Below are 115,343 nucleotides of genomic sequence, written 5' to 3' on the forward strand. Positions count from 1 at the left end.
GTATCGGATGTGCGGATTGTCGCTGGCCAGCAGCATCCGCACGAGCTCCTGCGGCTCGGCGAGACCGCTGGCCTCGATGACGATCACGTCGAGCCGGGCGGCGGGCCTGGTGAGTGTCTCCAGGTAGCTGTCGAGTTCGCTCGCGTCGACGGCGCAGCACAGGCAGCCGTTGCCCAGCGAGACGGTGGAGCCGACCTGGCCGGCCACGGTCATGGCGTCGATCTCGATGGCCCCGAAATCATTGACGATCACACCGATCCGGTTGCCGGCCCTGTTGCGGAGCAGGTGGTTGAGCAAGGTCGTCTTACCTGAGCCCAGAAACCCCGCCAGGACGACGACCGGGATCTGCGGGGCGCGTGGCGGGGTCAACGAAGGCCTTCCTCGAGGTCGGTCAGGGTGCGGGTACGGGCTGCGGGGGCGGCGGCCCCACGTAGCGGGCAGCCGGGCGGATGATCTTCGAGTCCTCCGCCTGCTCCAGGATATTGGCGCTCCAGCCGACCGCGCGCGCCGCGCAGAAGGTGGGGGTGAACATCTCGCGGGGCAGTCCGCAGAGCTCCATGACGACTCCGGCGTAGAACTCCACGTTGGTGTGGAGCTCACGCCCCGGCTTGAGCTCGGCGAGTATGGCCTCCACCTGCCGCTCCACCTCGACGGCGAAGTCGACGAGCGGACCGCCGAAGCCCTGGGCGATGGAGCGGAGCATGCGGGAACGCGGATCCTCGGTGCGGTAGACCGGGTGCCCGAACCCCATGATCCGGCCGCCGGCGAGCACCTGTTCACGGATCCAGCCGTCGATACGGTCCGGGGTGCCGATGGCGTCCAGGGTGTCCAGTGCACGGCTGGGCGCCCCGCCGTGCAAGGGCCCGGAGAGCGCGCCGACCGCGGCGACCAGGCAGGCCGCCGTGTCCGCGCCGGTGGAGGCGACCACCCGGGCGGTGAACGTCGAGGCGTTGAAGCCGTGGTCGACGGTGGCGATGAGGTAGCGCTCGACGGCCGCGGCCCGCGCGATGTCCGGTTCCTGCCCCGTGAGCATGTACAGGTAGTTCGCGGCGAACGGGAGGTCCTCGCGCGGCTCGACCGGCTGGAGTCCCTGGCCGAGCCGGTACAGGGCGGTCAGCACGGTGGGTACCGCCGCGCAGACGGTGAGCGCGTCGCTGCGGCGGCGGTCGGCACCGATGTCGTACACCGGGCGGAATCCGGCCGAGGCGCCGAGCAGCGAGAGCGCGGTGCGCAGGCCGGCCAGGGGCCCGGAGACGGCTCCGGCGCGAGCGATGGCCGGCAGGGCGTCGCGCACCTCGAAGGGCAGACGGCGCAGGGCCGCGGTGCGGGCGGCGAACTCGGCGCTTCCGGCCCGGTCGGGCAGCTCGCCGTGGAACATCAGATACCAGACGTCCTCGAAGCTGCGGCTCTCCGCCAGCTCGATCGCCGAATAGTGCCGGTAGTGGTAGAAGCCCTCACGCCCGCGGACGTCGCCGAGCGCGGTGTCGGTGACGATCACACCGGCGAGGCCCCGGGGTGCGTCGAGCGGGGCGGCTTCGGTACTCAAGGCAGGCATGTCCGGTCTCTCATTCGCCGACGGGTTTCGCATTGATTCGACTGTCCGCGATTGACTTGTATGGTGTCAATATTGATTGAATCAATATGAAACCTCGATCGGATGCGGAAGGGGGGATACCGTGTGCGCCATGACGCATGAGGCAGCCCAGGGCGCAGGCGCGGAGGACGCGGGAGAGGAGCGCAGGCTCACCACTCGCGAGGCGGCCGAGCTCCTAGGAGTGAAGCCCGAGACGGTGTACGCGTACGTGAGCCGGGGACAGCTCAGCAGCAGGCGCTCCCCCGGCGGGCGCGGGTCGACCTTCGGCCGCGCCGAGGTGGAGCGGCTGGCCGGGCGTACGGGCCGCAGGGAGGCCCGTGCCGCCGCCGGCGACCTGGTCTTCCGCACCGGCATCACACTCATCGAGCCGGACCGGTACTACTACCGCGGCGTCGACGCGACCGACCTCGCCCGCCGGTACGGCTACGAGGAGGTCGCCGAGTGGATCTGGACCGGGGAGCTCCGTCCGGGCGCCCGCTTCACCGCCCCGCCCGAATCACTCGCGGCAGCCGGACGGGTGGCCGCCGCGCTGCCCTCGCACAGCAGTGCGACGGACCGGCTGCGGGCGGCCGTCGCCGCCGCCGCCACCGTCGATCCGCTGCGGTTCGACCTCTCCCCCCAGGGTGTGCTCAGCAGCGCACGCGGCCTCATCCCCACTCTGGTCGGCGCCCTCCCGGTGACCGCGGGGCAGGCCTCCGACGTGGAGGACGCTGCCGGCGGTTCCCTGGCCGGTCAGCTGTGGCCCCGCCTCGCGGACACGCCGGCGGACCCCGCGTCACTGGCCGTGCTGGACACGGCGCTCGCGCTGCTGGCCGACCACGATCTCGCGGCCTCGACCCTGGCGGCACGCGTGGCCGCGTCGGCCCACGCGAACCCGTACGCGGTGGTGTCCGCCGGACTGGGGGTCCTGGAGGGGCCGCTGCACGGGGCCGCGAGCGGACTGGCGCACCGCATGCTGTCCGAGGTCGTGGACCGGGGCAGCGCCGCCCCCGTGGTCGCCGGTCATCTGCGCACCGGTCGCCGGGTGCCGGGGCTCGGCCATCGCCTCTACTCGGGCGAGGACCCACGGGCCCGGGTGCTGTTCACGCTGCTGGCCGAGGTACCACGGGCGGCCCCGGCGCTGGCCGCGGCCCGGGACGTGGTCGCCACGACCGCCCGCCACGCACCGCTGCACGCCAACGTCGACCTGGCCCTGGCCGTCCTCTCGGTCGCGTACGGCATGCCGGCGGAGGCGGGTGAGACGGTGTTCGCGGTGTCCCGCACGGCCGGCTGGATCGCCCACGCCTTGGAGGAGTACGCGGAACGGCCGCTGCGCATGCGGCCCCGCGGTCAGTACGTGGGGCCGCGGGCGCCCCAGCCGCTGCCCACACCCCTGCCGTGGCCGCCGTCGTCACCGTCGCCCTCGGTCGCGCCGCCTTCCGCCCCGCCGTCCGCTCCGGTGCCGCCATCCGCCCAGGTGCCGTCCCCGGCTCCGGTGCCGTCGGCGCCTTCGCCCCCGCCCCCGTCGGCTCCTCCTGCAAATTACTGACAATCAGCGGGAATTATTGCGAGGCGGCTGGGCCGTGGATCCGCGCACCACCAGTTCCGGTTCGAAGAGGAGCTCGTCGGACGGCACCGCCCGCCCTCCGATCTGCACCGTGAGCAGCTCGACCGCCGCCCGGCCCATGGCCTCGATGGGCTGGCGCACCGTGGTCAGCGGCGGCTCGGTGCAGTTCATGAACGCCGAGTCGTCGTAGCCCACCACAGAGACGTCCGCGGGCACGGACTGCCCGCGGCGCCGCGCCGCGCGCACCGCCCCCAGGGCGAGTGGATCGCTGGCGCAGATGATGCCGGTGACGCCCTGCTCGAGCAGCCTCATGGCAGCGGCCTGACCGCCCTCGAGCGAGAACATGGCCCGGGCGACCCACTCGTCCGGCACGGTGACCCCGGACCGGGCGGCCAGGGCGCGGGCGGCGGCGAGCTTGCGCTGCGAGGGCACGTGGTCGGCCGGGCCGAGGACGAACCCGATCCGTTCGTGGCCCAGCGAGACGAGGTGGCGCCAGGCCTGCTCGACAGCCACCGAGTCGTCGCACGAGACGGCGGGAAATCCGAGGTGGGCGATGGCCGCGTTGATCAGGACGACCGGGATCTTGCGGTCGGCGAGCACCTTGTAGTGATCGTGGGGGGCGTCGGCCTGGGCGTACAGGCCACCGGCGAACACGACTCCGGACACCTGCTGCTGCAGGAGAAGCTCGACGTAGTCGGCCTCGGAGACACCGCCCTTGGTCTGCGTGCACAGCACCGGGGTCAGTCCCTGCTGGGCGAGCGCGCCCCCGACCACTTCGGCGAAGGCCGGGAAGATCGGGTTCTGCAGTTCGGGCAGAACCAGTCCGACCAGCCGGGCACGCTCGCCGCGCAGCTGCGTGGGCCGCTCGTAGCCGAGGACGTCGAGGGCGGAGAGGACAGCTTGCCGCGTGGCGTCCGAGACGCCCGGCTTGCCGTTCAGCACCCGGCTGACCGTGGCCTCGCTGACTCCTACTTTCTGGGCAACCTGAGCAAGTCGTCGCGTCATGAACGCAAGATTAGCGCAAGAAGCGCAAGGGGATTACGTTGTGGCGGAAGTCCCTGGAACGCTCACATAAGCGGCGCCGGCAGGCAAGGTGTGCGGCGAGGCGTTTCCGGTGAGGAGGACGGGTCGTGTGACGCCCGGCAGGGTGATCCCGGATCCTGACCCGCCCCCTCCCCCGCCACGGCCCGGGCTCTTCTCGTGGGCACCACGCCGGCCTCGTCGCCAGCGAGGGCCTGTCGGCCGGAATTTCAGGAAGGGCGGGGTGGCCCTTTACCGTTCGTACGATGAGCCCCCCACCGACCACCTCCCGGGGACCGCGCCGGTTCGGCTGGCCGAGGCGGGTCTTCTCCCAGGTCCTGCTGATGCAGTTGTCCGTCGTCACCGGCGTCACCGTGCTGGTCACCGGCCTGTTCCTGGCACCGCTCAGCGCGCAGCTCGACGACCAGGCCATGCGCCGCGCCCTGGCGATCGCGCAGAGCACGGCGGCGCAGCCGCAGATCGCCCGGTCACTGCTCACCACCGCCCCCGCCCCCGACGGCGTCGTCCAGGACGCGGCCGAGCGGATCAGACGGTCCACCGGTGCCGAGTACGTGGTGGTCATGGACAAGCGTGGGGTGCGCTGGTCGCACACGGACACATCCCGGATCGGTGAGACGGTCTCCACCGATCCCAGTACGGCGCTCGCGGGCCGGGACGTCATGGAGATCGACAGCGGCACGCTGGGACGTTCGGCCCGGGGCAAGGTACCGCTGCGCGACGACGAGGGCCGGATCGTCGGCGCCGTCTCGGTCGGCATCGCGTACGACAGCGTCCGCGCACGGCTGCTCGCGGCGATCCCCGGCCTGCTCGCCTATGCGGGCGGCGCACTGGCAGTAGGGGCACTGGCGGCGTACCTGATCTCCCGCCGCCTCCAGCGTCGCACCCACGACCTGGCGTTCTCCGACATCTCGGCACTGCTGACCGAGCGCGAGGCGATGCTCCACAGCATCCGCGAGGGGGTCGTCGCGCTCGACCGCGAGGGGCGCATCCGGCTGCTGAACGACGAGGCCCAGCGCCTGCTCGGTCTGGGCCCCGAGGCGTCCGGATCGCCGCTCGACGACGCCCTGGGGCCCGGCCGGACCGCCGATGTCCTGGCCGGCCGTGTCGTCGGGGACGACCTCGTCACGGTGTGCGGCAGCCGTGTCCTGCTGGCCAACCGGATGCCGACCGACGACGGCGGAGCCGTGGCGACCCTGCGCGACCGCACGGAGCTCGAGTACCTCGGCCGCGAGCTGGACTCCACCCGCGGCCTCATCGACGCGCTCCGCGCACAGGACCACGAACACGCCAACCGGCTGCACACCCTGCTGGGGCTGTTGGAGCTGGAGATGCACGCGGACGCGATGGAGTTCGTCACGGAGGTGGTGGGGGTGCACCGGGCGACGGCGGAGCAGGTCACCGAGAAGGTCCACGATCCGCTGCTGGCGGCGCTGCTCGTCGGCAAGGCGACGGTGGCTGCCGAGCGTGGCGTGGCGCTGCGCATGGCTCCGGGAACCCTGCTGCCGGACAGGCTGGTGGACCCGCGGGGTCTCGTCACGGTCGTCGGCAACCTGGTCGACAACGCCCTGGACGCCGCTGCGGGGACGGCGGACGCCCGGATCGAAGTCGGCTTGCGGGCCGAAGGCCGTACCGTGATGCTGCGGGTGCAGGACAGCGGCCCGGGCGTACCGGCCGGCCGCCACGAATCGATCTTCCTCGAGGGCTGGTCGACCAAGGACCTGCCTGCCCACGGAAAGCGCGGCCTGGGGCTGCCCTTGGTACGGCGGCTCGCGGAGCGGCAGGGCGGCAGCGTCTGCGTATCGGGCGCACCGCAGAGCGGAGCGGTGTTCACCGTCGTCCTTCCGGAAGCACTCGCCGAACCGTCCCCGGACGGCGGATCCGCAGGATCACCGGACGGCGGGCCGCCCTCGGGAGCACCGGCCGGCCGGCCCGTCGGGACGCCGAACACCCGGCCCGCGAAAACGCCGCGCACCCGGTCAGCAGGAGCGCCGAACAGCCCGTCCGCACCACCGCGGCCGCCGACGTCAGGAGACACCCCGTGATCGAGGTGCTGGTCGTGGACGACGACGTCCGGGTCGCGCAGATCAACGCCGCCTACGTGACCAAGGTCCCCGGCTTCAGGGTGGCCGCCGTGGCCCACTCCGCGGCCGACGCCCTCGCCAGGATCGACGAGGTACCCGTCGACCTGCTTCTGCTCGACCACTACCTGCCGGACCGCAACGGCCTGGCAGTGGTGCGGGAGCTGCGGGGATCGGGCCATCCCAGCGACGTGATCATGGTGACGGCGGCTCGCGACGTCGCGACCGTGCAGGCGGCGATGCGCCATGGAGCGCTGCAGTACCTCGTGAAGCCGTTCGCCTACGCGGGCCTCCGTACCAAGCTCGAGGCGTACGCGGCGCTGCGCCACACCTTCGAGACCGGTGGCGAGGCCGAGCAGCCGGAGGTGGACCGGCTGTTCGGTGCCCTCTGGTCGTCGACGGCCGGCTCCAGTCTGCCCAAGGGGCACTCGACGACGACCGCCGAGCTCGTACGCCAGGCCCTCCGCACCGCCGGCGGACCGCTCTCCGCCCAGGAGATCGCGGAGAGCGCCGGGATGAGCCGGCAAACGGCCCAGCGCTACCTGAAGCTGCTCGAACGCACCGGACGGGTGCGGCTGACCCTGCGGTACGGCGAGACCGGTCGCCCGGAGCACCGCTACACCTGGGCCACGGGCTCCTGAGGTTGCCCGCGGCGGCCCGGACCCGCCCTGGGGTCCGGGTCCACGGAGCGGCGCCCCGCCATGATTCCCGCGACTGCCGTCCCGGCGGTGCGCTCACGCCGCCCCTGCCCCCGTGAGGGACCGGACCTCCGTCTCGGCGTGCTTGGCGGCGTCGGGCGCTCCGTGAGACATGACGGTGCCGATCCAGCCGGCGAGGAAGCCCGTCGGGATGGACACCAGCCCGGGGTTCTCCAGAGGGAACAGCTGGAAGTCCACGCCCGGGAAGAGGGCGGACGGGCTGCCCGAGACGACCGGTGAGAGCAGAACGAGCAGGACGGCGGGGATCAGACCGCCGTAGACGGCCCACACCGCTCCCCGGGTGGTGAAGTTGCGCCAGAACAACGAGTAGAGCAGGACGGGAAGGTTGGCGGACGCCGCCACGGCGAAGGCGAGCCCCACGAGGAACGCGACGTTCAGGTTCTGGGCGAGGAGCCCGAGGGCGATCGCGACGGCTCCGACGCCCGCGGCGGCCACCTTCGCCACACCCACCTCGCTGCGCTGCCTCGCCCCCGGGCGCCGCAACGAGGCGTAGAGGTCGTGGGCCACGGAGGCGGATGAGGCGAGAGTGATTCCCGCGACGACGGCGAGGATCGTCGCGAAGGCGATGGCCGCGACGACGGCGAACAGGACCGTTCCGCCCGTGGATCCCTCACCGCCTCCGAGTTCGAGTGCCAGGAGCGGAACGGCCGTGTTCCCGGAGGCGTTGGACGCCCGTACCTCCGCGGAGCCGACCAGTGCGGCCGCTCCGAACCCGAGCACGATCGTCATCAGGTAGAAGCTGCCGATCAGCGCGATGGACCAGACGACGGAGCGACGGGCCGCCCTGGCCGTGGGCACGGTGTAGAAGCGCGACAGGATGTGCGGCAGACCCGCCGTGCCGAGCACGAGCGCGAGCCCCAGACTGATGAAGTCCAGACGCGCCGTCCATCCCCCGCCGTACCGGAGCCCCGGGGAGAGGAACTTCTCGCCGTGTCCGCTGCGTCCGGCCGCGGAGTTGAGGAGGGCGTTGACGTCACCCTGGAACCGTACGAGGACGAGCACGGTGAGTGCGACGGCGCCGCTCATCAGCAGGACGGCCTTGACGATCTGGATCCACGTGGTGGCCCGCATACCGCCGAGGGACACGTAGACCACCATGAGCGCCCCGACGCCGACCACGGTCCACGACCTGGCCGTGTCACCGGTACCTCCGAGCAGCAGCGCGACCAGGCTGCCCGCACCCACCATCTGGGCCACCAGGTACAGCACGGAGACGGTGACGGACGAGGTGCCCACCGCGGTGCGTACCGGGCGCTCCGTCATGCGTGCCGCGACGACATCGGCGAGCGTGAACCGTCCGCAGTTGCGGACCAGCTCGGCCACGAGGAGCAGGACCACGAGCCAGGCGACGAGGAAGCCGACCGAGTACAGCATGCCGTCATAGCCGAAGAGCGCGATGAGCCCCGAGATGCCGAGGAACGAGGCGGCGGACATGTAGTCGCCCGCGATGGCGAATCCGTTCTCCATGGGTGAGAACAGCCGCCCGCCGGCGTAGAACTCCTCGGCGGAGCCCTGCCTGTTCCGGCTCACCCAGGTCGTGATGCCGAGGGTCACGGCGATGAACGCGCTGAACAGGAGGAGCGCCAGCGTCTGATGATCCCCTCTCACCGGTCGATCCCTCTCGTCATCTCCTGGGTGTCCCAGCGCAGTTCCAGAGCGGCCCGGTCCCGGTGCAGGCGGGCGTGGCGCGCATAGGCCCAGGTGAGCAGGAAGGTCGTGAGGAACTGTCCCAGTCCCGCGACCATCGCCACGTTGAGGGCGCCTGCGACGGGACGCGCCATCAGACCGGGTGCCGTGGTGGCCGCGACGACGTAGGCGAGGTACCAGAGGAGGAACGCGAGTGCCGCCGGTACGACGAACCGCCGATAGCGACGGCGCACCTCACGGAACGCCGGGCTGCACTGCACCTCCAGATAGATGTCGGCCGCGCTGTGGCCGCGCTGCGCCGCCGGCCAGGGCCGGCCGTCGGGCGAGACGTTCCCCGGGCCGTCCGGTTCACCCCACCCCGGGGCCGGCACGTCGTACCAGGGGTCGTCGAGCCGCATCACTGCGGTATCCGGCCCTGCTTCCTTGTCCACCGAACAACTCCCTTGTCCACGAGCCTTTCCGGCCGCGTAGCCAAGAATGGGCAGACCGGGCGGATCCCGGGCACTTCATTCGGAGGGCTTCACCATTTCAGGTGAAGGATGCCTCGGGTGGCTGTGCGAGCCCCCGGTCGTGCGCATGGCGCACGGTTCGTGCGGTGTCCCGTGCTCCCTCCCCGGCGAAGAGGGCGTCGATGTGCCTTCCACCGTGGCCCGGGAGATGTACGAGTGCGCGCTCTCCGAAATGCCCGTCTGCGAAAGCCCGGCGAGGCCACGGGAACACGGAGGTCAGGGGGCCGGCTCACGGGCCGGCCGTGGGTGGAGGAAGCGTCTCCACCCACGGGTGGACACCGTCAGACGTCGATGCGTGAACGGTCCAGCGTGGCCGCCGAGCTCGTGATGAACTCCTTGCGGGGCGCGACCTCGTTGCCCATCAGCAGGTCGAAGACCTGCTCGGAGGATTCGAGGTCACCGATGTTGATCCGCCGCAGGGTGCGGTGGCGCGGGTCCATCGTCGTCTCCGCCAGCTGGTCCGCGTCCATCTCGCCCAGACCCTTGTAGCGCTGGATCGAGTCCTTGAACCGGATGTTCTTCCGCTGGAACTCCAGCAGGGTCTGCCGCAGCTCGTTGTCGGAGTACGTGTAGACGTACTTGTCCTGACCCTTCTTGGGCTGGACGAGCTCGATGCGGTGCAGGGGGGGCACGGCGGCGAAGACCCGCCCCGCCTCGACCATCGGCCGCATGTACCGCTGGAAGAGCGTCAGCAGCAGGATGCGGATGTGCGCGCCGTCCACATCGGCGTCCACCAGCAGCACGATCTTGCCGTACCGCGCGGCGTCGATGTCGAAGGTCCGGCCGGACCCTGCCCCTATGACCTGGATGATCGCGCCGCACTCGGCGTTCTTGAGCATGTCCGAGACCGAGGCCTTCTGGACGTTGAGGATCTTGCCCCGGATCGGCAGCAGCGCCTGGAACTCGCTGTTCCGGGCCAGCTTCGCCGTACCGAGCGCCGAGTCGCCCTCCACGATGAAGAGCTCGCTGCGCTCCACGTCGTCACTGCGGCAGTCCGCGAGCTTGGCGGGCAGCGAGGAGGTCTCGAGCGCGGTCTTGCGGCGCTGGGCGTCCTTGTGCTGGCGGGCCGCGATCCGGGTGCGGGCAGCGGCGACCGCCTTGTCCAGTACGGCCCTGGCCTGGGCCTTGGCATCACGCTTGGTGGAGGTCAGGAACGCCTTCAGCTCCTTGGCGACCACGTTGGCCACGATGCGGTTGGCCGCCGACGTCCCCAGGACCTCCTTGGTCTGGCCCTCGAACTGCGGCTCCGCCAGCCGTACGGTCACGACCGCGGTGAGGCCTTCTAGGGCGTCGTCCTTGACGATGTCGTCCTCCGCGACGCGGAGCAGCTTGGCGGAGCGCAGGGCCTCGTTGACGGTCTTGGTGAGGGAGCGCTCGAAGCCGGACACATGGGTGCCCCCCTTGGGGGTGGCGATGATGTTGACGAAGGACCTGACCGTCGTGTCGTATCCGGTGCCCCAGCGCAACGCGATGTCGACGCCCAGTTCGCGGGTGACCTCGGTCGCCGTCATGTGGCCACGGTCGTCCAGGACCGGCACGGTCTCCTTGAAGGTCCCCGTCCCGGTCAGCCGCTGGACGTCGCAGACGGCCTTGTCCTGTGCGAGGTACTCGCAGAACTCGCTGATGCCTCCGTCGAAGCGGAAGGTCTCCTCGGTCTTGCCCTCGCCGTCGATGCCGCGCTCGTCGCGCACGACGATGGTGAGGCCGGGCACGAGGAAGGCGGTCTGGCGGGCGCGCTGGTACAGCGTCTCCAGGTTGAGCTTGGCGTCCTTGAGGAAGATCTGCCGATCCGCCCAGTACCGCACGCGGGTACCCGTGCGCGTCTTGGGGACCCTCTTGCCCTTGCGCAGGCCGTTGGCCGGATCGAAGGGGCTGTCCGGCCCCTGCTCCGTGAACATGCCCGGGACACCGCGGCGGAAACTGATCGAGTGGGTGGAGCTGTTGCGGTCCACCTCGACGTCCAGCCGCGCGGAGAGCGCGTTCACGACCGAGGCGCCGACGCCGTGGAGGCCGCCCGACGCCGCGTAGGAGCCGCCACCGAACTTGCCGCCCGCGTGGAGCTTGGTCATGACGACCTCGATACCCGAGAGGCCCGTCTTGGGCTCGACGTCGACCGGGATGCCCCGGCCGTTGTCGCGGACCTCGACGGAGGAGTCGTCGTGGAGGATCACCTCGATGGCGTCGCAGTAGCCGCCGAGAGCTTCGTCGACGGAGTTGTCGATGATCTCCCAGAGGCAGTGCATGAGGCCCCGGCTGTCCGTGGACCCGATGTACATCCCGGGGCGCTTACGGACCGCTTCGAGCCCCTCGAGAACGAGGAGGTGCCGCGCGGTGTAGTTGGAGCTGTCCCTGTCTGAGCCGCCTGCTCCGGTCAGCAGCGCAGTGGACGGCACGGAATCGGCGGTCACGCGGTTCGCTCCTCGCTGAATTTCAAGTGGGGCCCGGTGGGTGGCGGGCTCGGCCTCGGTGGCCGCTGAGAGCCTATCGAGGCCTGGTAGAGCGGTTGCAACGCCACCCAGGGGGAATCCTTATGCTAGTCCAGCTTCGTATGGGCGTTCGATCATCCCTTGGAGTGACGTGCACATCACGTTCCCTTCGACGCATGAACCATTTAGGCTCCGGGCACGTCCTCATGAACAACCGGCAAGCCAGCCGGCGGACGGCCCCCTCCCTGGAAGCAAGTCCCACACAAGCAACGCGAAACCGTAGCGCTACGCAATACGGCACATTCGCCGCCAACCGGCAACAGACAGCCATCCTGAGAAGAAGTTTCGAATAAAAGCCACGAGCGGGAACGTTTTCGGCCTGGTTGGATGTTGACCCTGGTACGACAGCTCGTCGAGCTAGAGAAGAGGCGACGTGACTACTGTTCTGACCCCCGCGAGCCCGCTGACCGCAGCAGACCGCTGTGACCGTTGCGGCGCCCAGGCCTATCTGCGCGTCGTCCTGATCAGTGGCGGTGAACTGCTCTTCTGCGCCCATCACGGACGCAAGTTCGAGCCGGAACTCAAGAAGATCGCCGCGGAAATACAGGATGAGACGGATCGGCTCACTGCCGTGCAGGCCGGTGCCGCCGACGAGGAACACTGACACCTCGCATCCACGACGAGCCAGGGCTCGGTCCAGGACCGGCCGACGGGCGGTCTCCCCACGGGGAGGGCCGCCCGTTCTCGTGTGCGCCGAGCGCTCCGGCCCTGGCTCAGCCCTGGCCGGCCATCCACCGGATCGCCGCCGAGACGCGCGTATAGACGCCTGGGGCGGCAGGGCTTCCACAGCCGTTCCCCCACGAGACGAGGCCGACGAGCCGCCCACGGGCCACCAGCGGGCCTCCGCTGTCCCCCTGGCACGCGTCCCGCCCTCCTGCGGCTTTCCCGGCGCAGAGCATCGACGAGGCGTCGTAGGCGCCCTTCACGCCGCCGGGATAGGCGCGGGAGCAGTCACTGTCCGGCAGCACGTCCACGTCGGCGGCGTGGAGCGCCGACGCGTAGGCGCCGAATCCGGTGGTGTCCCCCCAGCCGTACACCGTCGCGGCGGTCCCCGGCTCGTAGGCGGTGTCCCCTGCCGCTGCCATCGGGATGGCGCTGCCGGCCGGCAGCGCGTGCGACAGGGTGAGGACGGCGAGGTCGGCGACGTTCGTCGCGGAGTCGTAGGCGGGATTGATCCAGGCGGACCGCACCGGGATCTCCTGGCCGCCGGGACCGCTGAGCTCGTCCCGGCCCGCGATGACCCGCAGATCGGTCACCTCCGAGACGTCGGAGCCCAGGACGTCCTGCCGCAGGCAGTGCGCGGCCGTCAGCACCTTGGCCGGTCCGACCGCCACGCCCCCGCAGAACTGGCCAGCGCGGGTTCCCCCGAACCGGTCACGGCTGGCCAGAGCCACGGCCCAGGGGCTGGCCGCCACCGGAACGGGACGACCACCGACAACGATGCTGTCCGCGGCGGCCGGGAGCGGGGGGCCGAGCGGTATCGCGGCCGTGGCGGCCACGAGCGCGAGGGTCACGGTGAGAACACGGACGGCAAACGCGGGGCATGGGATCTCCTGACGCCGAGGTGAACGGTGCCCACTCAGCGTCAGCCGTCCGGGAAGGGCCCGCACCCGCACCCGCGACGGATCGGGGCCCCGGACCTGTGAAAGGTCCGGGGCCCCGGTCGTATCCCTGTCCGCCGCCTAGTCGAGGTAGTCGCGCAGCACCTGCGAGCGCGACGGGTGACGCAGCTTGGACATCGTCTTGGACTCGATCTGCCGGATGCGCTCACGCGTCACGCCGTAGACCTTGCCGATCTCGTCCAGCGTCTTCGGCTGACCGTCGGTGAGACCGAAGCGCATCGACACCACGCCCGCCTCCCGCTCGGAGAGCGTGTCCAGGACGGAGTGGAGCTGTTCCTGGAGCAGGGTGAAGCTGACCGCGTCGGCCGGGACGACAGCTTCGGAGTCCTCGATCAGGTCTCCGAACTCACTGTCTCCGTCCTCGCCCAGCGGGGTGTGGAGGGAGATCGGCTCGCGGCCGTACTTCTGGACCTCGATGACCTTCTCAGGGGTCATGTCGAGCTCCTTGGCCAGCTCCTCCGGGGTGGGCTCGCGGCCCAGGTCCTGGAGCATCTGACGCTGCACTCGCGCGAGCTTGTTGATGACCTCGACCATGTGCACCGGGATACGGATGGTGCGGGCCTGGTCGGCCATGGCGCGGGTGATCGCCTGCCGGATCCACCAGGTGGCGTACGTCGAGAACTTGTAGCCCTTGGTGTAGTCGAACTTCTCCACCGCGCGGATGAGACCGAGGTTGCCCTCCTGGATCAGGTCCAGGAAGAGCATGCCGCGGCCGGTGTAACGCTTGGCCAGCGAGACCACGAGACGGAGGTTGGCCTCCAGCAGGTGGTTCTTGGCCCGGCGGCCGTCCTCGGCGATGATCTCCAGTTCACGCTTGAGCTTCGGCGCGAGCTTGTCCGCATTGGCGAGCTTGTCCTCGGCGAACAGCCCGGCCTCGATGCGCTTGGCGAGCTCGACCTCCTGCTCGGCGTTGAGGAGGGGGACCTTGCCGATCTGCTTGAGGTAGTCCTTGACCGGGTCGGCCGTGGCGCCGGCGACGGCGACCTGCTGCGCAGGCGCGTCGTCCTCGTCGTCGTCGGAGAGGACGAAGCCCTTGTTCTCGCCCTCGCCCTCCTCTTCCTCGCCCTTGCCGGCCTTGACCTCTTCGGGCGCCTCGTCACCGTCGAGGAGCTCGTCGTCCTGCTTGCCGGCCTTCTTGGCCGTGGCCTTCTTCGCCACGGTCTTCTTCGCGGCGGCCTTCTTGGCGACTGTCTTCTTGGCTGCGGTCTTCTTCGCGGGAGCGGCCACGACAGCGTCGTCCGCCGCCGCGTCCGCGCTCTCGGCCGCCGGGGCGGCAGTGGCCGCGACGGTCCGTGTCACGGTCGTCTTGGCCGCGACGGTCTTGCTGGCGGTGCGCTTGACCGGGCTCTTCGCTGCGACGCTCTTGCGGGCGCGCTTCGGCGACTCCGCGGCACTGACCATCAGCGTCACACCCTCTTCCTCGAGGATCTGGTTGAGGCTGCGCAGAACGTTCTTCCACTGGGTTGGCGGAATCTGGTCAGCCTCGAAGGCCCGACGCACGTCATCGCCGGCGATCTGCCCATCAGCCTTTCCCCGCTCGATGAGCGCCATCACAGATTCGGACTCGGCGATCTCCGGCGGGAGCGTACGGGATGTGCTGGCCGACACGAACAACCTCTCGGAACGATGGAAACGGCTTCCGGTCCCGCCCTGGAGGGCTGGAACCGACGACCGGCGGCTGGGGATGTCGCCGACGGCGCGGGCTTGGCCTCGGAACTGCACAGCGCACTGTGTGGCTGCTGTATTCCTTCCGCGGCGGTCACCTCTTAGGTCATCGCAACTGTTTCGAGGAGTGTTACGCCCAATTCGCGTGGCCCCAGTCACACCCCACATGCGGCATACGGAACCAGAAGCCATATATACGTACAAGTATGCCGCCGGGCCGGACGGGCCCGGCGGCACATGGTCCGCACACCCCGGTGGCGTTGCGCTCAGTGCTCGCGGGGCGCCGGAACCACTCGCTCCACCTCGAGGTGGCCCACGAGCAGCTGGCGCATCGCCGCCTCGGCTCCGGCGGAATCCCCCGCAACGACGGCTGCCACGATCCGGGCATGGTGGCCGAGGGACGCCTCGGCGGGGCGGTCACAGCCCGTGACGGGTGCGCCGGACACGTGCAGAGCCGCCGATACGATGCCGGAAAGGTGTTCGAGCATGCGGTTCCCTGCCGCCTGGATGAGCAGGGAGTGGAACTCCGCGTCGGCGCGGGAGAACGTGATCGTGTCCCCCTGCCCCATCGCGTGCCCCATGATCTCGATCATCTCGCCGAGGCGCTGCTGAATGTCCTCCCGCCCATGACCGGCGGCCAGCCGGGCGGCGAGCGGCTCGATCGTCCACCGGAGTTCGACCAGCTCACGGCGCTGGTCGTCACGCTGCGGACCGAAGGCCCTCCATTCGATGATGTCGGGATCCAGCAGGTTCCAGTCACTGACCGGCCGCACCCGGGTGCCCACGTTGGGTCGGGCGCTGACCAGGCCCTTGGCTTCAAGAACGCGCAAGGACTCCCTCACAACGGTGCGGGAGACCTCGAAGCGCTGACCGATCTCCTCCGGAACGAGCGGCCGGTCGGCGCCGAGGTCACCGGAAACGATCATCTGACCGAGCTGCTGGACCAGTTGGCCGTGGAGTCCACGGCCGCGACTGGCCGTGCCGCGCCGGCCGGGCCGCCCGAGATCGGATTCGCCACCACCCCAAGGACGCAGGGCGGCACGCTCGCCCGCCGGCGCCTCCGTGTAGGGATAGCGATCGAGTTCGCCCGGGTCGGCCATGCCGGAGTCGGCGGAGTGGGCGGCGGTCATCATGGTGTGCGCAAGGGTACTCACGCATCCTTTGTCGGCCTGGCTCGGCCGGCCCTTGAGGTCTTTGGTGAAAAGCACACGAAAGGGTGATCGGCACCCGCCTCTCAATTGACGCGCTTTGGGAGGAAATAGCATGTTTTCAGTGGAGTTACTCCCAGACGTCGTCCCCTACCGGCGCCGCGATCACCAACGCGCTCTCCCCCGGAGGCTGGTGAACGCATAAGCGCAGATCAGGGCCGACAACGACAAGGAGAGCGCCAGGCCCACCGGTTGTGTCACGACCCGCACAGCGGCCATGACCCAGCGGTCCACCTGATACGGCCACTGGAGCCAGGAGAGTTCACGGAGCCGGCCGGGGAGCCCGGCGATCGAACGGACGGACGGCTCCGCGAGAAGCTTCTGCACCAGAGGAACGACGAGGACGGGTACGGCCAGTACCGCGGCGACGCCCGCGGCCGTCAGCCGGAAGACGCCGGCCGCCAGCAGCCCCGCCCAGGCGCAGCCGATCGACAGCCCCACCCAACTCGCGGCAAGCCATGCGGCGTTGTCGGGAACCTTCACCAAGTCGCCGCCGTACACGAGGCGCAGCGCCTCGACGTTCGCCAGCACCGACAGCACGGCAAGCAACAGCCCCACGCCGGCGGAGACGACCAGCTTGGCGAACAGGAGCCCCAGGCGTCGGGGGACCGTGCCCCGCCCCGCGGCGAGCGCCGGGTGGCGGAACTCGTCCCCGAAGGCGAGGGCGCCCAGCAGACCGGCTCCGAACGCGGCGGGGGGCAGGGGCAGCAGATCGGGCCAGGCCACCAGCAACTCAGGGAGGGACGCGCGGCCCGAGCGGGCCAGTGGGACGGAGAGCCCCACCGAGGCGACGAGAACAGCCGTCATGATCAGGGCGGTTGTCCTCACCCCGAAGAGGCGGCGCAGTTCGTAGCGCAGGGGGCGCAGCGGACCGCGGGCGGGCCGCACGGTGATGGGCGGGGGCAGCTCGGACACGGCGACGGCCGAAGCCGGCTTCGGTACCGGTGGGCGGCTGCCCGGGCCGTCCGCGGCGGCGAGCGGACCGGCGTCGCCCGTCTCGTCGGCGAGTTGGTGCACGGGCACGCCGTGCCGGTACGCCGTGTCACCGATCTCCGCGCAGCTGCTGCCGTACACGGACAGCCGGCTGCTGTCCTCGGCCACCACCTCCACGGAGCGCCGGGCGGCGCGCGCCTCGCGGCTCACCACGGCGGCCAGCCGCGCGGCCTGCGGAGTCCGTACGGCGACCCTGGGGCGCAGGCGTGTGCGGGAGAAGGCGGCGACGTCCTGGTCGGCGACGAGACGGCCTTCGTCGATGGTGACCACCCGGTCGGCCGTGCGCGCGGCCTCCTTCGGATCGTCGGTGGCGTGCAGGACGGTGCCGCCCTCGGCGGCGTGCGCGCGCAGCAAGCCGTACAGCCAGCTCCTCTCCCGTGGCGAGAGACCCCGGGCGGGTTCGTCGAGGACGAGCGTGTGCGGATCGCCGAGCAGGGCGGAGGCGAGGCCGAGCCGACGGTCCATACCGGCCGAGAGCGTGGCGATGCGCTGGTCCCCGAGCCCGGCGAGACCGACGACCTCCAGCAGTTCGTCGGCGCGCGACGCGGGCACTCCCGCGGCGGCGCAGAGCATGCGCAACTGACCGCGGGCGGTGCGCGCGGGGTGGCCCGGTACGTCGCCGAGCAGCACCCCCACCTCGCGGGCGGGATGGCGGATGCGGTGCAGCGGCCGGCCGCGGAAGTAGGCGACGCCGCGCCCGGATTCGAGCTCGAGCATGAGACGGAGGGCAGTGGTCTTGCCGGAACCCGGGGCGCCGAGGAGCGCGGTGACGCGGCCGGGCTGGGCTTCGAAGGTCAGGTCGTCCACGACGGGAGGGAGGTCGCGGCGGGGGGCGCTGGTGAGTCCGATGGCCTGGAGCATCGCTTCTCTCGCGGAGGGTGACCGCTCGGCGGCAGGGTAAGTTCCTCAGCAAGATAACGCGACATTTAAGACTTTTGCGGCAACGGGATCGCGTTGCGCGTTCCGCCGGCACGAACAGCGCGCACGTCGGGGATCGGACTCCCTCAGACTTCGGGCCTCAGCATCGGCGGATTGAGTACGGTGGCCGCCCCCGCCCGGAAGAGCTGCGCGGGGCGCCCTCCCTGCCGTGTGGTCGTCCCTCCGGACGGCACCAGGAAGCCGGGTGTGCCGGTGACCTTGCGATGGAAGTTGCGGGGATCCAGGACGACGCCCCACACCGCCTCGTAGACCCGGCGCAGCTCGCCGACCGTGAACTCGGGCGGGCAGAACGCCGTGGCCAGAGAGGAGTACTCGATCTTGGATCGTGCCCGCTCCACCCCGTCGGCCAGGATCCGCGCATGGTCGAAGGCCAGCGGCGCGGGCTGCTCCCCGTCCCGGGCGAAGCCTCCGTCGAAACCGAGCAGGTCGTCGACGGGTGCCCAACGCGCGCTGTTCGCGTCACCGCCCGCGCGCGGCGCGGGGAGATCCGGCGCCAGGGCGAGGTGCGCGACACTGACGACCCGCATCCGGGGGTCGCGCCCCGGATCCCCGTAGGTGGCCAGCTGCTCGAGGTGAGCGCCGTTCCCGACGGAGGGGGTGGACGGGTCGTGGGCACAGAGTCCCGTCTCCTCCACGAGCTCACGCGCTGCCGCGGCACCGAGGTCCTCGTCGGCCCTGACGAATCCGCCCGGCAGCGCCCACCTCCCCTGGAACGGTGGCTCACCACGGCGCACCACCAGGGCGCAGAGTGCGTGACGGCGCACCGTGAGCACAACCAGGTCGACGGTGACGGCGAAGGGCGGGAAGGTCGACGGGTCGTAGGGCGGCATGCCGAGATCTTAGTCGTCTGCCTGACGATAAACACTCCCTTCGCGGTGTTGTCACCCCGTCCCCGGCGCCTCGGCGCCGCCGCCTCGAGCCCGGCCCTCCGCGCCCGGGACAGGGAGCGGTCCGTCAACGGCCGCTCCTGGCTCCCCGCCGCCCCTGCCGCCGGCCGTCACGGGCCCGGCGGCGCACCGCGGCCGAGGCCGGCCGGGCGGCGGTGCCGGGTCGCGAACCGGTCCCAAGCCCGCGGTGCGCGCCCGACGTGCTCCCGGGCCCGGGCCGGGGGCGTCCCGCCGCCGTGTGCCGCGCGTCCTGTCCGTCGCACGCGCCGGGGCGGCCGCGCCCGGCGCGCAGGTTGCTCTCCTCACGCAGACAGCGGCGCAGCGTCTCCGGATCGAGGCCTTCGTTGCAGGCCTGGTGCAGCAGCTGTGCGAACGTGTAGTCGGGGTCGGCCCGCAGGGCGAGCCCGAGCGCCACGCGTGCGCCCGCCTCGTCGCCCGTGGACCAGGAGACCCAGCCCGCCAGCGTGAGCGGCGCGGCGGAGTGCTCCACGTACGGCCCGACACAGCGGCGGGCCAGCGCCCGCCACAGGCGCAGTGCCGTTTCGGCCTCGCGGCCCTCCATCCACTCCGCGGCCCTGTCCCTGGTCTCCCGGTCCTGCAGACCGAGGATCACAGCGGCGGCCTCCTCCACCTCGACCAGACGGTCGTCGCGCCGATCCGCCTCGGCCGGCGCCACGGCCGGCGCCCGTCCGAGCCGCTGCATGAGCTCACGTGCGAGAGCCAGCGTCCGGGCCGCGACGGCGCCCCGGCCCCTGGGGTCGAGGATCTGCGAGACGAGGACGGCCCCCGCCGAGTCCAGCGCGCGCTCCTGCTCCGCTGCCGACACGGAGCCGGAGGGCATGAGCCGCCGCTCCATGTCCCGCAGGGACCCCCGCACCTGGATGCCCGCGTAGGCGGCCGCCGCCGCCATCACCGTCGTGCCGGGAAGGGCCAGCGGATTGCCCTCGGGCGGGCAACAGCGGTCATCAGGGCAGCAGTACGACCAGTAGCGGCCGTCGGAGATGCAGAGGGCTTCCAGGACGGGGACGTCCAGGGCCCCGCAGGCCGTGCGCAGACGCTGCGCGAGAGGCCGTAGCCGCTCCATGGCCTGGTGGGCGCTCTCCCCCTCCGCCGGGTCCTGACAGAGGAAGACAACGATCGCATCGGGGCGCGCCTCCCGCCGCTCACTGCCGGCGACCAGGCACGTCGCGAGCTGGTCCGCGACCGGCGCCCACTCCTGAGCGGATGGCGGGATACCCAGCCTGAGCCGACCGCCGAACCGGCCTCGGCCCCCGTGGAGGGCCACCATGACGATGCTGTCGTCGGGGTGAAAGCCCATCAGGTAGGGCAGGGCGTCGGCCAGTTCGGCGGGACTGCGCAGGGTGATCTGCTGCTCGCCGGACGGCCCGGTGGTTTCGTGGTGCTTGTTCATGGCACGACGGTCCCGCGGGCCGCCGAATCGCGCGACCCCTGTGGATGAAGTTATCCACAGGGGTCGCGCCGTCGTTCGCGGTCTCTGCGGACATCGGCTTGCATGGGGAGCATGACGACCAAGGAACGCTTGTCGCTGCAGGCAGGTGGGGTGCGCCTTCGCGGCTCACCGCCACGAACCGGGCGTTGGACGCCTCACCGGGCAGGCCCTCGCTCGTGCGGCGGCTCGGTGAGATGCACCTGGGACAGGTCGGGCCGGCCTGCGCCGGCGCCGGCATGGCGCGGCAGCATTCCTGTGTCACGCCGAGCAGTGACAGCACCTTGCACCTGTTCCAGCTTCTCGACGCGGACCGCAGTGCTGCGTGCGCCGCTGCCGGGGGAACCGTCGTCGTCCGTCCAGACGGATACGCACCCGGCGGTACAGGCGTCGAGCAGGGCCCCGTCGATACCGGCCTGCCCCGCGCCGCGCAGTCCGGCGGGAAAGGAGGCCTGCCGACGGTCCTGCCACGAGCGGGCCGGGGCCTCGTTCGCAGGGGGCGTTCACGGGCGTCGTCATCCTTCGGGGTACCCCGGCACAGACCCCTTCCGCCCTCAGAGCATGATGAGCAGACGGGTCTTCGGCTTGAGCTTCCGATTCACCGATCGGCTCTGCACGTACACCTCCAGCTGGGGATTGTTCCCCGCCTTCACGGAGACGGTCCCCTGGATGCCCGTACCGAACAGAAGGCTGCGCGCGGCGTCACCCGTGTACGCGCGATCGGTGTCCTTCTCGACGACGATGACTTCCTTGTTCGGCTGCACCTGGGCACGGGTACCCAACTGGTAGTAGCACGCACCGCGTTCATACGTCACACCCGGATGCGAATCGACGAAGGGACGGATCTCGACCTCCTTGTCGACCTTCAGCAGACGGTACTTGTCGGCCGGAATCGGCTCGAGGTTCGCCCGCACGTCGTCAACCGATATGTCCTGACCGACGGCGAACAGGTTCTTCGTGCCGCGCACGCCCTGCTCGCGACCCCGGAGGAAGCTGGTCGCGGCAGCGCGCACGGTGCCGATCGCCTCCTCGACGCCCTCCCGGGAATCGGCGTCCCAGATGGCGATGTTTCCGGCCGGGAAGCCGTAGTTCTGGGCGGTTCGCTTCGCCAGGGAGTTGGGAACGAGGATCGCGGAAGTCCAGTGGCCGGGAAGCCCGCCCATCTTCGCCGCGATCTTGTCGAGCCAGGGGCCGAGGATGGTCATGTCGCCGTCGTGACGCCTGTCGCCACCCGAGGCGTTCTCCTCACCGTCCGTCACCACGATCTGGAGGAAGCTGTGCTCGCCGTACTCCTCCCAGATGTGGCCCAGGTCGTCCAGGGACTTCAGGGACGCCTCGATGAGGGCCGTGGCGCCGTTCTTGACCCTGTACAGGCCACGCATGGACGGCAGATGCTTCACGTCCATGTCCCAGACCAGGTTCTCCACCTTGTGGTCGAAGGAGTAGAGGCTGATCCGTGTCTCATGGCCGAGGCTGTCCGACTCCGCCTTCAGGCCCGCCACGAACTCGTCAACGACGCGGATGAGCTGACTCTGGTGCTGATGCATGGAACCCGAACAGTCCACTACCAGCGCGACGTGGTTCACCTTGTGCTGGATCTTGTTGGCGGACACGTTTCTGCTCCTTCTCCGACGCTCCCCGAGTAGTGCTTCCACCCTATGAGGGGGCACTGACAACGGAGTTCGAAGCTTCACCACCTGCCCGCACGGCCCCGCCCCTCCTGTGCGGCCTGCACGAGCGTGCCCCGTACAGGCCCCCTCGGCCGCACAGGAAGGGCAAGCGGATCGGCACCGCACGGGGCGCGCCACCCGCCGGGCCCCGCCGCCCGCGGAAGGCGCCCGCGGAAGGCTTCCGTCACGTGTGCGCGCGTCTCACCGGGAGGCGCCCGGGCCCTGGCCTCCATAGCTCTGGAGGTGTGCCGTCAGGAGGTGGGAGTCGAGCTGGGAGACGTCGGCCGTGCGGTCGGCTCGCGCGTAGCCGGCGAGCATGCGCTTCGTCAGGACGAGAGCCTCGGGTGAACGCCGGACGAGCGGTCTCGTCCAGGCCTCGACGACCTTGTCCAACTGCTCGAGCGGCGCGGTCCGGTGGAGGAGACCGAGCCGGTGGGCGGTGGCGGAGTCGAACACGTCGCAGGTCAGCATCAGTTCCCGGATCCTCGCGGCGCCGACCTCGGAGACCAGGCGACCCATCGCTCCTCCCCAGGCGGGAGGCAGGCCGATTCCGACCTCCGGCATGCGGAAGCGGCTGGTGTCCGCGCCCGCGCGCAGGTCGCAGAACGAGGCGAGGGCGAGCCCGGCACCGATCACCCGGCCGTGGAGCCGGGCGATGGTGACCGCGTGGGTGTTCTCCAGTGCCTGGCACAGGCGGTGGGCCTTGTCCGCGATCCGCCGCAGGGCGGCCCCGGCCGGATCCGCGACGAGCGCCGCCTGGTATTCGTTGCGGTCGGCCCCCAGGCAGAAGTCCGCGCCCATGGAGGACAGGACCAGGATCCGGATGTCCGGCCGGTCATGGAGGTCGTCGAGCAGGCCGACGAGCGCGTCGATGACGGCGACGCCCAGTGTGTCGTCCTGCTCCGAGGGATTGAGCCGGACATGGAGCACGGGGCCGTCCAGCTCGACGTGTATCGCCGTGCGGGAGGGTCGGACGGGGGCGTGGGCTGTATCGGTCATGCGAGGGCTACATCCAGGTTCAGCAGGCGCCGGAACGCCACCCTGGGTGCCATCGACGGGCGACGCACGAGGGTGAGGCGGGGAAGACGCCGAACGAGTTGACGGAGAAGGATCTGGGCCTCCAGCCGGGCCAGTGGGGCGCCGAGGCAGTAGTGGATACCTCCGCTGAAGGCTAGGTGGCCGGGTTTGCGCAGGGGGTCGAAGCGTTCGGGGTCGCTGTGTCTGGCGGGGTCCCGGTGCGCCGCACCCACCATGAGGTGGACCATCTCGTCCTGACGGATCCGCACGCCGCCGAGGGCACAGTCCTGGGCGGCGACCCTGCTGATCACGTGGGTGGGCGGGTCGTAGCGCAGCGTCTCCTCGACGAATCCGGGCACCAGATCGGGCCGGTCGGCGACCTGGTTCCAGCGATCCGGGCTCTCGACGAGCAGGAGCGTCATGGTCGTCAGGAGCGTCGAGGTGGTCTCCAGAGCCGCCAGCAGAAAGAACAGGACCAGGTGGTAGACCTCCTCGTCGGCCTTGTCACGGTCGGGTTCCATGGAGTCCCAGGTCCGTATCCACGCGGAGACGGGGTCATCACCGGGGTGGAGGCGCCGATGGCCCACCAGGTCCGTGAAGTAGGCACGGAGCTCGGCCGTGGCCGCGTCGGACGCGGCCAGCTGGCTCGCCGAGGGCAGCAGCTCCTGCGTGAAGACCTGGTCATGGGTCAGCCGGCGCAGGCGGGGCCAGTCGGCGGCCGGCAGGCCGAGCCATTCACCGATGGTGGCGACCGGCAGTCTCTCTCCCACCAGCGCGGCAAAATCCGCTTCTCCGTCGCGGAGTTGCTCCGACAGGGAGTCGAGGAGCTGATCAGTCGTACGGGTCACCGTCCGGCTGATCAGCTCCACGGCCGCCCGGTCGAACGTGCCGGCCGCCCGGCGCACCCGCGTGTGGTCCGGGGGGTTGAGCGCGGCCAGCGTGTTGCTCATCTCCCGCGACGAGGGCGCGTTCCAGCGCGTGCCCGAACCCTGCCGCTCACGCCATCGTCTGTCGGGTTCCAGCCAGTCCCGGCTGCGTAGGACCTGATCGCAGGCGGCGAACCCCGTGACGAGGAACCCCCCCCAGGGGGCGGGAGTTATCTCGCCCCTCGACCGCAGCTCCGCGTATATCGGTGCGGGATCGGCCTGCCCCTTCGCCGTCCGCAGACGCGAGAAGAGCGAGGCGGACGCCCGGCGATCGTACGACGGAGTTGTGACAACCCCCATGATGGCGGCTCCTTTCTGAGCATGAGCCGCCATACATACCCGCATGATCGTTGAAGCATCCAATAACACAGTGAGCTCGGAAGGTTACTTAAATCACTCCCGTTACATCTACTCCCCGCGCGTCCACGCCAGGAAGCGACTGAAGAGGCCTCCCTTGTGCTGCGGCGACGCAGCGGTCGCCGGACGGGTTCCCCGGGCCGCCGCGTGCTGCGCGGATGGGGCCGGCTGCTGCGGCGCATGGGCCGCCTGCGCACGGGCGGGCGGGGCGGCGACGGGCACGCTCTGCGGCGTGAAGCGGATCGGGAGGGTCACCAGTGACCGGCTCCACGGACTCGGTGCCCAGGTGAGCGTCTTGAAGGGGACGCGCATCTCGACGTCGGGCAGCCGGTTGAGGAGGGTCTCGACGGCGGTCACCGCGATCATGAACGCCGGGTCCTTGGCGGGACAGGCGTGCGGGCCTGCGCCGAAGGCCAGGTGCGCCTTGGCACTCAACTGCTCGCGGTGCTCGGTCAGTTTCGGGTCGGTGTTGGCCGCGGCGAAGGAGATCAGGACCGGGTCGTTGGCCCGGAGGGTCCTGCCGCCCAGTTCGATGTCGTGGGTCGGGTAGTGGGCCGCGTAGTTGGCGATCGGCGCGTAGTTCCACAGTGTCTGGGCGACCGCGTCCTCGACCGGCAGACCGCTCAGCCATTCCTCACCGAGGTACAGCGCGCTGCTGGTGCCGATGGTGGCGCTCAACGGCGCGGTCCCGCCGGAGAGGAGGGTCACGAGCTGGTGCAGCACCTCCTCGTCGCTCAACCGGGCGGGATGCAGCATCAGACGCGTCGTCAGGTCCGAGTCCGGACGGCGGCGCTTGAGGGCGATCAGCTCCGTGAGTGCCCCGCCGAGCACCTCGTCGGCCCCGGGGGTGCCTTCGAAGATGCCGCTGATCCCGGCGATCACACGGTCGCCGATCTCGGGCGGGCAGCCGAACAGGTCGCTGAACACCAGCAGCGGCAGGGGCTGGGCGTACTCCGCCATCAGTTCCGCCTGGCCACGGGGCTCGGAGCTGAAGCGGCTGATCAGGTAGTCGGCGGACTGCTGGGTCTGCCTGACGAGCTGGAGTTCGTCGATCGTGGCGAGACTGTCGGTGACCGCCTGGCGCAGACGGGCGTGTGCCGCTCCGTCGCTGAACAGCGCGTTGGGGCGGTAGCTCAGCATCGGCAGGGCGGGGCTGTCGGCGGGGACGCGCCCTTCGTTCAGCGCGTTCCAGCGGCGGGAGTCGCGGACGAAGGACGCGGGGTTCTGCAGGACGTACAGGGCGGCGTCGTAGCTGGTGACGAGCTCGGCCTGGACGTCCGGAGCGATGTCCACGGGTGCGCTCAGGCCGTACGAACGCAGATGCGCGTAGTGGCCGTCGGGGTCGGCCCCGAACGAGGGACCGTACAACGGGACGTTCCCGTGCGCGGGGCAACCGGACGGCGGTATCTCCTGGGGGTCAAGCGGCTGTTGCATTCCGGCGCTCCTAGCCGAGTAGGGACATGAGGTGTTTCACGAGGGTGATGAGCGCGTGCGCCGAGGACCGCTCGTCGCGTACGTCGCACTTGACGACGGGGGTGTCCGCGGCGAGGTTCAGCGCATCGCGCACCTCGTCGAGCGGGTAGTCCGTGTTGCCCTCGAAGTGATTGACGCCGATGGCATACGTCAGGCCGAAGCGCTCGACGAGGTCCAGGACGGGGAAGGACTCGTGCAGCCGCTCGGGGTCGACGAGGACCAGCGCGCCCAGTGCGCCCCGGGACAGCTCCTCCCACATCTCCTTGAAGCGCTCCTGCCCGGGCGTCCCGAAGAGGTAGAGGACCAGCGCGTCGCTGAGGGTGAGCCGGCCGAAGTCCATGGCCACGGTGGTGGTCGTCTTGTCAGGTGTGCCCGACAAGTCGTCGAAGCCCACGCTGGCCTCGGTGATCTCCTCCTCGGTCCGCAGTGGCTCGATCTCGGAGAGACTGCCGATGCAGGTGGTCTTCCCGACCCCGAAGTGCCCCACTATGAGGATCTTCACCGCGTGGGAGACGTCTGGATCCAGGTACACGCGTTACGCTCCGAATCGATTCTTCAGGCCCTCGAGCACGGCGCTGACCAGTTCTCTGTCGACACGTTCGGCGCGCGGTATCGGCCTCCTCACGAGGATGAGGTCGCTCTCCTCCAACTGCGCCAGCAGGATGCGCACGATGCCCAGCGGCAGGTGCGTGTGCCCGGCCACCTCGGCCACGGACAGGAAACCGTCGGTGACCAGGTCCATGACCTGGCTCGCTTCGGGGGACAGGGTGGGCGCCGCGGCCGACGCCTCCTCCGCCGCGGTCACGAGGGTGGTGTGCTCGTACTCGTGCTCAGGGGGCAGGGCACGTCCGTTCGTGATCACGAACAGGGGGACTAACGGTGTCGTCAACTCCAGCTCCTGCTCGGCCTCGTCAGACATGGCCGGTCCCCTCTCCCCGTGTCGTCGACGCGGTCAGTCTCGGCACCACGGCGTGCAGGCGCGTGGTGAACTCCTCGATGTCGCAGTCGTGCTCGGCGGCGGCGGCCAGGAAGGCACCGGTGCCGGCGGCCATCAGGAAGATCCAGCCGTGCTGGAACTCGATGACCGTCTGCCGCCATTCGGCACCCTCCAGCACCCCCGCGAACTGCGAGGTGACCCGGCTGTAGGCGTGGATGCCCGTCATGGCCGCGGAGATGGTGTCCGCGAGGTCCCGGCTCATCCCCGTGGTCGCCCCGCGGGGAAGTCCGTCCGCTCCCAGCAGCACGGCGTGCCGTGCACCCCGGACCTCGGCGATCACCTGGTCGAGTTCGGGCAGCGCGAAGCCCGAGTCGCCCGCGCTCCCGCTCCGGGCCCCGGTGGTGCTCCGGGTACCGGCGGCCTCCTCCGTGCTGACCCTCGGCGGCGAGGTGAGGTTGTTCCCCAGCCGGGCGACGAGGCGGTGCATGCGGAAGGAGATCTGCTGCATGTCCACGTCGGGTGCGGCGGCAGCGGCCAGATAGGCGCCCTGCCCCGCTCCGATCAGGAAGCTCCACCCATGGGAGAACTCGATGATCGTCTGATTCCACTGCCGGTCCTCCTCCGGCCCGGCGAAGTGGGCCGTGGCCCGGCTGAGCGACTGCATCCCGGCCATGGCGGCGGAGATGGTGCGCACATCCTTCTCGGCCAGACCCTCCGTAGCTCCGCGAGGAAGGCCGTCCGCGGACAACAGGACAGCGTGCCGTGCGCGGGGCACGTTGTGCACGATGTCCTCGAGCATCCACGACAGGTCTGCGGTCATGCGTCTTCGGACCCTTCGAGCGACGTGGCATCAAGGTTGCGGCCGGACAGCGTGCCGCGCTGGAAAGCCCCCAGGCTGCGCCCGGAGGCGCGGCCGGTCTCCTCCGGAGTCCGCGACGCCGGCCGGACGGTCTCGGGGTCGGGCACGCTCGCGATGGGTGCCTGGCGCGCTCCGCGCTTCGGCAGACCGTGCACCGTACGCGTCGTGCCGGTCACCGGCCTTCCCTCGGTGCGCAGGATGTTGCTGACGGGGGCCTCCTGGGCCGGCGGCGTCTCCTCCATGGTCCACAGCTCCTCGGGCAGCAGGACGACGGCCCGGACGCCGCCGTACCGGGAGACTCCGGTGACATCCACCCTGAAGCCGTACTGACGCGCAATCAGGCCGATGACGGGGAAGCCGAACTTCGGCTGGTTCCCGAGCTGCGACAGACGGGGGACGACGTCTCCGGACAGCAGCGCGGTCGCCCGCTGACGGTCCTCGTCGTTCATGCTGACACCGGCGTCGTCGATGACGATGCACAGGTTGTTCTGGACGCGCTGGAACGTTACTTCAATCGGAGCGTCGTGCTGGGAGAAGCTGGCAGCGTTGTCAAGCAGCTCGGCGACGGCGAGGGCGACCGGTGCGACCGCGGACGCCTTCAGCGCGAGACCGGCCTGCTGCATGATGGCGACCCGGTGGAAGTTGCGGATCTGACCCTGGGCGCTGCGCACCACGTCGTAGACGCTGGCCGGCTTGTTGCGGCGGCCGAGCGGCGCACCGCACATGACCGCGATGCCCTGCGCCTTGCGCGCCATCTGCGCGTTGGCGTGGTTCACTTCCAGCAGGTCACTGAGAACCGCGTGGCCGCCGTACTTCCGCTGTATGCCGTCCAGGAGCATCGTCTGCTCCGCGGCGAGACTCTGGAGGAAGCTGGCCGCGCCCTTGAGAACGGCCTTGGTGTTCTCCTCCGCCGCCTCCTTGGCCTCCCGAAGGGTGCTGTCCTGCTCCCCCTTGAGCTGCTGCAGCTCGGCTCGGGTCACATGGAGTTGGCTGTCCGCTGCGTGCAGTTGGCGCCTCAGCTCGGCCTCGGACTGCCGCTTCTTCGCCCCCAACGCTCTGTTACGGGCGGCGAGTGCCACAACCGCGACGACGGCTGTCGCCGCCACCGCAACCAGGCACCACACAAGTGCGTCTCGAATCATGGAAACCTTTCCCGGCGCATGGCATGCGTACGGCGACGGATACATCTCGCGAGGAGCCGCGCAACAGCCGCTCGGCACTGCTCGACCGCTGTGGCGTGGAGAGCAGGCCGCCGATCGCAGATCAGCATCTGAGTCAAGTGGATCAAGATCACAGATGCGGGGATGCTATCACCGGAACCGAACCCCGAAAGACGCCCACCATGACCGACTGTGTAGCCAACACGCCTTCTTTGCGCGGTTGTTGACAAGAGTTCATCCCCCCTGCCAGGGCCGATTCCCGTGCTTTGCGCTGACACACCGTCATCACTACACGAGTCTTCACAAGAGGAGTGACAATCTCTCACATCCTCCGAAAGGCTCGGCAACCGGTGCCCCGGGCAACGCCGCCGACGACGTGATGTCGTCCGCGCGGGCACTGCCGAGGCGGACACCACGGGTACTGCGGGCGCTGCCGCGTGCTGTCGGTAGCCGTCGCGTACCGCCACGTGCTGTCACGTACTGTCACGTGCTGTCGCGTGTTGTCGCGTGTTGTCGCGAACACCGCCGCGTGCCGTCGCGAAAGCCGCCGCGCGTCGGCAGCTTCACGCTGTGCGACGGCGGCGGCCAGGACGAAGAGGAGTGGGCCGGCCGGGAACGCGGTGGCTCAGCCTGCCGCGGCGAGCACCAACGGCAGGACCTGTTCGCCGCCCGCCTGCCGGAGCAGGCGGGCGGCGATGGCGAGCGTCCAGCCGGAGTCGGTGAAGTCGTCCACGAGCAGGACGGGGCCGGGTGAGCCGGCCAGGGCGCCGGCCAGCTCCCCGGAGACGGCGAAGGCACCGGAGAGCGCCTTGACGCGCTGGGCGGAGTTGCTGCGGCGTGCCGCGTGGGCGCCGCCCGGCCCGGTGTGCGTCAGGGTGCCGAGGAAGGGGAGGTGGCCGATGGACGCGATGCCCTGAGCGAGGGATCCGACCAACTGGGGGCGGGACATGGACGGTACGGCGACGACTCCCACCGGCCGGGCGGAGGCGTCCTGGACGCCCGGCGCCCAGCCGCCCGTGGAGCGCGCCCAGTCGGCGAGGACCGACACCGCTGCTTGCAGGACGTCGTCCGGGACCGGGCCGTCCGGCGCGTTCTCGGCCAGCAGCGGGCGCAGCCGGTTGCCCCAGCCGATGTCCGAGAGCCGCCCCAGGGCGCGCCCCGGGGAGCACTGCTCCTTGGCCGGGATGCGCCCCTTGAGGTTGATCCCGAGTGCGGGCATTCCCGTCGGCCACATCCGGCGCGGATCGATCTCCACCCCGGGACGGTCCAGTTCCTTCGTCGCCCCCGTCACCACCTCCGCCGAAACGGAGACCTCGGCCCACGGACCCGCGCAGTTGTCGCACCGGCCGCACGGAGCGGCCTCCTCGTCGTCCAGCTGCCGCCGCAGGAACTCCATCCGGCACCCGGCCGTGCTCGCGTAGTCGCGCATGGCCTGCTGCTCGGCCGCCCGCTGCTTGGCCACCCACGCGTAACGCTCGGCGTCGTAGACCCACTCGGCTCCCGTGGCCGTCCAGCCGCCCTTCACCCGCTTGACCGCGCCGTCGACGTCCAGCACCTTCAGCATCGACTCCAGCCTGCTGCGCCGAAGGTCCACCGCCGCCTCCAGGGCCGGCACGGACAGCGGCCGTCCGGCGTCGGCGAGGGCCGAGAGGGTCTGACGGACCTGGGTCTCGGGCGGGAAGGCCGTATCGGCGAAATAGCGCCAGATGGCCTCGTCCTCCTTGCCCGGCAGCAGGAGCACGTCGGCGTGCTCGACCCCGCGGCCGGCACGGCCGACCTGCTGGTAGTAGGCGATCGGGGAGGAGGGCGAGCCGAGGTGGACCACGAAGCCCAGGTCCGGCTTGTCGAAGCCCATGCCCAGCGCCGACGTCGCGACCAACGCCTTGACCCGGTTCTCCTGCAGGTCGACCTCGGCCTGCAGCCGGTCCGCGTTCTCCGTCTTGCCGGTGTAGGAGGCGACGTCGAAGCCGCGCCCGCGCAGGAACGCGGTGGCCTCCTCGGCCGCGGCCACCGTCAGCGTGTAGATGATGCCGGAACCCTGTAGCTCGCCCAGGTGCTCGGCGAGCCAGCCCAGCCGGTGCGCGGCGTCCGGGAGCTGCACCACTCCCAGGCGCAGGCTCTCCCGCTCCAGGGGGCCGCGCAGCACCAGGGCCTGCCCTGCGCCGGTACCCAGTTGCTCCGCCACGTCCGCGGTGACCCGGGCGTTCGCGGTCGCGGTCGTCGCCAGCACCGGCACACCGGCGGGAAGCTCGGCCAGCATCGCCCGCAACCGCCGGTAGTCCGGCCGGAAGTCGTGCCCCCAGTCGGAGATGCAGTGCGCCTCGTCGACCACCAGCAGACCGGTCGTGGCCGCGAGCCTGGGCAGCACCTGATCGCGGAAGTCCACGGAGTTCAGGCGCTCGGGGCTGACGAGGAGGACGTCGGTCCCGCCGCGCTCGACCTCCTCGTAGATGGCGTCCCACTCCTCCGGGTTGGCCGAGTTGATGGTGCGCGCCTGGATGCCCGCCCGCGCCGCGGACTCGACCTGGTTGCGCATGAGAGCCAGCAACGGCGAGATGATCACCGTGGGGCCGGAGCCACGCCGGCGCAGCAGAGCGGTGGCCACGAAGTACACCGCCGACTTGCCCCAGCCGGTGCGCTGCACCACCAGAGCCCGTCGCCTCTCTTCCACCAGGGCCGCCACCGCCTGCCACTGGTCCTCCCGCAGCCGCGCCGACCCCTCCGGGGCGCCGACCAGCTCGGCGAGGATGGCATCTGCTTCGGTCCGGAGTTCCAGGTTGTCCATGCCCCCATGCAACCCGATGGCACCGACAATCGGCGACTTCACCCCGCGTGACCGGGGGCTCACATCGCACCACCGGCCGTACGCCGGGCGAAGACGGCCGGGGCGGGGCGCCCGGCTCCGGCCGGCGGCGTCCGCGCGGCCGGCCTCGCCACGTGACGGGTGGCTTCGCCCCGGCACTCCTCGGGGACGCTTCGTAACGACGCGCAACGGGCAGGGATATCCGTGTCATTCCACCTGATACCCGTCAGTCGCGCCAATTGCTCGTTGCCGCTTGCCGGTGCGGCAGGAAGAATTGGAACAGCTCCCCGCACGGTCTTTTCGCGGGCCCGGAAGGGCTGTGCCGCGGCGCGCCCTCACCCGACCCTGCCCGCACCGTGGGCGCGTAGCGAAGGGAGTACCGTGACCTTCGAACTCGCTCCGTCCGCAGCCACTTCACTGTCGGCGTCCTCGTCATCCGCGGGCTCCGTCAATCAGCTCGCCCGGACGCTCGAGCCGGCCGAGTGGGCGGCGGCCGGCATACCCCTGCTGCGCAGCCCCCGTGAGATCGTCAGCGGCCTGCACGCACGGCACCGGCCGGCCCCGGCCACCGCGGTCGTCGCGGTCCTCGATCACGAGGAACGGCTCACCGCCAGTGCCTCGTTCGCCCGACGGGCGCACGCGGCCGCTGACGGCTGGGAGTTCCGCAACGCCCTGCTGGCCCATCTGCGCCGGGTGATCCCGCACGATCTGCGCCGGCGGACGCCCGTACGCACGGCGATCCTGCTCTACTGCCGGGAAGGTGACGAGCGGTGGACGGAGGAGGACGGGGCGTGGATGTGGGGGCTGCGTGACGCCTGCACGCTGCACGGCCTGCGCTGCGGGGCCTACATCACTCTGACGAGTGGGGGCTGGCAGGTCCTCGGCGAGGGCCGGGGCGGCCGCAGACCTAGTTCGCTGTCCCGGCCGACGGCTCTCACCGACATCTCCGTCGACCGGGATCCGGTACCGCTGCGCACCGGGGGCGGTGCGGCGGACGCGCTGCGGCGGACCGCCGCCCGCTGACGGCCTGGCGCACGACGGCGGGTCGATCAGGCCGCCGGGCGAAGAAGCGGGCCCCGGACGTCCTCGCGGACACCCGGGGCCGCCCCCTACGGACGGTCAGACACCCGCGCCGAGCGCGGAGTTGACCTTCTGCGGGTCGCCGCACACGATCAGCAGCGCGTCGGCGTGCTTCCGGGCCACGGTGAGCGCACGCACGGTGCTCTCGTCGGTGCCTCCGTCCACCGCGACGACCACCACGGCACGGGACGCGCAACGGTCGGCGTTCGCCGCGTGGGCGAAGAAGACGTCGTCACCCGACTCGTGCTGGGCCCAGTACGCCGCCTCCCCGAAGGAGAGTTCGTGTGCGGCCCAGGGGTGCTGCCCGCCCGTGGTGAGCACGAGGATCTCACCGGGCGCACGACCGGAGTCGAGCAGCAGGTCGACGGCCTCGTCGGCGGCATCGATCGCGCCTTCCGCCGGGGCAGGGATCAGCTGGAGCTGCGCCGCCGGCCGTTCCTGCGGCAGCGTGCGCCCGGAGGGGCGGGGTGCGGCGGGGGCGGGAGGGGCGGGGTGCGGGCGCTGCGCCGGGGGCGCGGGCCGCGCGGGGCCGGGGCCCGGATGTCCGGGACGCGGCGTGGCCGCGGAACGCGGACCTGGAACGGGGCGGGGGGTCGGCGCGGTGCGGCCGGCGGCCGGAGTGACGCGGGGACCCTGGGCGCTCTCGGGAATCTGAGGCTCCTCGGGATGGAAGGCATGAATGGTTGTCTGTCGTGCGCCGACGCGGCACGCATCGGCTGGTTGGGCACACCTGTGCGATCAGAAGTCGAAGCCGAGCTGGCCCCCGCTTTCCAGTGCGGCCGCCTCGGCGGAGAAACGGACCTTCTTCAGGTGCTTCCACCGGGGCAGCGCGTCCAGGTAGGACCAGCTGAGGCGGTGGTGGGGGGTGGGACCCCGCTCCTCCAGCGCGGCCCGGTGCACCGGTGAGGGGTAACCCGCGTTCGCGCCGAAGGCGAAATCCGCGTACTGCCCCGAGTCTGCGCCCAGCGCGGCCATCATCGTGTCCCGGTGGACCTTGGCGATCACCGAGGCCGCGGCGACCGCGATGCAGGACTGGTCGCCCTTGATCACCGTACGGACGTTCCAGGGCTCGCCGAGGTAGTCGTGCTTGCCGTCGAGTATCACGGCGTCCGGCCGCACGGGCAGGGCGTCGAGAGCCCTGACCGCCGCGAGGCGGAGTGCGGCTGTCATACCGAGGTCGTCGATCTCCAGGGGTGACGCGTGCCCCAGGCCGTAAGCCGTCACCCAGCTCTCGAGCAGGGGCGCGAGCTCCGCACGGCGCTTGGGGCTGATCAGCTTGGAGTCGGTGAGGCCCGCGGGGGGTCTGCGAAGGCCGGTGACAGCCGCGCAGACGGTGACGGGGCCGGCCCACGCTCCGCGTCCGACCTCGTCGACACCTGCGACGGTCCTGGCACCGGAGGTAGCGCGCAGTGAGCGCTCGACGGTGTGCGTGGGTGGTTCGTACGGCATGGCGCCTGCCAGCGTACGCCGATGGCCCCGGCAAGAACACCCCGGGGCACGGTCCGGGGCACGGCCGCCCCCGGAACCGAGGGGCCGGGTGACCGGCGGGGCCCCGCAAGGAGGTCAGACACGGAAGAGCGGCATCCCGACCTCATCGATCATCTGAGCGATCTCTCCGTCCGTCCATTCGCTGCCGCACACCTTGGTCCGGTACATCATGATCGCGGGAATCACGTCGACCACCATCGCGCTCAGGGCGTCCGGCCGGACTTCTCCCCGCTCGACACCACGGCGGAGCACCTCTCGGACGACCTGTGTCGCGGGCTCGACCATGCCGCTCAGGATCACCGCGTGGAAACGTTCGGCCGTGGTGGCGTCGCATTCGTGAAGGACCGACCGCAGGGCGATGCCGGGCGCGGACCACAGGGCGTCCCGCACTCTGCGGCACATCTCGTAGAGGTCGTCACGGACGCCCCCACTGTCGGGGACCTCGTCCAGAGCGGGCAGGCCGGCCCGAAGGGCATCGGCGACCAGGTCCTCCTTCGACGGCCAGCGCCGGTACACGGCCGCCTTCCCCGTCCGGGCGCCGGCGGCGACACCTTCCATCGTCAGCCCGTTCCACCCCACCGTGCCCAGCTGCTCGAGCGCGGCGTCGAGGATGGCCCGTTCCAGCACGGGCCCCCGGCGGCGCAAGGACATCGACCGGGGCCGGGCGGAGGCCGTCGGTTGTGAAGCAGTCATCAGCAGTTCTCCATCGGCGCATGGAGCCGCACACCGCCGCGGGCCTGAGCGGACCCGTTACCGGCGACGAGCGGACTCCGGAGACATCCCGCCGACAGCAGCTGCAGTGAACGCTTGCGTTCACTAACGGGGACTCACTACCGTTGGCGGGACAGTGAACGGCATCGTTCACTCACTCACTTGGGGGGATCCATAGTGACAACATCTCAGTTAGAAACACAGAGCACACCCGGCGGGGCCCGCCGGGCGGGGCGCCCGGGGATCGCCCTCGCGGTCATCGCCGCCTGCCAGTTGATGGTGGTACTCGACGCCACGATCGTCAACATCGCACTCCCGCACATCCAGGACGCGCTCAGCTTCTCCACGACAGATCTCTCCTGGGTCCTGAGCTCCTACACCCTCACCTTCGGCGGACTGCTGCTGCTGGGCGGCAGGGCGGGTGACATCCTGGGCCGCCGCCGGGTCTTCATGACCGGCATCCTGCTCTTCACCCTCGCCTCGCTGCTGGGTGGACTGGCGCAGGAGCCCTGGCAGTTGCTCGCGGCCCGTGCGCTGCAGGGCGTCGGCGGTGCCATCGCGTCACCGACCTCCCTCGCACTGATCACCACCACGTTCCCGGAAGGACCCGAACGCAACCGGGCGTTCGGGGTGTTCGCCGCCGTGTCGGCGGGAGGCGGCGCGATCGGGCTGCTGACCGGCGGCATGCTCACGGAGTGGCTCGACTGGCGCTGGGTCCTCTTCGTCAACGTGCCCATCGGCGTGCTGATCGCGGTCCTGGCACCGATGTACATCAACGAGTCGGAGAAGCACCCGGGCCGCTTCGACATCTCGGGTGCCCTGACCTCGACACTCGGTATGGCGTCACTGGTCTACGGATTCATCCGCGCCTCGGAGGAGGGCTGGCGGGACACCCTCACGCTGTCGTCCTTCGCCGCCGCCGTGCTTCTGCTCGCCACGTTCGTCCTGATCGAGTCGCGCGCCAAGGAACCGATCACCCCCTTGCGGATGTTCGCCGACCGGAACCGCTCGGGCACCTACGTGATCATGCTCAGCCTGGCCGCGGCCATGTTCGGGATGTTCTTCTTCATCGTGCTGTTCGTGCAGAACGTCCTGGACTACAGCCCGATCGAGTCGGGGCTGGCCTTCCTGCCCGTGACGGTCGCGATCATCACGGGCGCGGGGCTCTCCCAGCGGCTGCTTCCGGTGCTCGGCCCCAAACCCTTCATGGTCACCGGGTCGGCGATCACCGGAATCGGGCTCTTCTGGCTGACCCTCATCTCGTCGGACAGTTCCTACGTCGGCGGCGTCCTCGGGCCCATGACGCTGTTCGGCTTCGGCATGGGGCTGAACTTCGTCACCCTGACCCTGACCGCGGTGTCCGGCGTCGCCCAGCACGAGGCGGGTGCCGCCTCCAGCCTCCTCAACGCGAGCCAGCAGGTCGGCGGCTCGCTGGGCCTGTCGATCCTGGTCACCGTGTTCGGCACGGCCGGCCGGGACGAGGCGGAGAAGCAGATACCGTCGTTCATGGCTCGGGCGACGCCGGAGCAGAAGGCCGAATTCGCCAGGACGCAGGAGCTGCCGGCGCCCTGGGGACACGAGGTTCTCACCCACAGCATCGCCACCGCCTTCACCGCGGCCGTCGCCATGGTGGCGCTCGCCCTGCTGACCGCGGTGCTGGTGATCCGGGTGCGCAGGAGCGATCTGGAGGCGCTGAGCGGGAAGTCCGCCGCCGCCGGGCCCGGCGCCTGACGGCTACCCCGGCAGGCCTCGGCCGCTCCCGCACAGCCGTGCGGGCCGCCTCCCGAGGGAGACGGCCCGCACGACTCGCAGCACGGTCCGGCCCGCTGTCCCGCACCGGTCCGGGGTGCGCCGGATCAGTACGGGTCGTAGGTGTCCGTCTCCTCCGAGACGTCCCGCTCGCCCTCCCGGACGTCGAGCTCGAAGCAGATGTTCCCGTGGTCCTGCACGGCGCGCTCCTCCAGGATCTCCCGGGCCCTGGCCTCGCCGAGACTCGTGGCGTACCACGGGGAGCCGGAGGTCGCGAGGGTGCGCCCGATGTCCTCCAGCGCACAGGAGCGCAGCGGCTCCGGCAGCTCGTCGAGTGCGGGTACGGCGTCGGCCGAGAGCCCCTGGAGATAGCTGATGTCGATCGTCCTGTCACTGCGGTACCGCTCGACGTTCTGTTCGGCGATCAGCCCGTCGGGCGAGATCAGCCCGAAGGCGAGCACCCCGGCGGCGGCGCTCACGGCGACGGCGCGCGGCAGCAGCCGGGCACCGAACACACCCGCCGCGAGGATGAGGACGAGTACCACTCCGAGCCAGAGTTCCACCGCGGCCACGGAGATCCGGAGCCGGGTCAGGCCGAAGGCGTCGACGTACAGATCCATGCGGCGCAGCGCGGAGGCCACGACGACGAGTGTCAGGACGCACAGGACGCCGAGCACCCCGCGGACCAGGGTGCGGTCGCGGGCCCCGTCGCGCGGGGCCCAGCGCAGCGCGAGGGCGATGACGAGCAGGGTCAGCAGCGTGGCCCAGAGGAGTTGCCAGAAACCCTGCCGCGCGTAAGCGGCCGGAGTCAGCCCGGTCTCTTCCAGCACCTTGTCGTACCCGCCGAGCAGGACGGCGAGCTGGAGCGCGACGAAGGCGGCGAAGAGCAGGTTGAGCACGACCAGGGGGAGCGCCCACTCCACCCGGTTCCGCGGCCGGCCGGGCCGGACGGTGATGCCGTCCCAGCGCACCGGTGCTGCCGCGGAGTAGGCGGCGGCGAGCGCGCCGACGAGCCCGAGCGCGAAGAGGAGGACGCGCCACGGACTGTCTCCGACCGAGACGTCGGGGGCGAGAACCCCGAGCAGATCGGCGAACGCGGCGTCGGCGCCGGCGAAGAGGGCGCCGAAGACCACGAGCAGGACGAGTGCCACCGCTGCGCTGCGCACGGCGGTGCGCACCCGGCCACGGGAATCGTCCGCCCGCTCGCGTACGCCTCGCCAGCCCCAGCGCAGTCCGGCCGCGACCGACGGGAACAGCCCGAGCGAGCCGAGCAGCACCCCCGGCCAGCTACGGCTGCCGTGCAGCGCGAGCGAACCGAGGGCGAGGGCGGACACGACTGCGAGGAACACGGGCCAGCCCGCGTCCCGGATCGCCGGAACCACCAGCAGGACGAGGCCGCCGACCGCCCAGACGGCGGTCCATGGACGGAGCCTGCGGCCCGCGTCCCGGGCGGCGAAGAACGCCGCCAGGGCTGCGGGCAGGGCCACCAGCAGCACATTGGGCCCGAGGCCCTCGCCGAGCAGCAGGGCGCTCAGCAGACCCGTGGCGAGGACCGACCACAGGGTTGCGGGCCTGATCGCGTGCGGGGGCGAGGGCCGCAGCGTGGCCAGTACGCCGGGCGGTTGCTGCTGGTCACGGCGCTTCCAGGGATCGGCCGGGGGCCTGGGCCCCTGGAGGTAGGCGGGCCTCGCGGGTACCTCCGGTTCGTCCGGGTCCGACCCCTGGGACGGAACCTGTGCCGAGGTCTTCGCGCGTCCGCGAGGCGCCGGACGCTCCCTGCCGGTGCCCTCGGCGGACGCGCCGCCACCGGGCGTGGGCACCCCGGCCACCTCGGGCGCGGGCGGCGTCCCGGCCGTGCCGGGCTCCTCGGACGATTGTTCGGACATGGGACCCCTCCCCCGCCGGTGTCCGCTCGCACGGCCCCATCGCGGCGCGACGGCCCCGGCGCTCATAGGCACGCCCCACAAGATCAACGAGGGCGGCGTGGCCGAAAGAGTAGCGCCGCCTCAGCCGTTCGGGGCGCCTGGAACCCGGCTGTGGCAGGACCGTGACAGGCCGCGGAGGAAACACGACACCCGTGGCACCGCGTCAGCGGCGCCACGGGGTGTCCGGTGATCAGCCGCGCACTCCGGGCAGCCAGTGCGGGGGCTCCTCCGTCAGGGCCAGCCAGTCGGCCGGAGGAGCCCCGGCCCGGGCGGCCGCGACGACTCCGCCGACGATGGCGCAGGTGGTGTCCACGTCACCGCCCGCCTGGGCCGTCAGCCAGAAGGCCTGTTCGAAATTGCCGAGGTTGCGCGCCGCGGACCAGAGGGCGAACGGCACCGTGTCGTGCGCGCTGGTGCGGCGGCCGTTGCCGAGCACCGCCGCGACCGTTCCCGCGTCCTGGTAGTCGAGCATGTCCCGGGCCCGGCGCAGGCCGGCCCCGACCGCGCTCCGCGGCACGAGCGCGACCACGCCGTCGAGGAGCGCCTCGGGGGCCGGCGGGCCTCCGGGCGCGGCGACGAGGGCGGCGGCCGCCGCCACGGCCATGGAGCCCACGACGGCTTCACGGTGCTGATGAGTGGTGTACGACGAGATCTCGGCCTGGTGGGTTGCCTGCTCCGGGTCGTCCGCGTACCAGGCTCCCAGCGGAGCGATCCGCATCGCCGAGCCGTTCCCCCAGGAGCCCTGGCCCTGGAAGAGCCCGGACGCCAGCTCACGCCAGTCGCCACCCTCCCTGACGAGCCTGAGCAGCCGGTTCACCGCCGGGCCGTAACCCCGGTCGAAGTCGTGGTGGCGGGCGAAGGAGTGGGCCAGGGCGTCCTGATCGATGCGCCCGTGTTCGGCCAGCACGGCGAGCACGGAGGAGGCCATCTCGGTGTCGTCGGTCCACTGCCAGGGACCGGGCGGCAGGGCGCGGTCCTTGAGGAGGGGATAGTTGGCCGGGACGAAGAACTGGGAGCCGAGGGCATCACCCACGGAGAGTCCACGCAGGCTGGCCAGGGCGCGTTCGAAGCGCCGGTCGGAAGCGGAGTCAGCGGTCATCGCCCTGCCACTCTATCCGGTACGGCCGTACGGCTCGGGGGTGCGCCACCGTTCGAAGGGCCGGTCGAGCGTATACCGGCCGTCCTCGCCGAGCAGCAGCAGTCTCTTCTCGCCGTTTCCGGGATTGGACAAGGATTCGAATTCTGCGACGGACCAGTGGAACCAGCGCATGCAGAAGAGCCTCATGGTCAGGCCGTGGGTGACCAGCAGGACGTTACGCGGATGGTCGGGGGCCTCGAAACTGCGGTGGAGGCTCTCCAGGAATGCTCCGACCCGGTCGTACACGTCGGCCCCGGACTCACCCTGCGCGAAGCGGTAGAAGAAGTGCCCGTAGGCGTCGCGGTACGCCTTCTGCAGCCTGACGTCGTCCCTGTCCTGCCAGTTCCCCCAGTCCTGCTCGCGCAGCCGGGGCTCCTCCCTGACACGCACATGCCCGGGATCGAGGCCGAACGCCTCGAACGTCTCGTGGGTGCGCCGGTAGGGCGACACGTAGACACTCACCCGCTCTGTGCCGAACAGCTCACGCAGCTCGCTGCCGGTCTCCCGGGCCTGGCGCAGCCCCTTCGCCGTGAGCCTCAGGGCGTGGTCGGGCTCCCTCTCGTAGACGGTGTCGTCGCTGTTGCCCTCCGACTCGCCGTGCCGGACGAGAACTATGCGCTGTGGTCGTGCCATGCACCGACCCTAAGGGCCCCGGGGCGCGACCGAGCAGTCGGGCGGAGCCCCACCGGCGTAGGTGACCGGGGGAACCGCGGCGCCCACGGCGGTCCCGGGCCCGCCGAGGAGGGCGCGAGTCAGGCCGTCCAGGACGATCAGACCGTCCAGGACGACTCGAGCCGCACGACGTCGCCCGTCAGTGCCTCGATGTCCTGGTCGGTGTCCGCCCGCGCCGAGAGCCGGGCGATGCTCTCGGGCCGGTACTTGCCGCGCTCGGCGCTCGACTGCCACATCGACAGGACGAGGAACTCGTTGCCCGGCGCCTCCCCGAAGAGACCGCGCAGCATACCGGGAGAACCGGCCATCGCGGGGTTCCACACCTTCTGCTGCATGAGCGTGAAGTGCTCGACCCGGTCCTCGTACACGCGGCTGTGCGCCAGCCTGACCACGTCGGCGTCGGTGAACAGTGGCTCGAAGCCGGTCTTCACGTCGAACCGGTACTCGAAGAGCTTGACCTGCATGTCCTTGTACGTGCCGGACTGGGCGGCGGCCTGCCGGTCGTGCTCGCGCGCCATGAACGAGTCGTAGAAGACCCTGTTCTCCCAGAACGCGAAGACATGGGCGACGTCGGGACGCCGTCGGCTCCACCCGCCGCTCTGCCCCATGAAGCCCGGCTCCCCGAGCAGCCCCGCCCACTTCCGCTGTCCCCGCTCGAACCCATGACGGTCCACCACGGTGCAGCGAATCCACTTGACCAGCACCGCGCCATCGTACGGCTCCGGAGGTGGCGCGGGTCACGCGTCGGACGGGCCCGCGGCCGGACGGCACCCCGCACCGGACGACCTCGGCCACGCGATGGCCCGAAGACACCGTCCGATCCCAAGGCGGTTGGATCCACGGACAGTTGCGGACATGATCTGGGGTGGCAGAGGTACGTCGGCCCAGGAGCGAGGAGGGACGTCCGATGAGCACTCCCAACAAGGACATCGAGAAGGTCGAAGTGAGGGTCAAGTGGGACCCCAGCGCGAGCGGGGAGCCGGCCAACGACCTCGACATCATCGCGGCCGTGTACGGGACGGAGGCCCCTCACGGCAGCCCCGCCTACCTCGTGCACTTCGACAGCAGGTCACCGGACGGCACGATCACCCTGAACCGGGACAGCCGGACCGGGCAGGGGCTCGGTTTCGACGAGGTGATGACGATCGAGCTGGACCGGCTGTCCGAGGCCTACGCCAGGGTGGTCGTCGGCGTGGCGATCCAGCAGCGCGACGGCCGCAAGACCTTCGCCCGGATAGACCACACGGCCGTGCAGATCCGCGAGGGCTACACGAGCCTGGCGGAGGACGACTTCTCGGGAGTCCCGGACGCCACGGCGGCGGTCGTCGCCGACTTCACCCGGGACGCCTCGGGGTCCTGGGGTTTCCGCGGAACCGTTCGGGGATTCGACGGGGATCCCGACGCGTTCGCGGAGGCCATGGGAGGCCGCACCGGCTGACGGCCGGAGGTCGCCCTGCCCCGGCACCGAGAGGGACCCCGCGCCGTCCGGCCCCGGGCGGGGCTCATGACCCGATCTCCGGTGAGGACCGCATGCGAAAGATCGTCCTGATGATGTCGGTGTCCGTCGACGGCTTCTTCGAAGGGCCGGACCACGGGCTCGAGTGGCACCTGGTCGACGACGAGGTGCACAGGTACTTCAACGAGGAACTGCGCTCGATGGGCGCCTTCCTGGAGGGGCGGGTCACGCACGAACTGATGGCCGGCTTCTGGCCGACCGCGGACGCCGACCCGTCGTGCACCGCCCCCATGGCCGAGTTCGCCGGGATCTGGCGGGACATGCCCAAGTACGTGTTCTCCAGGACCCTGGACCGGGCGGACTGGAACGCCACGGTGGTACGCGACGTCGTCGTCGAGGACGTCCTCGCCCTCAAGGCACGGCCCGGGGGCGACATGGCTCTCGGCGGCGCCGATCTCGCCGCCTCCTTCATGCGCCACGACCTGATCGACGAGTACCGCCTCTACGTGCATCCGGTCGTGCTCGGGGAGGGCAGACCGCTGTTCCCGCCGGCCGAGGACACGCCGGGCGTCATGCCCGTGCACCTGCGCCTCACGGGGACGCGCACCTTCGGCAACGGCGTCGTCATGCTCCGTTACACCCGCCCTGACCCGTCGCCCGGCGCACCGGGGGCATGAGGCACCGCGGACGGAACGCGGAAGGAGGGGCGCAGCCGCACGGCCGCGCCCCTCCTCTCACGTCATCTCACCTCGGGCAGGTGTCAGCTGCAGCCGCTGGTGGAGCCGCAGCCCTCGCAGATGTAGCAGGAGCCGGCCCGCTGCATCTTCGTACCGCAGGAGAAGCAGAGCGGAGCGTCCGCGCTGATGCCGAGCTGCATCTCGACCAGTTCCGCCGAGGTGTGCGCCGTCCTGGGCGCCGGCTTCTCGCCGGCGCCCTCCTCGGGCGAGGCGACCGCCTTCAGCGGCTGGGCCTGCACGGGGGCGGACTGCGCCAGGCTCTCGGCGTCGTGCTCCTCGTCGCCGAAGGAGGGCTCGTACGAACCGGTGTCGAGGTGGCGCTGACGCTCCTCGGCCGAGTGGATGCCGAGTGCCGAACGCGTCTCGAACGGGAGGAAGTCGAGCGCCAGGCGGCGGAAGATGTAGTCGACGATCGACTGCGCCATCCGCACGTCCGGGTCGTCCGTCATGCCGGCCGGCTCGAAGCGCATGTTGGTGAACTTGGAGACGTAGGTCTCCAGGGGCACGCCGTACTGCAGACCGACCGAGACCGCGATCGAGAAGGCGTCCATCATGCCGGCGAGGGTGGAACCCTGCTTGGACATCTTCAGGAAGACCTCACCGAGACCGTCGTCCGGGTAGGAGTTGGCGGTCATGTACCCCTCGGCGCCGCCCACCGTGAAGGAGGTGGTGATGCCGGGACGGCCCTTGGGCAGGCGCTTGCGGACCGGGCGGTACTCGACGACCTTCTCGACCGCCGCGCGGATGGTGTCCTCGGTCTTGGCCGTGACCGCATCCGTCGCGGACTTGTCCTTGGTCTTCGCGGAGAGGGGCTGGCCGACCTTGCAGTTGTCGCGGTAGATCGCGAGCGCCTTGACGCCCATCTTCCACGCCTCGAAGTAGACCTCCTCGACGTCCTCGACGGTGGCCGTCTCCGGCAGGTTCACCGTCTTGGACAGCGCGCCGGAGATCCACGGCTGGATCGCCGCCATCATCCGGACGTGGCCCATGGCCGAGATGGAACGCTCGCCCATCGCGCAGTCGAAGACCTCGTAGTGCTCGGTCTTGAGGCCGGGGGCGTCGATCACGTTGCCGTGGTCGGCGATGTGGGCGACGATCGCCTCGATCTGCTCCGGCTGGTAGCCGAGGCGGCGCAGGGCCTGCGGCACCGTGCCGTTGACGATCTGCATCGAGCCGCCGCCGACGAGCTTCTTGAACTTGACCAGGGCGAGGTCGGGCTCCAGGCCGGTGGTGTCGCAGGACATCGCGAGACCGATGGTGCCGGTGGGAGCGATGACCGAGGCCTGCGCGTTGCGGAAGCCGTTCTTCGCGCCCAGGCGGATGACGTCCTGCCAGGCCTCCGTGGCGGCGGCCCAGACCGGAGCGTCCAGGTCGTCGACGTGGACGGCCACGGCGTTGGCGTCCGAGTGCTGCTTCATGACGCGCTGGTGCGGCTCGGCGTTGCGGGCGTAGCCGTCGTACGGGCCGACGACCGCGGCGAGCTCGGCGGAGCGCCGGTAGGAGGTACCGGTCATCAGCGAGGTGATGGCGCCGGCGAGCGCACGGCCGCCGTCGCTGTCGTACGCGTGTCCGGTGGCCATCAGCAGGGCGCCCAGGTTGGCGTAGCCGATGCCCAGCTGGCGGTAGGCGCGGGTGTTGTCACCGATCTTCTGGGTCGGGAAGTCCGCGAAGCAGATCGAGATGTCCATCGCGGTGATGACCAGCTCGACGACCTTGGCGAAACGCTCGGCCTCGAAGGACTGGTGGCCCTCGCCGTCGTCCTTGAGGAACTTCATCAGGTTCAGCGAGGCCAGGTTGCACGAGGTGTTGTCCAGGTGCATGTACTCGCTGCAGGGGTTCGAGCCGTTGATGCGGCCGGACTCCGGGCAGGTGTGCCAGTGGTTGATGGTGTCGTCGTACTGGATGCCGGGGTCGGCGCAGGCCCAGGCGGCCTCGGCCATCTTGCGGAAGAGGGACTTGGCCTCGACCTCTTCGATGACGTCACCGGTCATCCGGGCGCGCAGCCCGAACTTGCCGCCGTTCTCGACGGCCTTCATGAACTCGTCGTTCACGCGGACCGAGTTGTTGGCGTTCTGGTACTGGACGGACGTGATGTCGTCGCCGCCCAGGTCCATGTCGAAGCCCGCGTCGCGCAGGGCGCGGATCTTCTCCTCCTCCTTCACCTTGGTCTCGATGAAGTTCTCGATGTCGGGGTGGTCGACGTCGAGGATGACCATCTTGGCCGCGCGGCGGGTGGCGCCACCGGACTTGATCGTCCCGGCGGAGGCGTCGGCGCCCCGCATGAAGGAGACAGGGCCGGAGGCGTTGCCGCCGGAGGAGAGCAGCTCCTTGGAGGAGCGGATGCGGGAGAGGTTCAGGCCGGCGCCGGAGCCCCCCTTGAAGATCATCCCCTCTTCCTTGTACCAGTCGAGGATCGACTCCATGGAGTCGTCGACGGCCAGGATGAAGCAGGCCGAGACCTGCTGCGGCTGGGGGGTGCCGACGTTGAACCAGACCGGCGAGTTGAAGCTGAAGATCTGGTGCAGGAGGGCGTACGCCAGCTCGTGCTCGAAGATCTCGGCGTCCGCGGGGGAGGCGAAGTAGTCGTAGTCCTCGCCGGCCTTCCGGTACGTCTTCACGATCCGGTCGATGAGCTGTCGCAGACCGGTCTCGCGCTGCGGCGTACCGACAGCCCCCCGGAAGTACTTGCTGGTGACGATGTTGACCGCGTTCACCGACCAGAAGTCGGGGAACTCGACGCCACGCTGCTCGAAGTTGATCGAGCCGTCGCGCCAGTTGGTCATGACGACGTCACGGCGCTCCCACGCCACCTCGTCGTACGGGTGCACGCCGGGAGTGGTGTGGATGCGCTCGATGCGCAGGCCCTGCTTGGTCGCAGTCGACTTGGCTCCCTTGGTGCGGGAACCTCGTGCCGGGCCGCTCGCCGTCTCTGTCATGCCGCCTCCCATATGTGGGCAAAAACGCCCTGAAGTGCCCAGTTCTTCCCAAGGGCACAGTCTGTGTCTGATACTCCGGACGCCTCGCACAGCGCCCTGGAGCAGGTCTTGTGCCGCCTGTCCGGCGGCTCTACCGCCTCTGCCGCACGGCTGCGGTGATCAGTCGGCCGCGACAGCGGCGGGGGCGGGAACCGCGAGGCCCTCACCGCTCCCGCTCCTGTCGGTGGGAGGCCGCTGTTCGCGGAGTTCCGCGATGGCGGCCTCGAAGTCGTCGAGCGAGTTGAACGCCCGGTACACGGACGCGAAGCGCAGGTACGCGACGAGGTCCAGCTCCTGCAGGGGGCCGAGTATGGCCAGACCGACGTCGTGCGTGGTCAGCTCCGCGCTGCCCGTGGCCCGGACCGCCTCCTCCACCCGCTGCCCCAGCTTCGCGAGGGCGTCCTCGGTGACGGGGCGCCCCTGGCACGCCTTGCGGACGCCGGAGATGACCTTGGTGCGGCTGAAGGGTTCGGTCACGCCGCTGCGCTTGACCACCATCAGCGAGCAGGTCTCCACCGTCGTGAAACGACGGGAGCAGTCGGGGCACTGACGCCGCCGCCGGATCGACGTCCCGTCGTCCGTGGTGCGGCTGTCGACGACCCGGCTGTCGGGGTGCCTGCAGAAGGGGCAGTGCACGTCTCTCAACCCTCCTTCACAAGCACGACTGAATGACCTCAGCAGCTCCGTCACGGACCTGCGAGGCAGTCACAAGCATAGGCGATGGACTCGACCCTGCTGGACCAGGGACCACTAGTTCTGGGCGACTGCGGCCATCCAACCACTAGATCTAGGGGTTTACTCCACTTCCGCCCCGGCGCGTGTCGCGCACGGCCGACGGCCGGGAGGCAGCGTACGGCCCGGCACGAGGGTACGGGAAACGCGCGGGCGCCAGGATCGCGGGCCGGGCTCCGGGGCCCCGGAGCGCACGCCGCGGGACCGCCGGATGACGGCCGGAACCCTGCCGGGGACCCGCGCGGGCGCCCGCCCCGGCCGGCCGCCGGACAGCCCGCCGACACACTCCTGGGAGCCGTCGGCCGCCTGCCACACGGCCACGGAATCCGACCCCCGGGCGCCGTACGCGGACGCGCGTTCGCTAGCGTGACGTCCGTGGGCCGAGGTGCGCCCGTCACCGGCCGCATCGGACCCACCGGCCGCACAGGACCCACCGGCCGCCCGAGGTCTGCCGGCACCTGCTCATACACCTCACAGCAAGCCCGGAACAGCCCTTTATTTGTTTTTCACTCGAACGTGTGTTTGGCGCAACCTTTCGAAAGCTACTACCGTTGCCTAGCTAGGGAGACCATTCGAGAGGGGCCGACGTGACCGCCACCGCAGACAGTGCCACCATCACTGCGCAGGACCACCGCTCCCAGAGCCGACTTGAGCCGGTGCATGCCATGAATGACTCAGTCACGAACGCGGAAGGGCCGGAGCCCGTGCGCCCCGGACGCTCCTTGCCCGGACGCCCCCCAGGAATCCGGGCGGACAGCTCGGGCCTCACGGACAGGCAGCGGCGCGTGATCGAGGTCATCCGGGACTCCGTGCAGCGGCGGGGTTACCCCCCGTCGATGCGGGAGATCGGTCAGGCGGTGGGGCTGTCCAGCACCTCGTCCGTCGCGCACCAGCTGATGGCCCTGGAGCGCAAGGGTTTCCTGCGCCGCGACCCGCACCGCCCCCGTGCGTACGAGGTGCGGGGGTCGGACCAGCCCAGCACGCAGCCGACGGACACCACGGGGAAGCCCGCCGCCTCCTACGTACCGCTGGTCGGCCGGATCGCGGCCGGCGGACCGATCCTCGCCGAAGAGTCCGTCGAGGACGTCTTCCCTCTCCCCCGCCAGCTGGTGGGGGACGGCGAGCTCTTCGTCCTGAAGGTCGTCGGCGACTCGATGATCGAGGCCGCGATCATGGACGGCGACTGGGTGACGGTGCGCCGCCAGCCAGTCGCGGAGAACGGCGACATCGTGGCCGCCATGCTGGACGGCGAAGCGACGGTCAAGCGCTTCAAGCGGGAGGACGGCCACGTGTGGCTCCTCCCGCACAACTCGGCCTACCAGCCGATCCCGGGCGACGAGGCGACCATCCTCGGCAAGGTCGTGGCGGTGCTGCGGCGGGTGTGACGCCCCCGCCGGTTCGGCCGGGCCCCGGGATCACTGCGCCGATCCCGGGGCCCTGTGACGTGTCCGGCCGCCGTGTCCGGCGCCGGCTGCCCGTGCGGCCCGGAGCTTCCCGGCGCCCTGGCTGCGTACGGAGCGCCGGGCGGTCACACCCCGGCTCAGGGCGCGGCTTTGGCTGCTGCGTCGATGGCCGCCAGCGAGCGCCGCACCTGATTGCGGTCGGTGGTGTACCAGAAGTCGGGCAGCGACGCGCGGAGGTAGCTTCCGTAACGGGCGTTGGCGAGCCGCGGATCGAGCACGGCCACGACCCCCTTGTCGCCCGTGGCACGGACGAGCCGGCCGGCGCCCTGCGCCATCAGCAACGCTGCGTGCGTGGCCGCGACCGCCATGAAGCCGTTGCCACCGGCTTCCTCGACGGCCTTCTGGCGTGCGCTCATCAGCGGGTCGTCCGGCCGGGGGAACGGAATCCTGTCCATCACCACCAGCTGGCAGCTCGCCCCGGGGACGTCGACCCCCTGCCAAAGGGACAAGGTGCCGAAGAGACAGGTCTCGGGGTCGGCGGCGAAGTTCTTGATCAGCTCTCCGAGCGTCTCCTCCCCTTGCAGCAGGATCGGCCTGTCCTGCCGGCCCCGCAGCTCCTCCGCCGCGGCCTGGGCCGCCCGCATGGACGAGAACAGTCCGAGGGTCCTGCCCCCGGCGGCGTCGACCAGTTCGGCCAGCTCGTCCAGCATGTCGGTGCGGGAACCCTCCCGGCCCGGTGTGGCCAGATGCCGGGCGACGTACAGGATGCCCTGCTTCGGGTAGTCGAACGGTGAGCCGACGTCCAGGCCCTTCCACTGCGGGACGTCGTCCCCCGCCGTACCTTCGGGCGCGAGCCCGAGCGAGGCACCCACCCCGTTGAAGTCCCCGCCCAGTTTGAGCGTCGCCGAGGTGAGGACCACCGAACGGTCGGCGAAGAGCTTCTCGCGCAGCAGCCCGGACACGGAGAGCGGGGCGACCCGCACGGAGGCTCCGAAGCGGTCGTGGCGTTCGTACCAGACGACGTCGTACTCGGAGCCCTGGGTGATGCGTTCCGCGACGCTGTGGACGGACTCCACGGACGCCATGGCCTGCTTACGCACGGCGTCCTCGTCCTGGACGGACTTGTCCCGGGTGGACCCGAGGGCCGAGATCACCGTGCGCGCGGCGTCACGCAGCGCCGCCAAGGCGTAACCGAGGTCTTCCGGCACCTCCTCGAGGCGGCCGGGGAGTGCCAGCTCCATGACCCGCTCGAATCCCTCCGACGCCGTCTGGAGGGCGTCGGCCGCCTTCTCGTTGACCAGCTTGGCCGCGCGGCGCACCGCCCGGTTCACCTGGCCCGGTGTGAGCTCGCCGGTCGCGACCCCGGTGACCCGTGACACCAGCTCGTGGGCCTCGTCCACGATCAGCACCTCGTGCGGCGGGAGCACCGGGGCACCCTCGATCGCGTCGATGGCGAGCAGGGCGTGGTTGGTGACGACGACATCGGCGAGCTTGGCCCGCTCACGGGCCATCTCCGCGAAGCACTCGGCGCCGTACGCACACCTGGTCGCGCCCAGGCACTCGCGCGAGGAGACCGAGATCTGCGCCCAGGCGCGGTCGGACACACCCGGAGTGAGGTCGTCCCGGTCTCCGGTCTCCGTGTCGTCCGACCAGTCGCGCATGCGCAGCAGGTCCTGACCGAGCTTGCTCGACGGGGCCGCCGCCTCGAACTGGTCGAAGAGCCCTTCCTCCTCGTCCTGGGGCACCCCCTCATGGAGGCGGTGCAGGCACAGGTAGTTCGAGCGGCCCTTGAGCATCGCGAACTGCGGACGGCGGCGCAGCAGGGGATGCAGTGCGTCGACCGTACGCGGAAGGTCGCGCTCCACCAGCTGGCGCTGGAGGGCGAGGGTCGCCGTGGCCACCACGACGCGCTCCCCGTGCGCCAGGGCGGGCACCAGGTAGCCGAGGGACTTGCCCGTGCCGGTACCGGCCTGGACGAGGAGGTGGGCGTTGTCCTCGACGGCCTCGGCGACGGCCTCGGCCATGGTGACCTGGCCGGGCCGTTCCGTACCGCCGACGGCGGTGACGGCGGCATGGAGGAGCTCGGGGAGAGATGGCTTCGTCATAGCCCGTCCAGCCTACGGCGCACGACGGACATCGACGGTCACTCCCGGGCTCACGCCGAGGGGTGCAGGGGGTTGGGCACCGCGCCGTGGACGGCGGCGTGCGGGCGTTGCGGCCTGTCACGGTAGCCGTCCAGGTGCAGGCGGTTGCGGTTGAGGCAGAGGCGCTCGATCGTCGGCGTCAGCATGTCGAAGATCTCGAACCGCTCCTTGAGCTCCGGGAAGCGGGCGTGGTAGCGCAGGACCTCGGCGCGGACGAGGAACCAGAATTCGCTCTCCGGCACGTCCAGCTGTTCCTCGCAGAGCGGGGAGAGGAAGCGGAAGACGCCGACGAAGAGCCCCGAGTGGATGAACTGGGTGAGGAAGGCGGGATCTTCCGTGAGCAGGACACCGCGGACGTCGTCCGGCATCGTGTCGTGCTCGGGCAGTGGCCGGGCGCTGATGTTCACGTCGTCGACGAAGTCCTTGATCGCGAGACGCTGTGGGACGTCCTGCTCGTCGAAGACCACGATGGCGTTCTCGCCGTGGGGGGAGAACACGGTGCCGTAGCGGTACAGGAAGTGCAGGAGCGGGGGCAGCAGGGCGGCGAAGAGCCGGCTCAGCCAGGCTGCCGGGGTGAGTCCCGACCGTGTGACCAGCTCGGCCGTGAAGGCGCGGCCGTCGGGGTCCGTGTGCAGCAGGGAGGCGAGGGTGCGGGCCCGCTCCCCGGAGCCGAGCCTCGGCGGCAGCGGCTCGCGCCAGATGGCGCCGAGGATCTCCTTGAACTGGTACGGCACCTCGGGGAGGTGGTCGTAGAGCGGATGTTCGACCGCTACCGAGGCGACCTCGCCCAGGAGGATCACCCCGCTGTCGCGCAGGAAGGGGTCCCCCTCACACAGTCCCTGGACCCATGCGGTGACGGCCGGGGCGGCGAGCGTGCGTTCGGTCGGCAGACCGCGCCAGACGAGCGTGTTGAGGATCGACAGGGGCAGCTTGACCGTGTGCCGGTCGGGCCGTCCGAGGTTGGTGAACGTCCGGATCGACTGCTGCGGAAGCCGGAGGTCGTCGTCCGTGTGCAGGGGCACTATCCGGCCGTCGGCGATGGAGGGGGCGAAGAGGGGCACGACCCACTCGTCCCACTGCCAGGGGTGGACCGGCAGGAAGAGGTAGTCGCCGGGGTCGAGGCCGCGGTCGCGCAGGACGGCGGTGAACGAGGCGCGGACCGACGCGTCCAGTTCCTGGTCGTACAACTGCCCGGGGGTGGCGAGCCGGGCCACCCCCCGGTAGCCGGCTATGCGGGTGCTGACGGCGATCCACGGCAGTGTGGTGGCGGAGCGCGCTTCGGGGGTGAAGCGTGCGGCGTCCGCGGCCGAGAAGCCGAGGCGGCCCTTGTTCGCCACCAGCCAGGGGTGTCCGGTCTGGTGGCCTTCGAGTTCGGCGTAGGAGAGGTCGGCGAGCTGCGCCGCACGGAGCGCGGTGCGGTCGAGGCGGGCGTCGGCCGTCAGGGTGGCGGTGAGCTCGCGTACGAGGTGGCCGAGGGTGGCCCCGTCGAGACCGAGGAGACGGCGGGCGCGGACGAGGAAGCTCAACGGGTCGCGGAAGGGAGTCCCCCCGGAGGTCCCGTCCTCGACCGCCGCGCCCTCGCGGATCGAATCCGGGTCGACGCGCCAGCTCGCGTAGACGCCGCGGCACGCGCGGAAGCTCAGGATCCGGCCGTCGTCGAGCCGCAGGGTGTAGCCGTGCGTGTCCCCGGCGGGGCCCTCCTCCCGCCGGGCGGGTTCGATGACTTCCTCGTAGGCGAACTCACCGAGCATCTTCGCGAGCAGTCGCACCGCCGCTCGGTCCCAGGCCTCCCGGTTCAGTTCCTCGGTGGCGAGCGGCGTGCGAAGCGGCGCCGAGTCGTGGCTCGCGGGATGTGTCGGCACGGGGACTCCTCGGGGTGGAACCGATGGGGTTCGAGCGTGTGGGTGATGCGGCGAGTTGTTCACAGCTGCGCACGGTGGGCCCGGTCGCGGACCATCAAAGCAGCTCGTTTGCCGGGCAGTTCCACTTCCGCAGAGAAGCGGAAACCGGCGCTCAGGAAGGCCGAGACGGACGGGGTGTTGCGCAGGTCCGGCTCCGCGACGACACGCGCGCACCGCGGACGGTGGTCGAGCACGAGATCGGAGACCGCCCTCAGCAGTGAGGAGCCGATGCCCCGGCCCCGGTTGCCCACGCCGCCGATCAGGAGGTGGACCCCGGTGTCATGGGGCCGGGCCGGGTAGTGGCGGGCCAGCGGGTCCAGGTCCGCCCGGTAGATCTCCCAGTAGCTCATGGGCCTGCCGTCGAGCACACCGAGGCAGGGGACGCTGCGGCCGTCGCCTTCGAGCTGCGGCCGGAGGTGGCCGGCGGTGACCGGCTCCGGCCCGGCGAGTTCCCAGAAGGCGGCGACCGCCGGGTCGTTCATCCAGCGGCTGATCACGGCGAGGTCGCGTGCGAGTTCGACGCGAACCAGCCGGAACGCACCGGCCGGGGTGGGGACCGGGCCCCACGTGGCCGGATCGCCGACGGGTCCGGAAGTGTCTGCCCGGGCGTCGCCCCGCCGCCGGACGGCGGGCGGTGGGGTGGCGCCCGGCGAGGCCCCACCGTCCGGCGATGCCTCGACCGGTGGCCCGTCGTCACCGAGCAGGGTGAGCAGCTCCTCGGTGAGCCGCAGCTCCACCGTGTCCTCGCCACTCGTGACGCGCGGTGGGGGCGCACCGGGCCCGGTGTGCGCATCGGCGTGGTGCACCGTGACGCTCTCCTCTGCTCCGTTCGGGCGGGCTGGTCTCTCGGGTCGTTCCTCAGCTGCGCAGGGGGTTGGCGATGGTGACGTAGACGGACTGGGTGTCGACCGGGCCGACGAGTTCGTCGAGACCGTGCAGCCGGGTCATCAGGTTGGCCTTGCAGCGCAGTTGCGCCGTCTCCAGCAGGTAGCCGGGCAGCGGGGAGCCCAGCGTGCGCGCGCCCTCGAGGAACCGGCGGAACGCGGCGAGGAGCAGTCGTTCGTCGGCCAGCCGCTGGGCACCGAAGGCGCCGATGAGCCCGAAGACGTTGTTGATGCCGAGGTAGTAGGCCAGCCTCTCGTCGGTGACCGCGTCGGTGACGAAGGTGTCGCTGACGCCGCCGATGCCGGGGAGCCTGTGTTCGAGGGCGGAACGGTGGGACTCGCGGAAGTAGTACCCCTGGTTGTCGCGGTACCGGCCGCCGACGGGCCAGCCGTCCGCGTCGAGGAGGACCAAAGTGTTCTGCTGATGCGCCTCCAGGGCCACGCCCGCGTGGGCGTCGAGCCACAGGACGGGGAGCACCACGCGGTCCAGATAGCGGAGGAACCACTCGGCGCAGACCGCTCCGGTCGTCCTGCCCGTGCGGTCGGCCAGGCGGGAGACGGTCTCCGCGAGCCGCGAGTACATACCGGCCCGGCCCGGCCAGGGACGCGGGGCGGTGAGTCCGGCGATGCACACCGCGTCGTCGGACGGGCCGAACGGGTTGTGGCGGAGCATGACGTCCAGGCCGGGGACGGGCACGCCGTCCGGGGCGTCCACGGCCATCCAGGCGGGGTCACGGACGATGTCGAAGCCCGGGTGGACCGCCTGCCATGCGGCGGCCAGCCCCGTGCTCAGCAACCGGTGGACCTCGGCGCCGCGGTGGAGTTCCTTGCGGAGGTTCTCCCGGCGGGAGTTGGTGATGCGTACGCCCAAGGAGAGCTTCAGCATGATGCCGGCGCCGGGACGGTGCACGGTGCGGACGGAGGACGTGGGGTGCCAGCGTTCCCCGTGCCGGCCGAGGTCGTGGAGGAGGCCCTTCTCGAGCAGGGTGGCGACTTCGGGGCGGCGCTCGAGCTCAGCGGCCTGCCAGGGGTGGAGCGGAAGGGCCGCGGTGCTCTCGGGGAGACGCAGCCCGTCGGCGTGCGGCCCGAGGAGTTCCTCGGCGGAGACCGGTCGGCCCGCCCGGGTCCAGGACGACTCGGTGGCCAGCACGGACCGGTCCACGGCCATCCAGTGCAGCGGGAAGGAGCCGCGCAACTCGGGTGAGTAGAGCGGCGTCTCCGTCTCGGAGAGGCCTTCACGGCTCTTCGGCGTCGGGTGCAGGGGGTGCCCCAGGAGGAGTGACTGTTCGGCGGTGAGGAAGAGATCCGCCTCCGGGTACGGGGCGGGGGCGCGGCGGCGGTCGGCGAGGAAGGCGGCGGTGTGCCGCACCGAGTCCGCCACTCTGGCCACCAGGTCCACGCCGGCGTCCCGGTCGCTCTCACGCCCGAGGAGGGCGGCCACGGTCACGGCGTCCACCCCCCGGGCGCCCGCGGGCGCGTTCTCCAGTGCGGGTGTACCGAAGCGGTGCCAGCCCGTCGCGGACCAGTGGCCGATCGGGACGAGCAGAGCGCTACCGCTCGCCGGGAGCGGGATGCGCAGAATGTCCCCCTGCGGCCGGGGCAGGTCGTTCTCCCTGACCCAGCAGCGCAGCAGGTTCTCGGTGCCCGCCGAGTCGGCGGCCCGGAGCGGGTCCGGGTGGTCCAGGGGGTCGGGGTCGAGGAGCGGGTCCGGGTGACCGAGGGTGTCGGGGTGCCCGGTCGCGTGCGCGTGGTCGGGCCGGTCGATCGGCAGCCCGCACGTGGCGACGCCCGTCCCGGCGTACAGGGTCCCCCGATGGCCGGCCTTCTGGCGCGGCACGGTCGTCGACTCGACGGCGAGGGCGCCGTCCGGCAGGTCCTGACCTCGCTGCTCGCTGGTGGGAGGGCCGTCGGCCTCGGGCGCAGGGGTGGGGTTCACGGCGGTCTTCCTTGTGAGGTGTCCGGGATCAGCGGGTCGGCCCGGGAGGGACCCGACGGTACGGAGAGCGTTCCGCGGCTCTCAGCGCATCGGCGAGACGGTCGACGACCGCCGTCGCCTGTTCGTCGGTGAGCGTGAGTGGAGGGAGCAGTCGGACGACGGCACTGTGGCGTCCGCCGATTTCGACGATGAGGCCGCGGTGCAGGCATTCCTGCTGCACCGCTGCGGCCAGGGCGGGGTCGGGCGGCGGCGCGGAGCCGCTCCCGGCGGTGCCGGTGAGTGGTGCGGCCTCCGGGTCGACGAGCTCGATCCCCATCATCAGGCCGCGGCCCCGGACGTCACCGATGCCCGGGTGGTCCGCGCTCAGCGCCTGGAGACGGGCGAGCATGCGCGCACCCAGCGTCGCGGCACGCTCCGCGAGCCGGTTCTCCCGTACGTAGGCGAGGGTGGCGCAACCGGCCGCCATGGCGAGTTGGTTGCCACGGAAGGTTCCGGCGTGGGCGCCCGGCGGCCAGATGTCGAGTTCGGGGCGGTAGACGATCACCGCCAGGGGGAGCGAGCCGCCGATGGCTTTGGAGAGCACCATCACGTCGGGCACGACACCGCTGTGCTCGACCGCCCAGAAGGTGCCGGTCCTGCCCACCCCGGTCTGCACCTCGTCCGCGATCAGCGGGATGGACCGGTCCCGGGTGATCTCACGCATCCGGCGCAGCCAGCCGTCGGGGGCGGGATTCACCCCTCCTTCCCCCTGGACGGGTTCCACGATCATTCCGGCCGGAGCGGGCACACCGCCCTTGGGGTCGTCCAGCAGATGTTCCGTCCAGCGCGCGCCGATGTCGGCGCCCGCCTCCCCTCCGGTCCCGAAGGGGCAGCGGTAGTCCTGCGGGAAGGGGAGCCTGGTCACCCGGACGTCCGGGGCACCGCCCGACGCGGCCAGCGCCCCGGCGGTCATGCCGTGGTACGCACCGGTGAAGGCGAGCAGTCCGCTGCGGCCGGTCGCCGCGCGGACCAGCTTGAACGCGGCCTCGACGGCGTCGGTTCCGGCCGGTCCGCAGAACTGGATGCGGGCGTCGTCGGCGAGTTGGCCGGGCAAGGTGGCGAACAGCTCGGTGGTGAAGGCGTCCTTGACAGGAGTGGCCAGGTCGAGGACGTGCAGCGGCGCACCGGAGTCGATGACCTTCCTGATGGCCTCGAGCACCACGGGGTGGTTGTGACCGAGTGCCAGAGTGCCCGCCCCGGAGAGGCAGTCGAGATAGCGCCGCCCGTCCGCGCCCTCGATGGTCATTCCCCTCGCCCGTACCGGCACGATCGGCAGGGACCGCGCATAGGTGCGGGCCGCCGATTCACGCAGTGCCTGACGCCGCAGAATGCCCTCGTAGGCGGCAGGGTGTGGCGCCGGAGCTGGTTCGGTCACGGCCACGGCTGTCGGTCCTCCTGCGGTAACAGTGGCGTTGTACGTCGGTACGGTGCCCCGGTGGCGGACCGCGCGGCTGAACGCTGTCCGGGTGTTCCCCGTACGTACCAACGACGCCGGGCGCGAGGGAGCACGGGTAGGCCGGAAGATCCTTGCGGGGAGGGAACCATGGCCCTGCCGCACACCGTCCCCCACGGCACCGGCATAGTGGGGGCCGCACCCTGGCCCGGCCGCCGCTGCCGCGGCCCGCGTGTGCGCGCCGCGGTGCCGCACCCGGCGGCAGTCCGCAGTGCAGCAGAGAAGTCAGTGACGAAGTCCCAGGGGGATTCACCAGATGCGACCCATACGCCCGATCGACACCGCACGCCGCGGGAGGAGCACCCGCCGCACCTCCCCCGTCTTCGCGGCAGCCGCCCTCGCCGCCGTCCTCACGCTCACCGTCACCGCCTGCGGTCCCGACGAGGACGCGGCGAGCAAGCCGAGCGCCTCCGGCGGCCAGGCGTCCGACGGCAAGGTCACCATCCCGGACGATCTGAAGGACCGGCTCAGGGAACACGGGATCGACCTCGACAAGTGGCGGGACGGCGAGTGGAAGAACTGGAACAAGGACACGTGGCTGCGTGAGGCCAGGGACTACGTCAACCCGATCATCGAGGACCTGTGGGACCCGGACCGGATGCGGGACGCGGACAAGCCTCCGGAGAACCCTGTCGACAACGACATCTCGGGCGACGAGGGCGTGACGGACCCGGCCCCCGCCCCCGTCGAGGCCGCCAGCCTGCGGACGCCGTACCACGAGAACGCCGCGGAGTCCGGCAAGCTCTTCTTCGACGGGCCCGAGGGATCCATGGTCTGCTCGGCGACCGTGGTGAAGGACCCGGCCCACCCCGGCAAGTCCAACATGGTGTGGACGGCGGGCCATTGTGTGCACGCGGGTAAGAAGGGCGGCTGGTACCGCAACATCGCCTTCGTCCCGTCGTACAACGACAGCGGCCTGTCGGTGGCCGAGCTCGAGACCGCGCCCAAGGAGAAGATCGCTCCCTACGGTGTGTGGTGGGGCCAGTGGGCGCAGACCTCCGAGCAGTGGATCGCCCAGGGCGCGGCGACGGGGGGTCAGGGCGCCCCGTACGACTTCGCGGTGCTGCAGGTGACACCGGAGAAGGGTTCGACGGGCAAGTCCCTGGAGGAGACGGTCGGTTCGGCGCTGCCCGTCGACTTCGACGCCCCGGCCGTCCCGGAGATCGACGGCATGACGGCGACCGGCTACCCGGCGGCTCCGCCGTACGACGGCCAGAAGGCCCTGCAGTGCACGGACGAGCCGGGCCGTCTCTCGGTCTTCCAGGACCAGCCGACGATGTACCGCATCGGGTGCACGATGACCGGTGGCTCCTCCGGCGGTGGCTGGGTCGCGGCGGGCCGGGACGGTGAGCCGGCCCTGGTCTCGAACACCTCCATCGGCCCGGTGACCGCCGGCTGGCTGGCCGGCCCTCGCCTCGGCAAGGAGGCCCAGGGCATCTACGAAGCCGTCAGCAAGAAGTACGCGGGCCGGTAGGACGACGCACGGACGGCCCGGCCCCTCGTCGAGGGGCCGGGCCGTCCGTGCGTGGTGCGCCGCCGCCCGCTCCGGGGAACGGGCGGCCGTGCGTCAGTGGGTCACAGGGACGAACGTCGCGAGTTCCGCTCCGAGCTCCTCGTGCACCCGCGCCTTGATCAGGGTGCCCTCCGGGATGTGCTCCTCGGAGATGACCTCGCCCTCGGCGTGCACGCGGGAGACGAGTCCCCCCTGGATGTAGGGCACGAGCGCCTCGATCTCGACGGACGGCCGCGGAAGCTCGGCGTCGATGAGCGCGAGCAGTTCGTCGATGCCCGCACCCGTGCGCGCCGACACCGCGATCGCGTACCGCTCGGCGCGCAGCAGGCGCTGCAGGACGAGCGGGTCCGCCGCGTCCGCCTTGTTGACCACGACGATCTCGCGCACGTCGACCGCGCCGACTTCCCGGATCACCTCTCGCACGGCGGCGAGCTGCTCCTCGGGGGCCGGGTGCGAGCCGTCCACCACATGGAGGATCAGGTCGGACTCGCCGACCTCCTCCATGGTGGAGCGGAACGCCTCGACCAGGTGGTGCGGAAGGTGCCGCACGAACCCGACGGTGTCGGCCAGGGTGTAGAGCCTGCCGCTCGGCGTCTCGGCCCGGCGCACGGTCGGGTCGAGGGTGGCGAACAGCGCGTTCTCCACCAGGACGCCCGCACCGGTGAGCCGGTTGAGCAGCGACGACTTTCCGGCGTTGGTGTATCCGGCGATGGCGACCGAGGGCACCTTGTTGCGCTTGCGCTCCTGGCGCTTGATCTCGCGGCCCGTCTTCATCTCCGCGATCTCCCGGCGCATCTTCGCCATCTTCTCGCGGATCCGCCGCCGGTCCGTCTCGATCTTGGTCTCACCGGGTCCACGCGTGGCCATGCCGCCACCGCCGCTGGACCCGCCGCCACCCATCTGCCGGGAGAGCGACTGACCCCAGCCGCGCAGGCGCGGCAGCATGTACTGCATCTGGGCCAGCGACACCTGGGCCTTGCCTTCGCGGGACTTGGCGTGCTGGGCGAAGATGTCGAGGATCAGGGCGGTCCTGTCGACCACCTTGACCTTGACGACGTCCTCCAGGTGGATCAGCTGTCCGGGGCTGAGCTCACCGTCGCAGACGACGGTGTCGGCGCCGGTCTCCAGGACGATGTCCCGCAGCTCCAGCGCCTTGCCCGAACCGATGTACGTGGCCGGGTCCGGCTTGTCGCGCCGCTGGAACACGGCGTCGAGCACCTGGGCCCCCGCCGTCTCGGCCAGCGCGGCCAGCTCCGCGAGGGAGATCTCCGCGTCGTGCACCGTCCCCGACGTCCAGACACCGACCAGCACCACACGCTCCAGGCGCAGCTGTCGGTACTCGACCTCGGTGACGTCCTCGAGCTCCGTGGAGAGTCCGACGACGCGGCGCAGCGCCGCACGGTCGGAGCGGTCGAGCTGGTCGCCGTCACGCTCTCCGTCGATCTCGTGGCTCCAGGCGACGTCCTCTTCCATCAGGGCGTCGGCCCGAAGGCTCTCGGTGAGGCTCTCGGAGGCGGTTTCCGGGGCGCTCCGCGCGTTGCGCGCGTCCTGGGGAAGGGAAGAAGAGGAGGTCATTGGATCCTTACGTAGATAGAAGTCCTGTACGCCAGTCACAACGCGTCACCCCGCCGGAAGATTCCCCCGGGAGGGGCCCACCGGCCGGCCGCCGTGCCGACGCGTCGATAGTGGCATGTCCCCGCTGGGCGCGTCACGCGGGTTTCGGGGCGCGTGCGGGCCCCTGCGAGCCCGGGGCGGCGCTCCGCGGTCCGGCGCTCCGCCACTCCGGGTGCCCCGGCATCGGCGGCGTCTTCCTCCCGTACAGCCAGCCGTCGAAGAAGGCGGTCAGGTCCCGTCCCGAGATGCGGGAGGCCAGCGCGGTGAACTGAGCGGTGGTCGCCGACCCGTTCCGGTGCGAGCGCACCCACGTGCGTTCCAGGCGGTCGAACGCCTGCTCGCCGATCTCCTGGCGCAGGGCGTACAGGACGAGGGCACTGCCGTCGTACACGACCGGCCTGAAGAGGCTGATCTTGTGGCCGGGGGTCGGGGCGTCGGGCCGCGCGGGCGGGCCGCCGTCCGCCCGCCAGGCGTCGGATCGGGTGTAGGCCTCGCGCATGCGCCGTTCCATCGGTTTCTGTGCGTGCTCCTGCGCGTAGCGGGCCTCGTACCAGGTGGCATGTCCCTCGTTGAGCCAGAGGTCGGACCAGGTCCGCGGCGAGACGCTGTTGCCGAACCACTGGTGGGCGAGCTCGTGCACCATGATCGATTCGACGTACCAGGCGGGATAGCCGGCCTCGGTGAACAGGGAGCGTTCGAAGAGCGAGAGGGTCTGGGTCTCCAGCTCGAAGCCGGTCTCCGTGTCCGCGACCAGCAGTCCGTACGTCTCGAACGGGTACGGGCCGACCTGCTTCTCCATCCAGGCCAGCTGTCCCGGGGTCCTGCGCAGCCAGGGCTCCAGCTTCTCCCGGTCGGCCTCGGGCACCACGTCACGCACCGGCAGTCCGCGCGGCCCCGTCCGCCGCAGGACGGCGGAGCGGCCGATGGACACCTGGGCCAGCTCCGTGGCCATCGGGTGCGCCGTGCGGTAGGTCCATGTGGTCGTGCCCGCGTGGCGGCGCGTCCCGGCGGGCAGCCCGCCCGCCACGACGGTGAACTTCTCCGGCGCGGTGACGTGGAAGGTGAAGTAGGCCTTGTCGGACGGGTGGTCGTTGGCGGGGAAGACCCGGTGTGCGGCGTCGGCCTGGTTGGCCATGGCCAGACCGTCCGCGGTCGGGACCCAGCCACCGCTGCCGGTGTCTCCGGAGGGGTCGCTCGTGTGCCGGACGGTGATCCGCACCGGCATTCCGGCGGGGAGCCGGGCGGGTGTCCGGACGATCAGGTCCTCGCCCTCGGTGGAGAACCGGGAACTCAGCCCGTCGACCTCAACGGACCGGACGGTCCCCCGGGCGAAGTCGAGGTTGATGTGTTCCAGCGGTGCGGTGGTCCGTGCGTCGATCCTGGTCACGGCGTCCAGGGGTTCGGTGTTGCTGCCGTGGTACGTGAGCGAGATGTCGTACGACAGGACGTCGTACCCGGGGTTGCCGAGGTGGGGGAAGAGACGGTCGCCGATGCCGAGCGGCCCGGGTGCGGGCAGGGTGGCGGCGACGAGGGTGGCCGACGCGGTGGCCAGCAGAGCGGCGCGCAGGCGACGGGAGGTGAGCGGCATGGACTACGGCTACCAGCGGAAACCCGCCACGCGGGGGTGGCGCGCGCCGCACCACCCGAACGGGGGCGCGCGGACCGGGCAGGAGGCCCCGCCCGGAGCGGTGGTCAGCCGGCGGCGGCGGGCTGCTGGGCACGGCTCACGTCGTACACCCCCGGCACGTCGCGCATCGCCCGCATGAGTCCCGGCAGGCCGGCCGCGTCCGGGAGCTGCAGGGTGTAGGTGTGCCGGACCCGCTGTTCGCTGGGCGGCTCGACCGTCGCGGCGACGACGGCCGCGTCCGCCGCGGCGATGGCCTCGGTGAGGTCGGCCAGCAGCCGGGGACGTCCGAACGACTCCGCGACGAGGGTGACCCGGTAGTCGGCCGTGTCGCTCCGGTCCCCGGTGTCGTTCCACCGCGCACCCACGGCCGCCCGGCCGATCGCCTGCATGCGGGGCGACCGCCGCGCATTCCCGGCGGTGCACGGTCACGACGCCGCCACGCACAGTGCACCCGATGATGTCGTCGGGCGGGACGGGGGTGCAGCATCCGGCGAGCCGGACAGGCGAGCCGGGCGTGTCGACGGACACGGTCGTGCCCCGGCCGCCCGCCCTGCCCCGGCCGTTCGCAGCGGCGTCCCCGGCCTCGTCGGCCGCGTGGCTCCCCCGGCCGTCCGCCGGGTGGTCCCCGGCCCCTCCCTGTGGTCCCGGGGCGGCGGGCCGGCCCCCCTGACCCTCCGGGGCGTCGTCCCGGTGGGCTTCCAGCCACCCCGCGATCGCGATGCGCGCGGCCGGGGTACGGGCGTGGTCCAGCCACTCCGGCGAAGGACCGGAGGAGGCGTCCTGCGCGAGCAGCAGCTGTACGGTGTCGCCGTCCTTCAGCGCGGTACTGAGCGTGGCCAGGCGGCCGTTGACGCGGGCCCCGATACAGGCGTGTGCCGCGTCGCCGTACTGCGCGTACGCGGCGTCGACACAACTGGCACCCGCCGGCAGCCCGAGTGTGCCCCCGTCGGTGAGGAAGACGGTGATCTCGCGGTCCTGGGCGAGATCGGCGCGCAGCGTCGTCCAGAAGGTGTCGGGGTCGGTGGCGGACTCCTGCCAGTCCAGCAGGCGCGAGAGCCAGCCGGGCCTGGTCGGGTCGGCGCGCTCCCCGTCGGCCGGCTCGGTCCGGTGCGCGGCGGTGGCGCCGTCCTGGGTGTACGGGTTGCCGAGGGCTACGACGCCCGCCTCGGCGACCTTGTGCATCCGGTGCGTGCGGATGAGGATCTCGGCGACCGCGCCCTCCGGGCCGACGACGGCGGTGTGCAGCGACTGGTAGAGGTTGAACTTCGGCGCCGCCACGAAGTCCTTGAACTCTGAGATGACGGGCGTGAAACAGGTGTGCAGTTCGCCCAGGACCGCGTAGCAGTCGGCGTCCTCGCCGACCAGGACCAGCAGCCGTCCGAAGTCGGTGCCACGCAACTCCCCGCGTTTCGCCCGGACTCGGTGGACGGAGACGAAGTGGCGGGGCCTGATGAGCACGTCCGCGTTGATGCCGGCCTCGCGCAGTGTCGCTCTGACGCTGTCGGCGATCTCCGCGAGCGGGTCCCGCGAACGCGCCGACTCGGCGATCAGGGCCCGGGTCCGTTCGTACTCCGCGGGGTGGAGGATCGCGAAGACGAGATCCTCCAGCTCCGTCTTGAGCGCCTGCACCCCGAGGCGTTCGGCGAGGGGGATGAGCACGTCGCGGGTGACCTTGGCGATCCTGGCCTGTTTCTCGGGACGCATGACACCGAGGGTCCGCATGTTGTGCAGCCGGTCGGCCAGCTTGATCGACATGACCCGGACGTCGTTTCCGGTGGCGACGAGCATCTTGCGGAAGGTCTCCGGCTCGGCGGCCGCGCCGTAGTCGACCTTCTCGAGCTTGGTGACCCCGTCGACCAGATAACAGACCTCGGCCCCGAACTCCGCCTTGACCTGATCGAGCGTCACCTCGGTGTCCTCGACCGTGTCGTGGAGGAGCGAGGCCGTCAGCGTCGTCGTCTCCGCGCCGAGTTCCGCCAGGATGAGGGTCACGGCCAGCGGGTGGGTGATGTAGGGCTCGCCGCTCTTGCGCATCTGGCCGCGGTGGGAGGACTCGGCGAGGACGTAGGCCCGGTGGAGGATGGCCAGGTCGGCATCCGGATGGTGCGCCCGGTGGGCCTCGGCGACGTGCCCGATGGCCGCGGGCAGCCGGTCACGGGAGACCGGGCCCCGCAGTGCCACGCGCCCCAGCCGGCGCAGGTCGATCCGCGGGCGACTGCGCTTGCGACTGGGAGCACCTGGATCGGTGGCCTCTGCGCTCATGGGGCACCTCCGGCAACGTCGACCGGCGGCGCGAAGGTGCGGGTGCGCCTCCGGGGCCGGTGCTTGATGCTACCGAGCCCACCACGTGGCGCAGTCCCGCTCCCGCCCAGCGTGAAACGGATCACCCATTCGAGCGAAGCTCTAACCGGTCACCGTTTCGAGCCAGGCGGGGTCGATCACGCCTTCGGCGACGATGGCGGCGGGCCCCGTCATGTCGATCCCGCCGTCCGGATACTCGGTGATCACCAGCGTGCCGCCGGGGAGGTCGACCGTGTACGTCACCGGGGCGCCGGTCACCGCCGGATCCGCCCCGTCCCTGCGGGCCGCGGCGACGGCCACCGCGCAGGCGCCCGTGCCGCAGGACCTGGTCTCACCGGAACCGCGCTCGTGGACGCGCATGGCGACGTGACGCGGCCCGCGGTCCGCGACGAATTCGATGTTGACGCCGTCGGGGTAGACGGACGCGGGGGCGAAGGGCGGTACGGAGAACAGGTCGCCGGCGTGGGCCAGGTCCTCGACGAACGCGACGGCGTGCGGGTTGCCCATGTTCACGTTGCGCGCGTCCCAGCTGCGGCCGCCCACCGTGACGGTGACGCCCTCACCGGGGAGCAGCGCACGCCCCATGGAGACCGTGATGTCGCCTTCCTTGGCGATGTGCACCCGCTTGATCCCGCCCCGGGTCGCGACGGCCAGGTCACCTTCGCCGACCAGCCCGGCCCGCTGCAGGTAGTGGGCGAAGACGCGCACGCCGTTGCCGCACATCTCGGCGACGGAACCGTCGGCGTTGCGGTAGTCCATGAACCACTCGGCCTGCTCCGCCATGCCGAGCGACTCGGGGTGCGCCGCGGACCGTACGACGTGCAGCAGACCGTCGCCGCCGATACCCGCGCGGCGGTCGCAGAGGCGGGCGACGACGGGACCCGGCAGGTCGACGGCGTTGTCCGGGTCCGGAACGATCACGAAGTCGTTCTCGGTGCCGTGCCCCTTGAGGAAGCTGATCTGCGAAGTGCTCACGAACCCACTGTACGAGGCCGCACCGGCAGTCCGCAGGGCCGGGCCGACCGGAGCACCGGGTGCCGTCCTCCGGTCGGAAGGCTCAGCGGAGCCGCGCCACACGCCAGACCGCGAGGGCGACCAGGCCCGCGCACACCACGACGTACAGCCCGACCACGCGCCAGTCGGGGCGTTCGCCCGTCCCCCTGGCCGGCAGGCCGGGCCAGGTGTGACCCACCCGGCGGGCGGCCATCATGCCCCAGCCCGCGGCGCAGCCGCTGATCAGCAGCCCCAGCATCGCCACGACGGCACCGCCACCGCCGAACTCGAAGGCGAGCGGGAAGGCGAACATCAGGGAGCCGAGCGCCGCCAGCACCACGATCGGCGCGAGCTGCCAGATCCGCATGCGGCGGACCGGACGGAGCTCGACCTCGACCTCGGGGGCCACGTCGTGCTCATCGGGCCCGTCAGGGCTCAGACGTCCTGCCTCGTGCTGCGGATCCGGTGCGTCTCGGTCTGTGTCGCGAGGGCCGGCCTCCATCGCCACGCGCCCTCCCAACTCGGACTCCACTGGTCGATCGATTCTCGATGATGGCACGGTCCCGGGCACCGAAATGACGGGCGGAGCGTCCCGATGCCATCACGTGATCAGGCTGTTACAGCCCCGCTTCAGGGTTTATGCAGGTCAGGCGCCTGCTGCTGGTCGGCGAGTCAGCAAGAGGTCAGCAATAGCCGCAGGTCAGCGCTGGATTGACCGGTCGCGACCAAGCCCGAAGAAGCAACCATCTCGATCATGCCGAACAAACTTGCGCAGGGGTGTGGACAGCTTCTTCAAGCCCTGCGAGTGCCGCGGGCCGTCGAGCTGCCCACACCTCTGCACCATCGCTTCCGCAACACCCGGGGCAAGCGGGCCGAGGAGTCCGGCTTCCCCCACCCAGGACGCCGCCGTCGAGCGCTTGACCGAGCCGTACACGGCTCGCAAGATCACTCCGAGGACCATCGCCGAACAACAGGAGACCCTTGATCAGTCGGGCAGTGCGTCTTCCAACTGCGTCCGCTCCGCCTCGCTCAGCTCCAGCTCGGCCGCCTCGGCGGAGTCCTGGATCGATGCCGGGCGGCTGGCGCCCGGCACCGGTATCACCGCCGGGGAGCGGGTCAGCAGCCAGGCCAGGGCGATCTGCTGCGGGCTGACACCACGCTCGGCCGCGATGCGGTGGAAGGCGGTTCTCGCAGCGGTCGGGCCGGAGGGGCCGTCCAGGGAGCTCCGTGAGATGCCACCCAAAGGGCTCCAGGGAAGGAAGGCCAGCCCGAGTTGCGTACTCAGCCGTAGCTCGGGCTCGCTGTCGCGGACTGCGGGGGAGTACTGGTTCTGTACGGAGACGAGGCCGTCGCCGAGGAGCGCGTGCGCCTCGCGGATCTGGCCGGTGGTGACGTTGGAGATCCCGGCGGCGCGGATGGTGCCGGTGTCGAGCAGCTCGCGCAGCGCGCCCACGGACTCTGCCCACGGCACGGCTGGGTCCGGCTTGTGCAGCTGGTATAAGCCGATGGCCTCGACGCCCAGGCGCTTCAGGGAAGCTTCGGCGGCGCACTTGAGGTGGGCGGGGGTCGCGGTGACGGTCCAGCTGCCGTCGCCGGGGCGGCCGCGGCCGCCCTTGGTGGCGACGAGGAGGTGGGAGGTGTCGCCGCCGTAGCGGGCCAGGGCGCGGGCGATGAGGAGTTCGTTGTGGCCGGCTTCGCCGGCGTGCCAGTGGTAGCTGTCGGCGGTGTCGATGAGCGTGACCCCGGCGTCCAGGGCCGCGTGGATGGTGGCGATGGCCCGCTGTTCGTCCGGGCGGTGCTCGATGGACAGCGGCATGGCGCCCAGGCCGATGGCGCTGACGGTGGTGTTTGCGATGGTGCGGTGCTGCATGGTGTCTGTCCTCAGGGGGTGGGGGCGGCGGGTGTGCCGAGGGCTCCGGCTACAGCACCGGGGAGCCAGTCGGTGGTGTGGGAGAAGGAGAAGCCCAGTTCTTTCGCGCGGGCGTTGCTCATGGCGTAGTGGCGGTCGAAGGAGAACGGCGAGGCCGGCTCGCCCGCAGTGACGCTCCGGTACACGGCCTTCCTGCCGGCCTGCGCGGCGATGACAGCACCCAGGCCGTAGACGTCGAGTGGACCGTCGGAGCAGGCGTTGATCGGGCCGGTGACGTCGGTGAGTGTGGCCGCCCACAGCAGTAGGTCCGCCAGCTCCTCGTAGTGGATGAAGACCGTGGGCAGCGCCTCGGCGTGCACGGTGATCTGCGTGCCCTGGATGACGTGTTCGACGTAGTGCGCCAGCCGGCCGGTGAACTCCGCCGCGCCGCCACCGAGCACGTGGGCGCTGCGCACGGCGGCGGAAGCGAACCCGTGGTGCTGGGCGAAGACGGCCTCCGCCTGTCGCTTGCCTTCGGCGTAGTGCGCCTCCAGGTACGCCGTGTCGTGCCACGGCAGGTCCATGGCCACCAGCCACGTGGACGGGTCCACGACCTCCTCCGGCACCGGTGTGCCGGGTGGAACGGTCGGCAGTGCGGCGGTCGCCGGGTCGTAGACCTCGATGGTGGAGGTCATGACGTAGCGCCGGGTGCGGCTGCTGAAGGCGCGGGCGGCGATCGCGGCCTGCACAGGGGGTGTAGCAGACCTGGTCGACGACCACGTCGAAGGTGCGGGAGCCGAGCGCGGCGATCAGGGCAGCCTCGTCGTCGCGGTCTGCAACGAGGTGTTCGACACCGGGTGGCGGCGGGGTCGATCCGCGGTTGACCACCGTGACCTGGTGGCCGGTGGCTTGCAGGCGCTGGACCAGGAGCTTGCCGAAATACCGGCTTCCGCCGATGACGCAGATTCTTTGCATGCCTCCATCCTGGACACCTACAGTCATCAGCAGAAGTGCCTACTTACGGGATACGTATTAAGGAATACTGTTGATCGACGTGCAGCGGCTGCGGGTCCTGCGGACGGTGGCGGAACACGGCAGTTTCAACCGGGCGGCGGCAGCCCTCCATCTCACCCCCTCGGCCGTGTCCCAGCAGATCGCCGCACTGGAGCGCAGCATCGGCGCCCAGGTCGTGGCGCGCAGCACCCGCGGAGTCACGCTCACCCCGGCCGGCCGGATCATGGTCGGGGCTGCCGAGTCGGTCGCCGCGGAGCTCGAACACGCCAGGCAGCAGGTCGACCGGCTCGGTAGCGGCCGCACCCAGCTCACCATCGCCACCTTCACCAGCGGCGGCAGGCTCCTATTACCCGGCGCACTCGACCGCCTCACCACCGCCCATCCCGAGACCGTGGTCCACGTCAGGGAGAGCGAGCCCGAAGACAGCCTGCCACTGGTCCGCCAGGGCGCCGTAGACCTCGCCCTCGCCTACCACTTCGACGGCCCGCTGCCGGGCGGGCCGGGCCCGAGCTCCAGTCTGGCGTGGACTGCACTCATGGAAGACCCCCTGCGTGTCGTCCTGCCCGAGGCCCATCCCCTGGCCGGACGCGAGGCACTCGACATCGTCGAGCTGGCCGCCGAGCCCTGGGTATTCGGCTGCCTCAAGACCGAGACCTACCTGCGCCGCTACGCCGAACGTGCCGGCTTCCACCCGGAGGTGCGCGGCACGACAACGGACTACTTCTTCGCCCGCTCGCTCGTCGCTGCGGGCATGGGAATCTCGCTGATCCCCTCCATCGCGCAGACTCCGCGGATAGCAGGGCTACGCACCATCCCGATCGCGCCGCCGACTCCGACCCGGCACATCGGTGTCGCCGCGATCCTCAGCCGCGACCACGCCCAGGTCCGGACACTGATACAGGCCCTCCAGGTACAGGCAGCAGCGCTGGACGAAACCTGACCGGCACAGCGGCATCCGGCCTCATTCATCCGTACACGGATAGAGGAAGTCCGTGTGTACGCCGGCACGGCGCCGAGAAACGGCCTCGCATCCATCCCGACCGCCGAAGCTGACGACCCCTGCGTCGTCTCCTTCTTCATCGACAACGAGGACTACGACCCGCGCCTGCCCACCTTGACCGTCGGCCACAACACCGAGAACCAGCCAATACCCGACTCCACCATTGCCCCTGACTCCGTCGGACCTGGATTGCCGAGGTCCGATGAAGCCCCATGCCCCAGGGAACTGTCTCTGACCTGCTTCGATACAGCACAGAGTCAGTGCTCGTACGCCACCGGTCACCCGTCATGCAATCAGGCTGTGACCGCTCGTTCGACCAACGCCAGCGCTTGGTGCGGAAGTTCCCCGCGGTGTTCCTCGGCGCCGCTGAGCCACCGGATGCGCGGGTCGCGCCGGAACCAGGAGTCCTGACGGCGCGCGAAGCGCTTGGTCGCGCGCACCGTCTCGGCGCGCGCCTCGTCCTGCGTGCACTCCCCCGCGAGCGCCGACAGCACCTGCTGGTAGCCGAGTGCGCGCGATGCGGTGCGCCCCTCGCGCAGCCCCAGAGCCTCCAGGCCGCGCACCTCGTCCACCAGTCCCGCCTCCCACATCCGGTCCACCCGGGCGCTGATGCGTTCGTCGAGTTCCGGGCGCGCGACGTCCACACCGATCTGCACCGCGTCGTACACCGCTTCGTCACCCGGGAGGTTGGCCGTGAAGGGTCTGCCCGTGATCTCGATGACCTCGAGGGCTCGGACGATACGGCGTCCGTTACCGGCAAGGATGGCGCGCGCCGCCTCGGGATCGGCCTCGGCCAGCCGGGCGTGCAGGGCGCCGGATCCGTGCTCCGCCAGCTCCCCCTCGAGCCGGGCGCGCACCGCGGGGTCCGTCCCCGGGAACTCCAGTGCGTCGATCGCCCCCTTCACGTAGAGACCGGAACCGCCCACCAGGACCGGGGTCCTCCCCAGGGCCAGCAGTCTGTCGATCTCGACGCGGGCGAGGCGCTGGTACTCGGCGACGCTGGCGGCCTCGGTGACGTCCCAGACGTCCAGCAGATGGTGCGGAACGTCACCGCGCTCGGGAGGGGTCAGTTTCGCCGTGCCGATGTCCATGCCGCGGTAGAGCTGCATGGAGTCGGCGTTGACGACTTCGCCGCCGAGCTGCTGGGCGAGAAAGACTCCCAGATCGGATTTTCCGGCAGCGGTGGGACCGACGACGGCGATGACGCGGGGGGCGGGAGCTGGTCTTCTCACCGGAACAGTGTCCCAAACTCCGGGACACCCCGGCTCCGGCCGGTTCCGGAAGGCTTCCCCGACGCGGGCGCGGGGCCACGCGTGTGTGCTTCCTCACGGGTAAAGTGTCAGGACGGTCCCCGAGCACGGAAGGTCACCCATGGGTTTCCTGGACAACCTGAAGGCCAAGCTGGCCCCGGCCAAGGACAAGGTCGGAGACCTCGCGCAGCAGCACGGGGACAAGATCGACCAGGGCCTCGACAAGGCGGCCCGGACGGTCGACCAGAAGACCAAGGGCAAGTACAGCGACAAGATCGTGTCCGGCACGCGGAAGGCGAAGGACGCGGTCGACCGCCTTGGGCAGAAGAACGAGGGCGGAACGCCGCCGACGCCGCCCGCGCCGTGACCGGGGCGGGGAGCCGGCGGGCGTGAGGGCCGTGGAGCGATGCGCTCCACGGCCCTCACGCCTGTCGGCGGCGGTTCACGACCAGGTGGCGACCGTGTATCCCACGCCGTAGGGGGCGTCCTCGTACAGCAGCCGCCCATCGAGCCCGGCGCCTTGGGCGGCCCCTGCGAGCACCTGCCAGGGCGCCCGTCCGGCCGCCTTCAGTTCGTACGCGAGCGACTCGTCCAGAGCCGCGAGGGCGGCGAGATCGGCCGTGCCGAGGGCGCGGGCCGTCACCGCGTCGAATTCCACCGCCCGCTCGTCCAGGTAGCCGGGCGCCTTGACCGTACGGCAGGCGCTGCCGTCGCCCATGACCAGCATGGCCACCCGGTCCGCCCGGCCGGCCAGCTCCCGTCCGGCTTCCGCGCAGCGGGCTGCGGCCGACGGCACGCCCACCCCGAGGCCCTCGACCGGTGCCCCGGACCACCGGGTGCGGGTCAGCAGCCAGGCGCCGACGGCGAGCGAGGGCGGGAGCCGGCGCTCCGCAACCGCCGACCCCGCGGGGGGCTCCCCCAGTCGCACGGCGAGGTCGACACCGAACCCGGCGAAGGTGCCGGGCGAGCCCGCGGGGTAAACACCGCACTCGGCGGGTTCGACGGGCCCCGCCACGATCAGCAGGTCGGGCCGCGCCGCCGCGAGAACGCCCAGGGCGTCGGCGCACGCGGCCCGCGCGGAGTCGAGCTCGGGCGCGGCACCCGCGGCGACCTCGGGGACCAGGAGAGGCGGGCAGGGACAGACGGCGGCGGCGACAAGCATGCCGGTCAGCGTACTGCGACACCCCCGGCCGCAGCCCCGGACGGCTGCGTTCGCGGCACCGGCCGACGGCTCCGGCCGACACAACCGGCCTCGCCGGGCGTCGAGGCGCGGGGGCCGACCCCACGGAACGGGCCCGGGCAGAGCCGGGCGTCGGGCAGAGCCGGGCTCAGGGCAAAGCCAGGCTTCGGGACATGGGCGGCAGGAACAGTCCGCCGCAGGCGCACCTGGCGCCCCGCCCCCGCGCCTGCCGTCCCGCACCGCACCACGCCCCACGGAGGGGGCCGCACCCCGCGGAGCCGGGGCACGTCGCTCCGGTGGCGTCGGTCAGCAGCCGCACCCCGGCGCCGCCGCGGCCGGCAGCGGGGCGGGTGCCCCGATGGCGGGCAGGCCGAGCATGACTCCCGCCGGCTTCGGCGCGACCGCCTCCGTGCGCTTCTGCCAGGCGTCCCCCGACCGGGTGTGCCGCACGCCCAGGGGCGCACCCTCGGCGAGCAGGTGGTGCGGGGCCGCGTAGGTGATCTCGACGGTCACGACGTCCCCCGGGCGCACGTCCTGCGCCGGCTTGGTGAAGTGGACGAGGCGGTTGTCGGGGGCACGCCCGGAGAGGCGGTGCGTCGCACCGTCCTTGCGGCCCTCACCCTCGGCGACCATGACGTCCAGGGTGCGGCCGACCTGCTTCTTGTTCTCCTCCCAGGAGATCTCCTCCTGGAGGGCGGACAGGCGCATGTAGCGCTCCTGGACGACCTCCTTGGGGATCTGCCCCTCCATGTCCGCGGCGGGCGTACCGGGGCGCTTGGAGTACTGGAAGGTGAACGCGTTCGCGAAACGCGCCTCGCGCACCGCGTGCATCGTCTGCTCGAAGTCCTCTTCCGTCTCACCGGGGAAACCCACGATGATGTCGGTGGAGATGGCCGCGTCCGGCATGGCGGCGCGCACCTTGTCGATGATGCCGAGGAAGCGCTCCTGGCGGTACGAGCGGCGCATGGCCTTCAGGATCGTGTCCGAGCCCGACTGCATCGGCATGTGGAGCTGGGGCATCACGTTCGGCGTCTCGGCCATCGCGGCGATCACGTCGTCGGTGAAGTCGCGCGGGTGGGGCGAGGTGAAGCGGACGCGCTCCAGGCCCTCGATGGTGCCGCAGGCGCGCAGCAGCTTGGAGAAGGCCTCGCGGTCACCGATGTCGGATCCGTAGGCGTTCACGTTCTGGCCGAGCAGGGTGATCTCGCTGACGCCCTCGGCGACGAGGGCCTCGATCTCCGCCAGGATGTCGCCGGTGCGGCGGTCCTTCTCCTTGCCGCGCAGGGCCGGGACGATACAGAACGTGCAGGTGTTGTTGCAGCCGACGGAGATGGACACCCATGCCGCGTACGCGGACTCGCGGCGGGTGGGCAGCGTGGACGGGAAGGCCTCCAGGGACTCGGCGATCTCGACCTGCGCCTCCTCCTGGACCCGTGCGCGCTCCAGGAGCACCGGCAGCTTGCCGATGTTGTGCGTACCGAAGACGACGTCGACCCAGGGGGCGCGCTCGACGATGGTGTCGCGGTCCTTCTGCGCCAGGCAGCCGCCGACGGCGATCTGCATTCCGGGGCGCTTCGTCTTCATGGGGGCGAGGCGGCCGAGGTTGCCGTACAGCTTGTTGTCGGCGTTCTCCCGCACCGCACAGGTGTTGAAGACGACGACATCCGCGTCACCGTCCGCATCCTTCGGGGCGCGTACGTACCCGGCGTCCTCCAGCAGCCCCGACAAGCGTTCGGAGTCGTGGACGTTCATCTGGCAGCCGTAGGTCTCGACACGGTACGAGCGTGGGAGTTCCATCATGTCGTTCACCTCTGGTCAGACTGTCCGTGAGTTCGCCGCCATCACTCTCAGTGCACGGCTCCTGAGGAAGTCTACAGCGGATAGTTACATGCAAACTGTCCGGCATCTGGGAATGGATGAGGTCCTGGTAGAAGAGGTAACCGTTCAATTCCTCTATCAGAAGCTTCTCACCATCGTAAACGTGAACACAAAGAGGAAGCACACCGTAGCCCTTAGGACTCTCTTTAGGGATGTTCTCCCTGACATCAAAGACCTCAAGATTTGCAAGAGCGTCCCTCGCGTCTATGACTTCCCCACCAAGGAAGAAATGCTTGAAGTGGTTGAGGCTACTCCTTACCGCTTCTACGGCCTTCTCATGATGTACGCGGGTCTGCGTATTGGAGAAGCGTGCGCAGTATCCCCTAAGGATGTAAAGGGGAACGTCCTCAAAGTGCATAAGCAGCGTGATGAGGATGGGCTTCTTTGGCTCTCAAAGACTCAAGGAGAAGTCATCATCCCCGAATGGCTTGCTGATGAGGTTAGGGCTCACACACCTTCAACGGTGACGCCTGGTGCTGTAAGGGAATCCCTTTGGCGCTATGGGAGGAAGCTTGGCATCACAGTCAACCCGCACATGTTCCGCCACTTCTACGCAACCACAATGGTTGGGCAGAAGGTCAATCCGGAGATTGCCAAGAGGCAACTCAGGCACTCAGACCTCAAGACAACTCTTGGCTACTATGCCCAAGTCCAGAAGTCAGACATTGATGATGCAGTCAATGACCTCTTCGGGGAGAAGCCTAAGCCTGTAGAGGAGAAGCCTGAGGACAAGGCTAAGAAGAAGACTGACCTAGAGGCGATGTTCGCTCAGTGGCTCAAGAAGCAGGGTCTTGAGGACTAGCCCCTAGAAGCCACAGAACAGCCCCTAGGAGCGTCTAGCAATCCTCCTAGGGGCTTCTTCATGCCCGGAACCTCTCAGGGGCTCTCAGAGCCTCCACAACGCAGAAGAGCCCCTGTCCCTCCTTAGTGGAGAGCAGGGGCTCTGTGTTGCTTCTAGTGCTTGTACTTGGACCAGTCAGGCTCAGGAGTTACCGAGATGAATTCGAGGTTGTCATAGAGGTCACAGTCTCCCTTGAGCCTTACCGCGCTCAGTTCAGTCAAGTTGTACTTGGTGTGTTCCTGTCCGCTCTCAGTGTCCTTGTAAGTCACTGTGTACCGGTTGTGCATTGCGTTGAGGTCTTCCGTGTTGGTCATGGGTAAACCATAACAGATAACCGGCGGGTTTTAGAACCTTTCTTTAAGAACTTCTGGACGGATACATAGAACCAGATGACCCATGACGTGAGCCCATACCAAGAAGGCAGTAGTAGGGACAGCCGTACTAGAAGGGATACTTAGGAGGTAGGTCATAAGCACAAAGCCCCATAGCAAGCAACCGACCATGAGACCTAGCTTAGACATGCGCTCACAACCCTTAAGGGCTCCTAGAACCATCAAGGCTCCTGCTACCCATGCTGCATAACCCCAGGCGTATTCAGGGGCTAGGTAACTCATGTAGTCGTAAAGGGTGCTGTTAGCGAACTGGCCAAAGGGAAGCACTAGAACGGCTCCCCACCACAGAGCCAGGATGCCAAGACTAAAGACGTAAACGTTCACCACCCTGGAGAAGGCGAGATGAAGATACTTGTTGTTATTGAACATAGCGAACTCCTTTCAAGAATTCTTTGCTGATTTGGCTTCATAATTCAAACGGGGTTATCCTTTAAGTAGACCCAATGAGAGGAGGGTGAATATGACCGAGATGGAACGTGCCTACAAGGAGAGCAAGGCTAAGCTTGCTGAGATTGCTAAGCGCCTTAATGAGATTGAGCGCAAGAACGAGAGTGCGTGATAGGTAAACACAGAAGAGCCCCCGGCTAATAACCGGGGGCTTCTTCTAATTCTGCCTGTTGGTGAAGTCAACGCCTCCAGCCATACACCCATGACTAGCGATGAGAGCGTTACGGATAGCTAGCTCTTCCTCTGCTTTCCAGGCTCTTGCCCTCCACTTGTCATTGGTCTCTTCTAGTTCATCAACGCGCTTCTGTAGCTCTTTGATTTCAATGCGCATCTCATCGCGCATCTGTGTTGCAACATCAATCTTAGCTTTGTTCTTGCCTAGCAAGTGCTCGGCAAACTTAAGACCAACACCGCCAAAGACTGTGCCCATTAGAGCAAGCCATGGTGCGGGAATGCTCCCCAATAGCTCTAGCAGTCTAATCACTCTCCTCTTCTCTTTCGGTTGCGTTATCCCTTCTAGGGAGAGCCGGGGCTTCCGAAGAAACCCCGGCTATTTGTGTTACTCCGGTACTACTGCTTCATAGGCCGTAGCCCTAGTCACTGGTCCGATACGTGAGGAGTACCAATAGACCTCATACTCAATTAGAGAATCAGGGTAGGCGGCATGAAGAGTGTCAGAGAAACCCTGGCAAGCCTCTACTAGACCGCTATCCGTCATCAGATTTACCATGTCCTGTCCCCAGGGCATGCCAAAGTCAACCTGGATACCATCGACATAAAACGAAATGCCGAAGTTGTAAACGGGTGACTCCGTAAACGTTGGGATGGTTAGTGCCATATCAATCATTCCTTTCTTGTTAGCCTCATGTGCTGATAGCAATCCATGAGAACGTTGTTGCGCCGTTGTTTCCCCTAAGCATACGAACACCAAACCCGGTAGCGGTGACTCCGGCAGTAGTCCAACTAAAGGCCGTTGAGCCACCAGCCGGACCACCAGCGGAGCAAGTCAAGATGACTGTAGGAATGGTATTGAATGGAGTGGAGAAAACAACGTTCTTTGTGCCAGACCAAGTGTTAATTGTTGCTAGGTCTGCGGTAGTAAATGAGACCGTTCCTGTCTGGATGTTGTTAGCAAACAGGTCGGCATGAACCCTTACGTTGTCAGCAGTCATGTCGATGTCGGCATCAGAGGTAAGAGGACCAGTCTCAGAGTAAAGAGAAATCTGAGAGCTAGAACGGCCACTGCCCGCATCGCCTGAGACAATCTCAAGCGCATACTTGCTGCTTCCCAAATCGCTATAATCGATAAAGCCAGGGTTTGCCTGACCAACGATTCCCAACTCAACGGCACTACCCGTAAGGGCTGAGTAATAGTTCGTGCCGGTGACAGTGTTGGTCTTATATGTGGCAAAGCCTGGACCACCATAAGCACCAATGACCGTTGCCAACTTAGCCGAGATAGCCCCGGCTGAGTTATAGGCAGTAAAGTCAGAGGAGTTAAGTACAAGCCTCGCTCCTGATGCTGCTGTCTGGATAGTCGCTCCGGTAATGGTCTTACCGTTGATTGCGTTGGCATCAATCTTGTCTGCCGTAACAGCACCAGTAGCAATCTTTCCAGCGATGATGGCGTTAGCCGCAATCTCGTTAGACGTAATGGTGAGACCAGCAATCTTGGCAGCAGTAATAGCGTTAGCCGCAAGGTCACCAGTCTGAATAGCACCGGCCGCAATGTTGCCAGCCTGAACGGCTAGAGCCGCAATCTTTCCGGCCGTAACGGCATTGGCCGCTAGATGAGTAGTGCCAATCTCGCCAGCAAGAATCTTGCCAGCCGTAACCGAGTTAGCCGCTAGTTCATTGGCAGTGACTACGCCGGTACGCAATACCTCAACCGTCACGCTGTCTACCTGCATGACAGAGGTGACATCAGTATTGGAGTAGTTAAGCCACACCATCGGAACGATGTAGCGGACATTGTCATGCATGGTGGTTGGGCTCTGCATATCCAAAGCCTGAGCACCAGTAGGAGAAGCAGAGCGACCCTTTACATAACCGGTTACGGTAATCCAGCCGTCAGAAGCTGGAAGAGACCTATTGCTTGCTGCTGGGAAATACTGGCTTGTGATGACGTTCGCACCAAAGCGGTTGACCATGGTTGTCTTGTCAGCCGTATAACCCATAAGACCCGCGTAGAAGCTACTCACACCAGAAGCGGCCTGAGTGCTACAACGAACCCTCACGCTTAGGCGGTAAAGGGATGAAGGGTCATACAGGATTGGCGCTGTTCCCTTAAGGGCTACTCGACCCGCTACCTGAGCCACCGTGCCACCAGAAGGGGCCGTAGGCTCGCTCACAAGGGACCAGGAGGCTCCTGCAAGGGTGTCGATAGCCTGCCAGGCAAGAGGGTCCTCAAAGCCATCTGTGAACCTCTGCATGACTGTGTCATTGAGAGATGGCGTAAGAGCGATAGGACCGACTGCACCATTGCCAAGCTCAGAAGCCCTAACGGCACCAGATGCAATCTTTCCAGCAGTGACAGCGCTAGCGCCAAGAGAAGCGTTAGTAACTGCACCAGCAGCAATAGCCGCATTGGTGACTGCATTGGCCGCAATAGCCGCAGCATCAACAGCACCGGCAATTAGCTCATTGGAGCCGATAGCCCCGGTAGCAATCTTTGCCTGAGTGACAGCGTCATTGGCTAGTTTGACCTCAGTGATAATGCCATCAATGACATCGTCGGCAACGACGTTCTCTAGGTACTGACCATCAATGACAGGCTCAAGGCCATAGACGTTCTTGAGAATCCATGTGTTGCCCTCAAGCTCTACGGTTACGGACTCTCGGTTGAAGTCCTCCCTCATGCCCTCTGCAAGCCTGTCATGAAGAGCGTGAGGAATGACTACCGTCAGAGACTCATCAAAGTCATCAAGAACAACTACAGCCTGCTTCTCATAGGTAAGCGGGGAGATGCTTAGCGGTTCACCATTCTCATGGTCACCGACTAGGGGTGCGACAAGCGCCAATGTGTCTGTCTCAAGGTCTGCACTCGCATAGTCGAGTGTCACACCGTCCAAAATAAAAGAGCCGCCATCTTCATTGAAGTCAGCGGCATCCATAATCTTTAGAATTGTACTGCCCGTTAGATGGTCACCATCTAGGTAAGAACCTAGGGTGAGTAGTCTTACGTCATGTACGTATCCTTCCTCAATCACTTTTGCTCCTAATTGTTATTGTCATCGTGACATGATTCTCTTCGTTCGCATTGCCGCCATAGTCCTAGCCGACAGCTTCCTAACCTGCATTCGCTTTACATAGCCAACGCTCATCTGCTCTCCAGCCACTAGCGGGATGCTGTACTCACTAAGTCGGAATGTGGTTGCGTACTCCTCGGTCTGGAGTCGGCAAAGGTCACCAGGCTCAAGGTAAGGAATGGGCATAGCGTCAAAGGACACTTCAACCTCCTGTAGCAAACGGTCATTCAAAGTGGTTGCAGCCTTAGCCGTAGCCTCAGCCTTAGAGCGAATAGCGTCGTCCTCAATGACCTCCAGGAGGTAGCGAGAGACGCCGTTACGGCCTAGCTTCTGCGGACTCAGTGGATGAGTGGCAGGAGCCGACACAGAGACTTCTACGCCCTTCTTGGCACCGGCAGGAATGCCACCCTTAACAAGGATGATGTTCTTAACCTCTGTGCTGTCATAGTCAATCTGTGGAGTCGTGAGAACCGTTCCGCCATCTCCACTCTTGAAGGTGAAGACTGGTGTTCCTGGCAAAGAACGCATACGGCAATAGCCTCTTCCGTCATAGAACAACTGACGAGATAGACCACTGGCAAGCTTCTTAGCCGCGACCCAAGGAACGCTCTCCCTACCTAGCGAGTAATCCGCCGGTAGCTTGCTGCTGAGTTCCACAAAGTCAAACTGACGCTCTCCAGAGAGTTCCCTGAGGATGTCTGCAATGACGTTGACCTTGTTGGAGTTCTTCTTACGCGTAAAGGTTCTCCAAGAGGCACCCATAGACAGGGTCTCCTTACCCTGGCATTCCAGGTTGATTAGGTTGTCATCCCTACTCATTGAGATAACCGGCCCGCAGAACACAGGAATACTCACCCATGAATTCATCTGAGGGACCTTTACGGCATAGATGACCTTAATCATCTTGTCCATGTAGATAGCCCCTTCATCGGCTGAGTCTGTCTCAAAGGACAGCGTCCTATCCGGGTCAAAGAGCTGCATTGTGCAGTTACGCGTAACGTCTGCTGTGTAATCAACGTTCACCTGTCCGCCAATAAGGCGATTGGACAAGTCACCAACCCTGGCTCCTCCAAGAGTTAGCAATTGAACGGTGATGTTAATTGAATGGGAACCGGCAAGGGTGGCGTTTAGCCACCCCTGCTCAGTTGCCGAAAGACCGAGCGAAATCAAAGCACGGCCTTAAAGGGGACCTTCTGTGACCAGAAGTCAAAAGAGACCTTCTTCATGGTCTCGCGCTGAGGTAGAGGAGCCACCACAACGTTTCCAATTACTACTGGGAATGACATGTCTGACAAAGCCAGGGTGTATGTCTTACCAGGACGAGACTTCAACTTGTACACATCTTCCTCCTGCTGTGTGATTGTCTTTGCACTCAATGGCGTCTCCATAAGGAGTCCAGTAAGCGAACCTTCATGACCTCTTAGAGCCTGTGTCACACGGACACTCTTAGTGCCTCCAAGAGGGGAATACATACCGGCATCCTCACCCATAGCCCAAGTGCCTTCATCGGCGTCCATTAGCTGTACGTAGACGTTTTCGGCAGGGTCCATTAGCCAGATACCTACTGACTCAGGCTTGATGGTGACCGTTGGGTTAGAGGCTGATGTCTTGCCATTGACTACTGACTGCACTGTGTAGACATGAGACCTTCTCGGAGACGCCTCATAGTCCAAGAACTGATAAGACGTGCCGGACACCAAAGCCTGAACGGGCTCAAGCAAAGCCTTGATGACTTCACCATTGCGCCTGACCACAAAGGAGTCTGGTGCAGTAGCCCTATTCCAAGTCAGCTTGACTACCGGAGTAGGTAGCTGAGTAGTGGCAACAAGGCTAGTGACAGGGTCTGTAGTGGCGTCATAGTCATAGACAACGCTTCTGGTGACCGACATGTAAGCAGGGTCACCAGGAGTGCTCTCACGGCTGTATGTGTCCCAGACTCTTACCGTGATGTCGTATGTAGCGTCATCCCTGGTAATGACACCCGCCGGAATTGTGTAATCAACATCCGTGCTTGTGTACTTACCCGACATGTAAAGCCAGTCGCCTTCTGCATCGCTAACGATGACCTGATAGGCAGTCTGAGTACCACCTGTCAGAGACCAAATGACAGGAGGTGTTGGCTCATCAATGGTGTTAGCCGGTGGGTTAAGCATCGTCAGAGTTGGCTTAATGCGCCTAGTGAATGACGTTGCATCAGACCAGGAAGACCAAAGCCCTGAACTGTCCTGAACTCTGACCCTCCAATAGACCGTTGCTGCATCAGCTAGACCCGCATAAGCAGTGTCATTCAGGTCTAGCTGAGGGACAGAAGCAAGGTATGTGCCTGTATCAAAAGCGGGGGCGGTGAAGGCATTCGTAGGGTTCATCTGAACCTGTAGAGCCTGCATCGTCGTGCTTCCCTGAGCGTCCGTAAAGTCGAACCTGAGAATAGGCTTAGCCAATGAAGTTGCCCGTCCCCCAGAAGGAGACATAAACGTTGGCTTGCTTGGCTTCTCAATGTAGGTCAACTCAAGAGTTGGCTTAACGGAGCGACCAGAGACAGACGCATTGGCTGAATAGAACTGCCTGTAATAGGTGGTGTTACTGGTCTCGAATCGCCACCCGTACCATGCAGCTCCATCAGCAACAGCCTGCATATGAGACGTAACATCAAACTCCCAGACTGTGTACTGAGGAGAGGTTCCCTTAGTAACCGACTTAGAGTCTGTGGTAGTCACAGCAGGCTTGTTGTTCCAGGTCATCTTGGTAGACGTCCAAGCCTGTGTGACCTTCTTGAGAGTGACCGTTGTAGTGCCAACCTCGTCATAACGTGACGTCATTCGGAGCTTGGCACTAAGGATGGTCACTCCCTTTGGGAACGGACGGGCAAAGCTGAGATAGGCAAAGCGCTGCTTGCCAGAGATGTTGGTGAATTCCAGCATGTCTGAACTAGCGTGCTTATCGCTTGGCCTATTCTGCTTTACGTATGTGTCCGTTCCATTCGATACCTTGATAGGCGTAGAACTCATCGTCTACCCATCCTTCCTGTAGTTGAATTGAATGAATCGTTAGCTGAGACTTCATCTCTAGCCACCGCCCGGATATAACCGGTTCCCTTGTCCCAGTTAGTAATCTGCATCTCGTACGAGGAAGGGGCGTTAGTGGTGTTAGCACTACCCGCGCTCTCTGCAAATGACTTGAACTGCCTGTGGTTGAAGACAGCCTCTGGACGGCTGGAAGCGTTGTAAGCCAACATGCCTGGCTCTAGAACTCCACCCGTATCAAAGATGCTTGGAATGGGATTGTCAGGAAGCAGGAAGTTAGGAATCTTGTCGTTGATGTACTGCACAGCATCGTTACCGATGTTCTTAGCAGCATCAGCGGCCATTCCGCCCCATGCTCCAAACTTGTCCATACCACCATTCACAAAGCCCTTAATGCTTGTGATGATGCCCTTTACCTTGCCGATAAGGCTTAGCCAAGAGCTGTTATCTCCTGAGCTACCGCCATAAACAGACAGGTTGCCGAACGCTCCTAGCTTGTCTAGAAGGCCCGGTAGAAGGCTTGGGTTAGGACCGTAGTCCTTACCGCCTAGACCATCTCCACCATGCGCAAACTGGCTTAGCTGTCCCTGTCCACGTGCACCAGGGTCAAGCCTTGATACAGAGTGAACGTGTGCGCCTGAACCTGCTGTGTGGGCTCCTGGGAAGTTACGTCCCCAAGCAGCAAAGCCAACACGCCTTAGCCAATACTGCTGACTAAAGTTTCCAGGGGCTGTATCAACAACACCAGGACCGGCGTGAGAGGTACCTGAATAGCTAGTACGTGGCTGCCAAGAACCTTGCATAACCCGGATACGGCTATTTGAAAGGTCCTGAGCTAGCGCTAGCTGAGCCGCAGAGATACGAGAGACAGGCTCTCCATCCCAATAGACGCGCTCATCAGGGTTCTGAACGGCTCCACCCTTTGCATAGTGCTGAGTCTCGCCTAGAGAGAGTCGCCCATTACGAACTGACTCACGTAGCTGGTACATAGCACCCTGACCACCAAGAGCATTTACTTCCTTGGTTGTCCATACGTGCTCACCAGGCATCAGCATTGCATTGACTGAGTCCTTGCCCTTGATGCCACCATTAACAGCGCCACCACGAGCGAACTTGATTGGGCTTGCTTCCTTAAGGTCCTTCACTCCTGGGATGAGGTTAATCATCTTGCGGATTCCCTTGTTGTAAACCCACTCAATCAAGAAGTTGATAGGCTTTGCAGCCATCTTCTTAAGGCTATTCCAGATGGTGCCGATAGCGTCGATGCCCTTTTTGAATCCAGGCTGCACCTTGTCAGTGATGAAGTTCTTTAGCGCGGTGAAGATGGGCTTGATGCCGTTGTTCCACACGTTGCTAATCGTTGTCTTCATGCCGTTAAAGACAGGGCTAATGACCTTGTTCCATAGCCACCTGAATACAGGCGCAAGAACGTTGTTGATAACCCACTTGATGCTATTGAAGATGCCCTTGATGATGACCCAAGCACCCTGAATGGCTAGCCAAATTCCCTTGAAGACAGTGCTCACGACAGTCCAAAGACCCTTGATTACTGGCCACAGAACATCAGTGATGATGAACTTCCAAGCATTGAAATAGCCCTTGATTAGGGTCCAGATAACGCCAATGTAAGTACCGATGGCACTAAAGACAGGCTGAATCACGCTAGACCAAAGCTGCTGAATGACTGGCCATAGGGTGTTCTTGATGAATCCCCAGAAGCCGACCAATGCGGGCTTGATGTAGTTGTTCCACGTATCAACAATGGCCATCTTGATAGCCGCCCATACGGTGTTTACGAGGTTCCTGAACGTCTCGTTCTTCTTGTAGAGAATGGTGAAGATGGCTCCAAGAGCCAGCAGCGCCGTAATGACGAGACCAATAGGGTTCATCCTCATAGCCGCATTCAAGAGCCTCTGAGCTACCGCCCAAGCCTTTGTAGCCGCTGTCATAATCTTCTGACGGGCCGCAGCAAGGTTGATGTTGGCAATCCACTTGACCAAAGCCATAGCGTCCTGAGCAACCTTGATTGCCCACATAGCCGCGCGGAATGCATAAGCAGCCGCAACAGCCGTTAGGACAGCCGCACCAAGAACCTTAAAGGTCGTTGCGTGAGCCTTGATGAAGCCACCAAGCTTGACCAGCATTGGCACAACGGTATTGCCGATGTACTCAACGAAGTTCTGCTTGAGCGTCCTATAGAAGGTGGTGAAGTTACCCGTAGCGTTGCCGTAGGCGGTCTTACCAGCCTTATCAACAGTTCCCGCTAGGTTGCCTACCTGCTTAGCCGCACCGCTCAAGTCAGTGCTCATGATGGCTTTGCTGTTGTCCTCCCACATGGAGCCGAACAGAGCAATACCAGTCTGCTCACGCGCAAGGGGGTCCTTCATCTTCTTGAGACCATCAATGACCTTGCCAGTCATTGCAGCCGCAGCAGGACCACCCTTAGAGATAGCCGCAGCAGCCTTATCAGCATCGAGACCAAGAGCCTTGAAACCACCCTTAGTGCTGTCAGAGCCATCAATAGCCAAGATGGAGAACTCCTTTAGGGAGTCTCCCAATACGTCAATGTCCTTTGCTCCACCCTTGAGACCCTGGCTCAGGAAGCCAAGAGCCTGCTTGCCGTTAAGGCCAAGCTCAGCAAAGTAAGGAGAGTATTCCTTGAAGGTGTCTAGCATGTCCTGGTTAGCGTTCAGGCCAAGCTGATTACCCTTCATAATCATGTCTGTTGCTTCCTGGTGGTTCTTAGCCAGACCAGAAGTTACTAGCTGCTTTGCAGCGTTGACTACTGATTCAGCATCCTCACCAGTTAGGTCAGAGATAGTAGCGATGTCCTTAGCAATGCCTGAGACAGTCTTCTTGGACGCATTACGCATCTCAGGGAGACCCTGCAAGACAGCCTGAACGGTTAGCTGACTGTCGCCTACTGACTCACCAAAGCCCTGCTTATAAAGGGTTCCTGCAATACCGCCGTACTTCTTCTGCTCTTTGGTGTTCAGACCAAGAGCCGCCGCCATCTTGTCGCTAGAGGCTTCCTGAGAAGCACCCTCCAAGAGAGCCGCACCAACCGCAGCACCAGCAGCCAGTCCGGCCGCAGTGATGCCGGTCTTCATGGAGTCTCCGAGCCCCTGCATGTGGCTCTGGAAACCCTCTGAGAAGCGCTGTCCGGCGTCGCTACCGGCGCTACCAGCATCAGCCACAGAGCCGTTAAAGAGGCTCTTAAAACGCTGTCCAATGCCCTTGATGCCACCCTCAAACTGACGGGAGAAGTCGTTACCGGCTCCTCGTCCCTCAGTCTTAGCTACATCAGAACCCTCAGATAGCTGAGCCTTAATCTCCTGAGCTACGTCCTGTAGGCCGGAGTTGATACCGCTAGCTAGGTTGTCACCCATGCGGTTTCCAGACGTCCTAGCGTCTGTTTCGGCTCCTCGTAGAGCCCTTGTAATACCTGCTGCTAGCTGATTAGTGCTTGGGAGAACCGAGATATACGCGGTACCAAGCTCAATGTTAGCCATAGGCTTTATGCCTCCTTAGTTATTGTTGTTCACCACCCAAGCCATGCGGACATGTCCTCAATGGAGATTGCTCCCTTTCCATACTTCTTCTCTGGTGACTCAACACCAGGACGAGGAATCGGACGTGGGTAATCCTTCTTCTTGCCCTGAGCCCTTTGCCAATTGCCTACCGCTGTTAGGTCTGCGGTATAAGCAATCAACTGCTCTACTAGTCCCCATTCCGCTTCCTCAGGATGCATAGACCTGAACAACGCAGAAGAGCGGGGCAACTGCTTGACAATTGTCAGCAAGTCGCCCCACGTAAAGTCATCTGTTCCAACGTTCCTGAGTCGGAGACCTAGAGTGAGGCAGTCATAAGCCAAAGCATCCTCGTGCTTATCGAGTAGGGAAAGGAGGCCAAGAATGTCTGTATAACTGGCCCCCTTCATCCTCTTGACTTCTTCATCAATCCACTCAAGAACCCGGCCGAAATCAGCCGACGTCATCTCGTCTAGTTCATCCAGGGAATCGTTAGTGAGAACCCTTTCAACTAGGTCAAACTCATTGGGACGTGAATAGAGGAAGTCGTTAGTCAGAAGGGAGGCCGCATCGCTTTTTAGCTTCACAGCCTCTCTCCCTTACTTCTCGGCATCCTTAGAGAATTCCTTCATGACCTTCTTGGAGAAGTCCTCAAATTCCTTCTCGGTCATGGTGTCAACAGCCTCAGCTACGTCCTCTCCACCAATCTCCTCTAGGAGGGTGAAGACCAAGTCCATACCGTCACGCCTACGGTTGGCACGTAGCCAACGTGGAGAACGGGCCACAGAAAAGTCCTTCTCGAATTCGTACGTCTCACCGTTGTGCTCAAACTTGAAGTTGCTCATTTTTATAGTTCCTCTTTCTATTGGTTAAGTTAGTGTCGGCCCATTGATAAGCCCCTCTCTACCGGGCCGTTTAGGTAGTAGAGAGGGGCTGCCTTGCTGTATTTCAAACCGCCGGATTAGGCAGTTGGGACACCGTCATCTAGGTACTTGATTGCGTTAGCACCAAGGTCCGAGTCACGGAATGCCTCAACAGTTACCTCGTAGCCAATTACGTCCTCGTCGGAATAGGTAATCTCGCCTACCTCAGTAATCTGACCATTGGGGACGTAGATGCGAATCTTTGCGTCACCATCCTTAACCTCAAAGGCGAAAGCCTGACGAGGAAGGGTGTCACTGTTGACCTTTACCGCATGAAGGGTTCCCTTAAGAGCGGTTGCGGCAGTCGTGGTTACGTTGCCTGCACCATAGACAGCCTTAAGAACCTCAGTGTTCAGGGTCTCAATGAAGGTGAATGAGTAGGTAGTCGCAAAGTCAGTCTGCACAACCTTTACAACGTCACCGCCCCAAGCCTTTACCTTGTCAGTAGAACGCTCGTTAGACTCAGTAAGACCATCCTCACCAATGTAGCCAGCCGCCTTGAAGGCAGCGTCAAGAGCCGTAGTGGCATCAGTTGGAGCCGTAGCACCAAGAGGAGCCATTAGGACTCCACCAGTCGCTAGAGGCTTACCGGTTAGAACATTTGCAGAGTTAGTCATTTAAAAATGACCTCCATTTCGTTTGTTAGTTGTCTCCCTCAGTCGTGATGACCGAGGATGTTTCGTCGGCTGCCTTAACAGCCTTAGCGCTCACTGCCTTCTTGGCCGTACTGCGCTTTGGCACTTCTTGCCAACCGGCATTTAGATGCGCCTGAATCTCTTCCTTGCCTGTGACTTCAACAGTCCAGTCAGGAACGTTCGGATTTACTAGCCTCATAGAGTGGCTCCTTTCGTATCGATTGCTACCGAGAATTGGTAACGAGGTGAGTCGCTATCAGGGTCAGGGAAGTTAGCGATACCGCCCACTTCTCGAACCTTGAACACCCAAACTCCATTGACCTTCTCGCCAGCCATAGCGTCTACATACGCTCTTGCGTACTTAGCCAGGTCAGATGCTTCTACTGACGTAGAGCCCCAACACTCAAAGGCAAGGACAGGCGAGTCAGCATTAAGCCTTAGCTTTGTACCGCCCACCCTGGTTACCTTGATTAGCTTGCTGGGACGAGGATTAGGAACCTTAGTGGCGATGGTTACGCCGCTAATCTTTGTCTTGAGGTACGCAATTACTAGTCCCTCAGCATCAGGGAAGAGGATTACTTCTGTTGCCATTAGCCCCTCCTCGCATTCGCTAGAGCCCTTAGGAGAGTGTTGTCTCTGGCGTTCTCACGCTGTGCCTCTGCACTAGCCGTAACGACACCACCTCGTGAACGCGTGCGTCCCGTTTCAACGTCTCCTTCATAACCTTCACCTAGGTCATTAACCATCTCGTCAATGACCTTCTGTAGAAGGGCTTCCATCTCTTCCGATGTACGGACGTCCTTGAAGCCCTTCATTTTCCACTGCATACGCATTAGCCTTCCACCCTCTTCAAATTGATTTGGATACCAGGCTTAAAGTCGAATGGGCCATTAGTCCAGTCAGCTAGGTCACCTTCAATGGTGTATTCCTTGTCTCGCCAAACCGCCCGGTCCTTAGCGTCAATCTCTACTCCAAGAGGAGCAAGGACAGACAGGCCGGTAATGACAGCTTCTCGACCTACCGCAGCAGGCTCGCTAGAGGACGTAGGAGCGACCGCGTAAACGGCTACGTACTCCACTGGTCCCCAACCCTCTACGGGGTTGCCATGCGCGTCTGTAGAGCCTTCTAGGTACCTCTTGATACCTAGGCTGTACTTGGTCCGTAGGCTCACAGGCGACCCCACCAAGAGGCATCAAGGTATGAGCCTGAGTAATAGCTAGGAGTCTGGTCTACGGTGAATGCCTTCCCCTTGTTAGAGGAGGCTCCTCGTAGTTCGCGCCTGTCATCTTCGGTTAGGTAAAGGGCTCCTGGCTCTTCTCCGCCGTAAGTAGTGGTCTGCTGGAATGGACCAGCACCCATCTGAGCGCTTCTAACACCCGCCGGATTTCGTAGGTGGCGGATAATCATTCGTGCTTCTACCTTGACTACGCGCGCTTCTGGCAGAGCACCATCTAGAACCCTGTCTTCAAGGTCTGGGAACTCCCTAAGAATCGTGTCTTCTGCATCCTCTAGAAGAGTTGCAATCTGAGCCTCAGTGGCGGGAAGGTCTTCTTCACTAATCCAACGCGTTAGAACGTCGTTGTATGTGGCATAAGCCATTTATTGGCCTCCCTTATTTAAAGTTGATACGCAGAAGGGGTAGCCGTAGCTACCCCTTCTTGCGTTGGTACTACCAAGACTTACGCGACGGAGTTAACGCCAGAAGTAATCTTGACAAAGTGGTTCAGGTTAGAAACCGCGAAACCAATCTCAACCTCTGCACGCAGAGCAAACATGTTGCGCTGCCATAGGTTGAGCTGAGTACCACCCTTAGTAACGGTGGCCTGGTCCGACATAGAAACCTCAATGCCGTTTACGGTGCCGTATACGGCAGAAGACCAGTCACCAGCGAAACCGATAACCTCACCATCGTCACCAGCAGCGTCAGCCTTGTAAGCCGCACGCGAGAGAACTACAGGCGAACCAAGAACGCTAGATACGCCATTCTCGGTCTGTAGGTTGCTGATGAATAGTGGACGGTTGGTGCTGTCAGTTGCAGCTAGAAGAACACCGCGACCCTTTGGCGAAAGCGCGAATCCATTAAGGACACCACCAGCGTTAGAGATAGAAGCGTCTACCGCTACTAGGTCTGCATAGGTGTTAGTCGCATCAACGGTTAGGACAGGCGCACCCTCAAGAAGGTCAAAGTTAGAGCCTGGTGCAGTCGTCGCGTGGAAGACAGTCTTGTCAAAAGCAAGGGCTAGAGCCGCTGGAAGGCGACGCGCTAGCTCAGCGTATAGACCAGGAATGTCACGCTTGAACTCATTCGAGAAGGTCTCGATAACGGCAATCTTGTAAGGCGTGATGCTCTTAGAAGAGACCGTAGAGTCAGAGACTGGCTTCTCGTCAGTCTCGTTTACCCAAGAAGCTACAGCGTCGCCGGTCACCATTGGGACGGTTACGCCAGAGCCAGGAAGGTTAATCTTGCGAGCTAGCTGCATTACCGCGCTAGCCTCCTGGAGCGTGCCCCAGATTTCATCGGAAACACTCAGCGGTAGATTTACACCGGCAGTGTTACGGGCCATGTTAGCCATATTTATTTCCTCCATAAGTTGGTTAACCAGGCATGCAAAAAGGGCCCCTGCCGGATTGGCAGAAGCCCTTATGTGCTTGGCTTGTTTATTTGTTGGTGACGTTAAACGTCAGAATCCCAAAGCGTTTGCGAATAGCTCAGCGTTGGAAGTTGCGCCATTACCGTTACGGTTTCCCTGTGCACGGTCTGGCTTAGGAGTCTTCACAGTGCGCTCGTTAAGAGCGGCTGCCTGCTTCTCTAGGGTCTCTTCATCAGAACCGGTAAGGAATAGTTCAGTGTGCTCCTCAGAGACGCTGTACTTAGCTGCAATCTTGTAACGCGTAAGGGCAAGGTTGGCTTCTTCAATGGCCTTTGTCTTTTCGGCTAGCTCAGCCTTTGAGGTCTTCTTCAATTCCTCAAGGGCTTCCTTGGTTTCCTTAGCGTCTACTCGATGCTTTGCAGCCTCCTTACGTAGACCCTCTACGTACTCCTTAGTAAACTTGTTGTCGTCTGTCTCTTCTGTCTCGGCAACCTCGTTCTCCTCGGTTACCTCCTCAGTTGTTTCAGTCTCCTGAGTCTCAACTTCGTTGGACTCTTCACCATTAAGCATGGTGTTCAAGGCGTCATGCGCCTCAGTGTTTTCAGTAGACATTGTTTGCTTAACCTCCTGGATTATCGCTAGTGATTAGGCCACCGGGACCTTTTGTAATGTCTGGAAATGCAAGAGAGGCACCGCCGGTCAAGGGAACCTGTCCCTCTTAGGCAATGCCTCTCTCATGAGTGTTAGTGCTTTTGCTTCGCAACCTGTAGGTCAACGTAGCGGTCGTAAAGTTCATCAGGCGAATAGCCCGCCGGGTATTCGTCTCCATCCCACATAGGGATAATCTGGCAGTCACAGTGACCATGGAACTTCTTGGTATCGCCTGCACTCTTCTCGTTGGCATAGACAGCACCACGAGAAGCCAGCATCAAGCAGAACTCACAGCTCTTAGAGCCAGAGGGAACCCTTGCGAAGCTAGCTCTTGAAGTGTCCTTCTGAGCGCTCGTAAAGATTGTGTTCCTGGCAGTCGCCTTAACGAATCGGTCGTTGACTTCTGTCAGGTTGCTTAGTGCTTGTGCAGGGTTTGACTCTGCTTGGAAGAGTGGGGTTACCGCCCATCTCACAGAGGCTTGTACGGCCTTCTGTTCTGGAAGCTCTCCCATGACTGCCCTGAAAGGCTTAGTCGCTAGGCTCCCTTCCCTTAGTTCATCGTAGAAATCCACCGCTACAGCCGCCCCGATTTCTCCATACTCAGCCACCAGGGCAGGCATAAAGATTTCAAGGGCATTGGTTGTAGAGACGATGTTTCTAAAATCAAGGTCTAGGAAGAAGTCCCTTAGTTCACGCTCAGCAAGAGTTGCAATGTTGCTCTGTGCTGTCTTGAACTCCGCGACGGCAGTCGCAGTAGCCATTACGCAGCAGCCTCCTCAGAGGCCGTCAGAACGCCAGCAGGAGCCTCTACAGCGGGTGCTGAGGTTGAGGTAGCGGCTACCGCTTCCTTGATGTCAGCAATCCTCTGAGAAGCCTGAGCACGACGCTTGTCATTGCCTAGCTGCTTCTGCTCATCGGGGCTTAGTCCGATTCGGTCGTAAGTCACTGACGAGTCAGCAGATAGGACACCGGCCGAGATAAGCTTTACAGCTTCATCAGCAGCAGCCGACCTAGTTGGAGTCGCAGCGTCTCGCCACTTGATAGAGACGTTCTTGAAGTCCTCTGGAATCTCGCCATCCCTTACGAGAAGGGCAAGCTTTCCAACCTCCATCCAAGAGTGACCGAACATCTTCTGCCTACGCTCAGCCCTCTTGATAAGCCGTGCCTCTTCCTGCCGAATAGCATCAGCCGAAGAAGGGTTAGCCGTAACAAAGCCAAAGTAGGACGCCGGTAGAGCCGCCTCAGCAGCAACCATCTGGGATAGTCCACGTACCTGCTCTAGATAAGGTGCAGGAGAAGCAGCAGTGAACTGGCCTACCTCAACACGCCTACTAGGGTCAGGCTCATCGTTGTCATCAAGAGGGTCATTGATAGCAAGCATTCGACCCGCTACAACTTCCCAACCGGTTAGAGGCTGACCATCGGCACCCTCAAACATGCTCATATCAGCACCCAGCATGTATCGCTGAGGGACTGAATAGAACTCCCGGTTAATCTCCATACCAAGCATTGTCCTAACGCCAGTGTCTACATAGGAACGGATAGCCCGCGAAATCTCGGAGCGTCCACCCTGCCTAGAAGCACGTGGCCGGTTAAACATCTGAGCAACCGTGACCCTGCCTAGGTTGTGGTCATCCCTATCAACTACTCGCCATACACCCTTTAGGTTGGCAAGCACGATATTGGCGTAAGGCATGTAAAGGGTTACCTCAACAGCGTTGCCCTCATGCCATGCGTTAACGGCTAGAGCGGCTGCTAGGCGACGCATACGCGTATCCCAAATGCCAGTCATGTTCTTGGCTGACTCGATAGTGATTAGCGGTGAAGGCTCACCTTCGTAGCCTGCACCAACCACAACGAATGCAGTTCCATAAATCAATGCGTCTAGATGCCCTAGACCAGAGTCCACATCAAGCGCGTTCTCTGAGTAAATGTCTGCGAGGCCAAAGTCATTGCCATCATTAGCTGTCCATCCCTGCCATTCAAGACGCTCATCTAGAACGTCTACAGCAGTACCCGCCCAACCAACTACAGTCTCAATGCTCTGTAGATGTGGCGGAATGGAAATGTTCAGATGCTGAATTCGGTTTCGGCCTTCATAGTACGCCTCCGCAACTCTATTCTTTGGGACATACTTTGTCAGCCGAGATAGCATCTCCTCGATAAGCTCTAGCTCATCCTCGCTAACAGTTAGAGTTGGGAGCGCAATAGCTGTTGCCATTGTTTAGCTCCTTTGTTTTTTAATATACGACCGCCACGTTTTTACGGGGTCGCTCCTTCTTTGCGGACGGGTCCTTTGGCTTTCGCTTAAGGGTCAGTCCATATGCGGCTAGCGTTGCAGCCACTAGCGGAGTGATATCCGCTTCTACGCTCTTTCTGTGCCACGCAAAGGCATCGCCTAGAGGACGTGTCCTTGCACTAGCTACCGCCGTATTCAGCGCTTGCTGTCCGGCGTGGAATAGCTGTTCGTTCTGCACTAGGTCATAAAAGGCACCACATGCCTGACCTACTGCGCGTGTCTGAATTTTTGTCAGCCTCAGTCGCTTAGCAGAAGCGCCGGTGAATAGAGAGGCAGCAGGAGAACCATCGTCAACCACAATTGCGCATGGCTTCCATGCGGTCTGCATCCTCACTAGCTCTTCTACAACCCAACCCGTGCCCTTCTTACTCTGGGCAATCTGAACCATGACCTTGTTGCCGACATAAGCAGCAACAGCGATAGACGCTCTGTCTCTTAGAGGAGACACGTCAACAGCAAGAGCGTATGGAGCATCAGGGTCAACGTCTGTCTCAAGGTTTGCCCATAGCTCTAGGTCAAAGACTGAGTTACTAGCTGCGGTTGCCCACATGCCTAGTCGCTCAGATGCAAAGCCATCCTCATGCATGGCGTTTCGCTCATCCTGAATCTTGTCCAGGGAGAGCCTGTAACCAAGAGCAGGATTAGCCTTAGCCCAAGTCTCGTAATCGTCTAGGTTGTCATTCCTGTCTGCTGACCATTCGAGCCAGCACAGACGCTCAGCCTTCTCATCAAGGGCTGATTTACGGAAGCGTTCAAAAACCCCGCCGTTCATATTCGGACGAGGAGGGGTTCCGGTAAGGATTGTCTGTGGGCTATCGGCTGTAGCTAGTACAGGTACTAGAGCCTCAAACTTATCGTCGTCCATTTCCTGTGCTTCATCGCACACAAGAAGGTCTGCTGAGAATCCTCGTCCAGAAGACTTAGACCTAGCAACGAATCGAATGACTCCACCATTGGTTAGCCAGATGGCTTCTTCACCGTTGGTGTTGACAATCTTCTTGACTAGCTTCTTCAAGTCCTCGTGTTCAAAGAACACCTGCATACGTCGGAAGTGGTCTTTGGCTGTCTTCAATTCGTGAGCGGTGTGAAGGATGCGCTCCCCCAACACCACCGCGCCGTAAAGCTCACGTGCCTCTAGAGCGCCACCCTTGCCGTTCTGACGAGGTACCGAGAGACCGCATAGGGCGCATGCCCAAGTACCGTCCTCTGTCTCTCCTAGCCATCCCTCAAGGACGTTGCTTTGCCACTCATCAAGCACTAGGCCATAAGCAGCCGCTAGGTCTACAGCCTCTTCAAAGGCGTTGTCATAAAAGTCAGGAACCAGACTGAGCCGGGGCCTCTGGCTTCCGATGCTTACGACGTTCAATTCGTCGTCTAGCGATTTCATCAGCAGGGCTCACCTCCCTCTTGTCTGGAATCTCGTCAAGCTGGTTAAGCACATCTGTTAGCTGACGAGATAGAGCGGCTAGGTCTCTAGGACTAGCCTCTTCAATCTGTTCTGCCAGGACATCCCTTAGGGCGATTAGCGTTGCTCGCTTGTCGCCAGATGTGGCAGCGTTTACTAGGTCGCCCATAGGGACCTCCTCTCTACTGTTGTTGATTCTTTTGGACATGCATAAAGCCCCTGACCATTTGGCCAGAGGCTTAGGTATTGGTTTGGTTGTGCTACTCCCCCACCCTCTTGGGGTTGTGAGTCACGGGGGGATTGGCGCAATGCCGCGTGGTGCGGCGAGGAGGCGTGGGGTAGGGGGCTAGTGCCACCCTCAGTCAACCGCCGTTGCCCTAAGCAATGTCTAGTCTTATTCAGTCACCTTTTGGGGTTGACTTACTTGCCAGACTGCCTTAGCCATTCATCAATCTCTTTGAGAGAGACTGCATTGTCACCATATCGCTTACGTCCCCAAAGGGTTGCAAGAGCGATATTCATTAGCGTTACTGCCTCTTCAAGGTCTTTGCCTTCTGCTTCAAACGCTCCACCTTGTGGATACTCAATCCGAATGAGAGCCACTGTCTTACCTCCTATCCTCTAGCTGCTGTTGTTGTTACCACTCTCTTGTCTTTCCTTTGAGTGGGTCAGACTTCTTACCGTCACCTCTCTTGCTGTTGCATGAGCGATGGGCTGGCAAGGTTGGACCAAGGATGTGTCCACCTGCATTGAGGCTTGTTAGGTGGTCAAGGGTGAACGCGTACTTATCGTGGTACGGAAGCTCTAGGTCAATGACCCTTGAGCAGATATGGCAGAAGGTTGGCTCTACACTCCGCCTAGCCTTTGCCTTCTCCCTGGTTACCTTGTCTCTGTAACTCCTTAGGTCTCTACGCTTATCCTTCATGCCTTCTTACGGACACCCCCCGATTTATATTCAGTCCTTCTTGGGAGTCGCCTTACGCGTTCGCGTCACTGGCTTATCCTTAACAAAGGTCCACTCATGACCGGTAGGCGTTACGTTGGCTAGCCTGTAGCCCTCATTGCCCAACTGGTTAAGCATGTCCTCTGTCATACGCTGTCCACCTGCTATACGGACTACCTTGTATTCGTACTGTGTCACTTACTCTCCTTCACAGACCCGGCCGTTTTCTTCAACTGCTCACCGCAGTGATACGCCGTAGCCTTAGCTGTCTTAAGCGTGAGGCAGAACCAACCGCACTGGCACTCATGCTTCTCGTACTCAGCCTTCATGGCTCTAACCTCCTTAGCTTTGTTTGTGTCTCTACATACAAAGAGCTGTCACAAGCCCTTATCTGTGACACTAAGAGGGGTTAAAAGATTCAAGAAGGCTTCCTAAGCCTTGACTCTCTAGTCTTCATGTGTGCTAGAGTCGCCTCACTCAATCAGCTACTAGGCAAACGGCCTGGTCAGAGACTCAGGGGTCAACATGGCAACCACCGCCGTACCGGTTACCGCAGCCGAGAAGGACCAGGAAGGCGTTAAGGAGGTTGTCACTCAGGTTCCTGGTGTCGGCCCCATGACCATCTACGTCAAGGTCTCTGTGACTGACGACGTGGACGGTAAGACCACAGAGGACGTGCAGACTCTCCGCCTCTCTCTGCCGGTTCAGGCTGAGACTGAGGTTGAGGTCTTGGACGCTGAGGGAGAGCCGGTCAAGAACGAGGATGGCTCTACCAAGCTCACCACTGAGACCTACTTCAAGAACGTCTGGTACGAACTGGACATGGGGAAGGCTTCCCGCGAGAAGCTTGAGAAGGCTCTCGTCCCCTTCATGAAGAACGCTCGTGAGACTCAGTCGCCCATCGGCCACACCGCAGCAGCCTCTACCAGCAAGAGCGCGCATGACCTCACGGCTATCCGTGAGTGGGCTAAGGCGAACAACCACGAGGTAGCCGACAAGGGTCGGATTGCCACCAAGATTGTTGAGGCGTACTACATCGCCGTTGGCAAGCCCAACCCTGACAAGAGCTAGTCAGCCAGTAGTACCCAGAGAGCCCCTGAGACTGAGTCTCAGGGGCTCTCGTCATGTCCGGGTACCTTGCTCCTGGTGCTCCTGGTCGGCTGGCTCACAGAGGCTCTGTGCCGACACAGACTTTGTACCGCTGTTTGTACCATCACCCTCCAGCCGGCATTTTTTGTACCATGCTTTGTACCAACCCCAAAAGGCCGGCAGAACCACCTTGGTACAATGGTTGGTACAATCCAGGGGAAGCCCTGTACACCTCTGAGAGGTTCGGGGCTCCCTGGCTACCTCCTCAGGCTGGCAGGCTCTCTGAGGGGCTGTCAGGCCCCTTCTCGCCCGTGCTCTGCATGAAGCCTGAGATAGCCATCGGCTCAGAGCATGAGGGACAGTCGGCATACTCCTTCTCTGAGAAGAAGGCTCTTAGGCAGTCTCCGCAGTAGAAGAAGTTCTTCATGCTCGGTAGCCAGCCTTAATAAAGATGCGCTTCCAAGTCTCTGCTCCTGGGATTCCATCTGCATCACTGCCTGACCAACCCTGGCTCTTCTGGAAAGCCTGAATGTTCTTCTTGGTGTACTCAGAGAAGTAGGGACCAGGCTCATAAGCCTTACCGGAGTAATACTTAGCAAGACCAGCCTTAACCAAAGCCTTATCCAAGACAGTCACGTGAGCATCAATCCTGCCTACCTTGAAGTGGCTGGCTCCTGGATAGGCTGGCATCTTAGGCTTAGTGACAGGAGGCTTAGGCTTAGGAGCACTAGGCTTAGGCGTCTCAGGCTTAGTCTCTGAAACCCCGCCGTTTAGCGTCACCTTGACATCGGCACGCACCTTAGACATGTCATAAATCTTGCCCGGTGCAACACCAGGGTCCCACTTATCGCTAGACCATTCACCGTGCGCAATGACGCTCTTCTCAGACCATCCATGGAAGTCACAGATAGCAGAAGCCAGCTTGCGAAGAGCCGCATACTGCTTAGCGTTCAAAGCGTGTGAACCTGAGTGGTAAATCTCTACGCCGTAGAAGGCGTCATTACCGTCAATGCCATTCGAGTTGCCACGAGTAGGCTTGAGGTTCCCTGAGTAGTCCTCATTCTTTACGTGCTCAAGAGTCTTAGGGTCACCGCCACCAGCGTGGTTAGTGCGTCCCCAACCGATGAGGTAAACAACCCCATCCTTGTCTAGCCCAAAGTGGCATAGGGGACCAGGGAGAGCGCTAGAGCCGTTATATAGGTAGCCCTCCTGCCTCTCTCCATCTGAGCCTGTGTGGTGGACGATGAAGCCATGTACGGGGCCAAAGCTCTTGCCCGTTGCTCCATCTCGGTTGTGGGTTGACCAAGACTTGTACTCCTTGTAAGTCACTCCCCACTTCTTGAGTTGTGCCTTAATCTGACTTGCGCTCATTGGTGTACTCAATTGTTAATCTCCTTTGTGTGTTGGGTTAGAAACAGAAAAAACCCCGCCTATGTGGACCCCCAATGTTTTGCACAGTAAGAATTGGGTCCCTAGGCGGGGCTATCTATTTGATTGTGTCCCCCTCTTATCCGGGATGTTCCACAACATCAACAGTTATTTAGTCTCCGGATAGGAGGGGAAGTCTTTAGCTGTCTAGCTTGGCAAGGACAGCGGTAAGCGTCTCGAACATGCTTGAGTCTTTGGTAATGGTCAGTGTCTTACCATCGTCGGCAATCCGCTTGAGAATAGCCGCCCGGTTTCGGGTAAACTCCTTGGTAGTCATGTTCTCTACCTCAGACCTGGTGAAGCGCTTAGGCTGCTCAGTAAGTGGCTTACCCTGAAACACGTAAACCTCTCCAGGCTCAGGCTCAATGCTTGGCTTCTTTGGCTTCTCAGCCTCTTCAAGGCCAATGAGGTTCCTTGCCTCTGCCCTGTCAATGATGTTGGCCATATAGAGAGCAACCACGTCTTCAACGTTCATCATTCGCTTGCCTCCTTATCGGAAGCAGAACGCGCTACCTGCTCACGCGTAAGTTCACCGGCCAAGAGGTCTAGAAGGTCCTCGTCTACAAGGGTCAAGAAAGGGAGTACGGCTAGCACTGCATAGATGGCGTCAGACTCAGCCTCAAGAAGGTGAGCCGCTTCTAGGTAGTCGTTAACCATGGTCTCGTAATCATTCATGTTGTTTCTCCTATTGTTGTTTTGCGCTTTTAGAAACCCGCCGGTTTTGTCTAATGCCTCAGAGTCGAACTGAGTTTTTCCTGCTCCCAAAGCAGGCGGATTACCGTCTTCCTCGCACTAGGTAAGTAGTCCCTATCGGATTTGAACCGATACCTGAATACGTTCTAAGCGTATTGCCTCTGCCGTTGGGCTAAGGGACCGTAGTCAATAGTTGGCGCTATTGACTGTGATGCTTTGGAGGTGCATCAAGTGCCCGGTACTGGATTTGAACCAATGACATCTTCTTTGTAGGAGAAGCGCTCTACCACTGAGCTAACCAGGCAAGACCTAGAGCCTTTCGACTCTAGGGCCATTGTTTAGGAGAACAATGAACACGACCGAGACAGCCGCAGTAGGTCAGAAGCCTTGAAGCATCCTGTCAGCCTGGTTACTGATGACCCTTAAAGAGAAGGGGGACCTAACCGACTTGAACGGTTACGGACGTCTTTACCGTCGGTCCCATGAGGCAACTAGAGAGAATCGCTGCCTACACATAGAAGGAGCTGTCACAAGGGTGATTCTGTGACAGCCCCTAAGAAGAATCTTCAAAGCAGAAACCCCGCCGTTTCCAGCGGGGCTCTTAGCTCTTACTTCATGCGGTTGATGCTCTTGGTTACCGTATTGATGGGAACCTCAGTCTTCTTGATGTTGCTGACCTTCTTCCTAATGGCTTCTCGGTCGGTCTCTCCATTGCGGTACATCGTCTGCACTAGACGAGCAATGCTCATGTCCTCTGACAGTTCAGGGAACGTGTCCTCTAGCTCTTTGGCCGATGGTGTCCGCGTCACCTTCTTGGTGACAACCTTCTTAGTGTCCTTGCGAACAGCCTGTGTGTCCTTCTGAGCCGCTGTCACTGTCCTCTTGGTGTCCTGCTGTCCCTGTCCCTCTGTGACAGCCTCAGGGACGCTCACAGTGTCCTTCTGTCCGGCTGTCTCGGCTGCTGTCACGTTGTCCAGTCGGAAGAGGACAACCTTACTGAATGACTTGAACGTCTTTGCCGGATAGCGGAACCAAGAAATCTTTCCAAAGACAGGCATTGCCTTAGCCACTCGGCCACGCTTCCTAAGCTCAGTCTTGTTGGTGAACTTAAGGAACATCTCAAAGAGAATGCCAGCAATGATGGTCGGAGCCGAGAAGAACACCTTACCCTCAATGCCCAATCCCATCATGTCCGCGTGCATGAAGTTAAGCCATGCAGAGACAGTCACAAAGCCTAGTGTTGCAAGACGCGCCATAAAGCCTGAGTCATCTGACTTAGCGTATTCACTAGCAAGTAGTGCCACATAAAGAGCCGCCCCATCAAAGGCGACCGATACCGCACCGGCCAAAATGCCCGGCATTCCAAACTCATCCATTGCCATGGTGAACATGCTCCACCATGAGATAGCCAGTGCAGTCATAAGGACTGTTCCAAAGCCAATCCACTGAGCCACCTTCTTAATCGTTACCTTGTTCATTGTCATTCTCCCAAATGTGTAGTGTCCCTTCTTGTTGAAGCGGACTGTCACCTTCTTAGTGACTCTAATGAGTATGACATAGGGGGTGTTATGAAGCAACTAATCAGAGGACACCCGCCGCTTATTCATAAGGCTTAGCCGGACAGTCATATGACAAAGCAAAAGAGCCCCTGTCCCGATTAAGGACAGAGGCTCTTAGGTGACTCTCTTAGTGGCTCTTACTTACGTAGCTCGAACCACACGCGCTTACCGGGAGTTGTCCCGCCGCTCCCATCAAAGAGGTGAGTGTGGTCATAGCCCCACTTGTCCGCGAGAAGGTGGACGAGGAGAAGCCCCTTACCCGATTGACACTCAGGGTCGCGCACGGCCACGTACGGGGCTTCTGTTGAGTAGTCCCATACCTCAACCTTGAGCCGGTCGTCATACATAAGCCACACGGTTTGTGTGAGCGCATCCGGAGAAGGGATGCGAATAGCGTTGGTCAGCAACTCCGAGAAGCAGACAGTTGCGTCCTCTTCAAAGCGAGTGGCGTCTATAGAAGCCAGCCACTTACGGAACATCACCCTTGAGAGAGGGACGCAACCGGGGTTTTGAGACCAAGACCAAGTCTTGACTTGCAGAATCCTTTGGCTCTCACCGAGAAGGGTCATCGGCTATTCCCTACGCTTTGGTTATGCTGCACTCGTCTGCGCTCCTATTCGGCGTGGACCAGACCCCGGACCGTTCGCGCGGTGCCGGGGTCACCTGTCTGACGTTGCAGGTCAGAGGCTACCGCTCCATACCACTACAGGTCACTACCTACCGCCACATGGAGCCACCCACCGCGCTGAGTGGCTGGTCACGGCCCTAGTTTCCGACCTATGAGCGATGAGGTTGAGTACGTCTACGTGCAGGTTGCCGACAGGGTGGAGGCAGACATCAGGGCCGGACGGCTCTCAGTCGGCGCACGCCTGCCCAACGAGCGGGACATGGGCTCTCAGTACGGTGTGGCTCCAGGAACGGCTAGAAGGGCCGTAGCGCTTCTTAGAGAGCGTGGCTTGGTGAAGACCCTCCCCAACAAGGGGACGTTTGTGGTCTCGGTCCCCTCATAGCCTTGACCGGCTGGCAGATGCCTCTAGAAGGCCCCTGGTTTTTAATCTACCGGCCTTTTAATTACTCCTGGTCTCTCTGGCGGGTCACCTTTCCGCAATGCCTTCAAAAGGCTTCTACGGCCTTACCCATAAGATTTGACAAAGGCGGCCTCATGGCTTACTTTGGTTAAACTGGTTAAAAAGAAGAGATGAAGAGCAAAGAGACCTAGAGCAAGAGAACAGCCAGTAGATAGAAGTAAGAAGACTAGCCCCGGCATCGTCCGGGGCTTCTTCATGTCCAGAGGGTGTACCCATCTTGGGTACAGAGAACCCGCCATTCTGGTTCTACCCACCCCCATTCTGATATACAGAATGGCCATTCGCATAGTCAGAACGGTCATTCGCGTATGTCGGAACAGAAGGAGACCTTTAAGGAGACCATGAAGGAGACTCTAAGGAGACTAAAGACAACGGCGCTTCGCGCCGCATGATGACAAGGTAGTTCCTAGGTCAAGAAGAGGATGAGGGAAAGGGTAGTTGGTTGTCTCCCCCTCTCCTTGTCTTAGGTGGCTCTACCCTCCTCTTTGTTCTAGGTAAGAAGACCCGCCGCTTTGTTCTCAGATAGAGAACAGCCGCCTTTGTCTGAGGTTGAAGGAGGGCCGCCGCCTAAGTTACTTAACTGTTACAAAGAAAGGGGCTCAGAACGGCTTCTTTGCCAGCACGAGGATACAAAGCGTGGTACAATAATTAAGTAAGCAAGAAACACCGTACCGAGTGTGGTCCAGACACTAGGAGGAACAAAGCTTTACGACAACCCTAAACCGTTGTTTGTATTCAGCCCCTCTTCTAATCGACTGGACCTCGATTGGAAGGGGGGCTTTCTGGTTTACCCAGAAGAATACAAACTAGCGATTAGAAAGGTCGTAACCATAATGAATAACACCGCAACCGTAGAAACAAAGAACATGAGCGTTCAGGCTATTTGGAACATCCGCGACGCACGAGGATTGAACCAGGCTGAGAAGACCTTCTTGTTCGTAGTCGCCTCAAGGGGAGTAATGACCTCTGCTTGGCAGACAGCAGCCGATGACATGGGTATGAAGAAGGACAAGTTTTTCAACACCCGTAAGGCTCTTATCTCTAAGGGCTTGGTCCGTGAGGGTCTGCGCAAGGATGACACCACTGTCTACCGCCTCAACGAGGGTGCTCTAGCCGCTCTTGTCCCTGTAAAGGAGAAGCCAGACAACAGCATCGTTTGGGATGACGCTGTAGAGGCTCCTGTAGAGCCTGTGGCAGTTGTAGAGGCACCCGTAGTCCCTGAGCCTGCCGTAGAGCCTCAGAAGGCTCCTGAGAGCGTTGTAGAGGCAACTGAGCCTGATGAAGACCTTGATGACTTTGAGTGGGACATTGAACTAGCCGCGCCGGTAGTCGAGAAGCCAGCCAAGAAGACCATTCTTGCTGAGCGTCTTGCCGACAAGAAGACTGAGAAGAACGCAGACCAGGAGACAGCAGAGCGCATCCTTGATGAGTCTGATGACGCTGTAGAGGCTCGCAGGCTCTTCAATGACCCAATCTGGAACCCTATGACGACTGACCTTGTTCAGCGTGCATCGTCCGCAGCATTCAAGGTTGAGAAGACCCTTGTGACTGTCTCTAGCAAGTCCGTAACAGATTCTTTCGATGAGGAGTGGTGACCATGGGCACTGTGAAGTGCATTGACTGTGATTCGGAATACCCCAAGAGTCGGCACTTTTTCCCTTGGGGTTCCAAGAAGCCAAAGGTTTGCAAGCCATGCATTGAGACCCGCTTCTACTACATGCTCAAGAGCCTTGAGATTGATGAAGTAGCAATTGAGATGTCGGTCAACGACAACAACTAAGACCACCCGCCCGTTTCTACTGGACCTAGATTCGGGCGGGTTAGCTTGAACAACCAACACATAAGGAGAACACAATGGGATTTCTGAACGACGCTAAGAACGACATGCTTGGCTCTGAGGCCAAGAAGGCACACGAGAAGGGCCGTAAGGTCTTTACTCCCTTCCTCAACATGCCAGCCACGCAGCGAAACGGTTCTAGCTCTATCGATGCTTGGGCAGAGATGGTAGAGGCTGTAGAGGCTGAGGGGTGGACGCTGTCTGAGTGGTCTGTAGGGCTTGACGCTAAGGGCAAGCCACAGGCATACCCGCTCTTCCGTAGAGTCTGAACCTGACTGACTAACCCGCTCTTCTTGCTTGCACCAGGAGGGGCGGGTTTCTCATTGCCTGAAACTTTTCGAAATACTTTTTAAGCACTACAGAACGAGTGCCATTTCAGCCCGCCTCATAATACAAAGGTGGATATAATTAAGAGGTAAGCAAGAAACCCCTTAGTCAGGAGGCTTACACAACTACATAGGAGGAATATCAATGACTAACGAGATGAAGAATTGCGGTGGCGAGTGTGGAGAGACCAAGCCAGTAACTGAGTTCTACGTAGGAGGTACCCGCAAGAACGAGAGCATTTTCTACCTAAGCCGTTGCAAGGTCTGTCACCGTAAGGCAGTAGCCGTTACCAATATGAAGCGCTACTACGAGGACCCTGAGGAGCGAGCCAAGAAGATTGCTCGTGCCGTTGCCTTTAGCAAGAAGCGACGCGCTGAGGACCCTGAGGGAGATAAGAGCTACAACAACGCTCACAAGGCAGTGAGGCGAGAGAAGGGCAGTCCTTCTGAATGGGCTTGCGTTGACAACTGTGGAGAGCAGGCGAATGAATGGGCTTTGGTCAATGACTCAGAGTCAATCATCCGAAGCAAGAACTTCCGTTGGTCAGATGACGTTGAGGATTACGTAGCAATGAACGCCTCTTGCCACCGTCGATACGATGCGGAGTGCCGCCTAGAAAGCTGATGAAGACATGCAGCAAGTGTGACGAGGAGAGACCACTAGAAGACTTCCCCAAGAATGGGAAGGACCGTAGAGGAGCGCAGCGTTACCGCTCATCATGCCTTGAGTGTGAGAGGGGACCGAACAGAAGAAGGGAAATAGCGTCAATGGAGGAGAGCACAGAGAAGATGTGCCCGTTCTGTCAGAAGGGCTTTGAGCCCAAGGAGCCGGTGAAGAGGTACAGGCGAAACAAACTGACAGTGCCTTACCACCAGGCTTGCCACGAGAAGTATGAGGACCTGATAGCAGGGTTCGAGAGAGACTGAGAGGAGCCGTTCCGAAAGGGGCGGCTCTCCTTGTGTGTGAGGGCTAGCCGTTTGGCCCCTAATACAAACCATGAGACAATAGAAGTACAAGGGAGAACGAACCGAGAGAGGACGTGAGCCCTTGACCATAAACTAGGAGATAAGACAATGGATTTTGAACTTGACGAGTGGCTTGAGTACGCCGAGCGTGTGGCCGGTGCCTTTGCGAAGAGCTTCTACGGTATTGATAAGGATGACATTTACCAGGAGCTAGCTGTTGGGCTCATCACTAAGGAGGAAGTCCTTAGGAAGAACGCTAGGACTCCTGCTTACGTCAAGCGTGCTTTGCAGAACGTGGCTCACAATTACTGCATGGGAGAGCGCGCAACGCACTACTTCTACTCAGACCAGTATGACTACACACCGGACACTGTGAAGGTGCTTGTTGAGAAGGTTCTCTGTGGAGAGCCAGGGAAGATGTCTATCCCTAGCGATGCTTCCCCTGAGTCTCAGGTTGAAGAGGGCATGATTCTTAACGCAGAAATCAGCCGGGCATTGGATGAACTACCTGAGAGCTACCGGGCCATTCTTGAGGCTAAGTACGTCATTGGAGAAGACTTGAGCACCAATGAGAGGAAGACCTTTAGCCGAGCAATCAACCGGCTAGTCAGCAACCTGAACACCCGCAAGAAGGCTGAGACCAAGGAGCATGAGGGTCCTGGTTCGCGAAAGGCTCTAACCAATGCAGCCGCTCTTTACAACACTAAGGCGGTAGCGGCATGAGCGAGACGATTCACGCACGCATCAATATGGCTTTGCTGGCAGGCGAATACTGGTGGACTGTGAGCGATGCAGAGGGAGCGCTCTACGCATATGGATGGTCTCTAGACCACAAGAAGGCAAGAACAGACGCTAAGGCTAAGGCGCAAGAGCTAGTACCGTAGGACCGATACCCGCCCGTAAAACGGCGGGTTTCCCATTGACTAGGAGAGAGATGAAGCACTGTAAGAAGGGTGACCATGAGGCACCGGAGGAAGCATTCAACCGCAGCAAGAAGGCTAAGGATGGATTGCAATCGTACTGCCGAGCCTGTCAGAAGGGTGTTCATAAGGATTACTGGCCGGGTTATTACCAGGAGAACCAAGAGCAGCGGGTAGACAACACAGTTCAATGGAAGAAGGACAACCCCGATAAGGTTTCCGCCTATAGCAAGAAGCGATATGAGACCATCAAGGCTCAGACCCCTTGGCCAGTCTTGACCGACTATAAAGAGGTGGTCTTTGGCTTCTATGGCGAGCGGTGCATGAAGTGTGGCTCTGAGGAAGAGCTAACGATTGACCACATCACCCCTATTGCTAAGGGTGGCGAACATGGCATCTGGAATATGCAGGTTCTTTGTCATGGCTGCAATAACAAGAAGAGAGAGTTGAGCGAGGAAGACCACCGCCCGTGGCCTAGGCTCCTTGATAGAAGGATTGGTTAAACGCAAAAGAGCCCCTAGCAACGATGGCTAGGGGCTTCTTGCTGTCTAAGGCTCTGTACGGCTCTAGGAGGAACCGGGGCTACCAGGAGACCAGGAGGCTTTAAAAGGCTCTCAGAAACGCTCCTGTGGCTTCCTAGAGGGTGCTGAGATGACACGGGTTGAGCGTGGTAAAGCACCAGGGAGCGTCCGGACCGCCGCCGACTGGAAAACTACGCTCAGTAGTTACGGCTCCGAAGAGTGACAGGAACCGCTAGGATGAACCCGTAGGGTCGAGGCCGCTCGGAGTCGTGGACGTTCATCTGGCACCCGTAGGTGCGCACTTCGTAGCTCTTCTGGACGTCCACTGCTTCGCTCCGGTTGCCGCTGGTCATGGGACAAGGGTAGGCGGTGACGGAGGCGGCCCCGGCCCTGCGCCCGTCGTGGGGATCCGGCCTGGCCAGGACGGGGCGTGGACTGGCAGGATCGCGCCATGCTCCACGCACTGTCCCGATTCGGCCGGCGCCGCGCCCTTCAGGGGGGCGCCGCCGCGGCTCTCGTTCTCGGACTGCTGCTGTGGTGGGTGCTCCCGCTGGGGACACCGGAACCGAGTGGTTCGCTGACGTTCTCCACCGGCGTCCGCAGCGGCGTGTACCAGCGCTACGGGGAGCGGCTCGAGGGTGCACTGGCCAGGGACATGCCCAAGGTGTCGATACGGCTGCGGACCAGCGAGGGTTCCCAGCAGAACATCGAACGGGTCGCGACGGGCAAGGCGGACTTCACCATAGCCACCGCCGACGCCGTGGCCACCTACCTCCGGAGCGGGAGGACCGGCGGTGACCGGCTGCGCGGCTGCGTCCGGCTGTACGACGACTACGTCCAGCTCGTCGTCCCGAGGGGCTCCACGATCCACGAGGTCGCCGACCTGCGGGGCAAGCGCGTCGGCGTGGGGCAGCGGGGATCGGGGGTACTCCTCGTCGCCGAGCGGCTGATGAACGCGGCCGGACTCGATCCGGACGAGGACATCACTCCCGTACAGGCCGGCATCGACACCATGCCCGCACGGCTGACGGACGGCCGGCTGGATGCCTTCTTCTGGTCCGGCGGTCTGCCGACCGGCGCGGTGCAGGACCTCTCGGAGGAGTTCGCCATCCGGCTGGTGCCGCTGGAGGACCCCCTGATCGCGCGGCTCCAGGCGGCCGGCGGGTCCACCCGCCACTACCGTTCGGCCGTGATGCCGGCCGACGCCTACCTCGACGCCCAGCAGGGCCAGGCCGTGCGGACGGTCGCGGTCGCCAATCTGCTGATCACGACGGACCGTACGGATCCGCTGATGACCGAGGCCTTCACCCGTACCGTGATCGACAGCCGGGACCGGATCGGGCGCGAGGTGCACGCCGCGCAGCTGGTGGACCTCCGGACGGCGATCTACACCGATCCGCTGCCGCTGCACGAGGGGGCCAAGCGCTACTACCGGTCGGCCAAGCCCTGAGCACGGACAGCGCCCGGGGGCGAGAGCCCCGAGCACGGTCGGCCGGCCCCGAGCACGGCCGGCGGCCCGGAGTGCGGTCGGCGGCCCGGCGCGCGGACGGCCGGCCCGGAGTGCGGTCGGCGGCCCGGCGCGCGGACCGTTCAGGCGTGCGGAGGGTTGCGCGGCACGGTGACCGTCACCCTCAGGCCGTGCGGCTCGTGACTGTCGTAGCTGATGGACCCTCCGCCCGCCGCCAGCAGTGTGCGGGTGATGGAGAGCCCGAGCCCGGAACCCTTGATGTTCTGGTGCCGGTTGCTGCGCCAGAAGCGGTCGCCGATGCGTTCCAGCTCCTGCTCGGTCAGACCGGGCCCCCGGTCCGCGACGACGATGGTGGTGCCCGACCCGTCGGATCCCACTGTGACCGTGACCTCCTGGCCCCGCGGGGTGAACTTCAGCGCGTTGTCGATGACGGCGTCCAGTGCGCTGGAGAGTGCGATCGGGTCCGCCCAGCCGGTCACCGCGGACGCGCCGTCCAGCGTCAGCCGTACGCCCGTCTCCTCAGCGAGGGGACGCCATGAGGCGACCCGCTCGGCGGTGAGCGCGCCGATGTCCGTGAGCCGGAGGTCCGCCGCGGCGTGCTCGGCCAGCGCCAGGTCCAGCAGGTCGTCCAGGACCTGCGCGAGACGCTTGCCCTCCGTGCGCACCGAGGCGATCTCCTCGTTGTCCTCGGGGAGTTCGAGGGCGAGGAGCTCGATCCGCAGAAGCAGGGCCGCCAGGGGGTTGCGCAACTGGTGGGAAGCGTCGGCGACGAAGGCCCGCTGTTGCTCCAGCACGTCCTCGACGTTGTCCGCCATCTCGTTGAACGAGCGGGCCAGCCGCCTGAGTTCCGGGGGCCCGCCGGAGGCTACGACCCTCGACCTCATCCGGCCGCTGGCGATGTCGTGGGCGGCCGCGTCCAGGGTGCGTACGGGCAGCAGGACCCACCCGGTGAGGCGGAACGCCGCGCCGACCGCGACCAGCATGGCCGCGCTCTCGCCGAGGCCGATGAGCAGCCAGCCCCGCAACGTCCGGGACCGCATGTCGCCGGTCGGGGAGTCGGTCACCACGACGGCGACGACATCGCCGTCCCGGACGACCGGGGAGGCGACGACCAGCCGGCCGCGCTGCCAGGGCCAGACCTGCGGCGGGTCGTGGGAACGCCGTCCGAGCAGCGCCTCCGCGAACGCCTCGCGCCCCTCCCCCTCGACCGGCAGCGTCCAGGAGGCGGGGGCCTTGGCGAGGGCCCGGTCGTCCCGGTAGAAGACGCCTGCCCTGATGCCGTACACCGAGTCGTAGGCCTCGAGTTCGGTCTGCAGGATGCGCTGCCGCTCGCCGGAGTCCTCGACGAGCTCGCCGGCGAACTGCGCCAGCGCCGCGAAGCGCGCCGTGTCGTCGATCCGGTCGATGACGACCCGTTGCTGTTCGGCGGCGGCCACGCGTACGGCCAGCGGAAAGCCGAGGGCGAGCAGCACGGCGGCCATCAGGACGATGAGGAGGGGGAGCAGGCGGGTGCGCACCGGGTACGTACGCCCTCAGGCCGACGGCGGGACGAGCCGGTAACCGACGCCCCGCACGGTCTCGATCAGGGCGGGCAGCCGCAGCTTGGAGCGCAGCGAGGCGACGTGCACCTCGAGCGTGCGCCCTGTGCCCTCCCAGCTGGTCCGCCACACCTCGCTGATGATCTGCTCGCGGCGGAAGACCACGCCGGGCCGCTGGGCGAGCAGCGCGAGCAGGTCGAACTCCTTGCGGGTGAGCTGGACCTCCTGGCCGTCGACACTGACCCTGCGGGTGGGCAGCTCGATGTGGACCGGTCCGAGCCGCAGGGCCGCGACCGGGGTGGCCCCGGTGTCCTCACCGGACGATCCGCGCCGGGCCACGGCGTGGATACGGGCCAGGAGCTCACCGGTGTCGTACGGCTTGACGACGTAGTCGTCCGCGCCCAGGTTGAGGCCGTGGATCCGCGAGCGCACATCGGCGCGCGCCGTCACCATGATCACCGGGATCGCGGACCGCTTGCGGATCTTCCCGCACACCTCGTAGCCGTCCTGGTCGGGCAGTCCGAGGTCCAGGAGCACGACCGAGAACGGTTCCTTCTCCGCGGGCAGCAGTGCCCGCAGGGCCTCCTCGCCACTGCGGGCGTGGACGACCTGGAAGCCGTGGCGCGCGAGCACGGCGGACAGGGCCGCCGCGACGTGGTCGTCGTCCTCGACGAGCAGCAGTCTCATGACCCCCCTCTCCGCTCAGAGTTTTTCGGCACGGTCGAAAACTATGCGTAATGCTGTCCGGACGCGACGACCGGCATACCTTCGCGTACGGCGACGATTCGCGCCTGCCGTACCAGGGCATCCACTCCGATGACGGGCACGTCAGTCAAGCCCCTCCCCGTTGCCACCGGGTTTCCGTTATGCACCCGGTACGCCGCCGAGCGCCGCGGAGCGCCCCGTTCACACGGAGTGTCCGGTTGCGGCCGGATCGTTATGCTCAATTTCCGCTCAGATGTAATGACGCTGATCGCACTGCGTCACTAGGGTCCTTCCCTAACCGAGGAGGACGGAGCAAAAAGCCGATGAGCGGAGTTTCAGTGACCAAGGCCGCCGAGGATGCAGCGCCCGCGGGAGACGACCTTGTCGTACTGAGCGACGTCAACAAGCACTTCGGCGCGCTGCATGTGCTCCAGGACATCGACCTGACCATCGCCCGTGGCGAGGTCGTCGTCGTCATCGGGCCCTCCGGGTCCGGTAAGTCCACGCTGTGCCGCACGATCAACCGCTTGGAGACGATCGACTCGGGCGCGATCACGATCGACGGCAAGCCACTGCCCCAGGAGGGCAAGGAGCTGGCCAGGCTGCGTGCCGATGTCGGCATGGTCTTCCAGTCATTCAATCTCTTCGCGCACAAGACGGTGCTCGAGAACGTGATGCTGGGCCAGCTCAAGGTCCGCAAGACGGACAAGGCAGTCGCGGAGAAGAAGGCGCGTGCGCTGCTCGACCGGGTGGGCGTGGCCACGCAGGCCGACAAGTACCCGTCCCAGCTCTCCGGCGGTCAGCAGCAACGCGTCGCGATCGCACGGGCGCTGGCCATGGACCCCAAGGTCATGCTGTTCGACGAGCCGACGTCGGCCCTCGACCCGGAAATGATCAACGAGGTGCTGGAGGTCATGCAGCAGCTCGCCCGGGACGGGATGACCATGGTCGTCGTCACCCACGAGATGGGCTTCGCTCGCTCGGCCGCCAACCGCGTCGTCTTCATGGCGGACGGGAAGATCGTCGAAGAGGCAGTGCCCGACCAGTTCTTCAGCAACCCGCGCAGCGACCGGGCCAAGGACTTCCTGTCGAAGATCCTGCACCACTGATCCCGCACGAGCTGTTCTCCGGACCAGCTGATCACTCACATCGCGTCAACCCCAGGGAATTCCACCATGCAGCTTCGTAAGGTCACCGCCGCCTCGGCCGCCGTTCTCGCGCTCGCCCTCACCGCCACCGCCTGTGGTTCGGACGACAAGGACGACGCCGCGGGCTCCGGCGGGAAGATCACGATCGGTATCAAGATCGACCAGCCCGGTCTCGGTCTGAAGACGCCCGACGGAAAGTTCACCGGCTTCGACGTCGATGTCGCCACGTACGTCGCCAAGGAGCTCGGCTACGACGCCAAGGACATCAACTTCGTCGAGACGAAGAGCGCCGACCGCGAGACCGCCATCGAGCGCGGCGACGTCAAGTTCATCGCCGCGACCTACTCCATCAACGACGAGCGTCTGCAGAAGGTCGACTTCGCCGGCCCCTACCTCCTGGCGCACCAGGACGTCCTCATCCGCGCCGACGACAAAACCATCAAGTCGCCCGAGGACCTCAACAGCAAGAACCTCTGCTCGGTCACCGGTTCGACCTCCGCGAAGAACGTCAAGGAGAAGCTCGCCCCCAAGGCCCAGCTGCAGAACTACGGCGGCTACTCCGAGTGCCTCACCGGCCTGGAGAACGAGGCCGTCGACGCCCTGACCACGGACGACTCCATCCTCGCCGGCTACGCGGCCCAGGACGCCCACAAGGGCAAGTTCAAGCTGGCCGGCTTCAAGATGACCAACGAGAACTACGGCATCGGCCTGAAGAAGGGCGACGCCGACCTCAAGAAGAAGATCAACGCCGCGCTGACCAAGATGGTTTCGGACGGTTCCTGGGACAAGGCGGTCGAGACCAACTTCGGTCCCGCCAACTACAAGAACGAGCCCGCGCCGAAGATTGGCGACGTCGTCAAGTAGGACCCCTATCGCCGGGCGGTCCGAAGCCGGGCCGATGAGGTGCGCCGCCGCCGAGGCGGCGCACCGAGCCCTCCCCACACCTGGAAGCACGGGAGATCGTGTTCGACTTTCTTGAAGGTTACGACCTACTGGGGGCCTTCTGGGTGACGGTGAAACTCACCGTCTACTCCGCCCTCGGTTCCCTCATATGGGGAACGCTGCTGGCCGGTATGCGGGTCGGCCCGGTCCCCCTGATGCGCGGATTCGGTACCGCCTACGTCAACATCGTCCGCAACATCCCACTGACCGTCATCATCGTCTTCGCGTCACTGGGCCTCTTCCAGACCTTGCAGGTCACCCTCGGAGGCGGCAACGACTTCGAGGTCGTCAACTTCCGGCTCGCGGTCCTCTCACTGTCCCTCTACACCGCCGCCTTCGTCTGCGAGGCGCTGCGCTCGGGCATCAACACGGTGCCGGCGGGCCAGGCCGAGGCGGCACGGGCACTCGGGCTGAGCTTCACCCAGGTACTGCGGATGATCATCCTCCCGCAGGCCTTCCGCTCGGTCGTGAACCCCCTCGCCAACGTGCTGATCGCGCTGACCAAGAACACCACCGTCGCTGCGGCGATCGGCGTGGTCGAAGCGGCGTACCTGATGAAGGACATGATCGAAGCAGAGGCGCAACTCATCCTGATCTCCGCCACCTTCGCGTTCGGATTCATCTGCCTCACCCTTCCGACCGGACTCCTCCTCGGCTGGGTGAGCAAGAAGGTGGCGGTGAAGCGATGACGACGTCCGTCCTCTTCGACGCACAGGGGCCCCGCGCCAAGCGGCGCAACATCCTGTACACGGTCGTCTTCCTCGTGGCCCTCGTGGCCGTGGGATGGTGGCTCTACACCAGTCTCGACGAGAAGCACCAGCTCGACTGGGTCAAGTGGGAGCCGTTCTTCACGAGCTCCCAGCCGTGGGAGACGTACCTCTGGCCGGGGCTCCAGAACACGCTCAAGGCCGCGTTCTTCTCGTTGCTCATCGCCCTGCCGCTCGGCGCGCTGTTCGGCATCGGCCGGCTCTCCGACCACCGGTGGGTGCGGATGCCGTCCGGCATCGTCGTGGAGTTCTTCCGGGCCATCCCCGTCCTGATCCTGATGATCACGGCGAACGCCGCGTACTCGGAGTTCACCGACATCGCCAGCGACGTGCGTCCGCTGTACGCCGTCGTCACGGGCCTCGTGCTGTACAACGCCTCGGTCCTCGCCGAGATCGTGCGAGCCGGGATCCTGTCCCTCCCCCAGGGACAGACCGACGCCGCCAAGGCGATCGGGATGCGCAAGGGCCAGACGATGCGGTTCGTGCTGCTGCCGCAGTCGGTGACCGCCATGCTGCCCGCGATCGTCAGCCAGATCGTCGTCATCGTGAAGGACACCGCGCTCGGCGGTGCGGTCCTCACCTTCCCCGAGCTGCTCGCGTCGGTCCGTCCGATGAGCGCGAACTACGGGGCGAACACGATCGCGTGCTTCACCGTCATCGCGGTGATCTTCATCGCGGTGAACTTCGCCATCACCTCATTCGCGAGCTGGCTCGAGGGCAGGCTGCGGCGAGGGAAGAAGAGCACGGGCGCGGTGGTCGGCGGGGGGCCCGACGGGGGCCTCAAGACCATCGGCACGCCGAAGCTCGTGATCGAGGACGGGCACGGGACCTGACGGGCCGTCGACACGTGACTCCCGGGGGGCGCCGGCGCATCTGCCGCGCCCCCCGCCACGCTCCACTGTCACTTGACGCAAGCACCGGCAGTAGGTTGCATACGTTCTGTGATCGCGCCCCGAACGTCCGCCGCCGCACCCCCCTCCCCCCTGTCGACGTCGACCGTCCGCGACGGAGAGCTCGTACCGTGGACCCGGTGATCGTCGTCGGCGCCGGGCCGGTCGGCCTGGCGCTGTCGCTCGCCCTCGCGGCTCAGGGCGTTCCCACGGTCGTGCTCGACGAAGGTCCGGGGAAGGACGAGCCGCGCCCCGCCCGCACCGTGGTGCTCCGCGAGGACACCGCCGACCTCGTGGTCCGGCTCGGGTGCACGGCCCTCCACGAGGAGGGATTGCGGTGGACCGGCTGGCGGTCCGTGCGGCGCAAGCAGTTGGTGCGCGCCGTACCGCTGGGCGAGGAGGAGGGCGCCGTTCCGCTGCCCGCTCCCGTCCACGTACCCCAGCACGTACTCACCGAAGGTCTCCGGGAAGCAGCCACGGCGCACACCCTGGTACGCACGGTGCCGTTCAGCCGGATCGACACGCTGGAACAGGACGCCGACGGGATCACGGTGCACACCCGCGAGCCCGGTTCGACCTGGTGGCGCGGCAGCTACCTGGTGGGCTGCGACGGTGCCAGGTCCACCGTGCGCAAGCTCCTGGACATCCGGTTCCCCGGCCGTACTGCGGTGGAGCGGCATGCCGTCGCCGCGCTCCGTGCCGAGCTGCCCTGGCCGGGCGAGGCCGTGCTGCACCGTTCTCCGCCCTGGCGGACGGGTGGCGCCGAGATCACCGCCCGGCCACTGCCGGGCGGTGTCTGGCGGCTGGACTGGCTCCTCCCGCCCCGGGGTGAACTCGTCACCCCCGAGGCCCTGGTCACGCGGGTCCGGGACACGCTGGCCGGCTGGTGCGGCGACACCCCCGCCTACGATCTGCTGGACACCGGTGTGTACACGCTGCACCACCGGCTGGCCCGGCGGTGGCGCGTGAAGCGGGCCTTCCTGGCCGGGGACGCCGCCCACCTGCTGGGGGCACTCGGCACCCAGGGCCTGGACGAGGGACTGCGGGACGCCGAGAACCTGGCGTGGAAACTGGCTCAGGCCTGGCACCACGGCGCCTCGGAGCTGCTTCTCGACAGCTACCAGGCGGAGCGCCGGGCGGCGGTCGCCTCCCGGCTGCGCGCCGCCGACCAGTCGCTGCCGATACTGCGGGGCGGTTCGGGCCTGCGGACGCTCGTACCCGGGCGTTCACGCGGGCACGACACCCTGCTGGCCGACGGGCACCTGGGGTGCGGTCCGCTGGGCGCGCCCCCTTCGTACACCCACTCCCCCCTTTCACCTCAACACGCCGAGGCGCACACCCCCGTGGGAACGCCCCCGGGTGCGCCGGTCACCGATGTCCGGGTTACGGCTCCCGACGGCGATACGGTCCGGCTGCGTGAACGGCTGGGCCGAGGGAACCTGCTCGTGATCCTGATCGCCCCCGGCACCGGGGTGTGGGACCGGCGGCACTGGCTGACCGCCGGCGTCATGCCCAGGCTCGCCGAGGCGGTGGACGGGCTGCCGGTGAAGGCCGAGCTCCTGCTGACGGAGAGCTACCCGGGGGCGACGGCCCACACCGTACTGCTCGTCAGGCCCGACGGACATCTGGTGGCGGCCTTCAGTGGGGTCCGGCCGGCCGAGCTCCTGGCAGCGGCCGACGCCGCGCGCGGAGGTGCCGTGGGTACGGCGACGGGCGGGGACGAGGCGCACACCCCCACGGGTTCCGGCCGGACCGCGGACGTCGATTGACCGCCGCAGGCCCACATGGTGTACTCCAGACCATGACCGACACCGATGTGCGCCTGTGGCGGAGGGTCCATATGGACCTCGTCCGCTATGCGGGCTGCGTGTGTCGTCCCTCCTGCTGAATCGCCTCCTCCGCACGACGTGCTGTTGCCTGCGCACGGCCGTGCCCCTCCGCGAACTCTCAGGACGGTCTCCGTGTCCACGCCCACTCCCTCCCTTCGCACGTCCGGCAATTCCACCGACTTCCCCAGCGCACCCGACGCACCCGACGCACCCGACGCATCCGGCGCGCCCGGTCCGACGGCCGCGCAACTGCTCGACTTCGTCCGCAGGACCGCGGAGGACACCGCTCTCGTCGCCTCGCTCCCCCTGGATCCCGACGGCCGCACATGGCTCCGCCTCGAAGGCCCCGGCGGCAGTGAGGCATGGCTGATCGGCTGGCCACCCGGTACGGGCACCGGCTGGCACGACCACGCGGAATCGGTCGGCGCCTTCACCGTCGCCTCGGGCGACCTGCGGGAGAACTCACTGGCCGCCCGGCTGCCCACCGACGGCTGGCGGACGCTCGAGCTGAACCAGGGCATCGACCGCACCCGGCTGCTCACCACCGGCCGGGGCAGGGCGTTCGGCCGGCACCACGTGCACGAAGTGCTCAACGAGTCAGGGCAGGAGCACGCAGTCTCCGTACATGCGTACTACCCGCCCCTGCCACGGATCCGGCGGTACAGCCGCACCGGCGAGGTGCTCCGCCTGGAGCAGACCGAGGGGCCGGAGGACTGGCAGTGAGCGGGACGGACCAGAACCCCGCGGCGCAGCGGGTGGGCATCGACGAACTGCTGGAGCGGGTCCGGGCGGACTATGAACGGATCGGTCCCGAGGAGGCCGCGACCGCGGCGGCCGAGGGTGCCCTGCTGGTCGACATCCGGTACGCCGCCCTGCGGGAGAAGGACGGCCTGATTCCCGGTGCGCTGGTCATCGAGCGGAACGAGCTGGAATGGCGCCTCGACCCATTGGGCAGCCACCGTGCCCCGGAGGCGGTGAGTCACGATCTGCCGGTCGTGCTGATCTGCAACGAGGGATACGCCTCGAGTCTCGGGGTCGCCTCCCTGCGGCAGCTGGGGCTGCGCCGGGCCACGGACCTGATCGGTGGCTTCCAGGCCTGGCGCGCGGCCGGCCTGCCGGTCGCACTTCCGGTGTCCGGCAGGTCCGAATGACGGCCTGACACACCCGAACGCTGCTCCCCGGTGGAGCAATCACCTCGCGCGACGGACATTCGCCTCATCACTGAGGAACGAAATGTACGGAGATGTCGCGTCGATGGACACCGTTCGTCCCACCCCTGACCAGCTCGACGTCCAGGCCTCCCGGCTCCATGACTCGCAGGTCTGGCAGCAGATCGTCACGGGGTGGGACCGCACCACTCCCGAGCCCGTCCTCCCCGCCTCCGCAGGACCCGCTGCACCCGTAACCGCGCAGGCGCATGCAGCCGCACCGGCACCCGCGCCCGCGCCCGGCGAGGTGGCGAGGCCGGGAGGCGAGGGTGACTGGCGGGACCTGCTGTCGGTGCCCGTCGACCGGCTGATCGACGAGTCACTGCGTGCGCTGCCCGCCCAGCCGCCCGGGGAGCGGCCGCTCCCCGGGCGGCTGGGCGCGGTGCTGCCCGAACGTCTCCACGCATGGCGCCGGATCGGGCAGCCCGATGTACTTCCCTCCACCCATCTCGGCTATGCGCGGCTGGTCCTCACCGAGTGGGGGTGGCAGAACACCCCGTACCGCCTGCGCAACGCCCGTGGCGCGCGCTGCCTCTGCGGGGCGATGCTGACCGCGCACAGGCTCGGGCACGGTTCCCTCGAGACCGTTGACCGTGCCGGTGCCTGGTTGATCACCGAGCTGCGCTCGCAGGGCTGGACCGACCTGATCGGCCCCTGGAACCGGCAGCCCGGACGCACCGCCTCCGACGCCCTGTCCCTGATCGACGCGACGATCCGGCGGGCGTCCCTGGCCGGACAGTGAAGCCCGTGCGCCGGCGCAGCAGGGCGTGGCAGGACAACACGCACACCACCACACCCACGAGAGCTGCCCGGAACGCCGCCACCGCCCGTGCGACCGCCGGCCGGCCGAAGTCCCCGGTACCGGGAGCCGCCGGCCGGCGTCGCAGCCACGGGAACGTTGGCCCCGACCGGCACCGACCGGCGCCGGACCCGGCAGACGCCCAACCGGTGGACGCGGGCCCGAGCGGCTGCCGCGCCACGCGTCACGGTGGCGCCCCCTCCGCCCCACCGTGAGCCGCCCCAGGCACCACGGCAGCGACCCCCTCCGCCCCCGCCGCGCTCCGCGCTCCCCCGCTCAGACCGGCTCGTCCAGTCCTTCCGTGTCCTCCCCCTCCGCTTCGAGCGCCTGACGCACCACGCGCAGGGCCATGCCCTCGCCGTAACCCTTGCGTGCGAGCATGCCGGCGAGCCTGCGCAGGCGCTTGTCGCGGTCGAGACCGCGGGTGGAGCGGAGTTTGCGTGCGACCAGCTCCCTGGCGGTGTCCTCC

The 115,343-nt window shown here is 65.8% G+C and carries 99 protein-coding genes, 2 tRNA genes and 2 pseudogenes (2 of these 103 only partly in view); 31 read left to right on the plus strand and 72 right to left on the minus strand.

Annotated elements, in window-relative coordinates; translation table 11 throughout:
* A protein-coding gene (locus QFZ58_RS09805) for a GTP-binding protein (RefSeq protein ID WP_307124541.1) crosses the window boundary here: on the minus strand, window positions 1-369 show its start. Its footprint begins 696 nt before the window's first position; only the first 369 of its 1,065 coding nucleotides appear in the window; the start codon lies at window positions 367-369; its stop codon lies beyond the left edge, outside the window.
* 22 nt (window positions 370-391) lie between these two features.
* The gene (locus QFZ58_RS09810) at window positions 392-1,555 is read right to left on the minus strand and encodes a citrate synthase/methylcitrate synthase (protein WP_307124542.1); all 1,164 of its coding nucleotides are present in this window, start codon (window positions 1,553-1,555) and stop codon (window positions 392-394) included.
* 130 nt (window positions 1,556-1,685) lie between these two features.
* Between QFZ58_RS09810 and QFZ58_RS09815 the strand changes: the two genes are divergently transcribed.
* Window positions 1,686-3,122, plus strand: coding sequence for a citrate/2-methylcitrate synthase (locus QFZ58_RS09815; RefSeq protein ID WP_307124543.1), 1,437 nt, complete (start codon window positions 1,686-1,688; stop codon window positions 3,120-3,122).
* A gap of 3 nt (window positions 3,123-3,125) precedes the next feature.
* Here QFZ58_RS09815 and QFZ58_RS09820 read toward each other — a convergent pair whose 3' ends face one another.
* Window positions 3,126-4,145 (minus strand): LacI family DNA-binding transcriptional regulator, encoded by a 1,020-nt coding sequence (locus tag QFZ58_RS09820; RefSeq protein WP_307124544.1) that lies wholly within the window; start codon window positions 4,143-4,145, stop codon window positions 3,126-3,128.
* A 281-nt stretch (window positions 4,146-4,426) separates the two neighbouring features.
* Between QFZ58_RS09820 and QFZ58_RS09825 the strand changes: the two genes are divergently transcribed.
* Window positions 4,427-6,223 carry a sensor histidine kinase gene (locus QFZ58_RS09825; protein ID WP_307124545.1) on the plus strand — a complete coding sequence of 599 codons (1,797 nt, stop codon included), beginning with the start codon at window positions 4,427-4,429 and terminating at the stop codon, window positions 6,221-6,223.
* On the plus strand, window positions 6,220-6,900 hold the full coding sequence (locus tag QFZ58_RS09830; protein WP_307124546.1) for a response regulator: 681 nt from the start codon (window positions 6,220-6,222) through the stop codon (window positions 6,898-6,900). Before QFZ58_RS09825 ends, QFZ58_RS09830 begins: the two co-directional genes overlap by 4 nt.
* A 93-nt stretch (window positions 6,901-6,993) precedes the next feature.
* Here the strand turns inward: QFZ58_RS09830 and QFZ58_RS09835 are convergent, their stop codons facing one another.
* The 3 genes from QFZ58_RS09835 to QFZ58_RS09845 form a co-directional block, all read right to left on the minus strand.
* Window positions 6,994-8,586 (minus strand): cation acetate symporter, encoded by a 1,593-nt coding sequence (locus QFZ58_RS09835; RefSeq protein ID WP_307124547.1) that lies wholly within the window; start codon window positions 8,584-8,586, stop codon window positions 6,994-6,996.
* Window positions 8,583-9,056 (minus strand): DUF485 domain-containing protein, encoded by a 474-nt coding sequence (locus QFZ58_RS09840; protein WP_373428539.1) that lies wholly within the window; start codon window positions 9,054-9,056, stop codon window positions 8,583-8,585. The genes QFZ58_RS09835 and QFZ58_RS09840 overlap by 4 nt, the downstream gene beginning before the upstream one ends.
* Window positions 9,057-9,415: 359 nt before the next feature.
* Entirely contained in the window at window positions 9,416-11,542 is a 2,127-nt protein-coding gene (locus QFZ58_RS09845) for a type IIA DNA topoisomerase subunit B (protein ID WP_307124548.1), read from the minus strand.
* Between the two features lie 451 nt (window positions 11,543-11,993).
* Between QFZ58_RS09845 and QFZ58_RS09850 the strand changes: the two genes are divergently transcribed.
* Window positions 11,994-12,224, plus strand: coding sequence for a hypothetical protein (locus QFZ58_RS09850; protein ID WP_069169156.1), 231 nt, complete (start codon window positions 11,994-11,996; stop codon window positions 12,222-12,224).
* Window positions 12,225-12,333: 109 nt separating this feature from the next.
* Here the strand turns inward: QFZ58_RS09850 and QFZ58_RS09855 are convergent, their stop codons facing one another.
* The 15 genes from QFZ58_RS09855 to QFZ58_RS09925 all read right to left on the minus strand — a co-directional run bounded on the left by QFZ58_RS09855 (window position 12,334) and on the right by QFZ58_RS09925 (window position 31,565).
* Window positions 12,334-13,170, minus strand: coding sequence for a trypsin-like serine protease (locus tag QFZ58_RS09855; RefSeq protein ID WP_373428654.1), 837 nt, complete (start codon window positions 13,168-13,170; stop codon window positions 12,334-12,336).
* A gap of 132 nt (window positions 13,171-13,302) precedes the next feature.
* Window positions 13,303-14,850 carry an RNA polymerase sigma factor gene (locus QFZ58_RS09860; RefSeq protein WP_307124550.1) on the minus strand — a complete coding sequence of 516 codons (1,548 nt, stop codon included), beginning with the start codon at window positions 14,848-14,850 and terminating at the stop codon, window positions 13,303-13,305.
* Window positions 14,851-15,173: 323 nt separating this feature from the next.
* Window positions 15,174-16,040, minus strand: coding sequence for a FadR/GntR family transcriptional regulator (locus QFZ58_RS09865; RefSeq protein WP_307128815.1), 867 nt, complete (start codon window positions 16,038-16,040; stop codon window positions 15,174-15,176).
* Between the two features lie 180 nt (window positions 16,041-16,220).
* A complete protein-coding gene (locus QFZ58_RS09870) occupies window positions 16,221-17,969 on the minus strand; it encodes an ATP-binding cassette domain-containing protein (RefSeq protein WP_307124551.1) in 1,749 nt (582 codons plus the stop codon).
* A gap of 143 nt (window positions 17,970-18,112) precedes the next feature.
* Window positions 18,113-18,877: an NUDIX domain-containing protein gene (locus tag QFZ58_RS09875; RefSeq protein WP_307124552.1), complete on the minus strand. Its 765-nt coding sequence runs from the start codon at window positions 18,875-18,877 to the stop codon at window positions 18,113-18,115.
* Window positions 18,878-19,001: 124 nt separating this feature from the next.
* Window positions 19,002-20,345, minus strand: coding sequence for a DUF4192 domain-containing protein (locus QFZ58_RS09880; protein ID WP_307124553.1), 1,344 nt, complete (start codon window positions 20,343-20,345; stop codon window positions 19,002-19,004).
* Window positions 20,346-20,935: 590 nt separating this feature from the next.
* The gene (locus tag QFZ58_RS09885; RefSeq protein ID WP_307124554.1) at window positions 20,936-21,994 is read right to left on the minus strand and encodes a VWA domain-containing protein; all 1,059 of its coding nucleotides are present in this window, start codon (window positions 21,992-21,994) and stop codon (window positions 20,936-20,938) included.
* Between the two features lie 258 nt (window positions 21,995-22,252).
* Window positions 22,253-23,050 (minus strand): enoyl-CoA hydratase/isomerase family protein, encoded by a 798-nt coding sequence (locus QFZ58_RS09890; protein WP_307124555.1) that lies wholly within the window; start codon window positions 23,048-23,050, stop codon window positions 22,253-22,255.
* Entirely contained in the window at window positions 23,047-24,294 is a 1,248-nt protein-coding gene (locus QFZ58_RS09895; RefSeq protein ID WP_307124556.1) for a cytochrome P450, read from the minus strand. The genes QFZ58_RS09890 and QFZ58_RS09895 overlap by 4 nt, the downstream gene beginning before the upstream one ends.
* 108 nt (window positions 24,295-24,402) lie before the next feature.
* A complete protein-coding gene (locus tag QFZ58_RS09900) occupies window positions 24,403-25,785 on the minus strand; it encodes a cytochrome P450 (protein WP_307124557.1) in 1,383 nt (460 codons plus the stop codon).
* Between the two features lie 10 nt (window positions 25,786-25,795).
* Window positions 25,796-26,356, minus strand: a complete 561-nt coding sequence (locus QFZ58_RS09905) for an ATP/GTP-binding protein (protein WP_307124558.1) — start codon at window positions 26,354-26,356, stop codon at window positions 25,796-25,798.
* A 3-nt stretch (window positions 26,357-26,359) separates the two neighbouring features.
* Entirely contained in the window at window positions 26,360-26,743 is a 384-nt protein-coding gene (locus QFZ58_RS09910) for a DUF742 domain-containing protein (RefSeq protein ID WP_307124559.1), read from the minus strand.
* Window positions 26,736-27,581, minus strand: a complete 846-nt coding sequence (locus QFZ58_RS09915; protein WP_307124560.1) for a roadblock/LC7 domain-containing protein — start codon at window positions 27,579-27,581, stop codon at window positions 26,736-26,738. Before QFZ58_RS09915 ends, QFZ58_RS09910 begins: the two co-directional genes overlap by 8 nt.
* Window positions 27,578-28,762: an ATP-binding protein gene (locus tag QFZ58_RS09920; protein WP_307124561.1), complete on the minus strand. Its 1,185-nt coding sequence runs from the start codon at window positions 28,760-28,762 to the stop codon at window positions 27,578-27,580. Before QFZ58_RS09920 ends, QFZ58_RS09915 begins: the two co-directional genes overlap by 4 nt.
* A 643-nt stretch (window positions 28,763-29,405) precedes the next feature.
* A complete protein-coding gene (locus QFZ58_RS09925; protein WP_307124562.1) occupies window positions 29,406-31,565 on the minus strand; it encodes a RecQ family ATP-dependent DNA helicase in 2,160 nt (719 codons plus the stop codon).
* A 399-nt stretch (window positions 31,566-31,964) separates the two neighbouring features.
* Here QFZ58_RS09925 and QFZ58_RS09930 point away from each other — a divergent pair, with 399 nt between their 5' ends.
* Window positions 31,965-32,606 carry a hypothetical protein gene (locus QFZ58_RS09930; protein ID WP_307124563.1) on the plus strand — a complete coding sequence of 214 codons (642 nt, stop codon included), beginning with the start codon at window positions 31,965-31,967 and terminating at the stop codon, window positions 32,604-32,606.
* A 96-nt stretch (window positions 32,607-32,702) separates the two neighbouring features.
* On the opposite strand, the gene QFZ58_RS09935 is transcribed toward QFZ58_RS09930, so the two are convergent.
* The 3 genes from QFZ58_RS09935 to QFZ58_RS09945 all read right to left on the minus strand — a co-directional run bounded on the left by QFZ58_RS09935 (window position 32,703) and on the right by QFZ58_RS09945 (window position 34,844).
* A complete protein-coding gene (locus QFZ58_RS09935; RefSeq protein WP_307128816.1) occupies window positions 32,703-33,344 on the minus strand; it encodes a hypothetical protein in 642 nt (213 codons plus the stop codon).
* Between the two features lie 57 nt (window positions 33,345-33,401).
* Entirely contained in the window at window positions 33,402-34,112 is a 711-nt protein-coding gene (locus QFZ58_RS09940) for a ribonuclease HII (RefSeq protein WP_307124564.1), read from the minus strand.
* A gap of 114 nt (window positions 34,113-34,226) precedes the next feature.
* Window positions 34,227-34,844, minus strand: a complete 618-nt coding sequence (locus QFZ58_RS09945; protein ID WP_307124565.1) for a TetR/AcrR family transcriptional regulator — start codon at window positions 34,842-34,844, stop codon at window positions 34,227-34,229.
* Between the two features lie 195 nt (window positions 34,845-35,039).
* Here QFZ58_RS09945 and QFZ58_RS09950 point away from each other — a divergent pair, with 195 nt between their 5' ends.
* Window positions 35,040-36,593: an MFS transporter gene (locus QFZ58_RS09950; RefSeq protein ID WP_307124566.1), complete on the plus strand. Its 1,554-nt coding sequence runs from the start codon at window positions 35,040-35,042 to the stop codon at window positions 36,591-36,593.
* 125 nt (window positions 36,594-36,718) lie between these two features.
* On the opposite strand, the gene QFZ58_RS09955 is transcribed toward QFZ58_RS09950, so the two are convergent.
* The 4 genes from QFZ58_RS09955 to QFZ58_RS09970 all read right to left on the minus strand — a co-directional run bounded on the left by QFZ58_RS09955 (window position 36,719) and on the right by QFZ58_RS09970 (window position 41,050).
* Window positions 36,719-38,497 (minus strand): DUF4153 domain-containing protein, encoded by a 1,779-nt coding sequence (locus tag QFZ58_RS09955; protein ID WP_307124567.1) that lies wholly within the window; start codon window positions 38,495-38,497, stop codon window positions 36,719-36,721.
* Between the two features lie 229 nt (window positions 38,498-38,726).
* Window positions 38,727-39,635, minus strand: coding sequence for an ADP-ribosylglycohydrolase family protein (locus QFZ58_RS09960; protein ID WP_307124568.1), 909 nt, complete (start codon window positions 39,633-39,635; stop codon window positions 38,727-38,729).
* 12 nt (window positions 39,636-39,647) lie between these two features.
* Window positions 39,648-40,307, minus strand: a complete 660-nt coding sequence (locus tag QFZ58_RS09965) for a histidine phosphatase family protein (protein WP_307124569.1) — start codon at window positions 40,305-40,307, stop codon at window positions 39,648-39,650.
* Window positions 40,308-40,444: 137 nt separating this feature from the next.
* Window positions 40,445-41,050 carry a YdbC family protein gene (locus QFZ58_RS09970; protein ID WP_307124570.1) on the minus strand — a complete coding sequence of 202 codons (606 nt, stop codon included), beginning with the start codon at window positions 41,048-41,050 and terminating at the stop codon, window positions 40,445-40,447.
* A gap of 203 nt (window positions 41,051-41,253) precedes the next feature.
* Between QFZ58_RS09970 and QFZ58_RS09975 the strand changes: the two genes are divergently transcribed.
* Together QFZ58_RS09975 and QFZ58_RS09980 are read left to right on the plus strand one after the other, a co-directional pair.
* Window positions 41,254-41,784 (plus strand): TerD family protein, encoded by a 531-nt coding sequence (locus tag QFZ58_RS09975; RefSeq protein ID WP_307124571.1) that lies wholly within the window; start codon window positions 41,254-41,256, stop codon window positions 41,782-41,784.
* Window positions 41,785-41,876: 92 nt separating this feature from the next.
* A complete protein-coding gene (locus tag QFZ58_RS09980; protein ID WP_307124572.1) occupies window positions 41,877-42,479 on the plus strand; it encodes a dihydrofolate reductase family protein in 603 nt (200 codons plus the stop codon).
* Window positions 42,480-42,562: 83 nt separating this feature from the next.
* Here the strand turns inward: QFZ58_RS09980 and QFZ58_RS09985 are convergent, their stop codons facing one another.
* Window positions 42,563-45,475 carry a vitamin B12-dependent ribonucleotide reductase gene (locus tag QFZ58_RS09985; protein ID WP_307124573.1) on the minus strand — a complete coding sequence of 971 codons (2,913 nt, stop codon included), beginning with the start codon at window positions 45,473-45,475 and terminating at the stop codon, window positions 42,563-42,565.
* 159 nt (window positions 45,476-45,634) lie between these two features.
* The gene (gene nrdR, locus QFZ58_RS09990) at window positions 45,635-46,150 is read right to left on the minus strand and encodes a transcriptional regulator NrdR (RefSeq protein WP_307124574.1); all 516 of its coding nucleotides are present in this window, start codon (window positions 46,148-46,150) and stop codon (window positions 45,635-45,637) included.
* A 683-nt stretch (window positions 46,151-46,833) separates the two neighbouring features.
* On the opposite strand from nrdR, the gene lexA reads away from it, so the two are divergent.
* Window positions 46,834-47,631 carry a transcriptional repressor LexA gene (gene lexA / locus QFZ58_RS09995; RefSeq protein ID WP_307124575.1) on the plus strand — a complete coding sequence of 266 codons (798 nt, stop codon included), beginning with the start codon at window positions 46,834-46,836 and terminating at the stop codon, window positions 47,629-47,631.
* A gap of 155 nt (window positions 47,632-47,786) precedes the next feature.
* Here lexA and QFZ58_RS10000 read toward each other — a convergent pair whose 3' ends face one another.
* The 5 genes from QFZ58_RS10000 to QFZ58_RS10020 are packed head-to-tail and all read right to left on the minus strand — an operon-like array spanning window position 47,787 to window position 55,934.
* Window positions 47,787-49,754, minus strand: coding sequence for an ATP-dependent DNA helicase (locus tag QFZ58_RS10000; RefSeq protein ID WP_307124576.1), 1,968 nt, complete (start codon window positions 49,752-49,754; stop codon window positions 47,787-47,789).
* A 50-nt stretch (window positions 49,755-49,804) separates the two neighbouring features.
* Window positions 49,805-51,655: an IucA/IucC family siderophore biosynthesis protein gene (locus QFZ58_RS10005; RefSeq protein WP_307124577.1), complete on the minus strand. Its 1,851-nt coding sequence runs from the start codon at window positions 51,653-51,655 to the stop codon at window positions 49,805-49,807.
* Window positions 51,656-51,714: 59 nt separating this feature from the next.
* Window positions 51,715-52,500 (minus strand): GNAT family N-acetyltransferase, encoded by a 786-nt coding sequence (locus tag QFZ58_RS10010; protein ID WP_307124578.1) that lies wholly within the window; start codon window positions 52,498-52,500, stop codon window positions 51,715-51,717.
* Between the two features lie 52 nt (window positions 52,501-52,552).
* Window positions 52,553-54,514, minus strand: a complete 1,962-nt coding sequence (locus QFZ58_RS10015; RefSeq protein ID WP_307124579.1) for an IucA/IucC family siderophore biosynthesis protein — start codon at window positions 54,512-54,514, stop codon at window positions 52,553-52,555.
* 28 nt (window positions 54,515-54,542) lie between these two features.
* Window positions 54,543-55,934, minus strand: coding sequence for a diaminobutyrate--2-oxoglutarate transaminase family protein (locus QFZ58_RS10020; RefSeq protein WP_307124580.1), 1,392 nt, complete (start codon window positions 55,932-55,934; stop codon window positions 54,543-54,545).
* A gap of 328 nt (window positions 55,935-56,262) precedes the next feature.
* Here QFZ58_RS10020 and QFZ58_RS10025 point away from each other — a divergent pair, with 328 nt between their 5' ends.
* The gene (locus QFZ58_RS10025; protein WP_307124581.1) at window positions 56,263-57,480 is read left to right on the plus strand and encodes a serine protease; all 1,218 of its coding nucleotides are present in this window, start codon (window positions 56,263-56,265) and stop codon (window positions 57,478-57,480) included.
* Window positions 57,481-57,573: 93 nt separating this feature from the next.
* Here the strand turns inward: QFZ58_RS10025 and hflX are convergent, their stop codons facing one another.
* From hflX to QFZ58_RS10060, 7 genes and pseudogenes are all read right to left on the minus strand, one after another.
* Window positions 57,574-59,094, minus strand: coding sequence for a GTPase HflX (hflX, locus tag QFZ58_RS10030; protein WP_307124583.1), 1,521 nt, complete (start codon window positions 59,092-59,094; stop codon window positions 57,574-57,576).
* A gap of 133 nt (window positions 59,095-59,227) precedes the next feature.
* Complete coding sequence (locus QFZ58_RS10035) at window positions 59,228-60,721, minus strand: M1 family metallopeptidase (protein WP_307124584.1); 1,494 nt, start codon at window positions 60,719-60,721, stop codon at window positions 59,228-59,230.
* Between the two features lie 104 nt (window positions 60,722-60,825).
* A pseudogene (locus tag QFZ58_RS10040) lies at window positions 60,826-63,022 on the minus strand (bifunctional (p)ppGpp synthetase/guanosine-3',5'-bis(diphosphate) 3'-pyrophosphohydrolase).
* 141 nt (window positions 63,023-63,163) lie between these two features.
* Complete coding sequence (dapF, locus tag QFZ58_RS10045; RefSeq protein WP_307124585.1) at window positions 63,164-64,036, minus strand: diaminopimelate epimerase; 873 nt, start codon at window positions 64,034-64,036, stop codon at window positions 63,164-63,166.
* Between the two features lie 82 nt (window positions 64,037-64,118).
* Window positions 64,119-64,556 carry a hypothetical protein gene (locus QFZ58_RS10050; protein WP_307128817.1) on the minus strand — a complete coding sequence of 146 codons (438 nt, stop codon included), beginning with the start codon at window positions 64,554-64,556 and terminating at the stop codon, window positions 64,119-64,121.
* A gap of 483 nt (window positions 64,557-65,039) precedes the next feature.
* Complete coding sequence (locus QFZ58_RS10055) at window positions 65,040-65,924, minus strand: aldo/keto reductase (protein ID WP_307124586.1); 885 nt, start codon at window positions 65,922-65,924, stop codon at window positions 65,040-65,042.
* 11 nt (window positions 65,925-65,935) lie between these two features.
* Window positions 65,936-66,878: pseudogene (locus QFZ58_RS10060) on the minus strand (NAD-dependent epimerase/dehydratase family protein).
* Window positions 66,879-66,948: 70 nt separating this feature from the next.
* On the opposite strand from QFZ58_RS10060, the gene QFZ58_RS10065 reads away from it, so the two are divergent.
* Window positions 66,949-67,857, plus strand: coding sequence for a LysR family transcriptional regulator (locus tag QFZ58_RS10065; protein ID WP_307124587.1), 909 nt, complete (start codon window positions 66,949-66,951; stop codon window positions 67,855-67,857).
* 353 nt (window positions 67,858-68,210) lie between these two features.
* On the opposite strand, the gene miaA is transcribed toward QFZ58_RS10065, so the two are convergent.
* The gene (miaA, locus tag QFZ58_RS10070) at window positions 68,211-69,149 is read right to left on the minus strand and encodes a tRNA (adenosine(37)-N6)-dimethylallyltransferase MiaA (RefSeq protein WP_307124588.1); all 939 of its coding nucleotides are present in this window, start codon (window positions 69,147-69,149) and stop codon (window positions 68,211-68,213) included.
* Between the two features lie 139 nt (window positions 69,150-69,288).
* Here miaA and QFZ58_RS10075 point away from each other — a divergent pair, with 139 nt between their 5' ends.
* The gene (locus tag QFZ58_RS10075; RefSeq protein ID WP_307124589.1) at window positions 69,289-69,534 is read left to right on the plus strand and encodes an antitoxin; all 246 of its coding nucleotides are present in this window, start codon (window positions 69,289-69,291) and stop codon (window positions 69,532-69,534) included.
* A 75-nt stretch (window positions 69,535-69,609) separates the two neighbouring features.
* Here the strand turns inward: QFZ58_RS10075 and QFZ58_RS10080 are convergent, their stop codons facing one another.
* Both QFZ58_RS10080 and miaB read right to left on the minus strand, forming a co-directional pair.
* The gene (locus QFZ58_RS10080) at window positions 69,610-70,329 is read right to left on the minus strand and encodes a class III extradiol dioxygenase subunit B-like domain-containing protein (RefSeq protein ID WP_307124590.1); all 720 of its coding nucleotides are present in this window, start codon (window positions 70,327-70,329) and stop codon (window positions 69,610-69,612) included.
* A 324-nt stretch (window positions 70,330-70,653) separates the two neighbouring features.
* A complete protein-coding gene (gene miaB, locus QFZ58_RS10085) occupies window positions 70,654-72,144 on the minus strand; it encodes a tRNA (N6-isopentenyl adenosine(37)-C2)-methylthiotransferase MiaB (RefSeq protein ID WP_307128818.1) in 1,491 nt (496 codons plus the stop codon).
* Between the two features lies 1 nt (window position 72,145).
* On the opposite strand from miaB, the gene QFZ58_RS10090 reads away from it, so the two are divergent.
* Window positions 72,146-73,027 carry a tyrosine-type recombinase/integrase gene (locus QFZ58_RS10090; RefSeq protein WP_307124591.1) on the plus strand — a complete coding sequence of 294 codons (882 nt, stop codon included), beginning with the start codon at window positions 72,146-72,148 and terminating at the stop codon, window positions 73,025-73,027.
* Between the two features lie 152 nt (window positions 73,028-73,179).
* Here QFZ58_RS10090 and QFZ58_RS10095 read toward each other — a convergent pair whose 3' ends face one another.
* The 17 genes from QFZ58_RS10095 to QFZ58_RS34445 form a co-directional block, all read right to left on the minus strand.
* On the minus strand, window positions 73,180-73,380 hold the full coding sequence (locus tag QFZ58_RS10095; protein ID WP_307124592.1) for a hypothetical protein: 201 nt from the start codon (window positions 73,378-73,380) through the stop codon (window positions 73,180-73,182).
* Window positions 73,381-74,062: 682 nt separating this feature from the next.
* Window positions 74,063-74,335 carry a hypothetical protein gene (locus QFZ58_RS10100; protein ID WP_307124593.1) on the minus strand — a complete coding sequence of 91 codons (273 nt, stop codon included), beginning with the start codon at window positions 74,333-74,335 and terminating at the stop codon, window positions 74,063-74,065.
* Between the two features lie 433 nt (window positions 74,336-74,768).
* The gene (locus QFZ58_RS10105) at window positions 74,769-77,018 is read right to left on the minus strand and encodes a hypothetical protein (protein WP_307124594.1); all 2,250 of its coding nucleotides are present in this window, start codon (window positions 77,016-77,018) and stop codon (window positions 74,769-74,771) included.
* Window positions 77,019-77,135: 117 nt separating this feature from the next.
* Complete coding sequence (locus tag QFZ58_RS10110) at window positions 77,136-78,176, minus strand: hypothetical protein (RefSeq protein WP_307124595.1); 1,041 nt, start codon at window positions 78,174-78,176, stop codon at window positions 77,136-77,138.
* 143 nt (window positions 78,177-78,319) lie between these two features.
* On the minus strand, window positions 78,320-80,161 hold the full coding sequence (locus tag QFZ58_RS10115) for a DNRLRE domain-containing protein (protein ID WP_307124596.1): 1,842 nt from the start codon (window positions 80,159-80,161) through the stop codon (window positions 78,320-78,322).
* On the minus strand, window positions 80,158-83,565 hold the full coding sequence (locus tag QFZ58_RS10120) for a phage tail tape measure protein (RefSeq protein ID WP_307124597.1): 3,408 nt from the start codon (window positions 83,563-83,565) through the stop codon (window positions 80,158-80,160). The genes QFZ58_RS10115 and QFZ58_RS10120 overlap by 4 nt, the downstream gene beginning before the upstream one ends.
* Before the next feature lie 152 nt (window positions 83,566-83,717).
* Window positions 83,718-84,293 carry a hypothetical protein gene (locus QFZ58_RS10125; protein ID WP_307124598.1) on the minus strand — a complete coding sequence of 192 codons (576 nt, stop codon included), beginning with the start codon at window positions 84,291-84,293 and terminating at the stop codon, window positions 83,718-83,720.
* Between the two features lie 12 nt (window positions 84,294-84,305).
* Complete coding sequence (locus QFZ58_RS10130; RefSeq protein WP_307124599.1) at window positions 84,306-84,551, minus strand: hypothetical protein; 246 nt, start codon at window positions 84,549-84,551, stop codon at window positions 84,306-84,308.
* 116 nt (window positions 84,552-84,667) lie between these two features.
* Window positions 84,668-85,246, minus strand: coding sequence for a hypothetical protein (locus QFZ58_RS10135; protein WP_307124600.1), 579 nt, complete (start codon window positions 85,244-85,246; stop codon window positions 84,668-84,670).
* Between the two features lie 213 nt (window positions 85,247-85,459).
* A complete protein-coding gene (locus tag QFZ58_RS10140) occupies window positions 85,460-85,855 on the minus strand; it encodes a hypothetical protein (protein ID WP_307124601.1) in 396 nt (131 codons plus the stop codon).
* Between the two features lie 576 nt (window positions 85,856-86,431).
* The gene (locus QFZ58_RS10145) at window positions 86,432-86,863 is read right to left on the minus strand and encodes a Gp19/Gp15/Gp42 family protein (RefSeq protein WP_307124602.1); all 432 of its coding nucleotides are present in this window, start codon (window positions 86,861-86,863) and stop codon (window positions 86,432-86,434) included.
* 80 nt (window positions 86,864-86,943) lie between these two features.
* Complete coding sequence (locus QFZ58_RS10150) at window positions 86,944-87,837, minus strand: phage major capsid protein (protein WP_307124603.1); 894 nt, start codon at window positions 87,835-87,837, stop codon at window positions 86,944-86,946.
* A 108-nt stretch (window positions 87,838-87,945) separates the two neighbouring features.
* Window positions 87,946-88,467 (minus strand): hypothetical protein, encoded by a 522-nt coding sequence (locus QFZ58_RS10155; RefSeq protein ID WP_307124604.1) that lies wholly within the window; start codon window positions 88,465-88,467, stop codon window positions 87,946-87,948.
* 131 nt (window positions 88,468-88,598) lie between these two features.
* The gene (locus QFZ58_RS10160; protein ID WP_307124605.1) at window positions 88,599-89,267 is read right to left on the minus strand and encodes a hypothetical protein; all 669 of its coding nucleotides are present in this window, start codon (window positions 89,265-89,267) and stop codon (window positions 88,599-88,601) included.
* On the minus strand, window positions 89,267-90,727 hold the full coding sequence (locus QFZ58_RS10165; protein ID WP_307124606.1) for a phage portal protein: 1,461 nt from the start codon (window positions 90,725-90,727) through the stop codon (window positions 89,267-89,269). Before QFZ58_RS10165 ends, QFZ58_RS10160 begins: the two co-directional genes overlap by 1 nt.
* Before the next feature lie 19 nt (window positions 90,728-90,746).
* Window positions 90,747-92,192 (minus strand): terminase, encoded by a 1,446-nt coding sequence (locus QFZ58_RS10170; RefSeq protein WP_307124607.1) that lies wholly within the window; start codon window positions 92,190-92,192, stop codon window positions 90,747-90,749.
* A 973-nt stretch (window positions 92,193-93,165) separates the two neighbouring features.
* Window positions 93,166-93,351: a DUF4177 domain-containing protein gene (locus QFZ58_RS34445; RefSeq protein WP_373428540.1), complete on the minus strand. Its 186-nt coding sequence runs from the start codon at window positions 93,349-93,351 to the stop codon at window positions 93,166-93,168.
* Window positions 93,352-93,678: 327 nt separating this feature from the next.
* Here QFZ58_RS34445 and QFZ58_RS10175 point away from each other — a divergent pair, with 327 nt between their 5' ends.
* On the plus strand, window positions 93,679-94,224 hold the full coding sequence (locus tag QFZ58_RS10175) for a histone-like nucleoid-structuring protein Lsr2 (protein ID WP_307124608.1): 546 nt from the start codon (window positions 93,679-93,681) through the stop codon (window positions 94,222-94,224).
* Window positions 94,225-94,665: 441 nt separating this feature from the next.
* Here QFZ58_RS10175 and QFZ58_RS10180 read toward each other — a convergent pair whose 3' ends face one another.
* The 7 genes from QFZ58_RS10180 to QFZ58_RS10210 all read right to left on the minus strand — a co-directional run bounded on the left by QFZ58_RS10180 (window position 94,666) and on the right by QFZ58_RS10210 (window position 98,491).
* Window positions 94,666-95,625: an N-acetylmuramoyl-L-alanine amidase gene (locus QFZ58_RS10180; protein ID WP_307124609.1), complete on the minus strand. Its 960-nt coding sequence runs from the start codon at window positions 95,623-95,625 to the stop codon at window positions 94,666-94,668.
* A 184-nt stretch (window positions 95,626-95,809) separates the two neighbouring features.
* Window positions 95,810-96,148 (minus strand): hypothetical protein, encoded by a 339-nt coding sequence (locus QFZ58_RS10185; RefSeq protein WP_307124610.1) that lies wholly within the window; start codon window positions 96,146-96,148, stop codon window positions 95,810-95,812.
* On the minus strand, window positions 96,145-96,345 hold the full coding sequence (locus QFZ58_RS10190; RefSeq protein WP_307124611.1) for a hypothetical protein: 201 nt from the start codon (window positions 96,343-96,345) through the stop codon (window positions 96,145-96,147). The genes QFZ58_RS10185 and QFZ58_RS10190 overlap by 4 nt, the downstream gene beginning before the upstream one ends.
* Before the next feature lie 126 nt (window positions 96,346-96,471).
* Window positions 96,472-96,545: transfer RNA gene (locus QFZ58_RS10195), tRNA-Leu, on the minus strand.
* Window positions 96,546-96,595: 50 nt separating this feature from the next.
* A tRNA-Val gene (locus QFZ58_RS10200) sits at window positions 96,596-96,667 on the minus strand.
* A gap of 304 nt (window positions 96,668-96,971) precedes the next feature.
* Window positions 96,972-97,847: a DUF2637 domain-containing protein gene (locus QFZ58_RS10205; protein ID WP_307124612.1), complete on the minus strand. Its 876-nt coding sequence runs from the start codon at window positions 97,845-97,847 to the stop codon at window positions 96,972-96,974.
* A 212-nt stretch (window positions 97,848-98,059) separates the two neighbouring features.
* Window positions 98,060-98,491, minus strand: a complete 432-nt coding sequence (locus QFZ58_RS10210; protein ID WP_307124613.1) for an ATP-binding protein — start codon at window positions 98,489-98,491, stop codon at window positions 98,060-98,062.
* 210 nt (window positions 98,492-98,701) lie between these two features.
* Here QFZ58_RS10210 and QFZ58_RS10215 point away from each other — a divergent pair, with 210 nt between their 5' ends.
* The 8 genes from QFZ58_RS10215 to QFZ58_RS10250 all read left to right on the plus strand — a co-directional run bounded on the left by QFZ58_RS10215 (window position 98,702) and on the right by QFZ58_RS10250 (window position 105,030).
* The gene (locus QFZ58_RS10215; protein WP_307124614.1) at window positions 98,702-98,932 is read left to right on the plus strand and encodes a winged helix-turn-helix domain-containing protein; all 231 of its coding nucleotides are present in this window, start codon (window positions 98,702-98,704) and stop codon (window positions 98,930-98,932) included.
* A gap of 755 nt (window positions 98,933-99,687) precedes the next feature.
* On the plus strand, window positions 99,688-100,605 hold the full coding sequence (locus QFZ58_RS10220) for a hypothetical protein (RefSeq protein WP_307124615.1): 918 nt from the start codon (window positions 99,688-99,690) through the stop codon (window positions 100,603-100,605).
* A 259-nt stretch (window positions 100,606-100,864) separates the two neighbouring features.
* On the plus strand, window positions 100,865-101,116 hold the full coding sequence (locus QFZ58_RS10225; protein ID WP_307124616.1) for a hypothetical protein: 252 nt from the start codon (window positions 100,865-100,867) through the stop codon (window positions 101,114-101,116).
* A gap of 202 nt (window positions 101,117-101,318) precedes the next feature.
* A complete protein-coding gene (locus QFZ58_RS10230; protein ID WP_307124617.1) occupies window positions 101,319-101,798 on the plus strand; it encodes a hypothetical protein in 480 nt (159 codons plus the stop codon).
* A complete protein-coding gene (locus QFZ58_RS10235) occupies window positions 101,798-102,100 on the plus strand; it encodes a hypothetical protein (protein WP_307124618.1) in 303 nt (100 codons plus the stop codon). Before QFZ58_RS10230 ends, QFZ58_RS10235 begins: the two co-directional genes overlap by 1 nt.
* 147 nt (window positions 102,101-102,247) lie before the next feature.
* Window positions 102,248-102,862 (plus strand): hypothetical protein, encoded by a 615-nt coding sequence (locus QFZ58_RS10240; protein ID WP_307124619.1) that lies wholly within the window; start codon window positions 102,248-102,250, stop codon window positions 102,860-102,862.
* A gap of 211 nt (window positions 102,863-103,073) precedes the next feature.
* On the plus strand, window positions 103,074-103,562 hold the full coding sequence (locus QFZ58_RS10245; protein WP_307124620.1) for an HNH endonuclease: 489 nt from the start codon (window positions 103,074-103,076) through the stop codon (window positions 103,560-103,562).
* 469 nt (window positions 103,563-104,031) lie between these two features.
* Window positions 104,032-105,030, plus strand: coding sequence for a TAXI family TRAP transporter solute-binding subunit (locus QFZ58_RS10250; protein WP_307128819.1), 999 nt, complete (start codon window positions 104,032-104,034; stop codon window positions 105,028-105,030).
* A 140-nt stretch (window positions 105,031-105,170) separates the two neighbouring features.
* On the opposite strand, the gene QFZ58_RS10255 is transcribed toward QFZ58_RS10250, so the two are convergent.
* Together QFZ58_RS10255 and QFZ58_RS10260 are read right to left on the minus strand one after the other, a co-directional pair.
* The gene (locus tag QFZ58_RS10255) at window positions 105,171-106,565 is read right to left on the minus strand and encodes a HAMP domain-containing sensor histidine kinase (protein ID WP_307124621.1); all 1,395 of its coding nucleotides are present in this window, start codon (window positions 106,563-106,565) and stop codon (window positions 105,171-105,173) included.
* A gap of 15 nt (window positions 106,566-106,580) precedes the next feature.
* Complete coding sequence (locus QFZ58_RS10260) at window positions 106,581-107,273, minus strand: response regulator transcription factor (RefSeq protein ID WP_307124622.1); 693 nt, start codon at window positions 107,271-107,273, stop codon at window positions 106,581-106,583.
* 341 nt (window positions 107,274-107,614) lie between these two features.
* Between QFZ58_RS10260 and QFZ58_RS10265 the strand changes: the two genes are divergently transcribed.
* The 9 genes from QFZ58_RS10265 to QFZ58_RS10300 all read left to right on the plus strand — a co-directional run bounded on the left by QFZ58_RS10265 (window position 107,615) and on the right by QFZ58_RS10300 (window position 114,817).
* On the plus strand, window positions 107,615-108,400 hold the full coding sequence (locus QFZ58_RS10265; RefSeq protein WP_307124623.1) for an amino acid ABC transporter ATP-binding protein: 786 nt from the start codon (window positions 107,615-107,617) through the stop codon (window positions 108,398-108,400).
* Between the two features lie 66 nt (window positions 108,401-108,466).
* Window positions 108,467-109,303, plus strand: coding sequence for a glutamate ABC transporter substrate-binding protein (locus QFZ58_RS10270; RefSeq protein WP_307124624.1), 837 nt, complete (start codon window positions 108,467-108,469; stop codon window positions 109,301-109,303).
* 98 nt (window positions 109,304-109,401) lie between these two features.
* Window positions 109,402-110,070, plus strand: coding sequence for an amino acid ABC transporter permease (locus QFZ58_RS10275; RefSeq protein WP_307124625.1), 669 nt, complete (start codon window positions 109,402-109,404; stop codon window positions 110,068-110,070).
* Window positions 110,067-110,981 carry an amino acid ABC transporter permease gene (locus tag QFZ58_RS10280; RefSeq protein WP_307124626.1) on the plus strand — a complete coding sequence of 305 codons (915 nt, stop codon included), beginning with the start codon at window positions 110,067-110,069 and terminating at the stop codon, window positions 110,979-110,981. The genes QFZ58_RS10275 and QFZ58_RS10280 overlap by 4 nt, the downstream gene beginning before the upstream one ends.
* A gap of 188 nt (window positions 110,982-111,169) precedes the next feature.
* Window positions 111,170-112,807 (plus strand): FAD-dependent monooxygenase, encoded by a 1,638-nt coding sequence (locus QFZ58_RS10285; protein WP_307124627.1) that lies wholly within the window; start codon window positions 111,170-111,172, stop codon window positions 112,805-112,807.
* Between the two features lie 71 nt (window positions 112,808-112,878).
* Window positions 112,879-112,926, plus strand: a complete 48-nt coding sequence (locus QFZ58_RS34450; RefSeq protein WP_309506048.1) for a hypothetical protein — start codon at window positions 112,879-112,881, stop codon at window positions 112,924-112,926.
* 73 nt (window positions 112,927-112,999) lie between these two features.
* Entirely contained in the window at window positions 113,000-113,590 is a 591-nt protein-coding gene (locus tag QFZ58_RS10290) for a cysteine dioxygenase (RefSeq protein WP_307124628.1), read from the plus strand.
* Window positions 113,587-114,018 (plus strand): rhodanese-like domain-containing protein, encoded by a 432-nt coding sequence (locus tag QFZ58_RS10295; protein ID WP_307124629.1) that lies wholly within the window; start codon window positions 113,587-113,589, stop codon window positions 114,016-114,018. Before QFZ58_RS10290 ends, QFZ58_RS10295 begins: the two co-directional genes overlap by 4 nt.
* Before the next feature lie 103 nt (window positions 114,019-114,121).
* The gene (locus QFZ58_RS10300; protein WP_307124630.1) at window positions 114,122-114,817 is read left to right on the plus strand and encodes a hypothetical protein; all 696 of its coding nucleotides are present in this window, start codon (window positions 114,122-114,124) and stop codon (window positions 114,815-114,817) included.
* 333 nt (window positions 114,818-115,150) lie between these two features.
* Here the strand turns inward: QFZ58_RS10300 and recX are convergent, their stop codons facing one another.
* A protein-coding gene (gene recX / locus QFZ58_RS10305) for a recombination regulator RecX (RefSeq protein ID WP_307124631.1) crosses the window boundary here: on the minus strand, window positions 115,151-115,343 show its 3' end. Its footprint extends 500 nt past the window's final position; 193 of the gene's 693 nt are visible here — the last part of the coding sequence; its start codon lies beyond the right edge, outside the window; it ends in the stop codon at window positions 115,151-115,153.

This window comes from Streptomyces sp. B1I3 (genome assembly GCF_030816615.1).
Lineage (GTDB): Bacteria > Actinomycetota > Actinomycetes > Streptomycetales > Streptomycetaceae > Streptomyces.

Bases quoted from the DNA above. Each gene is read 5' to 3' on its own strand.
- QFZ58_RS09810 (WP_307124542.1), bottom strand. From the start codon at position 1,555: ATGCCTGCCTTGAGTACCGAAGCCGCCCCGCTCGACGCACCCCGGGGC.
- QFZ58_RS09815 (WP_307124543.1), top strand. From the start codon at position 1,686: ATGACGCATGAGGCAGCCCAGGGCGCAGGCGCGGAGGACGCGGGAGAG.
- QFZ58_RS09820 (WP_307124544.1), bottom strand. From the start codon at position 4,145: ATGACGCGACGACTTGCTCAGGTTGCCCAGAAAGTAGGAGTCAGCGAG.
- QFZ58_RS09825 (WP_307124545.1), top strand. From the start codon at position 4,427: ATGAGCCCCCCACCGACCACCTCCCGGGGACCGCGCCGGTTCGGCTGG.
- QFZ58_RS09865 (WP_307128815.1), bottom strand. From the start codon at position 16,040: ATGATGACCGCCGCCCACTCCGCCGACTCCGGCATGGCCGACCCGGGC.
- QFZ58_RS09870 (WP_307124551.1), bottom strand. From the start codon at position 17,969: ATGCTCCAGGCCATCGGACTCACCAGCGCCCCCCGCCGCGACCTCCCT.
- QFZ58_RS09875 (WP_307124552.1), bottom strand. From the start codon at position 18,877: ATGCCGCCCTACGACCCGTCGACCTTCCCGCCCTTCGCCGTCACCGTC.
- QFZ58_RS09880 (WP_307124553.1), bottom strand. From the start codon at position 20,345: ATGAACAAGCACCACGAAACCACCGGGCCGTCCGGCGAGCAGCAGATC.
- QFZ58_RS09890 (WP_307124555.1), bottom strand. From the start codon at position 23,050: ATGACCGATACAGCCCACGCCCCCGTCCGACCCTCCCGCACGGCGATA.
- QFZ58_RS09895 (WP_307124556.1), bottom strand. From the start codon at position 24,294: ATGGGGGTTGTCACAACTCCGTCGTACGATCGCCGGGCGTCCGCCTCG.
- QFZ58_RS09900 (WP_307124557.1), bottom strand. From the start codon at position 25,785: ATGCAACAGCCGCTTGACCCCCAGGAGATACCGCCGTCCGGTTGCCCC.
- QFZ58_RS09910 (WP_307124559.1), bottom strand. From the start codon at position 26,743: ATGTCTGACGAGGCCGAGCAGGAGCTGGAGTTGACGACACCGTTAGTC.
- QFZ58_RS09915 (WP_307124560.1), bottom strand. From the start codon at position 27,581: ATGACCGCAGACCTGTCGTGGATGCTCGAGGACATCGTGCACAACGTG.
- QFZ58_RS09920 (WP_307124561.1), bottom strand. From the start codon at position 28,762: ATGATTCGAGACGCACTTGTGTGGTGCCTGGTTGCGGTGGCGGCGACA.
- QFZ58_RS09925 (WP_307124562.1), bottom strand. From the start codon at position 31,565: ATGGACAACCTGGAACTCCGGACCGAAGCAGATGCCATCCTCGCCGAG.
- QFZ58_RS09940 (WP_307124564.1), bottom strand. From the start codon at position 34,112: ATGCCGTACGAACCACCCACGCACACCGTCGAGCGCTCACTGCGCGCT.
- QFZ58_RS09945 (WP_307124565.1), bottom strand. From the start codon at position 34,844: ATGACTGCTTCACAACCGACGGCCTCCGCCCGGCCCCGGTCGATGTCC.
- QFZ58_RS09955 (WP_307124567.1), bottom strand. From the start codon at position 38,497: ATGTCCGAACAATCGTCCGAGGAGCCCGGCACGGCCGGGACGCCGCCC.
- QFZ58_RS09960 (WP_307124568.1), bottom strand. From the start codon at position 39,635: ATGACCGCTGACTCCGCTTCCGACCGGCGCTTCGAACGCGCCCTGGCC.
- QFZ58_RS09965 (WP_307124569.1), bottom strand. From the start codon at position 40,307: ATGGCACGACCACAGCGCATAGTTCTCGTCCGGCACGGCGAGTCGGAG.
- QFZ58_RS09975 (WP_307124571.1), top strand. From the start codon at position 41,254: ATGAGCACTCCCAACAAGGACATCGAGAAGGTCGAAGTGAGGGTCAAG.
- QFZ58_RS09980 (WP_307124572.1), top strand. From the start codon at position 41,877: ATGCGAAAGATCGTCCTGATGATGTCGGTGTCCGTCGACGGCTTCTTC.
- QFZ58_RS09985 (WP_307124573.1), bottom strand. From the start codon at position 45,475: ATGACAGAGACGGCGAGCGGCCCGGCACGAGGTTCCCGCACCAAGGGA.
- QFZ58_RS10000 (WP_307124576.1), bottom strand. From the start codon at position 49,754: ATGACGAAGCCATCTCTCCCCGAGCTCCTCCATGCCGCCGTCACCGCC.
- QFZ58_RS10025 (WP_307124581.1), top strand. From the start codon at position 56,263: ATGCGACCCATACGCCCGATCGACACCGCACGCCGCGGGAGGAGCACC.
- hflX (WP_307124583.1), bottom strand. From the start codon at position 59,094: ATGACCTCCTCTTCTTCCCTTCCCCAGGACGCGCGCAACGCGCGGAGC.
- QFZ58_RS10035 (WP_307124584.1), bottom strand. From the start codon at position 60,721: ATGCCGCTCACCTCCCGTCGCCTGCGCGCCGCTCTGCTGGCCACCGCG.
- QFZ58_RS10050 (WP_307128817.1), bottom strand. From the start codon at position 64,556: ATGGAGGCCGGCCCTCGCGACACAGACCGAGACGCACCGGATCCGCAG.
- QFZ58_RS10055 (WP_307124586.1), bottom strand. From the start codon at position 65,924: ATGCAGCACCGCACCATCGCAAACACCACCGTCAGCGCCATCGGCCTG.
- QFZ58_RS10075 (WP_307124589.1), top strand. From the start codon at position 69,289: ATGGGTTTCCTGGACAACCTGAAGGCCAAGCTGGCCCCGGCCAAGGAC.
- QFZ58_RS10080 (WP_307124590.1), bottom strand. From the start codon at position 70,329: ATGCTTGTCGCCGCCGCCGTCTGTCCCTGCCCGCCTCTCCTGGTCCCC.
- miaB (WP_307128818.1), bottom strand. From the start codon at position 72,144: ATGGAACTCCCACGCTCGTACCGTGTCGAGACCTACGGCTGCCAGATG.
- QFZ58_RS10090 (WP_307124591.1), top strand. From the start codon at position 72,146: ATGTCGTTCACCTCTGGTCAGACTGTCCGTGAGTTCGCCGCCATCACT.
- QFZ58_RS10095 (WP_307124592.1), bottom strand. From the start codon at position 73,380: ATGACCAACACGGAAGACCTCAACGCAATGCACAACCGGTACACAGTG.
- QFZ58_RS10100 (WP_307124593.1), bottom strand. From the start codon at position 74,335: ATGGGCACAGTCTTTGGCGGTGTTGGTCTTAAGTTTGCCGAGCACTTG.
- QFZ58_RS10105 (WP_307124594.1), bottom strand. From the start codon at position 77,018: ATGGATGCCGCTGACTTCAATGAAGATGGCGGCTCTTTTATTTTGGAC.
- QFZ58_RS10115 (WP_307124596.1), bottom strand. From the start codon at position 80,161: ATGAGTTCTACGCCTATCAAGGTATCGAATGGAACGGACACATACGTA.
- QFZ58_RS10120 (WP_307124597.1), bottom strand. From the start codon at position 83,565: ATGGGTGACAACCTAGCTAGCGGTATCAACTCCGGCCTACAGGACGTA.
- QFZ58_RS10130 (WP_307124599.1), bottom strand. From the start codon at position 84,551: ATGAGCAACTTCAAGTTTGAGCACAACGGTGAGACGTACGAATTCGAG.
- QFZ58_RS10135 (WP_307124600.1), bottom strand. From the start codon at position 85,246: ATGACTAACTCTGCAAATGTTCTAACCGGTAAGCCTCTAGCGACTGGT.
- QFZ58_RS10140 (WP_307124601.1), bottom strand. From the start codon at position 85,855: ATGGCAACAGAAGTAATCCTCTTCCCTGATGCTGAGGGACTAGTAATT.
- QFZ58_RS10145 (WP_307124602.1), bottom strand. From the start codon at position 86,863: ATGGCTTATGCCACATACAACGACGTTCTAACGCGTTGGATTAGTGAA.
- QFZ58_RS10150 (WP_307124603.1), bottom strand. From the start codon at position 87,837: ATGGCTAACATGGCCCGTAACACTGCCGGTGTAAATCTACCGCTGAGT.
- QFZ58_RS10155 (WP_307124604.1), bottom strand. From the start codon at position 88,467: ATGTCTACTGAAAACACTGAGGCGCATGACGCCTTGAACACCATGCTT.
- QFZ58_RS10160 (WP_307124605.1), bottom strand. From the start codon at position 89,267: ATGGCTACTGCGACTGCCGTCGCGGAGTTCAAGACAGCACAGAGCAAC.
- QFZ58_RS10165 (WP_307124606.1), bottom strand. From the start codon at position 90,727: ATGGCAACAGCTATTGCGCTCCCAACTCTAACTGTTAGCGAGGATGAG.
- QFZ58_RS10170 (WP_307124607.1), bottom strand. From the start codon at position 92,192: ATGAAATCGCTAGACGACGAATTGAACGTCGTAAGCATCGGAAGCCAG.
- QFZ58_RS10175 (WP_307124608.1), top strand. From the start codon at position 93,679: ATGGCAACCACCGCCGTACCGGTTACCGCAGCCGAGAAGGACCAGGAA.
- QFZ58_RS10185 (WP_307124610.1), bottom strand. From the start codon at position 96,148: ATGATGAACGTTGAAGACGTGGTTGCTCTCTATATGGCCAACATCATT.
- QFZ58_RS10190 (WP_307124611.1), bottom strand. From the start codon at position 96,345: ATGAATGATTACGAGACCATGGTTAACGACTACCTAGAAGCGGCTCAC.
- QFZ58_RS10205 (WP_307124612.1), bottom strand. From the start codon at position 97,847: ATGACAATGAACAAGGTAACGATTAAGAAGGTGGCTCAGTGGATTGGC.
- QFZ58_RS10210 (WP_307124613.1), bottom strand. From the start codon at position 98,491: ATGACCCTTCTCGGTGAGAGCCAAAGGATTCTGCAAGTCAAGACTTGG.
- QFZ58_RS10215 (WP_307124614.1), top strand. From the start codon at position 98,702: ATGAGCGATGAGGTTGAGTACGTCTACGTGCAGGTTGCCGACAGGGTG.
- QFZ58_RS10225 (WP_307124616.1), top strand. From the start codon at position 100,865: ATGGGATTTCTGAACGACGCTAAGAACGACATGCTTGGCTCTGAGGCC.
- QFZ58_RS10230 (WP_307124617.1), top strand. From the start codon at position 101,319: ATGACTAACGAGATGAAGAATTGCGGTGGCGAGTGTGGAGAGACCAAG.
- QFZ58_RS10235 (WP_307124618.1), top strand. From the start codon at position 101,798: ATGAAGACATGCAGCAAGTGTGACGAGGAGAGACCACTAGAAGACTTC.
- QFZ58_RS10240 (WP_307124619.1), top strand. From the start codon at position 102,248: ATGGATTTTGAACTTGACGAGTGGCTTGAGTACGCCGAGCGTGTGGCC.
- QFZ58_RS10245 (WP_307124620.1), top strand. From the start codon at position 103,074: ATGAAGCACTGTAAGAAGGGTGACCATGAGGCACCGGAGGAAGCATTC.
- QFZ58_RS10250 (WP_307128819.1), top strand. From the start codon at position 104,032: ATGCTCCACGCACTGTCCCGATTCGGCCGGCGCCGCGCCCTTCAGGGG.
- QFZ58_RS10260 (WP_307124622.1), bottom strand. From the start codon at position 107,273: ATGAGACTGCTGCTCGTCGAGGACGACGACCACGTCGCGGCGGCCCTG.
- QFZ58_RS10265 (WP_307124623.1), top strand. From the start codon at position 107,615: ATGAGCGGAGTTTCAGTGACCAAGGCCGCCGAGGATGCAGCGCCCGCG.
- QFZ58_RS10270 (WP_307124624.1), top strand. From the start codon at position 108,467: ATGCAGCTTCGTAAGGTCACCGCCGCCTCGGCCGCCGTTCTCGCGCTC.
- QFZ58_RS10280 (WP_307124626.1), top strand. From the start codon at position 110,067: ATGACGACGTCCGTCCTCTTCGACGCACAGGGGCCCCGCGCCAAGCGG.
- QFZ58_RS10300 (WP_307124630.1), top strand. From the start codon at position 114,122: ATGGACACCGTTCGTCCCACCCCTGACCAGCTCGACGTCCAGGCCTCC.